The organism is Rhodococcus cercidiphylli, from assembly GCF_033042225.1.
Lineage (GTDB): Bacteria > Actinomycetota > Actinomycetes > Mycobacteriales > Mycobacteriaceae > Rhodococcoides.
On record NZ_JAWLKE010000012.1, the window covers coordinates 1 to 113520 of the forward strand.

111 protein-coding genes, 2 tRNA genes and 1 pseudogene (1 of these 114 only partly in view) are annotated in these 113520 nt (G+C 65.3%); 65 read left to right on the plus strand and 49 right to left on the minus strand.

The window, feature by feature from the left end:
- Window positions 1–54: 54 nt before the first annotated feature.
- Window positions 55–954: a polysaccharide deacetylase family protein gene (locus R3P95_RS23910; RefSeq protein ID WP_317549690.1), complete on the minus strand. Its 900-nt coding sequence runs from the start codon at window positions 952–954 to the stop codon at window positions 55–57.
- 363 nt (window positions 955–1317) lie between these two features.
- Here R3P95_RS23910 and R3P95_RS23915 point away from each other — a divergent pair, with 363 nt between their 5' ends.
- The 11 genes from R3P95_RS23915 to R3P95_RS23965 all read left to right on the plus strand — a co-directional run bounded on the left by R3P95_RS23915 (window position 1318) and on the right by R3P95_RS23965 (window position 12850).
- Window positions 1318–1923, plus strand: a complete 606-nt coding sequence (locus tag R3P95_RS23915) for a TetR/AcrR family transcriptional regulator (RefSeq protein WP_394855466.1) — start codon at window positions 1318–1320, stop codon at window positions 1921–1923.
- Complete coding sequence (locus R3P95_RS23920) at window positions 1920–3428, plus strand: flavin-containing monooxygenase (protein ID WP_317549691.1); 1509 nt, start codon at window positions 1920–1922, stop codon at window positions 3426–3428. The genes R3P95_RS23915 and R3P95_RS23920 overlap by 4 nt, the downstream gene beginning before the upstream one ends.
- Entirely contained in the window at window positions 3425–5116 is a 1692-nt protein-coding gene (locus R3P95_RS23925) for a GMC family oxidoreductase (RefSeq protein WP_317549692.1), read from the plus strand. The genes R3P95_RS23920 and R3P95_RS23925 overlap by 4 nt, the downstream gene beginning before the upstream one ends.
- A complete protein-coding gene (locus R3P95_RS23930) occupies window positions 5116–5757 on the plus strand; it encodes an acetoacetate decarboxylase family protein (protein WP_317549693.1) in 642 nt (213 codons plus the stop codon). Before R3P95_RS23925 ends, R3P95_RS23930 begins: the two co-directional genes overlap by 1 nt.
- Window positions 5758–5802: 45 nt before the next feature.
- On the plus strand, window positions 5803–6237 hold the full coding sequence (locus R3P95_RS23935) for a Fur family transcriptional regulator (protein WP_317549694.1): 435 nt from the start codon (window positions 5803–5805) through the stop codon (window positions 6235–6237).
- A 91-nt stretch (window positions 6238–6328) separates the two neighbouring features.
- Window positions 6329–7861, plus strand: coding sequence for a catalase (locus tag R3P95_RS23940; protein ID WP_269596518.1), 1533 nt, complete (start codon window positions 6329–6331; stop codon window positions 7859–7861).
- 135 nt (window positions 7862–7996) lie between these two features.
- Window positions 7997–8470, plus strand: coding sequence for a Dps family protein (locus R3P95_RS23945; protein ID WP_068054046.1), 474 nt, complete (start codon window positions 7997–7999; stop codon window positions 8468–8470).
- 80 nt (window positions 8471–8550) lie between these two features.
- Window positions 8551–9243, plus strand: coding sequence for an HAD family hydrolase (locus R3P95_RS23950; RefSeq protein ID WP_317549695.1), 693 nt, complete (start codon window positions 8551–8553; stop codon window positions 9241–9243).
- On the plus strand, window positions 9240–11039 hold the full coding sequence (locus tag R3P95_RS23955) for a glycoside hydrolase family 15 protein (RefSeq protein ID WP_317549696.1): 1800 nt from the start codon (window positions 9240–9242) through the stop codon (window positions 11037–11039). The genes R3P95_RS23950 and R3P95_RS23955 overlap by 4 nt, the downstream gene beginning before the upstream one ends.
- Window positions 11040–11068: 29 nt before the next feature.
- The gene (locus R3P95_RS23960; RefSeq protein WP_317549697.1) at window positions 11069–11869 is read left to right on the plus strand and encodes an SDR family NAD(P)-dependent oxidoreductase; all 801 of its coding nucleotides are present in this window, start codon (window positions 11069–11071) and stop codon (window positions 11867–11869) included.
- 9 nt (window positions 11870–11878) lie between these two features.
- Complete coding sequence (locus tag R3P95_RS23965) at window positions 11879–12850, plus strand: LLM class F420-dependent oxidoreductase (RefSeq protein WP_149407292.1); 972 nt, start codon at window positions 11879–11881, stop codon at window positions 12848–12850.
- Between the two features lie 53 nt (window positions 12851–12903).
- On the opposite strand, the gene R3P95_RS23970 is transcribed toward R3P95_RS23965, so the two are convergent.
- The 6 genes from R3P95_RS23970 to R3P95_RS23995 all read right to left on the minus strand — a co-directional run bounded on the left by R3P95_RS23970 (window position 12904) and on the right by R3P95_RS23995 (window position 16966).
- Window positions 12904–13659, minus strand: coding sequence for an ABC transporter permease (locus R3P95_RS23970; protein ID WP_317549698.1), 756 nt, complete (start codon window positions 13657–13659; stop codon window positions 12904–12906).
- Window positions 13656–14402, minus strand: a complete 747-nt coding sequence (locus R3P95_RS23975; protein WP_317549699.1) for an ABC transporter permease — start codon at window positions 14400–14402, stop codon at window positions 13656–13658. The genes R3P95_RS23970 and R3P95_RS23975 overlap by 4 nt, the downstream gene beginning before the upstream one ends.
- Entirely contained in the window at window positions 14399–15301 is a 903-nt protein-coding gene (locus tag R3P95_RS23980; protein ID WP_317549700.1) for an ABC transporter ATP-binding protein, read from the minus strand. Before R3P95_RS23980 ends, R3P95_RS23975 begins: the two co-directional genes overlap by 4 nt.
- 92 nt (window positions 15302–15393) lie before the next feature.
- Window positions 15394–15819, minus strand: coding sequence for an SRPBCC family protein (locus R3P95_RS23985; protein ID WP_317549701.1), 426 nt, complete (start codon window positions 15817–15819; stop codon window positions 15394–15396).
- Window positions 15820–15936: 117 nt separating this feature from the next.
- A tRNA-Pro gene (locus R3P95_RS23990) sits at window positions 15937–16010 on the minus strand.
- 17 nt (window positions 16011–16027) lie between these two features.
- Window positions 16028–16966, minus strand: coding sequence for a metallophosphoesterase (locus R3P95_RS23995; protein ID WP_231893981.1), 939 nt, complete (start codon window positions 16964–16966; stop codon window positions 16028–16030).
- 206 nt (window positions 16967–17172) lie between these two features.
- Between R3P95_RS23995 and R3P95_RS24000 the strand changes: the two genes are divergently transcribed.
- The gene (locus R3P95_RS24000; protein WP_037187848.1) at window positions 17173–17637 is read left to right on the plus strand and encodes a GatB/YqeY domain-containing protein; all 465 of its coding nucleotides are present in this window, start codon (window positions 17173–17175) and stop codon (window positions 17635–17637) included.
- Between the two features lie 66 nt (window positions 17638–17703).
- Here R3P95_RS24000 and R3P95_RS24005 read toward each other — a convergent pair whose 3' ends face one another.
- Entirely contained in the window at window positions 17704–20052 is a 2349-nt protein-coding gene (locus R3P95_RS24005) for a penicillin-binding protein (RefSeq protein WP_317549769.1), read from the minus strand.
- A 294-nt stretch (window positions 20053–20346) separates the two neighbouring features.
- Between R3P95_RS24005 and R3P95_RS24010 the strand changes: the two genes are divergently transcribed.
- The gene (locus R3P95_RS24010; RefSeq protein ID WP_008712729.1) at window positions 20347–20670 is read left to right on the plus strand and encodes a WhiB family transcriptional regulator; all 324 of its coding nucleotides are present in this window, start codon (window positions 20347–20349) and stop codon (window positions 20668–20670) included.
- 22 nt (window positions 20671–20692) lie between these two features.
- Here R3P95_RS24010 and R3P95_RS24015 read toward each other — a convergent pair whose 3' ends face one another.
- Genes R3P95_RS24015 through R3P95_RS24025 form a run of 3 tightly spaced genes read right to left on the minus strand, consistent with a single transcriptional unit; the run spans window position 20693 to window position 24219 of the window.
- A complete protein-coding gene (locus R3P95_RS24015; protein WP_094638698.1) occupies window positions 20693–21823 on the minus strand; it encodes an ArsA family ATPase in 1131 nt (376 codons plus the stop codon).
- Window positions 21820–22827, minus strand: coding sequence for an ArsA family ATPase (locus R3P95_RS24020; protein WP_068054088.1), 1008 nt, complete (start codon window positions 22825–22827; stop codon window positions 21820–21822). Before R3P95_RS24020 ends, R3P95_RS24015 begins: the two co-directional genes overlap by 4 nt.
- Before the next feature lie 45 nt (window positions 22828–22872).
- Window positions 22873–24219: a wax ester/triacylglycerol synthase domain-containing protein gene (locus R3P95_RS24025; protein WP_317549702.1), complete on the minus strand. Its 1347-nt coding sequence runs from the start codon at window positions 24217–24219 to the stop codon at window positions 22873–22875.
- Between the two features lie 57 nt (window positions 24220–24276).
- On the opposite strand from R3P95_RS24025, the gene R3P95_RS24030 reads away from it, so the two are divergent.
- On the plus strand, window positions 24277–24444 hold the full coding sequence (locus tag R3P95_RS24030) for a DUF4177 domain-containing protein (protein WP_094638696.1): 168 nt from the start codon (window positions 24277–24279) through the stop codon (window positions 24442–24444).
- A gap of 6 nt (window positions 24445–24450) precedes the next feature.
- Window positions 24451–24909, plus strand: coding sequence for a RidA family protein (locus tag R3P95_RS24035; protein ID WP_068054093.1), 459 nt, complete (start codon window positions 24451–24453; stop codon window positions 24907–24909).
- 15 nt (window positions 24910–24924) lie between these two features.
- Here R3P95_RS24035 and R3P95_RS24040 read toward each other — a convergent pair whose 3' ends face one another.
- A complete protein-coding gene (locus R3P95_RS24040; RefSeq protein WP_317549703.1) occupies window positions 24925–25833 on the minus strand; it encodes a Gfo/Idh/MocA family protein in 909 nt (302 codons plus the stop codon).
- Window positions 25834–25891: 58 nt separating this feature from the next.
- Between R3P95_RS24040 and R3P95_RS24045 the strand changes: the two genes are divergently transcribed.
- The gene (locus R3P95_RS24045; RefSeq protein ID WP_317549704.1) at window positions 25892–26683 is read left to right on the plus strand and encodes an MBL fold metallo-hydrolase; all 792 of its coding nucleotides are present in this window, start codon (window positions 25892–25894) and stop codon (window positions 26681–26683) included.
- A 27-nt stretch (window positions 26684–26710) separates the two neighbouring features.
- Here the strand turns inward: R3P95_RS24045 and R3P95_RS24050 are convergent, their stop codons facing one another.
- Together R3P95_RS24050 and R3P95_RS24055 are read right to left on the minus strand one after the other, a co-directional pair.
- Window positions 26711–27385, minus strand: coding sequence for a Crp/Fnr family transcriptional regulator (locus R3P95_RS24050; RefSeq protein WP_027494494.1), 675 nt, complete (start codon window positions 27383–27385; stop codon window positions 26711–26713).
- Between the two features lie 267 nt (window positions 27386–27652).
- On the minus strand, window positions 27653–27922 hold the full coding sequence (locus R3P95_RS24055) for a hypothetical protein (RefSeq protein ID WP_068054099.1): 270 nt from the start codon (window positions 27920–27922) through the stop codon (window positions 27653–27655).
- 173 nt (window positions 27923–28095) lie between these two features.
- Between R3P95_RS24055 and nth the strand changes: the two genes are divergently transcribed.
- Genes nth through marP form a run of 4 tightly spaced genes read left to right on the plus strand, consistent with a single transcriptional unit; the run spans window position 28096 to window position 31338 of the window.
- A complete protein-coding gene (nth, locus tag R3P95_RS24060) occupies window positions 28096–28782 on the plus strand; it encodes an endonuclease III (protein ID WP_317549770.1) in 687 nt (228 codons plus the stop codon).
- A 50-nt stretch (window positions 28783–28832) separates the two neighbouring features.
- Window positions 28833–29441 carry a TlpA family protein disulfide reductase gene (locus R3P95_RS24065; protein WP_149407340.1) on the plus strand — a complete coding sequence of 203 codons (609 nt, stop codon included), beginning with the start codon at window positions 28833–28835 and terminating at the stop codon, window positions 29439–29441.
- A gap of 23 nt (window positions 29442–29464) precedes the next feature.
- A complete protein-coding gene (locus tag R3P95_RS24070) occupies window positions 29465–30151 on the plus strand; it encodes an NUDIX hydrolase (protein ID WP_068054125.1) in 687 nt (228 codons plus the stop codon).
- Window positions 30148–31338 carry an acid resistance serine protease MarP gene (marP, locus tag R3P95_RS24075; protein ID WP_317549705.1) on the plus strand — a complete coding sequence of 397 codons (1191 nt, stop codon included), beginning with the start codon at window positions 30148–30150 and terminating at the stop codon, window positions 31336–31338. The genes R3P95_RS24070 and marP overlap by 4 nt, the downstream gene beginning before the upstream one ends.
- Here marP and R3P95_RS24080 read toward each other — a convergent pair.
- A complete protein-coding gene (locus R3P95_RS24080; protein WP_317549706.1) occupies window positions 31335–31838 on the minus strand; it encodes a MarR family winged helix-turn-helix transcriptional regulator in 504 nt (167 codons plus the stop codon). The two genes, marP and R3P95_RS24080, sit on opposite strands and share 4 nt — an antisense overlap.
- Window positions 31839–31937: 99 nt before the next feature.
- Between R3P95_RS24080 and R3P95_RS24085 the strand changes: the two genes are divergently transcribed.
- A complete protein-coding gene (locus R3P95_RS24085; RefSeq protein WP_394855468.1) occupies window positions 31938–32849 on the plus strand; it encodes an NADP-dependent oxidoreductase in 912 nt (303 codons plus the stop codon).
- Between the two features lie 27 nt (window positions 32850–32876).
- On the opposite strand, the gene R3P95_RS24090 is transcribed toward R3P95_RS24085, so the two are convergent.
- Both R3P95_RS24090 and R3P95_RS24095 read right to left on the minus strand, forming a co-directional pair.
- Window positions 32877–33809, minus strand: coding sequence for an alpha/beta fold hydrolase (locus R3P95_RS24090; protein ID WP_317549708.1), 933 nt, complete (start codon window positions 33807–33809; stop codon window positions 32877–32879).
- A 22-nt stretch (window positions 33810–33831) separates the two neighbouring features.
- The gene (locus tag R3P95_RS24095; RefSeq protein ID WP_068054119.1) at window positions 33832–34326 is read right to left on the minus strand and encodes a phage holin family protein; all 495 of its coding nucleotides are present in this window, start codon (window positions 34324–34326) and stop codon (window positions 33832–33834) included.
- Between the two features lie 250 nt (window positions 34327–34576).
- On the opposite strand from R3P95_RS24095, the gene R3P95_RS24100 reads away from it, so the two are divergent.
- On the plus strand, window positions 34577–35944 hold the full coding sequence (locus R3P95_RS24100; RefSeq protein WP_188078774.1) for an MFS transporter: 1368 nt from the start codon (window positions 34577–34579) through the stop codon (window positions 35942–35944).
- Between the two features lie 60 nt (window positions 35945–36004).
- On the opposite strand, the gene acs is transcribed toward R3P95_RS24100, so the two are convergent.
- On the minus strand, window positions 36005–37948 hold the full coding sequence (gene acs, locus R3P95_RS24105; RefSeq protein ID WP_317549710.1) for an acetate--CoA ligase: 1944 nt from the start codon (window positions 37946–37948) through the stop codon (window positions 36005–36007).
- 444 nt (window positions 37949–38392) lie between these two features.
- On the opposite strand from acs, the gene R3P95_RS24110 reads away from it, so the two are divergent.
- The 5 genes from R3P95_RS24110 to R3P95_RS24130 all read left to right on the plus strand — a co-directional run bounded on the left by R3P95_RS24110 (window position 38393) and on the right by R3P95_RS24130 (window position 44469).
- The gene (locus R3P95_RS24110; RefSeq protein ID WP_094638619.1) at window positions 38393–40015 is read left to right on the plus strand and encodes a peptide ABC transporter substrate-binding protein; all 1623 of its coding nucleotides are present in this window, start codon (window positions 38393–38395) and stop codon (window positions 40013–40015) included.
- A 147-nt stretch (window positions 40016–40162) separates the two neighbouring features.
- Entirely contained in the window at window positions 40163–41086 is a 924-nt protein-coding gene (locus tag R3P95_RS24115; RefSeq protein ID WP_094612081.1) for an ABC transporter permease, read from the plus strand.
- Entirely contained in the window at window positions 41079–42017 is a 939-nt protein-coding gene (locus R3P95_RS24120) for an ABC transporter permease (protein WP_094638621.1), read from the plus strand. Before R3P95_RS24115 ends, R3P95_RS24120 begins: the two co-directional genes overlap by 8 nt.
- 1 nt (window position 42018) lies before the next feature.
- Entirely contained in the window at window positions 42019–43692 is a 1674-nt protein-coding gene (locus tag R3P95_RS24125; RefSeq protein ID WP_094638622.1) for an ABC transporter ATP-binding protein, read from the plus strand.
- Window positions 43693–43722: 30 nt separating this feature from the next.
- Entirely contained in the window at window positions 43723–44469 is a 747-nt protein-coding gene (locus R3P95_RS24130) for an oxidoreductase (RefSeq protein ID WP_317549711.1), read from the plus strand.
- 359 nt (window positions 44470–44828) lie between these two features.
- Here the strand turns inward: R3P95_RS24130 and R3P95_RS24135 are convergent, their stop codons facing one another.
- On the minus strand, window positions 44829–45674 hold the full coding sequence (locus tag R3P95_RS24135; protein ID WP_373454860.1) for an HAD family hydrolase: 846 nt from the start codon (window positions 45672–45674) through the stop codon (window positions 44829–44831).
- A gap of 334 nt (window positions 45675–46008) precedes the next feature.
- On the opposite strand from R3P95_RS24135, the gene ssd reads away from it, so the two are divergent.
- The 7 genes from ssd to R3P95_RS24170 all read left to right on the plus strand — a co-directional run bounded on the left by ssd (window position 46009) and on the right by R3P95_RS24170 (window position 50614).
- Window positions 46009–47124: a septum site-determining protein Ssd gene (gene ssd, locus R3P95_RS24140; protein WP_317549712.1), complete on the plus strand. Its 1116-nt coding sequence runs from the start codon at window positions 46009–46011 to the stop codon at window positions 47122–47124.
- The gene (locus R3P95_RS24145) at window positions 47121–48305 is read left to right on the plus strand and encodes a TadA family conjugal transfer-associated ATPase (RefSeq protein WP_317549713.1); all 1185 of its coding nucleotides are present in this window, start codon (window positions 47121–47123) and stop codon (window positions 48303–48305) included. The genes ssd and R3P95_RS24145 overlap by 4 nt, the downstream gene beginning before the upstream one ends.
- The gene (locus R3P95_RS24150) at window positions 48302–49081 is read left to right on the plus strand and encodes a type II secretion system F family protein (RefSeq protein WP_149407308.1); all 780 of its coding nucleotides are present in this window, start codon (window positions 48302–48304) and stop codon (window positions 49079–49081) included. Before R3P95_RS24145 ends, R3P95_RS24150 begins: the two co-directional genes overlap by 4 nt.
- Window positions 49078–49650, plus strand: coding sequence for a type II secretion system F family protein (locus tag R3P95_RS24155; protein ID WP_262498543.1), 573 nt, complete (start codon window positions 49078–49080; stop codon window positions 49648–49650). Before R3P95_RS24150 ends, R3P95_RS24155 begins: the two co-directional genes overlap by 4 nt.
- 63 nt (window positions 49651–49713) lie before the next feature.
- A complete protein-coding gene (locus R3P95_RS24160) occupies window positions 49714–49917 on the plus strand; it encodes a DUF4244 domain-containing protein (protein ID WP_068054150.1) in 204 nt (67 codons plus the stop codon).
- A 23-nt stretch (window positions 49918–49940) separates the two neighbouring features.
- Window positions 49941–50252, plus strand: coding sequence for a TadE family type IV pilus minor pilin (locus tag R3P95_RS24165; RefSeq protein ID WP_317549714.1), 312 nt, complete (start codon window positions 49941–49943; stop codon window positions 50250–50252).
- Window positions 50249–50614: an Rv3654c family TadE-like protein gene (locus tag R3P95_RS24170; RefSeq protein ID WP_149407310.1), complete on the plus strand. Its 366-nt coding sequence runs from the start codon at window positions 50249–50251 to the stop codon at window positions 50612–50614. Before R3P95_RS24165 ends, R3P95_RS24170 begins: the two co-directional genes overlap by 4 nt.
- Before the next feature lie 188 nt (window positions 50615–50802).
- Here the strand turns inward: R3P95_RS24170 and R3P95_RS24175 are convergent, their stop codons facing one another.
- Together R3P95_RS24175 and R3P95_RS24180 are read right to left on the minus strand one after the other, a co-directional pair.
- Window positions 50803–52065 carry an alpha-hydroxy acid oxidase gene (locus R3P95_RS24175; RefSeq protein ID WP_317549715.1) on the minus strand — a complete coding sequence of 421 codons (1263 nt, stop codon included), beginning with the start codon at window positions 52063–52065 and terminating at the stop codon, window positions 50803–50805.
- A 52-nt stretch (window positions 52066–52117) separates the two neighbouring features.
- A complete protein-coding gene (locus R3P95_RS24180; RefSeq protein ID WP_317549716.1) occupies window positions 52118–53803 on the minus strand; it encodes an L-lactate permease in 1686 nt (561 codons plus the stop codon).
- A gap of 121 nt (window positions 53804–53924) precedes the next feature.
- Here R3P95_RS24180 and R3P95_RS24185 point away from each other — a divergent pair, with 121 nt between their 5' ends.
- Entirely contained in the window at window positions 53925–54692 is a 768-nt protein-coding gene (locus R3P95_RS24185; protein WP_317549717.1) for a FadR/GntR family transcriptional regulator, read from the plus strand.
- Window positions 54693–54926: 234 nt separating this feature from the next.
- On the opposite strand, the gene R3P95_RS24190 is transcribed toward R3P95_RS24185, so the two are convergent.
- Window positions 54927–57296 carry a DEAD/DEAH box helicase gene (locus R3P95_RS24190; protein ID WP_317549718.1) on the minus strand — a complete coding sequence of 790 codons (2370 nt, stop codon included), beginning with the start codon at window positions 57294–57296 and terminating at the stop codon, window positions 54927–54929.
- Between the two features lie 391 nt (window positions 57297–57687).
- Between R3P95_RS24190 and R3P95_RS24195 the strand changes: the two genes are divergently transcribed.
- The 10 genes and pseudogenes from R3P95_RS24195 to R3P95_RS24235 all read left to right on the plus strand — a co-directional run bounded on the left by R3P95_RS24195 (window position 57688) and on the right by R3P95_RS24235 (window position 66017).
- A complete protein-coding gene (locus tag R3P95_RS24195) occupies window positions 57688–57891 on the plus strand; it encodes a cold-shock protein (protein WP_005248460.1) in 204 nt (67 codons plus the stop codon).
- A 148-nt stretch (window positions 57892–58039) separates the two neighbouring features.
- Window positions 58040–58627 (plus strand): hypothetical protein, encoded by a 588-nt coding sequence (locus R3P95_RS24200; protein WP_037187885.1) that lies wholly within the window; start codon window positions 58040–58042, stop codon window positions 58625–58627.
- Between the two features lie 109 nt (window positions 58628–58736).
- Complete coding sequence (gene topA, locus R3P95_RS24205; protein ID WP_317549719.1) at window positions 58737–61730, plus strand: type I DNA topoisomerase; 2994 nt, start codon at window positions 58737–58739, stop codon at window positions 61728–61730.
- A 116-nt stretch (window positions 61731–61846) separates the two neighbouring features.
- Window positions 61847–61885: pseudogene (locus R3P95_RS26225) on the plus strand (hypothetical protein).
- Window positions 61882–63018: a DNA polymerase III subunit delta' gene (locus R3P95_RS24210; RefSeq protein ID WP_394855469.1), complete on the plus strand. Its 1137-nt coding sequence runs from the start codon at window positions 61882–61884 to the stop codon at window positions 63016–63018. Before R3P95_RS26225 ends, R3P95_RS24210 begins: the two are co-directional and overlap by 4 nt.
- An 85-nt stretch (window positions 63019–63103) precedes the next feature.
- Window positions 63104–63176 (plus strand) — tRNA-Thr (locus R3P95_RS24215).
- A gap of 365 nt (window positions 63177–63541) precedes the next feature.
- Window positions 63542–63790: a type II toxin-antitoxin system Phd/YefM family antitoxin gene (locus tag R3P95_RS24220; protein ID WP_317549721.1), complete on the plus strand. Its 249-nt coding sequence runs from the start codon at window positions 63542–63544 to the stop codon at window positions 63788–63790.
- Window positions 63787–64053: a Txe/YoeB family addiction module toxin gene (locus tag R3P95_RS24225; RefSeq protein ID WP_317549722.1), complete on the plus strand. Its 267-nt coding sequence runs from the start codon at window positions 63787–63789 to the stop codon at window positions 64051–64053. The genes R3P95_RS24220 and R3P95_RS24225 overlap by 4 nt, the downstream gene beginning before the upstream one ends.
- Before the next feature lie 89 nt (window positions 64054–64142).
- Window positions 64143–65186: a zinc-binding dehydrogenase gene (locus R3P95_RS24230; RefSeq protein ID WP_317549723.1), complete on the plus strand. Its 1044-nt coding sequence runs from the start codon at window positions 64143–64145 to the stop codon at window positions 65184–65186.
- Window positions 65187–65207: 21 nt separating this feature from the next.
- Window positions 65208–66017 (plus strand): esterase/lipase family protein, encoded by an 810-nt coding sequence (locus R3P95_RS24235; RefSeq protein WP_149406387.1) that lies wholly within the window; start codon window positions 65208–65210, stop codon window positions 66015–66017.
- Here R3P95_RS24235 and R3P95_RS24240 read toward each other — a convergent pair.
- The 4 genes from R3P95_RS24240 to R3P95_RS24255 are packed head-to-tail and all read right to left on the minus strand — an operon-like array spanning window position 66007 to window position 70022.
- Window positions 66007–66819: an ABC transporter permease gene (locus tag R3P95_RS24240; protein ID WP_149406388.1), complete on the minus strand. Its 813-nt coding sequence runs from the start codon at window positions 66817–66819 to the stop codon at window positions 66007–66009. The genes R3P95_RS24235 and R3P95_RS24240 overlap by 11 nt on opposite strands.
- Complete coding sequence (locus R3P95_RS24245) at window positions 66816–67778, minus strand: ABC transporter ATP-binding protein (RefSeq protein WP_149406389.1); 963 nt, start codon at window positions 67776–67778, stop codon at window positions 66816–66818. Before R3P95_RS24245 ends, R3P95_RS24240 begins: the two co-directional genes overlap by 4 nt.
- A complete protein-coding gene (locus R3P95_RS24250; protein ID WP_317549724.1) occupies window positions 67775–68902 on the minus strand; it encodes a LolA family protein in 1128 nt (375 codons plus the stop codon). Before R3P95_RS24250 ends, R3P95_RS24245 begins: the two co-directional genes overlap by 4 nt.
- A gap of 22 nt (window positions 68903–68924) precedes the next feature.
- Window positions 68925–70022, minus strand: coding sequence for a DNA alkylation repair protein (locus R3P95_RS24255; RefSeq protein WP_317549725.1), 1098 nt, complete (start codon window positions 70020–70022; stop codon window positions 68925–68927).
- 301 nt (window positions 70023–70323) lie between these two features.
- On the opposite strand from R3P95_RS24255, the gene R3P95_RS24260 reads away from it, so the two are divergent.
- Together R3P95_RS24260 and R3P95_RS24265 are read left to right on the plus strand one after the other, a co-directional pair.
- On the plus strand, window positions 70324–72849 hold the full coding sequence (locus R3P95_RS24260; protein ID WP_317549726.1) for a putative bifunctional diguanylate cyclase/phosphodiesterase: 2526 nt from the start codon (window positions 70324–70326) through the stop codon (window positions 72847–72849).
- A gap of 47 nt (window positions 72850–72896) precedes the next feature.
- Window positions 72897–73988 carry a spore photoproduct lyase family protein gene (locus R3P95_RS24265; RefSeq protein ID WP_317549727.1) on the plus strand — a complete coding sequence of 364 codons (1092 nt, stop codon included), beginning with the start codon at window positions 72897–72899 and terminating at the stop codon, window positions 73986–73988.
- Window positions 73989–74043: 55 nt separating this feature from the next.
- Here R3P95_RS24265 and R3P95_RS24270 read toward each other — a convergent pair whose 3' ends face one another.
- From R3P95_RS24270 to R3P95_RS24280, 3 genes are all read right to left on the minus strand, one after another.
- Window positions 74044–74994 carry a manganese catalase family protein gene (locus tag R3P95_RS24270; protein ID WP_317549728.1) on the minus strand — a complete coding sequence of 317 codons (951 nt, stop codon included), beginning with the start codon at window positions 74992–74994 and terminating at the stop codon, window positions 74044–74046.
- A gap of 111 nt (window positions 74995–75105) precedes the next feature.
- On the minus strand, window positions 75106–76137 hold the full coding sequence (locus R3P95_RS24275) for a DUF2087 domain-containing protein (RefSeq protein WP_317549730.1): 1032 nt from the start codon (window positions 76135–76137) through the stop codon (window positions 75106–75108).
- A 61-nt stretch (window positions 76138–76198) separates the two neighbouring features.
- Window positions 76199–76567 carry a winged helix-turn-helix transcriptional regulator gene (locus R3P95_RS24280; RefSeq protein WP_317549731.1) on the minus strand — a complete coding sequence of 123 codons (369 nt, stop codon included), beginning with the start codon at window positions 76565–76567 and terminating at the stop codon, window positions 76199–76201.
- Window positions 76568–76648: 81 nt separating this feature from the next.
- Here R3P95_RS24280 and R3P95_RS24285 point away from each other — a divergent pair, with 81 nt between their 5' ends.
- The 3 genes from R3P95_RS24285 to R3P95_RS24295 all read left to right on the plus strand — a co-directional run bounded on the left by R3P95_RS24285 (window position 76649) and on the right by R3P95_RS24295 (window position 78953).
- A complete protein-coding gene (locus tag R3P95_RS24285; RefSeq protein ID WP_317549732.1) occupies window positions 76649–77059 on the plus strand; it encodes a RidA family protein in 411 nt (136 codons plus the stop codon).
- 69 nt (window positions 77060–77128) lie between these two features.
- Window positions 77129–77686 (plus strand): dihydrofolate reductase family protein, encoded by a 558-nt coding sequence (locus tag R3P95_RS24290; RefSeq protein ID WP_317549733.1) that lies wholly within the window; start codon window positions 77129–77131, stop codon window positions 77684–77686.
- 40 nt (window positions 77687–77726) lie between these two features.
- On the plus strand, window positions 77727–78953 hold the full coding sequence (locus R3P95_RS24295; protein ID WP_317549734.1) for an AGE family epimerase/isomerase: 1227 nt from the start codon (window positions 77727–77729) through the stop codon (window positions 78951–78953).
- Between the two features lie 32 nt (window positions 78954–78985).
- Here R3P95_RS24295 and R3P95_RS24300 read toward each other — a convergent pair whose 3' ends face one another.
- The 4 genes from R3P95_RS24300 to R3P95_RS24315 are packed head-to-tail and all read right to left on the minus strand — an operon-like array spanning window position 78986 to window position 82842.
- The gene (locus R3P95_RS24300) at window positions 78986–79813 is read right to left on the minus strand and encodes a fumarylacetoacetate hydrolase family protein (RefSeq protein ID WP_317549735.1); all 828 of its coding nucleotides are present in this window, start codon (window positions 79811–79813) and stop codon (window positions 78986–78988) included.
- A gap of 3 nt (window positions 79814–79816) precedes the next feature.
- Window positions 79817–80749, minus strand: a complete 933-nt coding sequence (locus tag R3P95_RS24305) for a VOC family protein (RefSeq protein WP_317549736.1) — start codon at window positions 80747–80749, stop codon at window positions 79817–79819.
- 1 nt (window position 80750) lies between these two features.
- Complete coding sequence (locus R3P95_RS24310; protein WP_317549737.1) at window positions 80751–81254, minus strand: DUF3237 domain-containing protein; 504 nt, start codon at window positions 81252–81254, stop codon at window positions 80751–80753.
- 1 nt (window position 81255) lies between these two features.
- Window positions 81256–82842 carry an MFS transporter gene (locus R3P95_RS24315; RefSeq protein ID WP_317549738.1) on the minus strand — a complete coding sequence of 529 codons (1587 nt, stop codon included), beginning with the start codon at window positions 82840–82842 and terminating at the stop codon, window positions 81256–81258.
- Between the two features lie 147 nt (window positions 82843–82989).
- On the opposite strand from R3P95_RS24315, the gene R3P95_RS24320 reads away from it, so the two are divergent.
- From R3P95_RS24320 to R3P95_RS24335, 4 genes are read left to right on the plus strand one after another with little or no spacing between them, the layout of a single operon-like run.
- Window positions 82990–83775, plus strand: a complete 786-nt coding sequence (locus tag R3P95_RS24320) for an IclR family transcriptional regulator (RefSeq protein WP_094638652.1) — start codon at window positions 82990–82992, stop codon at window positions 83773–83775.
- 59 nt (window positions 83776–83834) lie between these two features.
- On the plus strand, window positions 83835–85466 hold the full coding sequence (locus R3P95_RS24325) for an FAD-dependent monooxygenase (protein ID WP_317549739.1): 1632 nt from the start codon (window positions 83835–83837) through the stop codon (window positions 85464–85466).
- Entirely contained in the window at window positions 85459–86982 is a 1524-nt protein-coding gene (locus R3P95_RS24330; protein ID WP_317549740.1) for a carotenoid oxygenase family protein, read from the plus strand. The genes R3P95_RS24325 and R3P95_RS24330 overlap by 8 nt, the downstream gene beginning before the upstream one ends.
- A gap of 39 nt (window positions 86983–87021) precedes the next feature.
- Window positions 87022–88473 carry an aldehyde dehydrogenase family protein gene (locus R3P95_RS24335; protein ID WP_317549741.1) on the plus strand — a complete coding sequence of 484 codons (1452 nt, stop codon included), beginning with the start codon at window positions 87022–87024 and terminating at the stop codon, window positions 88471–88473.
- A 61-nt stretch (window positions 88474–88534) separates the two neighbouring features.
- On the opposite strand, the gene R3P95_RS24340 is transcribed toward R3P95_RS24335, so the two are convergent.
- Entirely contained in the window at window positions 88535–88795 is a 261-nt protein-coding gene (locus R3P95_RS24340) for a hypothetical protein (RefSeq protein WP_068054243.1), read from the minus strand.
- Between the two features lie 134 nt (window positions 88796–88929).
- A complete protein-coding gene (locus tag R3P95_RS24345; RefSeq protein WP_068054245.1) occupies window positions 88930–89463 on the minus strand; it encodes a CGNR zinc finger domain-containing protein in 534 nt (177 codons plus the stop codon).
- A 39-nt stretch (window positions 89464–89502) separates the two neighbouring features.
- Here R3P95_RS24345 and R3P95_RS24350 point away from each other — a divergent pair, with 39 nt between their 5' ends.
- Complete coding sequence (locus tag R3P95_RS24350) at window positions 89503–90504, plus strand: EamA family transporter (RefSeq protein ID WP_149406407.1); 1002 nt, start codon at window positions 89503–89505, stop codon at window positions 90502–90504.
- Window positions 90505–90527: 23 nt separating this feature from the next.
- On the opposite strand, the gene R3P95_RS24355 is transcribed toward R3P95_RS24350, so the two are convergent.
- Entirely contained in the window at window positions 90528–91172 is a 645-nt protein-coding gene (locus tag R3P95_RS24355) for a TetR/AcrR family transcriptional regulator (RefSeq protein WP_317549742.1), read from the minus strand.
- Window positions 91173–91245: 73 nt separating this feature from the next.
- On the opposite strand from R3P95_RS24355, the gene R3P95_RS24360 reads away from it, so the two are divergent.
- The 3 genes from R3P95_RS24360 to R3P95_RS24370 are packed head-to-tail and all read left to right on the plus strand — an operon-like array spanning window position 91246 to window position 94328.
- Entirely contained in the window at window positions 91246–92112 is an 867-nt protein-coding gene (locus R3P95_RS24360) for an SDR family oxidoreductase (protein ID WP_149406409.1), read from the plus strand.
- Window positions 92113–92138: 26 nt separating this feature from the next.
- The gene (locus R3P95_RS24365; RefSeq protein WP_317549743.1) at window positions 92139–93629 is read left to right on the plus strand and encodes a flavin-containing monooxygenase; all 1491 of its coding nucleotides are present in this window, start codon (window positions 92139–92141) and stop codon (window positions 93627–93629) included.
- Between the two features lie 39 nt (window positions 93630–93668).
- Complete coding sequence (locus R3P95_RS24370; RefSeq protein ID WP_317549744.1) at window positions 93669–94328, plus strand: NADPH-dependent F420 reductase; 660 nt, start codon at window positions 93669–93671, stop codon at window positions 94326–94328.
- 47 nt (window positions 94329–94375) lie between these two features.
- Here the strand turns inward: R3P95_RS24370 and R3P95_RS24375 are convergent, their stop codons facing one another.
- The 5 genes from R3P95_RS24375 to R3P95_RS24395 form a co-directional block, all read right to left on the minus strand.
- Window positions 94376–94657 (minus strand): protealysin inhibitor emfourin, encoded by a 282-nt coding sequence (locus tag R3P95_RS24375; protein ID WP_082899002.1) that lies wholly within the window; start codon window positions 94655–94657, stop codon window positions 94376–94378.
- 10 nt (window positions 94658–94667) lie between these two features.
- A complete protein-coding gene (locus tag R3P95_RS24380; RefSeq protein WP_317549745.1) occupies window positions 94668–95756 on the minus strand; it encodes a M4 family metallopeptidase in 1089 nt (362 codons plus the stop codon).
- 87 nt (window positions 95757–95843) lie between these two features.
- Window positions 95844–96593: a 5'/3'-nucleotidase SurE gene (gene surE / locus R3P95_RS24385; RefSeq protein ID WP_317533177.1), complete on the minus strand. Its 750-nt coding sequence runs from the start codon at window positions 96591–96593 to the stop codon at window positions 95844–95846.
- The gene (locus tag R3P95_RS24390; RefSeq protein WP_094687668.1) at window positions 96590–97543 is read right to left on the minus strand and encodes a 1-phosphofructokinase family hexose kinase; all 954 of its coding nucleotides are present in this window, start codon (window positions 97541–97543) and stop codon (window positions 96590–96592) included. Before R3P95_RS24390 ends, surE begins: the two co-directional genes overlap by 4 nt.
- Before the next feature lie 55 nt (window positions 97544–97598).
- Window positions 97599–99272 (minus strand): phospholipase D family protein, encoded by a 1674-nt coding sequence (locus tag R3P95_RS24395; RefSeq protein ID WP_317549746.1) that lies wholly within the window; start codon window positions 99270–99272, stop codon window positions 97599–97601.
- Window positions 99273–99326: 54 nt separating this feature from the next.
- On the opposite strand from R3P95_RS24395, the gene R3P95_RS24400 reads away from it, so the two are divergent.
- Entirely contained in the window at window positions 99327–100175 is an 849-nt protein-coding gene (locus tag R3P95_RS24400) for an aldo/keto reductase (protein WP_068054275.1), read from the plus strand.
- A gap of 74 nt (window positions 100176–100249) precedes the next feature.
- Here the strand turns inward: R3P95_RS24400 and R3P95_RS24405 are convergent, their stop codons facing one another.
- Together R3P95_RS24405 and R3P95_RS24410 are read right to left on the minus strand one after the other, a co-directional pair.
- On the minus strand, window positions 100250–100888 hold the full coding sequence (locus tag R3P95_RS24405) for a 3-oxoacid CoA-transferase subunit B (RefSeq protein ID WP_317549747.1): 639 nt from the start codon (window positions 100886–100888) through the stop codon (window positions 100250–100252).
- A complete protein-coding gene (locus tag R3P95_RS24410) occupies window positions 100885–101646 on the minus strand; it encodes a CoA transferase subunit A (protein WP_317549748.1) in 762 nt (253 codons plus the stop codon). The genes R3P95_RS24405 and R3P95_RS24410 overlap by 4 nt, the downstream gene beginning before the upstream one ends.
- 143 nt (window positions 101647–101789) lie before the next feature.
- On the opposite strand from R3P95_RS24410, the gene R3P95_RS24415 reads away from it, so the two are divergent.
- A complete protein-coding gene (locus R3P95_RS24415) occupies window positions 101790–102563 on the plus strand; it encodes an IclR family transcriptional regulator (RefSeq protein ID WP_317549749.1) in 774 nt (257 codons plus the stop codon).
- Here the strand turns inward: R3P95_RS24415 and R3P95_RS24420 are convergent.
- A complete protein-coding gene (locus R3P95_RS24420) occupies window positions 102560–102829 on the minus strand; it encodes a hypothetical protein (RefSeq protein ID WP_317549750.1) in 270 nt (89 codons plus the stop codon). The two genes, R3P95_RS24415 and R3P95_RS24420, sit on opposite strands and share 4 nt — an antisense overlap.
- 141 nt (window positions 102830–102970) lie before the next feature.
- Here R3P95_RS24420 and R3P95_RS24425 point away from each other — a divergent pair, with 141 nt between their 5' ends.
- Window positions 102971–105097 carry an HNH endonuclease signature motif containing protein gene (locus tag R3P95_RS24425; protein WP_317549751.1) on the plus strand — a complete coding sequence of 709 codons (2127 nt, stop codon included), beginning with the start codon at window positions 102971–102973 and terminating at the stop codon, window positions 105095–105097.
- 33 nt (window positions 105098–105130) lie between these two features.
- Here R3P95_RS24425 and R3P95_RS24430 read toward each other — a convergent pair whose 3' ends face one another.
- Window positions 105131–106276 (minus strand): NADH:flavin oxidoreductase, encoded by a 1146-nt coding sequence (locus R3P95_RS24430; protein ID WP_317549752.1) that lies wholly within the window; start codon window positions 106274–106276, stop codon window positions 105131–105133.
- A gap of 65 nt (window positions 106277–106341) precedes the next feature.
- Between R3P95_RS24430 and R3P95_RS24435 the strand changes: the two genes are divergently transcribed.
- From R3P95_RS24435 to R3P95_RS24445, 3 genes are all read left to right on the plus strand, one after another.
- Window positions 106342–107163: a sulfurtransferase gene (locus tag R3P95_RS24435; protein WP_317549753.1), complete on the plus strand. Its 822-nt coding sequence runs from the start codon at window positions 106342–106344 to the stop codon at window positions 107161–107163.
- A 72-nt stretch (window positions 107164–107235) separates the two neighbouring features.
- On the plus strand, window positions 107236–108057 hold the full coding sequence (locus tag R3P95_RS24440; RefSeq protein WP_317549754.1) for an SDR family oxidoreductase: 822 nt from the start codon (window positions 107236–107238) through the stop codon (window positions 108055–108057).
- 69 nt (window positions 108058–108126) lie between these two features.
- Window positions 108127–109272 carry an acyl-CoA dehydrogenase family protein gene (locus R3P95_RS24445; RefSeq protein ID WP_371828273.1) on the plus strand — a complete coding sequence of 382 codons (1146 nt, stop codon included), beginning with the start codon at window positions 108127–108129 and terminating at the stop codon, window positions 109270–109272.
- A gap of 8 nt (window positions 109273–109280) precedes the next feature.
- Here the strand turns inward: R3P95_RS24445 and R3P95_RS24450 are convergent, their stop codons facing one another.
- Together R3P95_RS24450 and R3P95_RS24455 are read right to left on the minus strand one after the other, a co-directional pair.
- On the minus strand, window positions 109281–110318 hold the full coding sequence (locus tag R3P95_RS24450; protein WP_317549755.1) for a TIGR03086 family metal-binding protein: 1038 nt from the start codon (window positions 110316–110318) through the stop codon (window positions 109281–109283).
- Window positions 110315–110674 (minus strand): ArsR/SmtB family transcription factor, encoded by a 360-nt coding sequence (locus R3P95_RS24455; protein ID WP_149406423.1) that lies wholly within the window; start codon window positions 110672–110674, stop codon window positions 110315–110317. Before R3P95_RS24455 ends, R3P95_RS24450 begins: the two co-directional genes overlap by 4 nt.
- A 94-nt stretch (window positions 110675–110768) precedes the next feature.
- Between R3P95_RS24455 and R3P95_RS24460 the strand changes: the two genes are divergently transcribed.
- On the plus strand, window positions 110769–111398 hold the full coding sequence (locus R3P95_RS24460) for a nucleoside/nucleotide kinase family protein (protein ID WP_149406424.1): 630 nt from the start codon (window positions 110769–110771) through the stop codon (window positions 111396–111398).
- 87 nt (window positions 111399–111485) lie between these two features.
- Here R3P95_RS24460 and R3P95_RS24465 read toward each other — a convergent pair whose 3' ends face one another.
- Together R3P95_RS24465 and R3P95_RS24470 are read right to left on the minus strand one after the other, a co-directional pair.
- On the minus strand, window positions 111486–112595 hold the full coding sequence (locus R3P95_RS24465; protein WP_068053551.1) for an NDMA-dependent alcohol dehydrogenase: 1110 nt from the start codon (window positions 112593–112595) through the stop codon (window positions 111486–111488).
- 142 nt (window positions 112596–112737) lie between these two features.
- Window positions 112738–113520 carry the final stretch of a sigma-54-dependent Fis family transcriptional regulator gene (locus R3P95_RS24470; protein ID WP_317549756.1) on the minus strand. The gene runs 846 nt beyond the window's last position, so the window shows 783 of its 1629 coding nt (coding positions 847–1629); its start codon lies beyond the right edge, outside the window; the stop codon is at window positions 112738–112740.

Genomic DNA, 113520 nt, shown 5'->3' on the forward strand with positions numbered 1-113520 from the left:
CATCGTCGATCCTTCCCACCAAGCTGAGCTCGGCGTGTCGAACCAAGGACCGGATCAACCGTTATTCAGACAGTCCCGAGCTACGAGACCGCGGTATTGCGTGGCGATCTCGCCCGGTGTGGTGAACCAGACGCCGTCGCTGTTGTCGAGCATGTGTTGCAGGGCGGACCGGAACCGGCGAAGTCGGTAGGGCTGTCCGGTCAGGAACGTGTGCAGAGAGATGGCGAGCACTACGGGTTGGTGAGCCGAGTTCTCCTTCAGTTCGTCGAAACTGTCGATTATGTTGCGCTCGAACGTCGCTGCGGTCTGGTGATGGTGAACGAACACCGGAAGGTCGTTCACCTCGTGCGGGTACGGAACGCTGAGCAACGGGCCACCGCGGGTCTGCAGCCAGACCGGCTGATCGTCGATGGGCCAGTCCAAGGTGTATTCGTAGCCGCGTTCGGCGAGCAAGTCCTCGGTCACTCGACTGGGGTTGGCACCGGGGCTCATCCAACCCCGAGGTGGTGCTCCCTCGTGGCGCTCGATGGCGGTCGTCACCTCGTCGATCGAGCGTCGTTCGGCTTCCTCGTCCTGATTGTTCGGTTGCACGGCGTTCGTTCGTCCGTGCGCGACGACCTCCGCATCGAGGGCGCGGAAGGCGTCGACCAGCTGCGGAGCATGCTCGTACACCTCGGTGTTGACCAGCAACGTCGGGCGAACTCCATTCCGGTGCAACGTCTCTGCGATCCGGAAGCCGCCGACGCGGTTGCCGTACTCGCGCCAACCCCAGTTGTAGGTATTCGGCTGATCCATCCCGGGTGTGTAGCCCAGCCCTGGCTGACCGTCGTCGTACGGAAAGTGTTCGCAGTTGACTGCCACGTACACCGCGAGGCGCGCGCCACCCGGCCACTCGAATTGTGGGCGATCGCCGATGGGGGAGTATTCGAAGCGGCCATGAGAAGCGAGGGGCATGGCGACAGAATTGCCCATGGTCGATCAGCGCAAACTGTGGTGCCAGCTTGCCTGCGGTCGCCGAGTCGGAGCCACTGCTGCAGCCGGCTGAGGTGAACGCGTGGATCACCACGACTGCGCATGCGGCCCCACGAACAGCGACGGTAGAGATTGTCATCGGCCCTCTTTCGTCTGCTTCGATGCACCATTCGTGTGGCTACAGCAGGTCGGACCGACCGGATCGTAGAACCGAGCAGTGGAAATGGATTGGAAAGCGGTGCGCGCAGTCCAGTCGACTTTCCGATCAATCAGTGAGATCCAGACCGACTGCTTCCTGCAGCAAACTTAAAGTCAGGCTGGACTGTTTGTTGATTTAGCGCTACTGTGCGAAGTGTGACTACCGACACAGGGCTTGACGACTCAGCGCCCACCGAGCGCCGGACGCAGGCCGAACGCACCGCGGGCACTCGGGCGAAGCTGCTCGACGCCGCGATCGATTGCCTGGTCGAACTGGGCTTCGCCAAGACCAGCACCCAGGAGATCGCGCGGCGTGCCGGTGTCTCCCGGGGAGCGCAGCTGCACCACTTCCCGACCAAGGAGTCCTTGCTGATCGCGGCCGTCGAGCATCTCGTCGATCGTCGTCTCTCGGAGATCCTCGAAGCCGAACCGGACCCCGAGCGGGGACCCGAGATCCTCGCCGACGCATTCTCCGGGCCCCTGTTCTACGCCGCGCTCGAGCTCTGGGTGGCTGCCCGTACCGACCCGGCGCTGCACGAGGCGATGATCCCCTTGGAGCGGCGCGTCGCCGAGGCCATTCAGGGCGGTGCCCAGATCGTCATGGGCAGCCGGATGTCCCCAGAATCCATCGAGCTCAGTGTCGAACTCGCCCGCGGGCTGGCCGTCTCGGCTCTGTTCCGCACTCCCGAAGCCGACGCGCAGCTGCGCGGGCGGCTCCTTCCCGTCTGGTCCGAAAAGGTGATGGATTCGTGAACGCAACTCTCCCCGAACAGCTCGACGTGCTGGTGGTCGGAGCCGGCTTCGCAGGCCTGGCCGCGGTGGCGAAGATCCTCGCCGCCGACCCGAGCGCCGACGTGACCGTCATCGAGCGCGCGTCCGACGTGGGTGGCACGTGGCGAGACAACACCTACCCGGGGTGTGCATGCGACGTGCCTACCTCGCTGTACTCGTTCTCGTTCGCCCCGAGCCCCAAGTGGAGTCACACCTTCGCGCGTCAGCCCGAATTGTTCGACTACCTGCGTTCGGTGGTGGATCGTCTGGACCTGAACGATCGCATCGTCACGAACTGTGAATTGCAGTCCGCGACCTGGGACGAGGTGAACAAGCGTTGGTCGGTGCAGACGTCGCAGGGTTCGGCGAGCGCGCGTGTTCTGGTTGCTGCCACCGGGGCGTTGTCCACTCCGAAGATCCCGGACGTCCCCGGCATCGACACGTTCTCGGGCACCGTGTTCCATTCCGCGACCTGGAATCACGAGCACGACCTCACCGGCGAGCGGGTCGCCGTGATCGGCACCGGTGCGTCTGCGGTGCAGTTCGTCCCCGAGATCGTCGACCGGGCCGAGCGGCTCACCGTCTTCCAGCGCACCCCCGCGTGGGTGATTCCGCGCCTGGACCGCACCATCGGCCGGCTCGAGCGCACGCTGTACGAGCGAATCCCTCTGGCGCACCGCGCGGTTCGCGGTGTCATCTACGGCTACCGCGAGGCCTATGTGACCGTGCTGGCGGACAACCCGTGGCTGCTGCCCGCGGTGAAGGTGTTCGCGAAGTCCAATCTGAAGCGTCAGGTCAAGAACCCGGTGAAACGTGCCGCGCTGACTCCCGACTACGCGCCCGGCTGCAAAAGACTTCTGCTGTCCAATGATTGGTTGCCGACACTGGACCGGCCGGACGTCGATCTCGTCACGTCGGGGCTGACGTCGGTGACCGAGAACGGCGTCGTCGACGCCTCGGGCCGCAACCACGAGGTGGACACCATCATCTTCGCGACGGGGTTCACCCCCACCGAGCCGCCGGTGTCGCATCTGCTGCGCGGCAACGACGGTCGGACGCTCGCGGAGCACTGGGGCGGCAGCCCGCAGGCGCATCTCGGCACAACCGTCGCCGGCTTCCCGAACCTGTTCCTGATGTACGGCCCCAACACCAACCTCGGGCACAGTTCCATCGTCTACATGCTCGAGTCGCAGGCCAACTACGTGGTGTCCGCGCTGCACGCGATGAAGGACCGCAGGATCGCGGCCGTGGAGGTCAACGAATCTGCTCAGCGGCAACACAATTCGTGGGTCGATTCCGCGCTCGACGGCACGGTCTGGAATGCCGGCGGGTGCTCGAGCTGGTACCTCGACGCCAACGGCCGCAATTCCACGATGTGGCCCACCTACACATTCCGGTTCCGCAACAAGACGCGCGAGTTCGACGTGCCGAATTATCGGCTCGTCTCCGACGCTCTCGACTCAGACAACGAGGTGGTATCCGCATGAGCGACTACGACGTATTGATCATCGGCTCCGGTTTCGGCGGCAGCGTTGCTGCGTTGCGGGCGGTCGAGAAGGGGTACCGCGTGGCGGTTCTCGAGTCCGGTCGACGGTTCGAGGACGACGAGCTGCCGAAGACCAGCTGGCGGTTGCGCAAGTATCTGTGGGCTCCGGCGTTGGGTTGCTATGGGGTGCAACGTATCCACCTGCTGCCCGATGTACTGGTGATGGCAGGAGCAGGCGTCGGCGGCGGTTCGCTGAACTACGCGAACACGCTGTATCAACCCCCGGCGAAGTTCTTCGAGGACCCGCAGTGGGGTTCGATCACCGATTGGCAGCGCGAGCTGAATCCGTACTACGACCAGGCCCGCCGGATGCTCGGCGTCGAGACCAACCCGACCATCACCGCCTCGGACAAGGTGATGAAAGAGGTGGCCGAGGACATGGGGGTGGGGGACACGTTCACCTCGACCCCGGTGGGCGTGTACTTCGGAGATCGCGGCCGCACCGCGCCCGACCCGTTCTTCGGCGGTGCCGGGCCCGAGCGCACCGGCTGCACCGAATGCGGAGCGTGCATGACCGGCTGCCGCGTCGGCGCGAAGAACACCCTCGTCAAGAATTACCTGTACCTCGCCGAACACGCAGGCGCGCATGTTCTTCCGCTGACCACCGTCGTGGACGTGCGGCCGAACGGCGCGGGGTACGACGTGGTGACGCGTCGAACCGGTGGAAAGCTGCGTCGCAAGGAGAAGACGATCACCGCCGATCAGGTGATCTTCTCGGCCGGCACCTACGGCACCCAGAAGCTGATGCTCGCGGCCAAGGAGAAGGGCTCGCTCCCGCGGTTGTCGGACAAGATCGGCTCGCTGGTGCGCACCAATTCCGAGGCCGTGCTCGCCGCGACCGCTCGCGGCCGTGAGGTCGACTACCACGAGGGCGTGGCCATCACGTCGTCGTTCCACCCGGACGATCACACGCACATCGAGCCGGTGCGATACGGCAAGGGCAGCAACGCAATCGGCCTGCTGCAGACCGTGCTCAGCGACGGCGGCGGCAAGATGCCGCGCGTGCTCAAGACGCTCGGCGTCGCGCTGCGTCACCCCGGCGCCGCCGTTCGGAGCCTGTCGGTGCATCGCTGGTCGGAGCGAACCGTCATCGCGTTGGTGATGCAGACCGACGACAACTCGCTCGAACTCGGATCGAAGAAGGGGCCGTTCGGGCGTCGCCTCACCAGCAGGCCCGGCGTGGGTGATCCACCACCGCAATGGATTCCGCAGGGTCACGAGGCAATTCGTCTGCTCGCGGACAAGATCGGCGGTGACCCGGGCGGATCGATCGCCGAGATCGTCAACATTCCGATGACCGCGCACTTCCTCGGTGGCTGCGCGATCGGCGACTCGCCGCAGACCGGCGTGATCGACGGTTACCAGCGGGTCTACGGCTACGAGGGATTGCACGTGCTCGACGGTTCTGCCGTCAGCGCCAACCTCGGCGTCAATCCGTCCCTGACGATCACCGCCCAGGCCGAGCGAGCAATGGCGTTGTGGCCCAACAAGGGTGAGCCCGATCGGCGACCCGCGGTGGGCTCGGGCTATCAGGAGATCGCACCCACTCAGCCCGTGCAGCCGGTGGTGCCGGTATCGGCACCGGGTGCCCTGCGGCTTCCCCTGACCGTCGTGGGGAGGGATTCCTGATGTGGAGTGTCACCGAATCCGATACCGATCGCACCGACTGGCCGGTCAGTCCGGCAGCGCCGTGGCCGGCGAACGTGCGGGCCACGATCTGGTGGCATCGGGCCCGTTCGTCGGACTTCGCACCTGTCGGTGCCAAGACGTTGCCGATCACGATGGCGATGGTCGTCGACTACGTCACCTCACCGGTCGGCCCGTACCGCGAGATCCTGGCGAGCCCGGTGCTGCGCCGCGACGTCGGACGCGTTCCGCGGATGGCGGTGCCGTTCATCGCCGTCGATTCCGCGACATCTGTCCACGGCGGCCGGACCAACTGGCACCTGCCCAAGGTGCTGGCCGAGTTCGAGGGTGACGTGCTGGGCGAGGCCGGGGTGAGCGGCGACGAATGGTCGGTGCGGACGACGTCCCGCGCCGTGGGGCCGCAGTTCCCGATGCTCGGCTCCCTCGGTTTCGCGCAGCCGGTGTCCGGCGGCTCGGCCATCGCCACCGCGAGCCTGAAGGGCAAAGCCAGGTTGGCGCGCGTCGAGGTGGACGCGAAGGGCCCGACGCTGAGTCGCTGGATGCCGTCGGGCACGTATTTCGGCTTGCAGATCGTGTCGGGTTCGATGCGGACGGGTGAAGCGCACCTGGTCGGCCAGCTGTGATCCCCTTTTCTTGACTTAGTCCAGATTAGGGGCATACTGGAGTACATGCAGCTCACCGAACGCGTCGACCCCGTAGCGCAGTTGCGCTCGGTCGGTCTCCGCGTCACCGGACCCCGGGTTGCAGTTCTGAATGCGGTCACAGCCCGACCGCATTCGGACGCCGACGACATCGCTGCCGCCGTCCGTGAGGACGGTGGTTCGGTGTCGACCCAGGCCGTGTACGACGTGCTCAGGGCCTGCGTCGATGTAGGTTTGCTCCGTCGCATCGAACCCGCCGGCTCGGCCGCGCTGTACGAGAGCCGGACGGCGGACAATCACCACCACCTCGTGTGCCGAGAGTGCCGCGTGGTGGCCGATGTCGATTGCGCCGTCGGAGCGCCGCCGTGTCTCTTACCCGAGAACACTCACGGATTCGTCGTCGACGAAGCCGAAATCGTGTTCTGGGGTTTGTGCGGCGACTGCACGAGGCATTCCGTCTGACACTGCGGTCCAGCGTACGGCCGCTCGGTTTCACAGCTTTTTCGAAGAGCAGCCCTCTTCGGACTCTATTCAGCCCTTCAGGAGGCTTCGTATGACCAAGCCGATCAGCAACAAGCCGACCACCAGCAACTCGGGAATCCCCGTCCCCAGCGACGATCAGTCGCTGACCGCCGGAACGCAGGGACCGATTCTGCTGCACGACCACTACCTCATCGAGAAGATGGCGCAGTTCAACCGCGAGCGGGTCCCGGAGCGCGTCGTGCACGCCAAGGGCGCAGGCGCGTTCGGCGAACTCGAGATCACCGGGGACATCAGCAAGTACACCAAGGCGAAGGCGTTGCAGCCCGGTGCCAAGACCGAGATGCTGGCGCGCTTCTCCACCGTCGCCGGCGAGCAGGGCAGCCCCGACACCTGGCGTGACCCGCGCGGATTCTCACTGAAGTTCTACACCGAGGAAGGCAACTGGGACCTGGTCGGCAACAACACCCCGATCTTCTTCGTCAAGGACCCGATCAAGTTCCAGGACTTCATCCGTAGCCAGAAGCGCATGCCCGACTCCGGTCTGCGCGACAACAACATGCAGTGGGACTTCTGGACCCTCTCGCCCGAGTCGGCGCACCAGGTGACGTGGCTCATGGGCGACCGGGGTATCCCCAAGTCGTTCCGCCACATGGACGGGTTCGGTTCGCACACGTACCAGCTCATCGCCGAGGACGGCACGAAGACCTGGGTCAAGTTCCACTTCAAGACCGATCAGGGTATCGACTACCTGACGCAGGACAAGGCGGACGAGGTTGCGGGTACGTCCCCCGATCATCACCGTCAGGACCTCTTCGGATCCATCAAGAACGGCGACTTCCCCAGCTGGACCCTCAAGGTGCAGCTCATGCCGTACGACGAGGCAGAGAACTACAAGTACAACCCGTTCGACCTCACCAAGGTCTGGTCGCAGAAGGACTACCCGTTGATCGAGGTCGGCAAGATGACCTTGAACCGCAACCCGGAGAACTTCTTCGCGCAGATCGAGCAGAGCTCGTTCGAGCCGTCCAACACCGTGCCCGGCATCGGCTTCAGCCCCGACAAGATGCTGCTCGGCCGCGTCTTCTCCTACGCCGACGCGCACCGGTACCGCATCGGAGCGAACTACGCGCAGCTGCCGGTCAACGCCCCGAAGTCCGAGGTCAACTCGTACTCCAAGGACGGCAACATGCGGTACTCGTTCAACTCCCCGGAGACGCCCGTCTACGCGCCGAACTCGTTCGGCGGCCCGTCGGCGGACACGAACAAGTACGGCGACGACGGAGCATGGGACTTCGAGCCCCGCTTCGTGCGCACCGGGTACATCGAGCACCCCGAGGACGGCGACTTCGTGCAAGCGGGAGCCCTGGTCCGCGAGGTCATGGACGACGCGCAGCGTGAGCGCCTCGTCGGGAACATCGTGGGGCACGTCCTCAACGGCGTCAGCGAGCCCGTTCTGAGCCGGGTGTTCGAGTACTGGACCAACGTCGATCCCGAGCTCGGCAAGAAAGTCGAGGAAGGCGTTCGGTCGCAGCAGAACGAGACCGCACCGACCACGGGTGCAGGCGCAATCGACGATCCTGCCGACGAAGCAGCCAAGGTCTGATGTTGGGATCGGCGTCACAGCGGATGTGACGCCGATCCGGAACAACGCGGGTCGACCTGCCGTTGTGCAGTACAGACGAAAGAACAATAATGGTGTGCGATGCATACCGTCGTCCAACGGCAGGGAGGCCACATCATGACGAACCCCATCACCAGCACCCTCGACGCAGGCCAGCAGAAGATCGCCGGCGACGCGCTTCAGGGAACTGTGGTCGATCTCATCGACCTTTCGCTCATCGCCAAGCAGGCGCACTGGAACGTGATCGGCAAGAACTTCCGGTCGGTGCACCTCGAGCTCGACGAGTTGGTCACGGCCGCACGTGAATTCACCGACCAGGCCGCCGAGCGCGCCACCGCTATCGGCGTCAGCCCCGACGGGCGCGCAGCCACCGTCTCCTCGACGGCAGGAACCAAGGGCTTCGGTGCCGGATGGACCAAGGACAGCGAAGTCGTCCCAGCGGTCGTCGACAACCTCGCCGCGGTCGTGGAGCGTCTTCGCGGACGCATCGCCGACACTGGCGAAGCCGATCCGGTGACCCAGGACCTGCTCATCGGCATCACGGCTCGGCTCGAGCAGCTGCACTGGATGTGGCAGGCCCAGGCCAGCTGACGTTTTCCCACCCGACAGGCCCCTCGCGCACAGCGGGGGGCCTGTTGTTTGCCTGCACCACCCCCGGGTATCCGAAAACCATGCCTGTTTCCAAACCGACGGTCGACGCGGTCCTGCTCGACATCGACGGCACCCTCGTCGATTCCAACTACGTGCACGTCGACGCGTGGTCGCGCGCGTTTCGTGAGGCCGGTGGTTCCGTTCCTTCCTGGCGTGTTCACCGCTGCATCGGGATGGACGGGTCGAAGCTGCTCGAGACGCTCGTCGGGTCCTCGAACAGCGCGCTTGCCCACGAAGCGAAGACGCTGCACGGCGAGTACTACGCTGCTGCGTCGGCGGATCTCGAAGTGCTGCCGGGTGCCCGTGAACTGTTGGCGGACTTGAACTCTCGCGGCATCACCGTGGTGCTTGCGACCTCGGCTCCGGAGAGCGAGTTGTCGACGTTGCGCGACCTGCTCGACGTCGAGGACTCGGTTGCCGTGGTGACGTCCGGTGAGGACGCCGACGTAGCCAAGCCGGAGCCCGACATCGTTGCGGTTGCACTCGAACGTGGCGGCGTCGAGGCATCCAAGGCGGTGATGGTCGGCGACAGCGTCTGGGACATCGAGTCGGCCGGTCGCGCGGGTGTACGCGCCATCGGTGTTCGCAGTGGCGGCATCTCACGTGGTGAGTTGCTCGACGCGGGGGCGGTAGCAGTGTTCGACGACCCCGCCGATCTGCTCGCCCACATCGAGGACAGTCCCTTCTACTCCGATGAAAAGGCAAGTGCTTGAGCGAGTTCCGCAAGCCGCACCCCCGGGTCGACGGCTATGTCCCCATCGAGAGCTACGGCGCCATCGGTGACGGCCGCACCGTGGCGATGATCGCCGACGACGGCCGGATCGATTGGTTTCCGGTTCCGAACCTCGATTCGCCGCCGCCGTTCGCAGCGTTGCTCGACGCTGGGAACGGTGGATACATTCAGCTGACGCCGCTGGAGGAGTTCACCGTCCAGCGTGAATTCGTCCCCGGGACAAATGTGCTGAGCACGACGTTCCGTACCGACACCGGCACCGTCCGAGTCACCGACTCGCTGAACACCGGTGTCGCCGGGCGTCTTCCGTGGGTGGAGTTGGCCCGCCGCGTCGAGGGTCTCGACGGCAACGTCGAGCTGTCGTGGTCCGTGGCGCCGGGCACCATGCTCGGCATCGCGTCGCCGTGGGCGTACGACACCGAGCACGGCACCGTGTTGCGGGTCGACGGATTGACCTTGGCCGTGCGGACTCTGGGCATCGAGGAGGTGCACGTCGCGGACCGCGACATCGGTGGTGTCTTCACCACCCACCCGGATTCTCGGCATGTGCTGGGCGTCGTGGGCACGGAGAACGAGCCGTTGCCGCTGCCCGATCCGCAGCACCTCGACGAGGGGATCGACCGGACGATCGCCAACTGGCGCGTGTGGTCCGACGAATTCTCGTACCAGGGACCGTGGTCGGAGCATGTGGCGCGGAGCGCGCTGGCTCTGAAGTTGTTGCTGCACAGCCCCTCCGGTGCCATCGCTGCCGCTGCCACCACCTCTCTGCCCGAGAACAGGACCGGTGGCAAGAACTGGGACTACCGCTACGCGTGGGTTCGCGACGCCGCGTACACCATCCGTGCGCTGCAACGGTTCGGCCTTCGCGAGGAGATCCATGCTGCAGTGGCGTGGCTGCTGAAAGTGATCCGAGTCAACGATCCGTTGGTCAACGTCTTCTACACCCTCGGTGGTGAACTGCCGGGTGGCACGGAACAACCCGACGTTCCCGGCTGGCGAGGCATCGGGCCGGTGGTCAACGGCAACGCTGCTGCGGATCAGCTGCAGCTGATGATCTTCGGTGACCTGTTCTCCATCATCCGGCAGTACGTCGACGCGGGGAACATCCTGGACGCGCAGACGGGGCGCCTGCTGGCCGCCATCGCCGACGAGGCCTGCGATTCGTGGCAGCGCAAGGACGCCGGGATCTGGGAGCTCGAGGACGAACAGCACTACACCAGCTCCAAGCTCGGTTGCTGGCAGGCGCTGGACTGTGCCGTGCACCTGGCAGAAGCAGGCGAGATCCCGGGGATACCGGATCGATGGAAGGCCGAGAAGGAACGCATCCGGCTCTACATCGAGACCGAGTGTTGGTCGGACGAGCGGCAGGCCTACCTGGCGTACCCGGGTGCCGACGGGCTCGATGCGTCGGTACTGCTCGCGGCCGAGATGGATTTCGATCGGGGAGAACGTCTTTCGTCCACCATCGATGCGCTCGTCGAAGAACTCGGTGCCGGTCCGTTGATGTACCGCTACAGCGGGGTCTCGAAGGAAGAAGTGACCTTCGTGGCCTGCGCCTTCTGGCGAGTGTCGGCGCTGTCCTGCGTCGGCCGAGACGACGAAGCCGCAGCTCTGATGGACCAACTGGTGGAGCTGTCCAACGACGTCGGTTTGTACAGCGAAATGATCGATGCTTCGGATGGATCGTTTCTGGGTAACTTCCCGCAGGGCTTGAGCCACCTGGCCCTGGTGAATGCGGCGCTGACCATTGCGCGCTCGCACGACGCCACAGCCTGACCGCGATCTCTTACACAAGGTGGGATTCAATGGATTTGGGAATCAACGGTAGGACAGCATTGGTCACCGGAGCAGACTCCGGTATCGGCTGGCACACCGCGAGAATGCTGCTGGCCGAGGGTGTTCGCGTCGTGATCAGCGACAAGGATCAGACCTCGCTCGACGAGGCCGCAGCGAAACTCGGCGCAGCGGAGGGGCAGTTGTTCGCGTTCGCCGCGGACGTGACCGACACCGACGCGGTCGAGAACCTGGCAGCACGGACGCAGCAGGTAGTGGGCGACATCGACATTCTCGTCCAGTCCTCCGGAGTGACCGGAGCGCAGGGGCTGTTCCACGAGATCGACGAGGAGGGGTGGCGTTCCACCCTCGACATCGACCTGATGGGACCGGTCCGGCTACTGCGAGCATTTCTGCCCGCACTCCGCCGCGGTGGCTGGGGACGCATCGTGTTGCTGACCTCCGAGGACGCCGTGCAGCCGTACGACGACGAATTGCCCTACTGCTCAGCCAAAGCCGGCGTGCTGGCCCTCGCCAAGGGGCTCTCGCGCAGCTATGCGTCCGAGGGACTGCTGGTCAATGCGGTCTCTCCCGCGTTCATTCACACCCCGATGACCGACGCGATGATGGACAAGCGCGCCGAGGAGAAGGGAACCGACCGCGACGGTGCCATCGAGAGCTTCCTCGACGAGGAGCGTCCGTACATGGAGCTCGGACGCCGTGGCGAACCCGAGGAAGTCGCCTCGGTGATCACGTTCCTGTGCTCGGACCGCGCGTCCTTCGTCAACGGATCGAACTACCGAGTCGACGCCGGTTCCGTCGCAACTATCTAGGAGACACGCATGACCAATTTCGGATACACCTTGATGACCGAGCAGAGCGGCCCGAAAGAGCTGGTGCAGTACGCAGTCGGTGCCGAGAGAGTCGGTTTCGACTTCGAGGTCGCCAGCGACCACTACTCGCCCTGGCTGTCCTCCATGGGGCACTCGCCGTACGCCTGGACCACATTGGGCGCGGTGGCTCAGGCCACCGAACGCGTCGAGCTCATGACGTACGTGACATGCCCGATCATCCGGTATCACCCGGCCGTCGTCGCGCAGAAGGCTGCGACGATGCAGATCCTGGCCGACGGCCGCTTCACCCTCGGCCTCGGCAGCGGTGAGAACCTGAACGAGCACGTTGTCGGCGAGGGCTGGCCGTCCATCGACAAGCGGCAGGACATGTTCGTCGAGGCGCTCGAGATCATCAGGGCATTGCACGCCGGTGGCTTGGTCACGTACGACGGTAAGCACTTTCGCGTCGACTCCGCCCGGATCTGGGACCTGCCCGAGGGCGGCGTGCCCATCGGCATCGCAGCCGGTGGCGAGAAGGCCGTCGCGCGATTCGCCGAGTACGGTGATCACCTCATCGCCACCGAGCCCGACGCCGATCTCGTCAAGGCATGGTCGGACAACCACGAGGGCCCGGCGCGGTCCATCGGACAGATCCCGATCTCCTGGGATCCGGACAAGGACGCGGCCGTCGATCGCGCGCACGATCGCTTCCGCTGGTTCGCGGGCGGTTGGGCCGTCAACGCCGATCTGCCGACGACGGCTGGATTCGCCGGAGCGACCAAGTTCGTACGCAAAGAGGATGTGGCCGACACGATTCCGTGTGGACCGGACCTGGACGCCATCGTCGAGGCCGTGAAGCCGTACTGGGAGGCCGGGTACACCGACATCGCACTCGTGCAGGTGGGCGACGAGACCCAGGAGCGCTTCCTCGCCGAGGCCGCAGGCCCGCTTTTGGAGAAACTGCGCGCTGCGTCCAGCTGACTCGACGTTTCACGAGGCCCCGATCGAGGGCATTCGGTCGGGGCCTCGAGCTGTCACTGGACGTGAATGTCCTTGCGGTCGAGTGCCCTGCCTGCCGATGCGACGACCGCGACAGTGAGCAGCGCCGTGGCCGTCAGGACCGACAGTGCGGCCCCGGTGGTGAGCGAACCCGAGTCACCGAAAGTTCCGGAGGTCAACTGGGTTGCGCGAGTGGCCAGGGCATAGGGCAGCACGAAGATCGCCCCGGTCACCTCGGCGGTGAGGAGGAACACCGATATACCGGCCCCGACGAGAGCGATGGCAATCGGCACCGCGAACGACCTGACAGCCATCGACAGAGCGGAGTGCAGTGCCGCGACCGGTAGTGACCCCACCACTATCAGCGCGCCGGTCGCGAGGAGCTCGGAGGGGAGCGTTCCGTCGAGCGAGAACACCACCTTGCCGAGAACAACGACGGCTGCCAGCATGACGATGTTCATGGCCGCGGTGAGTGTTGCCACCACAGCCGTTTTGACGATCACGATGCGCACCGACGGTACCGGCCCACTCATCAGGGCATTCCAATTCCCGCCTCGGTGTTCGGATCTCCAAACCAGTGATGCCAGTACCGCAACTCCGAGTGCGAGTGGGAACAGGCCGTAGAACACGACTGTGCGCAACCACAATGTGCGCCATCCCTCTGCCAACTCTGCGCCCGACGCGATGGTGTTGAACGTTCCGACCCCCGCGATGATCAGCGGGAGGAGAACGACGACCGCCCATGCCTGTGAGCGCCTGAGCTTGATCATTTCGGCCGAGAACGCATTCATGCTCGTACCTCCTGTCGATCGAGTCGAACGGTCTTGAGCCAGAACGACACTGCCCCGGCAACTGCGAGGGCGGTGATGCTGGCGTAGGACGGGTTCAGCGTCACCACCTGTTCGCCTCGGTAGTCGGCGGCAGACGCCAAGGAGTAGTAGCCCCACGGCGTCAGGTGTGCTGCCCAGGAGGGAAATCCGGAGGCGCAGATCGCGATGACGGTACCCACGATGCCGATTCCCAGCGCGACCAGTTGGTTGTCCACACGCGCTGAGATCAGCAGGTGCACAGCGAGTATCACGAGGTTGGTCGTCACCGCCGCCGCCGTGTAGCCCAACCACAGGTCGGCAGGCAAGGGTTGGGTCGCTCCGACTGCAATTCCCAGAAATACACCTCCAGCACTGGCCGCAACCGTTGCGCCTGCAACGACGAGGCCCGTCGAGACGAGCTTCGCGCGCACGAGGGCTCCGCGCCCGGTTCCATTGGTCCGGTTCAGCAGCCAGCCGTTGGATTGGTGCTCGACTTCCATTGTGCGGCTTGCCATCACGGCGATCAGCAGCGGGGATGCGACGGGGACGGCAAGGGACAGCCCGGCCAGTAGCAGCGCCCAGGAGACCGTGGTCGAATCCTTCGACGCTGTTGCGGTGATAGCGCCGACGAAGGTCAACCCGACGATTGCGGCGACCAACACAGCGGCGATCGCGCCGATGTGCCTGTGTCTGAGTTTGGCGAACTCGTTGCGTACGGTCGTCACAATCGGCCACCCTTCGTCAGATTCATGAATACGTCTTCGAGCGACTGATCGTCGCGCCGAACGCCGTAGACGCCTGCGTTCGCGCCGACGAGTTCTGCCACCACCTGTGCGGCACCTCGATCGTCGATGCCGGACAGCCTCAGAGTGTGATCCTCGACCTCGACCGAAATGCGCTGTTGCAGAACCGAACGCGCACAAGTCGGATCGATGACGTCGATGAGTACATCCGGAGTGGAGGCGGCGAACAGCTCGTCGCGGGTGCCTTGGAAGATCAAGCGCTCCTGGCTCAGGATCCCCAGCATGTTCGCCGTCTTGTCTATCTCGCCGAGCAGATGGCTCGAGACCATCACTGTCACGCCGTGTTCGGCGAGATGGCGGAGCAGGCCGCGGATCTCTTCGATGCCTGCCGGGTCCAAGCCGTTGGTGGGCTCGTCCAGGATCAGAAGTCGTGGTTCGCGCGCCAGCGCCATTGCGATGCCCAGGCGCTGTTTCATCCCCAGCGAGTAGTTCTTCACCTTCTTGTCGAGGTGCTCCTGCAGCCGGACGGTGGCCACCGCCCGGTCGATCTGTTCGGCGTGCAATCCGAGCGAGCGTTGCACGATGCGAAGGTTTTCCGCACCCGTGAGATGGCCGTATCCGGGTGGAGCTTCGATGAGTGATCCGATGTGTGAAAGCAATCCGCGGCGGGTCCCGTGATTCATCGGTTTCCCGAGGATCTCCACCTCACCGGAGGTCGGTCGGATCAGGGACAGCAACATTTTCATGGTCGTCGACTTGCCCGATCCGTTCGGACCGAGAAAGCCGTAGACGCAGCCCTCAGGAATGCGAAGGTTCACGTCGTCGACAACGGTATGGGCGCCGTAGCGCTTGCCGAGGCTGTGAGTTCTGACGATGTCCATGCCTCGACCGTCCCGCATTCGGCGGCGAGAATCGTCGGTCCCGAGTATGTCCGGTGTCCTACTCGGGTATGACTTGCCGCCGGGTGGCGGCGCTACGGAGCCAGGGTCGACAGATTCTTCGAGATGCTCGACGACAGTGCCTTACCGACGATCGCGGCGAGGCCGGGGACGGGTGCGTCGAATCCGATCGTGTAGTCGAGCTCGGTGCCGCCGTCGGCGGTGGGGGTGAACTTCTGCACGCCCCAGTGGCCGCGTAGCGGACCGCCCTTGGTGATGCGGTACTCGATCAGCGAATGGGGCTCGGAGGTGATCGTGGTTTCCTCGAACGCAGGAAGCGGACCCAGCTTCAGGCTGCGCGTAGACCCGACGCCGTTGCGGGAGGTGTCACCGTCCCGAACGCGGCCGATCTTCGCCATGAAGAGCGGGCCGAGGTTCTCGTGCTCCGACAACGCCGCGAAGACGATCTCGGGGGGAGAGACGAACCGGTGCTTGACGTGTACGCGGGTGGGGGTCGGCATGGGTCGTGAGATCCGTTCGCTCGGGGTCGACAGAGTCGACTCACAGTAGCCGTCCACCGCGTGAAAAAAGGGACCCATTCGATCGAATCGAATGGGTCCCTATTCGTGGTCCAACTGTCGGGGTGGCGGGATTCGAACCCACGACCTCTTCGTCCCGAACGAAGCGCGCTACCAAGCTGCGCCACACCCCGTGTACCGCTGGAGAAGTCTAACTCACGACTGCCTCGGAACGCGAAACGCCCTCGTCGGAGACGTTTTTCGGACCCGTTCTCGGGGCCGGAGTCAGCGTGATCAGGGTGGCCTCGGGGCGGCAGCAGAACCGTGCAGGCGCGTACGGCGACGTTCCGATGCCCGCGGAGACGTGTAGCTGGGTGTGCGCGCCCCACTTGGACGGGCCCTTGACCCGCGAACGGTCGATCTCGCAGTTCGTCACCAGCGCGCCGTAGAACGGGAGGCACAGCTGGCCGCCGTGGGTGTGCCCGGCGAGGACGAGGTCGTATCCGTCCTGAGCGAACTTGTCCAGCACTCGCGGCTCCGGGGAGTGCGTGATGCCCAGACGAAGGTCTGCGAGGGGATTGGGCTGGCCGGCGATGGTGTCGTAGCGGTCGCGCTTCAGATGGGGGTCGTCGACGCCCGCCGACGCGATCCGTACCCCGGCCACCTCGAGCTCGCGACGCACATGCGTCACGTCGAGCCAGCCCCGCTCGGAGAACGCGGCCCGCAGGTCGCGCCACGGCAACGAGTCGCCGGTGGTGCGCTTGTGGTTCTTGTCGAAGTACTTGAACGGGTTCTTCGGCTTGGGAGCGAAGTAGTCGTTGCTACCGAACACGAACAGACCCGGCCGAGCCAGCAGCGGCCCCAACGCCTGCACGACGCTGGGCACGGCGCGCTGGTGCGAGAGATTGTCTCCGGTGTTGACGACCAGATCGGGTTCGAGGCGGTCCAGCTCACGCAACCAGTTCTGCTTCATCCGCTGTCCGGGCATCATGTGCAGGTCGCTGATGTGGAGCACGCGCAGCGTCGCCGAACCCGGCTCGAGCACCGCCATCGACGTCTCACGCAGCGTGAACGCATTGCGTTCGATGAGTGTGGCGTATCCGAGACCCAACGCCGCCGCGCCCGCCGTTCCGATCACGGAACTCTTCAGCGGTGCTGCTCTGACGGCGTCGCGCGCCTGCTCTGCAGCAGAGCGCAGTTGCGAGGACGCGCTGCGCAGTTGTGTGGAGGCACTGCGCAGTTGCGTCGACGTGCTGAGAAACGAGGGACTGAATTGTGCGGACACCTCATCCACGATACGGCAGCAACCGGATATGGACGTGCGAGCCGAGGACTGTGCCGCGTAGCGTTTCCGCCATGTCCGAACTCAAGGCCCGCCTCCGAACCGACCTCACCGCAGCGATGAAGGCGAAGGACAAGCTCCGCCTGGCAACGCTGCGCATGATTCTCGCCGCCATCCAGACCGAGGAGGTCTCCGGCAAGGAGGCCCACGATCTGACCGACGACGACGTTCTCAAAGTGCTTGCCAAGGAAGCGAAGAAGCGCGGCGAATCGGCCGAGATCTACACGCAGAACGGCCGCGGCGAACTCGCCGCCAACGAGCATGCAGAAGCGCAGATCATCAATGAGTATCTGCCCACTCCGCTCACGGACGAGGAGTTGGCCACCATCGTCGACACCGCCATCGCGCAGGTCGCCGAAGACCTCGGGGAGCGACCGGCGATGAAGCAGATGGGTCAGGTCATGAAGATCGCGTCGGGACTCGCCGCAGGCAAGGCCGACGGATCGCGATTGTCGAAGGCTGTCAAAGACCGCCTGTAGTGCGCTCCGCGCAGTGGTGCGGTTACGTCCCCCCTGGGGCACATAACCGCACCACTGCCGCAGGCACTAGCGAGGTGCCGTGATCCCGGGGATCGCCGGAATCTGGATGCCCGGCGGGAGGTCCGGGATCTGAATGTTCGGCAGCGCGGGTGCCGGAGCCGGCGCAGGTCGAACCGAACCGTCACTGACGTAGATCGTGATGTTCGATCCGGGGACCGCCGAACCCGACGGGGACGTCGACACCACGGTGCCGCGAGCCGCCTGGTCGGCCGTGGTGGCCACCGTCACCTGGAAGCCTGCGCCTTGCAGGGTCGATGTCGCCGACGACTGGCTCTGGCCGGTCACGTCGGGTACCTGGCCGTTGGCCGAGCCGCGGACGTACTTCTGGTCGACGGGTGGCAACGCGACGGGTCCGAAGTTGGTGGCGATCGGTGTCATGGCGTCGAACCACGTTCGAGCCGGCTCGTTACCGCCGTACAGGTTGCCCGAGCTGCATGGGCGCAGCGGGAACGAGCAGATCTCGCTCGGCGTCGGTGAGTCGCCGTACGTGTACACGGCGGCGGCGTAGTTGTTGGTGAACCCGAGGAAGCCGGAGGACCTGTTCGACTCGGTGGTGCCGGTCTTGCCTGCCATCGGCAGGGTCCAGCCGGCGGAGCCGGCCGCTGCGGCGGACGTGCCGCCCGGCTGATCGTCCTTGCTCATGGCATTGGCGAGGGTGTTCGCCAGACCGGGCTCGACGACCTGCTCACACGCCTGGTGAGCAACCGGAACGGGCTTGCCGTCGCGGTCGAAGATCGAGTCGATGGGGGTGGGCGGGCACCACATGCCACCCGAGGCCAACGTGGCAGCCACGTTGGACAGCTCCAGCGGGTTCACCCAGGTCGGTCCGAGGGTGAACGAGCCGAGATTCTGATCCTTCTGGAAATCGGCCATGGACTGGTCGGTGCCCGACGAGCCGGGGTCGTTGTACGACCGCAGGCCCAGACGAACGGCCATGTCGACGGTCGGGGTGACGCCGACCGACTCGATCAGCTTGACGAACGCGGTGTTGGGGGACTGCGCCAACGCGTCGGTGATGGACAGCGACGCCGGGTAGTTGCCCGCGTTTTCGACGCAGTAGGTCGCTGCCGGGCAGTTCCGTGCACCGCCGTCGCCGACGCCCTTGACCTCGACGCGCCTGGGCACCTGCAGCGTCGCGCTGGTACCCAGTCCGCGCTCCATCGCCGCGGCGGTGGTGAAGATCTTGAAGATCGAGCCCGCTCCGTTGCCGACCAGCGAGTGCGGCTGCGGCTGCACCGTCTCGTCGTCGTCGGCACTGAGGCCGTAGGTGCGGCTGCTGCCCATGGCGAGAACTCGGTGCTGGTCCTGGCCCGGTGCGACGACGTTCATGACGGTGGCAACGCCGTCGAGGTTCGGGCTGGTGTTCTCCACCAGGGCGGCCTTGGTGGAGTTCTGTACGGCGGGGTCGAGCGTCGTGCGGATGAGGTACCCGCCCTTGTCGATCTGTTCCTGGCTGATTCCCGCCTCGGCCAGGTACTGCAGTGCGTAGTCGCAGAAGAATCCGCGGTCGCCTGCCGCGATGCATCCGCGGGGCAGGGTCTGGGGAACGGGCAGCACACCGAGCGGCTCGGACTTGAGCGCGGCGAGCTCGTCGGCGCGTTCGGGGAGGTTCTGGATCATCGTGTCGAGCACGGTGTTCCGGCGCTCGAGCACGCCCTCCTCGTTGGTGTACGGGTTGAGTGCGGAGCTGGACTGCACCATGCCTGCGAGCATCGCGGCCTGGACGGCGCTGAGCTGGCTCGCATCGATACCGAAGTAGGTCTGGGCGGCGTCCTGGATGCCGAAGGACGCGTTGCCGAACGGAACGAGGTTGAGGTACCGGGTGAGGATCTCGTCCTTGGTCAGTTCCTTGTCGAGCGTCAACGCCATGCGGATCTCGCGGATCTTGCGAGCGGGCGTCGTCTCGATGGCCGCTCGGCGCTCGGCGTCGGTCTTGGCCACCACGAGCAGCTGGTAGTTCTTCACGTACTGCTGATCGATGGTGGATGCGCCCTGCTCGACCTGCCCGCTGGTGGTGTTGGTCAGGAACGCTCGGAGCGTGCCCTGCCAGTCCACGCCCTGATGTTCGGCGAAGCGGCGGTCCTCGATCGAGACGATGGCGAGCTTCATCTCGTTGGAGATCTGGTCGCTCGGCACCTCGAATCGGCGCTGCTCGTACAACCAGGCGATGGGCGTGCCGTTGACGTCCGTCATCGTCGAGACGGCAGGCACTGCGCCCTCGACCAACTCGGCCGAGACGTTGTCGACGGTATCGGCGGCGCGGTTGGAGGCGTACCCGAACCCACCGGCCAAGGGGAACATCACGCCGGCGAGCAATGCACCGGCGAGTGCTGAACATCCGGCGAGCTTCGCCACGGTTTTTCCAACTGACACAGAGCACAGCGTACGTGGGTGTGGCTCGGACCGGCAGAGGCCTGCATGCGCCGTGTGCTGCGCCCCTGCTCGGGACGGCCGTACCAGAAATGTGACCCCGCCGTCTTGCATTCGGGGCTCGCTTTACCTAAATTATGAGCACGGTGTGATTCGCATAACACTTGATAATGAATGTGGGGCAGCTCCTAGAATTTGTGCTTCGCCTGACGAGGTACAAACCGCTTCGAGCCTCCGGGACGTCCAGCGAGGACGTCCGCAACGCAAAGGGGTATCCGCATGCACACGACAACCGCGCCGACGCGACTCGATGTAGAAGAAGCCGAGGCACGCATCGCCTGGGTGTCGCACGCCCGTTGCAAGGGCACTGACCCGGACCAGCTCTTCGTCCGGGGTGCAGCGCAGCGCAAGGCCGCAACCATCTGCCGGCACTGCCCGGTACTCATGCAGTGCGGTGCGGATGCCCTCGACAATCGAGTCGAGTTCGGTGTCTGGGGCGGCATGACGGAACGCCAGCGCAGGGCGCTGCTCAAGCAGCACCCCGAGGTCGACTCCTGGTCCGAGTTCTTCGAGACCCAGCGTCAGCAGCAAGCAGCCATCTAGTCGCCTGCCGGGCAGGGCCGATTCAGCCTTTGCGAGTCAGCTGATCGGCCACTGCACGCAGCGCGGCGAGGTCGGAGACCTCGAACGGCAGTGACGGAACACCGACGATGGGCACGCGGGGGTGCGCACCGGTGAACCGGCGAAGCAACCGCACCTCACGCGCTGCCGTGACGGCGCGCTGAGCGTGGATCCGGAGGACAGCGGCGGTCAGATCCGCACCCGGGTCGTCGATCCGATCGAGTAGATCGGCCGCCGTCGCGGCGTGATCCGCCTGCACCGACGACAGCGTCGGGTGCGTCCGGTTCACCACCAACCCGGCCAGGGGCATCTTCTCCGCAGACAAGCGCTCGACGAAGAAGGCCGCCTCGCGCAGCGCGTCGGGTTCTGCGGCAGCGACGACGAGGAAGCTGGTGCCGTCCTCGCGAAGCAGCTGGTAGGTACGCGTCGCCCGCTCGCGGAACCCGCCGAACATGGAATCCAGCGATTGCACGAAAGCTGATGCGTCGGACAGCATTTGGCTGCCGATCACGGTGGAGACGCCGCGCATGGCCAAGCTCATCGCGCTGGTGACCACGCGGGTGATGCCGCGGCCGGGAGCGGTGAGCAGCCGGATGAACCGGCCGTCGAGGAACGAGCCGAGTCGCTGCGGTGCATCGAGGAAGTCCAGTGCATTGCGCGACGGCGGAGTGTCCACCACGATCAGATCCCACGACGAGTCCAGGGACAACTGCCCCAACTTCTCCATCGCCATGTACTCCTGCGTGCCCGAAAAAGACGACGCCACAGTCTGATAGAACGGATTGGCCAGCACCTGCTCGGCCTTCTCGGGCGTCGAGTGCTCGATGACCATCTCGTCGAATGTGCGTCGCATGTTCAGCATCATCGCGTGCAGTTCACCCTTGGCACCGGCACCCAACTTCACCGGCTGCGGGCTGTTGTCGAGATCACCGAGACCGAGAGCCTGAGCCAGGCGGCGGGCCGGATCGATCGTCAGCACCACCACCCGCCTGCCCTGCTCGGCAGCCCGCAGGGCCATCGCGGCCGCGGTGGTGGTCTTGCCGACTCCGCCGGCCCCGCAGACGACGACGATCCGCGACGTGGGATCGGTCAGGATGCGGTCGACATCGAGTTCGGTTGCTACTGGTCGAGTCATCGGACACCCTGTTCTGCAAGCTTGGCGGCGAGCTCGTACAAGCCGCCGAGATCGACACCATCGGCCAACATCGGCAGCGACATCCGCGCGACGTCGAGTTCGTCGAGCGTGGTTGCGCTCTCCACCTGAGCCGAGAGCGTTGCCGCGTGCTCGATCGATTCGGTGAGCAACCCCGCAAAGTCCGCCTCGGAGAGCGTGATTCCGGTTTTGGCGAGACCGTCCTGAATGGCGACGGCATCGATCTCGCCCTCGGCGATGGCCTCGAGCGACTCGGCGGGCAGGTACGTCGGTTCGGTGCGATTGACGATGACCGCGCCGAGTCGAAGATCTGCCGCCTCTAGCTCACGCACCGCGTCGGCCGTCTCCTGCACCGGCAGTGCCTCGAGCAACGTCACCAGGTGCACGACGGTGTCGGCCGAGTGCAGCAACCGCACCACGCCCTCGCTCTGCGAACGAACCGGTCCGCCCTTGGCCAGGTCGGCCATGGCCTTGGTGACGTCGAGGAAGTTGCCGATGCGTCCGGTCGGCGGCGAGTCGACGACGATCTCGTCGTAGGCCCGGTTGCCCTTCTTGTCGGTCCGCACCACACATTCCTTGACCTTGCCGGTCAGCAACACGTCGCGCAGACCCGGTGCGATGGTCGTCGCGAACTCGATGGCACCGATCTTGCGCATCGCGCGGCCGGCGAAGCCGAGGTTGTAGAACATCTCGAGGTATTCGAGGAACGCGGTCTCGATGTCGATGGCCAGTGCGTAGACCTCGCCGCCGCCGTCCGCCGAGGCGACGCGTGTCTCCTTGGGCGGAAGCTGCGGCACGTCGAACAGCTGCGCGATGCCCTGCCTGCCCTCGACCTCCACCAGCAACACCCGTCGACCACCGGCTGCGAGCGCCAGTGCCAATGCGGCAGCGACCGTCGTCTTGCCGGTCCCACCCTTACCGGATACGAAATGCAGCCGCGCGGCATCTGCCTTCGCCGGCCATCCCTCTTCGTTCGCTATGCCCACACCCCGACCATATAGAGGTCGTCCCCGGGCGTCCGACCGAAGTGTCTAACTCTGCTCGGAGTGTCGGCGGAGTCGGTCGACCAATCCCTGGGTGTACGCGTCGAGATTCGGTACTGCGTCGGGACAGGCGACCATCGCGATCGTCACCACGTCGCCGAGGCCGAAGATTCCGTGATTGAGACACCGGCCGTCTTCGAGGAACGGAAAGCCTGCCGAGAAACGCGCGACGGCACCACACAGCTCGAGGTCCGCGCGGCCACGGTCGACACTGACGACGGTCGTCTGGGCACCGACGTGCGACGGAGAGCGGTCGTGTTGTCGGAATCGGCGTCCCTGTACGAACCGGACGATCGGTGCAGGCACTCGCTCGTCCGCGCGCGCGACGCGGAGCAGCGGTGCAGCCGTCACCCTGGCTCGTTCGGCCGCGAGCGACCGAGTGATCAGCTCGGCTCGCTTCGCGATATCGGGTTCTCCGACGTGGAGGTCGACCGTTCCGACCACCGCTCGATTCGCTGCCGGCCACTCCACGTCGCGCGGTAGGGCCATCGGGACGAACGCCGCGACGGTGCCTCCGGTCGCGGACAGCGGCTCGTCGCCGTCGCCGAGATATCGATCGAGGCACGAGCCGACTGCACACAGAGCGGACACCGTCACCGAAGCGGCACCCGCGCGGACTTCCGTCTTCTGCATGGGGACTATGCGAACGACTCGATACGGCCCCACGGCCCGGTTCAGCGCCGTGGCCGGCACCGACGGCGGGCCGGGCTGCGACCCCCGGTAGGCGCGAACAGCTCGACGGGCCTCCCACCGTGATCGAACGAGATCGACCGGTGCCCGGAACACCGCACCGAGAACGGCGTTCTCCCGCTCGGCAGTGAGATTCGGCGACGGCGCCGCACCTGTCGCGGACTGTGGTTCGAAGAGTGCGCGAACCATCCTCGATACGCCCAGCCCGTCGGTCAGGGCGTGCCCGACCTGCAGTATCACCACCGTCACCGCGCCCTGCACCAACGGAGCAGAACCGATTCCACGGACCACGTGCAGGTGCCAGGAGTGCTCTCGGAGATCGAGACGAGTGCGGAGCAGGTCGCCCATCAAGATCTCGAAGTCGGCCCAGGGCGCACCGCCGAGATCGTGATCCGACATTCGTTCGGACAGCGGGGACGTATCGGGTACCCATCGCGGATAGTCCAGATTCAGCGGTGCCTCCCGAAGCCGCAGTCCCAGGCCGGGGACCACGGGTGCGCGGGCCTCCACGTGCGCGACGATCTCGTCGAACGAGGGCGCGGGGCGTTCGACCGAGTCGAACGCCGTCAGTGAGAACTGGTCTCGAGAATCACCGCGGTCACGCGCGAAGTGATAGATGGCGTCCTTGATATCGAGCCGATCCATGCGACGACTGTAGTTCCGGCACCGCGCCGGTGGAACCGAACGATAGGCTCACCAGTCATGAGCGAAAAGATCATCTGGGAGTACTTCACCGCGCCGGTCCTGATTCACGCCACCAAGCAGATTCTCGACAACTACGGCTCCGAGGGCTGGGAGCTCGTCACGATCATGGCGGGACCCAACGGCGGAGACACGTTGGTCGCGTACTTCAAGCGCCCGAAGGTCTGAGCGCGCGTGGCGAATTGGAGCGAACGACTGTCCGAGCTGGGCATCGAGCTGCCCGACGTCGTCCCGCCGCTGGCGGCCTACGTCCCGGCGGTGCAGGTGGGCTCGCTCGTCCACACCTCCGGCCAGTTGCCGATCGTGGACGGAAATCTGACGTCGGTGGGCAAGGTCGGCGGCGACGTCACCGCTGAGGACGCCACCGCAGCGGCGCGCCTCTGCGCGCTGAATGCGCTCGCCGCCGTGCACGCGCTCGTCGGCATCGATTCGGTGGCCCGAGTGATCAAGGCGGTCGGCTTCGTAGCCTCCGCTCCGGGATTCACCGGCCAGCCCGGGGTGATCAACGGGGCGTCGAACGTCATCGGTGAGATCTTCGGCGATGCGGGCAAGCATGCGCGCTCGGCCGTTGGCGTCGCCGAACTGCCACTCGGTGCTTCGGTGGAAGTGGAGCTCATCGTCGAACTGCGCTGACGCGCAGTGGTGTGGCTAGGTGCCCTCTGGGGCACTCAACCACGCCACTGGGGCGGCAGCCGCACATGTCACTGGGGCGGCAGCCGCACTGATCACTTTCTGCAGGTGTAGGCCTCGGTGTACCGAGCATTCGTGATCGACACCCTTGTCGACCGACTCGAGGAATTCGTCCAGCAGGACGGCGAAGCAGTCGGTCGACGAGGTCGAGCGGTCGGTGAGCGTGGCGATACCGTCGGTGCCGCTGAGCTCGATCCGCATCAGGGACGGCATGATCGGCGTCCGCAGCGACAGTTGCACGGTGCTCGTTGCACCGCCCTCGTGCTCGAGCACCACGGTCCAACTGTCCGACGCCACCTCGCGGTGCGAGTAGGCAACCCGCGCAATGGTTCCCAGTGCGGCGTCGAGCAGATCGAACACGTGCGGGCCGATGTCGAGGATCGCCCCGTCGTCGTGTCGCCACTGCGAGTTCGCGTACGCCCCGCCGAGGACGGCACCGGAGAACCAGGTTCCCGAGCCCGCTGCCCACGGTCGTCCGGCGACCTCGTCGAGGAATTGCCTTGTCTCCGGGGCGAACCGGAGCGTCAGCGTCACCATCGAGCGGACGCCTGCTGCCGTCACTGCCGCGGCCAGTTCTTCGGCCTCGGTCACCGTTGCGGCAATCGGCTTGTCCAGCAACACATGTTTGCCTGCCTGCACCGCGCGGAGTGCGTATCCGGCTTGCACGGCAGGCGGTACCGCGAACGCCACCGCATCGACGGCACCCAGCAGGGCGTCGAACGAGTCGAAGACCGGTGCCCCCAGATCGGCTGCCGCTTCGGGTCTACGCGCCCATACTCCGGCGAAGTCGATGGCGGGATGGGCGAGTAGCGAGGGGGCTTGAGTCTTACGGGCCCAGGGCCCAGCTCCGACGAGTCCGACCTTCATGAATATCGACGGTAGTCCTCCCGGACACCGCGTGGAGAAGGCGACCTACAGTACTTTCATGGCCGACTCGAACCCCCAGCATCCCGCGTACGGACTTCTCCGGCAGGTGACGCCCACCGCCTCGGTTCTGCTCGCCGACAACCCGGGCAAGATGACGCTCGACGGGACGAACACCTGGATTCTGCAGGCACCGGGGTCGGACGAGTGCATCGTGGTCGATCCCGGGCCGAAGGACAAAGCTCATCTCGACGCCGTCGCCGCGTCGGGCACGGTGGTGCTGACGCTGGTGACCCATCGCCATGCCGATCACACTGCTGGGCTGAAGCGGTTTCACCGAAAGACGAAGGCTCCGGTGCGTGCGGTCGGGGAGAAGTTCCTGCACGGGGGCGGCGCAACGCTGGCCCACGGGGAGTTCATCGAGGCAGCCGGGCTGCGCATCGAGGTTCTGCACACGCCCGGTCACACCGCGGATTCGGTGAGTTTCGTGTTGGACGACGCGATCCTGACAGGAGATACCGTCCTCGGTCGCGGCACGACGGTGCTGGACCCCAAGGACGGTTCGCTCGCGGACTATCTGCAGTCGTTGGACCGGCTCGAAGCGGCCGGTGCGGGGAAGACGGTACTTCCCGGGCACGGACCGGAGTTGCCGGACACCGCCGAGGTGGCGCGAGCGTATCGCGCCCACCGTCGGCAGCGGCTGGATCAGGTTCGCTCGGCGCTCGCCGAGATCGGCGAGAACGCGAAACCGATGCAGGTGGTACGGCACGTCTATTCCGACGTGGACAAGAAGTTGTGGCCGGCTGCGCGGATGTCGGTCAAGACGCAGCTGGCCTACCTCCGCGAGAGCTAGCGAGCTGCTGTCTCGACCGAACTCGGCCTAGCGAGCTCGGCGTGCCAGACGCTCGGAGTCCGAGATCAGCACGGACTTGCCTTCGAGGCGCAGCCAGCCGCGGTGTGCGAAGTCGGCCAGTGCCTTGTTGACGGTCTCGCGCGAGGCACCGACGAGCTGAGCGATCTCTTCCTGCGTCAGGTCGTGGGTCACGCGAAGCGAGCCCGCTTCCTGGGTGCCGAAGCGCTGGGCCAGCTGGAGCAGCGCCTTCGCGACACGTCCGGGAACGTCGGTGAAGATGAGGTCGGCCAGGTTGTTGTTGGTGCGACGCAACCGGCGAGCCAATACGCGCAGCAGTTGCTCGGCGATCTCGGGGCGCTGATCGATCCAGTCCTTGAGCGCAGCACGGTCCATGCTGACCGCGCGCACCTCGGTGACCGTGGTGGCCGAGGACGTGCGGGGGCCGGGGTCGAAGATCGACAACTCACCGAACATGTCCGACGGTCCCATGATCGTCAGCAGGTTCTCGCGGCCGTCGGGGGAGCGTCGCCCGAGCTTGATCTTGCCCGAAACGATGATGTAGAGCCGGTCTCCGGGCTCACCCTCGTTGAACACCACGTGCCCACGGGGGAAATCGACAGGCTGCAGCTGCTTCGTCAGTGCCGCAACCGCAGAGGGTTCGACTCCTTGGAAGATGCCGGCCCGTGCCAGGACGTCGTCCACTTGCGCTCCTTTTGGGATGTCGGTGTCGCGGAAACCCGCACCACCGAAAGCGTTTGTACTCAGTTCGTGCCATGCACCGAACTGCGGTGCAGTTCAGGCGTCGACGCCGATCCGATGATCAAACACAACAATTACCTCAGGGGAGTCTACTTCGAGTCGGTGAAAACCGAGTGATCGACGCCACCACAGGTTGCCAGAGGACTCGGGCGTGTGTTCCCGTTCACCCGAAATTCATCCAAATTACGACCAATGGGACGAAACGCGCGCTCAACTTGCTCGTTGGTCGGCCAGGCCGTCGCGCGTGTCGATGGTCCGCGGCGGGGTCTGGCGGCGTTTGCGGGTGTTGAACCGGGCCAATGCGTGCGGGAAGCCCTCGTTCGCCAGAGTGGCGACCTCGGACTTGCTCGCCTGATCGAGGAATTCCTGTACTTCTTGCTCCCGGACGCCGAGCTTGCTCAGACGAAACTCGACCCGTTCCATCGCGAGTGCGAAGAGCATGAGTAGTACCGGAAAGAGCACCACGGCGAGTCCTTGCATACCGGCCAGTTAACACCGAAAAGATCTCGATACAAACACGGTCCGCTGCTGCCGCGAGGAACGTTACGCATTCTTGTCCGTACAGTTGTGGAGTGGATTCGACAGCTCCGAAACGCCCCGACGTGCGCAAACGCGAGGAGACGCACCTCGGGCTTGTGCGTCGAGCTCGGCGAATGAACCGGACGTTGAACACTGCCTTCCCGCATGTGTACTGCGAACTCGACTTCACCACGCCGCTGGAACTGGCCGTCGCGACCATCCTGTCCGCGCAGTGCACCGACAAGCGCGTCAACATGGTCACCCCGGCGCTGTTCGTGAGATACCGCACAGCCCGTGACTACGCCGAGGCCGACCGGACCGAACTCGAGGAGTTCATCCGCACCACCGGCTTCTATCGGAACAAGGCCAACTCGCTGATCGGTCTCGGGCAGAAGTTGCTGGAGAACTTCGACGGCGAGGTGCCCGCGACGCTGAAGGACCTCGTCACGCTCCCCGGGATCGGCCGCAAGACGGCCAACGTGGTTCTCGGCAATGCCTTCGATGTTCCGGGAATCACCGTCGACACCCATTTCGGACGGCTCGTACGGCGCTGGCAGTGGACCGCGGAGCAGGACCCGGTCAAGGTCGAGCACGCCGTAGGCGCGCTCATCGAGCGCAAGGAGTGGACGCTGCTCTCGCATCGAGTCATCTTTCACGGTCGACGCGTCTGCCACGCTCGTACACCCGCCTGTGGGGTGTGCATCCTCGCCAAGGACTGCCCCTCGTTCGGGACCGGTCCGACCGACCCCGCAACCGCAGCTGCGTTGGTGAAGGGCCCGGAAACCGACCACCTTCTCGCCCTCGCCGGAATCGTGCCGTGAACAAATCTGCCCTGCGGTGGTCACTCGTCGCTCTGATCCTTGTGGTCGGGATGGTCTACGCGCTGTGGCCCCGGAGCGACGCGCCGACCGCGCAGCCCATGGATTCGCCCGGCCTCGGGCAGCGAACACCGAGCACGGACGAGCGTCGTGCAGTCGACACCCCCGAGGCGCTCGCACCACTGCGTCAGGACGCCGGTCTCGCCGCATGCCCCACGGCGTCGGGCACCGCCGCGGGGCCGTTGACGGGCATCACCCTCGAATGCATCGGCGACGGCTCGTACGTCGACCTCGGGCAGGCACTCGCGGGCCGCCCTGCTTTGCTCAACATCTGGGCGTACTGGTGTGGCCCGTGCGCCGAAGAGCTGCCCTATCTGCAGCAGTACGCCGACCGGGCAGGCGAGAAGATCGAGGTCCTGACCGTCCACAACGACGCCAACGAGGCCAACGGCCTGACTCGGCTGACCGATTACGGCGTCACCCTGCCCGGCGTTCAGGACGGAGGCGGCCGCGTCGTCGCCGCCGTCGGAGCACCCAACGTGCTGCCCGTTTCCGTTTTGATATCTGCGGATGGCACTGTCGCCAAGGTGCTGCCACAACCTTTCCGTAGCGTCGACGAGATCGCCGACGCCGTACGCGTGAACCTCGGAGTCGACTCGTGAGCGCACCCGACTGGCTCGGACGCATGCTCGACGTGGCAGGCAGGGCCGGCGGACTGACCGACACCACCGGCATCAACCCAGTGCTGCAGCGTCAGGCACCGCCGTCCGACCGACCGCGGTCCGCCGCTGTGCTGGTGCTGTTCGGCGGCCCCGCCTCCGCAGATCCCACCTCGCCCGGCGGATTGCCCGCCGACGCCGACGTCCTGCTGACTCAGCGCGCGTCGACGCTGCGAGATCACAGCGGGCAGATCGCCTTCCCCGGCGGAGCCACCGACCCGGGCGACGACGGCCCGGTCGGCACGGCACTGCGCGAGGCGCAGGAGGAAACCGGACTCGATCCGGCAGGCGTCGTGCCACTGGCGACGATGCCCGGCATCTACGTTCCGCCGTCACGCTTCGATGTGGTTCCGGTGCTCTCGTACTGGCAGCAGCCCAGCCCAGTGCGCGTCGTCGATCCCGGGGAGACCGAGCGAGTGGTGCGAGTTCCATTGCGCGAGTTGCTCGATCCGGACAATCGCTTTCAGGTGCGCCACCCTGCGGGCTACCAGGGCCCGGCGTTCGCCGTGCAGGGAATGCTGGTGTGGGGATTCACGGGCGGTATCCTGGCGGGTCTGCTGGCTGTATCGGGCTGGGAGCCCGAGTGGGACACGGGGGACATACGCGATCTGGAGGCCAGCTTGACTGCGGTAGGAGCGAGGCTCGATCGGTGACGGGTTCAGGGTGGGTCGATATCGCGGTGATCGCCATCGCACTGCTGGCGGCGTCGTCGGGATGGCGGCAGGGGGCGGTGGCGTCGGCGCTGGCGTTTCTGGGGGTCGTCCTCGGTGCCGTCGCCGGCATTCTGGTGGCACCGCACGTGCTCGAGCACGTCGACGGTGCGCGGACGCGGGTGTTCGTCGGTATCGCACTGATCGTGGTGTTGGTGATCGTCGGTGAAGTCGCCGGCATGGTCCTCGGGCGGGCCTTGCGCAGCGGAATACATTCGCGCGCTGCGAGATCCGTCGACAGCACGGTCGGAGCCGGGTTGCAGGCGGTGGCGGTGCTCGCCGCTGCGTGGCTGCTGGCCATTCCGCTGACGTCGTCCTCGCAGCCCGAGGTGGCCAGTGCGGTGCGCGGGTCGTCGGTGCTCGGTCAGGTCGATCAGGTGGCACCCGACTGGCTGCGGCAGGTACCCGAGGAATTCTCGGCGTTGCTCGACACCTCCGGACTGCCGGACGTCATCGGACCGTTCGGTCGCACCCCGGTCGCCGAAGTCGCCGCGCCCGACTCCGGTATCGCCGCGGGACCTGTTCCGTTGGAACTGCAATCGAGTGTCATCAAGATCAACGGCATCGCACCGAGCTGTCAGAAGGCTCTCGAAGGCTCCGGTTTCGTCGTCGGATCCGATCTGGTGATGACCAACGCGCACGTCGTCGCCGGCACCTCCGAGGTGACGGTCGATTCGCCCAACGGGCCGCTCGACGCAGACGTCGTGCTGTTCGATCCGGAAGAAGACGTTGCGGTGCTTCGTGTTCCACAGCTGCAGGCACCGGTGCTGACCTTCGCCCCGACGCCAGCCGAATCCGGTACGGACGCCATCGTGCTCGGTTACCCCGGCGGCGGTCCGTACACGGCGAGCCCGGCGCGTATCCGCGAGATCATCAACCTCAGCGGGCCGGACATCTACCGCACCGGAACCATCCAGCGTGAGGTCTACACCGTGCGCGGATCGGTTCGGCAGGGCAATTCCGGTGGACCGTTGGTCAACTCGTCCGGTGAGGTACTCGGAGTCGTGTTCGGCGCCGCCGTCGACGACCCCGACACCGGATTCGTGCTGACCGCGTCGGAGATCGCGGACGAACTTGCGCAGAGTTTCGCTGCACCGGTGCCGGTCGGCACGGGCGACTGCGTCGTCTAGTCGTCAGGGCCCGACGAAGTCCGGCTGGGCAACAGATGCACACAATCTTGTCTGAGTGGGGTCAGGATCGCTTCGGTCAGTTGCTCCAGCTGGTCGATCCGGCCGGGGGCGAGCTGCTCGAAAACCCGTCGGCGCACTTGCTGCACGTACCCGGGCTCGATGCGGTCCACCGCCTGCGAGCCGGCATCGGTCAATCGTGCCAATGTTCGTCGTGCGTCCTCGGAATCGCTTCGTCGAGTGACCCACAGCTTCTTTTCCATCCTGGTCACGATGCGCGACAAGTGTGAGGGCGTGACGCCTGCGCCCGCGGCCAGCTGCGTCATGTGAACGTCGCTTTCCTCGCTCGTCGACAACCAACGGAGGACCTGATACTCCGCGTGTGTGAGCCCGTGCTCGTGGCCGAGGTACGCATCGAGGGCACCCGGTAGCCACATCATCACTCCCACGAGCAGAGACCAGGTTCGGTCTTCCTGAGGCGAGAGGTGCGGGGCATCGGACACGGGTTACACGATAACGTTGCTTGCTGCGGAAAGTATTCGCGGCTAGATTGCTTTCCGCGGGAAGTAATCTCGCACCTGATGCGTAGTACGGAGAAGCAGATGCAGGCAGCGCGATACCACCGTTACGGTGGCCCCGAAGTACTCGTGGTCGAGGACGCACCGGAACCTCACGCGGAGGCGAACACCGTTCGCATCGAGGTCGGAGCCGCGAGCATCAACCCCATCGACTATCTGCTGCGCTCCGGTCGGTTGAGTGATGTGGTGCCGCTCGATCTGCCCGCCATCCCCGGCCGTGACGCGGCCGGAGTGGTCGACGAGGTAGGACCGGGGGTTGTCGGTACGCAGGTCGGAGACGTCGTGTTCGGCGTCGGTGGGATCAGTGACACCACCGCGCAGTACGCAGTACTCACCGCGTGGAGCAGTGCACCCTCGGATTGGAGCATCGAGCACGCTGCGGCCGCCGGGCTCGCTTCGAGCACGGCATCCGCGGTCATCGAGGCTCTCGAGGTCTTCGGGATTCTGGAAGGGAAGACCGTACTGATCGACGGCGCTTCCGGAGCAGTGGGCACCGCCCTGAGTGTTCTCGCCAGGGATTCGGGCGCCGAGGTGATCGGAACCGGAAGCCCGCGCAATCACGATTATCTGATCGGCCTCGGCGTACGGCCGACCACCTATGGTCCGGGGCTTGCCGAACGGGTCGCCCTCCTCGCGCCGGGCGGGGTGGACGCGGCTGTTCACACGGCACCGTCATCTCTGCCGGCGGACCTGATCACGTTGGTGGGCGACCCCGCCCGCGTCGTGACCGTCCTGGACGCCGAGGGTGCCGAACGTCTGGGTGCGCGAAAGATCGACGCTCGCAACGAGTCTCAGTTGTTGGAGCGCGCTTCCAAGCTGGGCCGGCGCGGAATCTACCTACCCCGGGTCGACCACATCCTGCCGTTCGCCCAGATCGCCGACGCCCACGCCGTGGCCGAGCGGGGAAGCGGCAAGGTCGTCGTCACCATGCGGTGACCCACCGCCGCGCGTAATCGAGCGCGTTCAGATTTCGCGCGCGACTCGCAGGATCTCCTCGGACACCACGTCGGGTGCTTCCTGGTGGACGTAATGCCCCACGTCACGCACTGTTCGACGCGTCAGTCCCGGTGCCCAGTGCCGATCGCGATCGAGGGTGGTGGGCAGCACGTACGGGTCGAGGTCGCCGCTGATCTGCGCGACGGGAATCGAGGTACGTACGTCCACGGCGGCCATGAAGCGGCGTCCCTCGGCGCGGAACTGGCTGCGGAACGCCCAGCGCTGATATTCGAGCGCGCAATGCGCAGCACCCGGAATCCGGATGGCCGAGCTCATCTTGGCTGCGGTGTCGGCGTAGTCCTCGGTGTTCTTCCACGCGGACCCGGCGCGGCTGCTCATCAACTCGCCCACCGCAGCTCCGCCTCGGCGCGTCAGCAGCCTCTCCGGGCGCAGCGGAACCTGGTAGCGAACGAAATGCGGTAGCAGCGCGGCGCGTTGCGCCGAATCCTTCAACACCGCTCGCCGCAGCGAGATGGGGTGCGGTGCGTTGATCAGCACCATCGAGCTCACCAGGCGGGGGTGCAACGCCGCACTGGCCCAGCAGACGAGACCGCCGTCGGCGTGACCGACGAAGGTGGCGTGCGGGTATCCCAGGGCGCGAACCAGTCCGACGATGTCGCCGGCCAGTGTCCACCCGTCGTATCCGCGTGGGGGCTTGTCGGAGTCACCGTAACCGCGCAGGTCGACGGCGATTGCCCGGACGCCGGACCGAGCGAGTGCGGCAAGTTGGTGTCGCCACGAATACCAGAAGTCGGCGAAGCCGTGCAGCAGGACCACCAGCGGTGCGTCCGGTGCATGTTCGCCGACCTCGACGACGTGGAACCGGATTCCGTTGGCGTGGATGTCGCGATGGATCCACTGTCCCGGATACCGGACCGTGGACGGATCGGGCTGATTCATACTGCTCGATTCGCCCGGGCTACTACTTCTTGTAGCCGGGAACTCCGGGGATGGAGTCGTGCTGGTTCGGCAGCACCGTCGACGCCTGCTTGAGCGAGTCGATGGTCTTCTCGGGCTTGCGCAGTTTCTTGACCCTGCGGTAGCCGAGGAATCCGAACAGCGCCGCGGCCAACACCATGAACGCGAACACGATGAGGAATGCGGCCCAACGGTAGAGCCACACGTCGAGCAGCTCGGCCGCGAAGAAGAAGAAGAAGAAGGTGCTGAACAGCAGAACCGTCAGGGCGATGATGAAGAAGACGCTGCCCTGCAGCCCCTTCTTGACCTCACCGGTGACCTCGGCCTTGGCGAGGGCGACTTCGGCGCGCACGAGCGTCGAGACCTGGGTGGTGGCGTCCTTGACGAGGTTTCCGATGCTGGCGCTACCAGGGGTGCGGGCATCGACATCGGTCAGAGGTATCGATGAAATCGTGTTCGGGACGCCGTTTCCGTATCCCTTGTCATTGCTGACGCTCAACTCTCGACCCCTTGTAATCGCTCTGCTCGGTGTTGTGCGGAAGATCGTATCGACAGTAGTGCCTGGGTAGCAGATTAACTGTTCCGCGAAGGGCGAGCGACGCTCGGCCCTCGTTTGGACGCGTACCTCGGTACCACTTCCCGCAAACTCGCCGATCTTGCGCGATCGGGCACCGGACACGCCCGGGTCGTGAAATTCTCAGGTGTTCATCAGGTAATTTGCAGGGAACTTCCCCCTTTCAGGAGCATTCGTGAGTTCAACACACGCCGTCGCCGACGGCGCAATTCCCGCACCTCAGGTGCCGCGGTCACGCATCGTGATCGCGTCGATGGTCGGCACGTCCATCGAATTCTTCGACTTCTACATCTACGCGACCGCCGCAGTGCTCGTCTTCCCGCGTCTGTTCTTCCCGGCGGGCAACGACACCACGGCGCTGCTGGCGTCGTTCGCGACGTTCGGTCTGGCGTTCGTGGCGCGACCCATCGGGTCGATTCTGTTCGGCCACTTCGGTGATCGCATCGGACGCAAGGCGACCCTCGTCGGCTCCCTGCTCACGATGGGCGTCGCGACGTTCGCGATCGGCTTGTTGCCGACGTACGCCGCGGTGGGTCTGTGGGCACCGGCCCTGCTGGCGATCATGCGCTTCACCCAGGGCGTCGGTCTCGGTGGTGAGTGGAGCGGTGCAGCATTGCTGGCGACCGAAACCGCGAAACCGGGCAAGCGAGCCTGGGCCGCGATGTACCCGCAGCTGGGCGCGCCCATCGGCTTCTTCTTCGCCAACGGCATCTTCCTGCTCATCGTCATCGCGACGGGCTACGATTCTGCGAACTCCGGCACCGACCACGCGTTCCTGACGTGGGGCTGGCGAATCCCGTTCCTGCTCAGCGCGATCATGGTCATCATCGGTCTGTACGTCCGGCTCAAGCTCGAGGAGACGCCGGTGTTCAAGTTGGCCGTCGAGCGCGGGCAGAAGGTCAAGACTCCGCTGGCTCAGGTGTTCAAGACCAGCTGGCGCCAGCTGATCATCGGTACCTTCGTCATGCTCGCCACCTACACGCTCTTCTACATCATGACCACGTGGGTGGTCAGCTACGGAACGGGCAAGGTCTCCGACGTCAACGGGCCCAAGCTGGCCATTCCGTACACCGACTTCCTGGAACTGCAGCTCATCGCCGTGCTGTTCTTCGCGGCTCTGATTCCGGTCGCCGGACTGCTCGCCGACAAGTACGGCCGCCGTCCCACGCTCATCGTCATCACCACGGCGATCGTGCTGTTCGGACTGTCGTTCCACTGGTTCGCAGATCCGGCGTCCGCGTCGGCAGGCAAGATGCTGGTGTTCATGTGCGTCGGTCTCGGCCTGATGGGTCTGACCTTCGGACCGATGAGTGCCGTTCTGCCCGAACTGTTTCCGACCAACGTGCGCTACACGGGCTCGGGAATCTCGTACAACACCGCGTCGATTCTCGGAGCCGCAGTCGCCCCGTTCATCGCCACCTGGCTGGTGAGCAGCTACGGCGTCGGCTGGGTGGGCGTCTACCTCGCCATCGCCGCAGCGTTGACGCTGATCTCGTTGATCATCATGAAAGAAACACGGGATCAGTCGCTCGACAGCGTGTGAGTGCCTTCGGCAGTGGTGTGGATAAGTGCCCCAGCGGGCACTTATCCACACCACTGGCCGCTAGCGGCCCTTCTTGATCGCCTCGAACACCTTCGGGTCGACGAGGGTTGAGACGTCGCCGAGTTCGCGGCCCTCGGCCACGTCGCGCAGTAGGCGACGCATGATCTTGCCCGAACGCGTTTTCGGCAGCTCCGGCACGATGGAGATCTCGCGTGGCCGAGCGATCGGTGAAATCTCCTTGGAGACCTGAGCTTTGAGCTCCGCGATCAGCGCGTCGCCGGTGTTCTCCTCGCCGGCCCGCAGGATGACGAACGCGACGATGCCCTGACCGGTGGTGTCGTCGGCGGCACCGACCACCGCGGCCTCGGCGACACTGTGATGGGTGACCAGTGCAGATTCCACCTCGGACGTCGAGATGCGGTGGCCCGAGACGTTCATGACGTCGTCGACGCGGCCGAGGACCCAGAGTGCGCCGTCCTCGTCGTACTTGGCACCGTCACCGGCGAAGTACCAGCCCTCTTCGGCGTAGCGGGACCAGTAGGTGTCCTTGTACCGGTCCATGTCGCCCCAGATGCCGCGCAGCATCGCCGGCCACGGCTCGTCGAGCACGAGATATCCGTTGCCGCCGTTGCCCAGTGGCTTGGCGTCGTCGTCGACGATCTTGGCGCAGATACCGGGCAGCGGGGCCATCGCGGAGCCGGGCTTGGTGGATGTGACGCCGGGCAGCGGGGAGATCATGATCGCGCCGGTCTCGGTCTGCCACCAGGTGTCGACGATCGGTGCGGTGCCCCCGCCCACCACGTCGCGGAACCAACGCCACGCCTCGGGGTTGATCGGCTCACCGACGGAACCGAGCAGACGGATCGAGGACAGATCGTGTGCCTCGGGAATCTCCTTGCCCCACTTCATGAATGTGCGAACGAGGGTGGGGGAGGTGTAGTAGATCGAGACCTTGTACTTCTCGATGACGTTCCAATGCCGGTGCTCGTCGGGCGAATTGGGCGTGCCCTCGTAGACGACCTGCGTTGCGCGGTTCGAGAGCGGGCCGTAGACGATGTAGGAGTGCCCGGTGACCCAGCCGATGTCGGCGGTGCACCAGTAGACGTCCTTGCCTGCCTTGTGGTCGAAGACGTTGTGGTGGGTGTACGAGGTCTGCGTCAGGTAGCCGCCGGAGGTGTGGATGATGCCCTTCGGCTTACCCGTCGTACCGGAGGTGTACAGGATGAACAGCGGGTGCTCGGCCGGGAAGGGCTGTGCCTCATGCTCTTTCGACGCCTTCGCGACGGTCTCGTGCCACCACAGGTCGCGTCCGTCGGTCCACGAGACCTCGGAGTCGGTGCGCTTGACGACGAGCACGTGTTCGATCGAGGCAGCGCCGTCGACGGCCTCGTCGACGGTGTCCTTGATGGGAGCGGGCTTGCCGCGTCGCCACTGACCGTCGGTGGTGATGACGAGCTTGGCCTCGGCATCGTCGATGCGCGAGCGCAGCGCGGTGGCCGAGAAGCCGGCGAAGACGACGGAGTGGGTCAGGCCGAGGCGGGCGCACGCGAGCATCGAGACGATGGCCTCGGGAATCATGGGCATGTAGATCGCGACGCGGTCGCCGGAGACGAGGCCGAGTTCGGTCAGCGTGTTGGCGGCCTGGCTGACGTCCGCGAGCAGATCGGAGTACGTGACGTCGCGGCTGTCGCCGGGCTCGCCTTCCCAGTGGATGGCCACCTGGTCGCCATGACCGTCGAGGACGTGGCGGTCGACGCAGTTGTAGGCGACGTTGAGCTCGCCGTCGGCGAACCACTTGGCGACGGGGGCGTCGGACCAGTCGAGTACCTCGGTGAACGGGGTGTGCCAGTGCAGCCGGCGAGCCTGTTCGGCCCAGAAGCCGAGTCGATCGTTCTCCGCGGCGGCGTAGAGGTCGGCTCCGGCGTTGGCCTGAGCGGCGAACTCGGCCGAGGGCGCGTAGGAGGCAACCGCGGTCTCGTCGGTTCCGGAGGTACTGGTCGTCATCTCGAATAGCTCACTTTCGTCCGGTGCATTTCGCTCATGAAACTGCACTTCCGTGCCTGTCTCGAGCCCCTTGTGAGGGTAGTCACATGTGATGGCAATCGCACCGTTGCAATCGCCTGCAACCCCTTGATCTGCGGTGATCGGTAGTTTCTGCACGCTGGGCGGTAATCGGGGCCGTTGGCGCGCACCCCGGGCGACGCCGATGTCCGAACTGTGAGAAATCGACTTGCCGAAACGTTTCGATCATGTTTCCGGCTTACTCACGGGTCAGCAAAATCTGGGGGAGTTCACATGTTCGTTTCAGGATGTGTCTAAAGTCCATCCCATCAGATCGTTGGAACGGCCCACCTGCCGTGCCATGCGGTCGCCCACGAATCCCCGGGCGTCGCGCCCGAGGAACTGAGCACGGACGACCCCGTGTTCACATCTGGATGGAGGATTTTCTTGCGTATCAAACGTGCCGCGGTAGTCACCACGGCTGTGCTGATGAGTGCGAGCCTGCTCGCCGCCTGTGGCGGCGGAGGCTCGAGCTCCGGCGGTAGCGCCGACGGTATCTACAGCATTTACATCGGCGAGCCCGAGAACCCGCTGATTCCGGGCAACACCACCGAGAGCGAGGGCAGCCAGGTTCTCGAGGCGCTCTTCACTCCGTTGGTCACGTTCAACGACGAGGACAACAGCGTCGAGTACAACGGAGTTGCCGAGTCCGTCGAGTCCGAGGACAACACCACCTGGACCGTCAAGCTCAAGGACGGCTGGACCTTCCACGACGGCACTCCCGTCACGGCCGAGTCCTATACCAAAGCCTGGAGCTACAACGCGTTGAGTACCAACGCTTTCGGTGCCTCCTACTTCTTCGAGAACATCGAAGGCTACGCAGACCTGCAGGGCAGCGACACCGCCGAGCCCGTCGCGACCGAACTGAGCGGACTGAGCGTCGTCGACGACACGACCTTCACCGTCAAGCTCAACGGACCGTTCGCGATCTTCCCGCTCACGCTGGGATACACCGCATTCGACCCGCTGCCCGAGGCGTTCTATGCCGACCCCGACGCCTACGGCGCTCGCCCGATCGGTAACGGCCCGTTCAAGGCCGACGAGGACTTCGTTCCCGGACAGGGATTCACCGTCACCAAGTACGACGATTACGCAGGCGACAATGCGGCACAGTCCGCAGGCGTCAACTTCAAGGTCTACACCGAGGTGAGCACCGGCTACAACGACGTTCAGGGTGGCGGACTCGACGTCATGCTCGACCTCCCCGAGGACGCATGGGCCACTGCCCGCGACACGTTCGGTGACCGGTACGGCGAGCGCGCACGTCCCGACATCACCTCGCTCGGCTTCCCGACGTACGATCCGCGATTCCAGGATCCGAACGTGCGTAAGGCATTCTCGATGGCCATCGATCGCCAGGCCATCGCGACCGCGATCTTCACCGATACCCGGACTCCGGCAGGATCTTTCGCATCGCCCGTCGTCGACGGCTACCGCGAGGACGCCTGCGGTGCCAACTGCGAGCTCAACGCGGACGAGGCCAACCGTCTGCTCGACGAGGCCGGATTCGACCGCAGCCAGCCGGTGGATCTGTGGTTCAACGCCGGTGCGGGCCACGACTCGTGGATGACCGCCGTGGGCAACCAGTTGCGTGACAACCTGGGTGTGAACTACGCACTGCGCGGTGACCTCCAGTTCGCGCAGTACCTGCCGCTGCAGGACGCTCAGGGCATGACCGGCCCGTTCCGTTCGGGCTGGATCATGGACTACCCGTCGATCTACAACTTCCTCTCCCCGTTGTACTCGGCAGCCGCAACCCCGCCTGCAGGTAGCAACTACGTCTTCTTCAACGATCCGGCATTCGACGCCGCGCTGGCCGAAGGCAACAACGCTGCAGACATCGACGCTGCAACCGCGGACTACCAGAAGGCAGAGGACATCCTGATCGACCAGATGCCCGCTACTCCGCTGTTCTACGGCCTGAACCAGGCTGTGTGGTCCGATCGCGTCTCCGACGTCAAGATCGACAACCGAGGCAACATCATCCTCGAGGACGTCGTAGTCAGCTGACGACACACCCAGGTGGGTGGGAGCCGAGCGTGATCGGCTGTCACCCACCGGGTCTCGTTCAACCGTGGGGCGCATCCGCCCCACACCGACCTGCGCCGGCAAGACCCGAGGCGCAGGTTCGTCCCTTGTTCAAGGAGAAGACACACAGTGGGTCGCTACATCACTCGCCGATTACTGCTGACGATTCCCGTCCTGATCGGCTCCTCGTTCTTGATCTTCGCGATGGTCTACGCGCTCCCGGGTGATCCCATCCGCGCCCTCGCCGGAGATCGCCCCCTCGCCCCGGGCGTCGTTGCCCAGTTGCGAGACGAGTTCAACCTCGACGACAACCTCTTCGTGCAGTACTTCAAGTACATCGGCGGCTTCTTCCAGGGCGATTTCGGTACCGACTTCTCCGGACGCCCCGTTCTCGACACCATCGAGCGGGCACTTCCGGTCACGGTCCGATTGACCATCGTGGCCGTCGTCATCGAGACCGTCATGGGTATCGCCGCAGGCGTGCTCGCCGCCCTCAAGCGCGGATCGTTCTTCGACAACCTGGTGCTCATCTCGACGACGCTGCTGGTGTCGGTGCCGGTGTTCGTTCTCGGCTTCATCGCCCAGTTCACCCTCGGTCTCAAGTTGGGGCTCTTCCCGATCTCCGGCATCAACGACGGCTGGTCGAGTTACCTGCTTCCCGGATTGGTGCTCGCATCGCTGTCGATGGCATACGTGGCTCGTCTGACGCGCACCTCGGTGGCCGAGTCGATGGCCGCTGACTACATCCGCACCGCCAAATCCAAAGGAATCAGCAACCGGCGCATCATCGTTCGGCATGCGTTGCGCAACTCGCTGATTCCTGTTGTCACCTTCATCGGTGCCGACGTCGGTGGTCTGCTGGGCGGCGCCATCGTGACCGAAACGGTGTTCAACCTGCCCGGGCTCGGCCGCGCCATCTACGACGGTCTCGCCCGTCAGGAAGGTGCCGTCGTCGTCGGCATCGTGACGCTCTTCGTGTTCTTCTACATCTTCTTCAACCTCGTGGTGGACGTTCTCTACGCGGTTCTCGATCCAAGGATTCGCTATGAATAAAGAAGATTCGAGCGCAGCTCAGCACGCCGCGGACGAGGGCCAGCCCGGAAACGTCGTCACCGGCGAGGCCGTCGAGCTGGTCGGTCAGGCCAGCCTGTGGGGCAACGCGTGGAAGTACCTGCGCAAGAGCCCGTTCTTCATCATCGGCACGTTCCTGCTGTTGGTGCTGTTGGTCATGGCGGTGTTCCCGCAGCTGTTCGCCCGCGGCATCGATCCGCGAGTGTGCTCGCTGTCCGATTCCGGTCAAAAACCCAGTGCAGCACACTGGTTCGGCACCGACATCCAGGGCTGCGACTACTACGCCAACGTCATCTACGGTGCGCGGATCTCGCTGTCGATCGGTGTGCTCTCGGTGATCGGCGTGCTGATCATCGGCGTCCTCATCGGTGCTCTCGCCGGCTACTTCGGCGGTGCGATCGACAGCATCCTGGCGCGCTTCACCGACGTGTTCTTCGGGATTCCGCTGCTGCTCGGTGCTCTGATCCTGCTCACCGTCACCGCCCAGCGCACCATCTTCACCGTCTCGCTGGCCCTGGTGGCTTTCGGTTGGATGACGGCGATGCGCCTGGTGCGATCGTCCGTGATCTCCATCAAGAACAGCGAATACGTCCAGGCTGCACAGGCATTGGGGGCGTCGACCTACCGCATTCTGGTGCGACACATCCTTCCCAACGCGCTGGCCCCGGTGATCATCTACGCCACGATCTCGGTGGGTACGTTCATCGCGGCCGAGGCGACATTGACGTTCCTCGGAATCGGATTGCAAGCCCCCGAGATCTCCTGGGGCCTACAGATCAACCTCGGTCAAGCCAGGTTCCTCACGTCACCGCACCTGGTGCTGTTCCCGGCCGCGTTCCTCTCCGTCACAGTGCTGGCGTTCATCATGCTCGGCGACGCACTCCGTGACGCACTCGATCCGAAACGGAACTGACATGAGTATTCAGAAGGACACGGTTCTGAGCGTCACCGATCTGACGGTCGAGTTCGAGGTCGAGAAGGTCTGGCGCAAGGCGGTCGACACCGTCTCGTTCACGGTCGCCTCCGGTGAAGTTCTCGCCATCGTCGGTGAATCCGGATCCGGTAAGTCGACGACGGCGATGGCCGTCCCAGGCCTGCTGGCCGATAATTCGCGGGTGTCCGGCAGCATCAAGCTGGGCGAGAAAGAGCTGGTCGGGCTGCCCGAGAAGCAGCTTGCACCCATCCGCGGCAAGAACGTCGCGGTGATCTTCCAGGAGCCCATGACGGCGCTCAATCCGGTGTACTCGATCGGCTGGCAGATCACCGAGGCCATCCGCGCGCACACCTCGCTGTCGAAGAAGGAAGCGAAAGCGCGGGCCGTCGAGCTGCTCAAGCTCGTCGAGATGCCGGATCCAGAGACGCGGGTCAACTTCTACCCGCACCAGCTCTCCGGTGGTCAGCGTCAGCGCGCCATGATCGCCCAGGCGCTGTCCTCGGATCCGTCGTTGCTGATCGCGGACGAGCCGACCACGGCCCTGGACGTCACGGTGCAGGCCGAGATCCTCGACCTGATGCGCGATCTCCGGAACCGCATCGACGCGTCGATCGTCCTGATCACCCACGACATGGGTGTGGTGGCCGACATGGCCGACCGCATCGCGGTGATGAAGGACGGCGTCATCGTCGAAACAGACGCTGCGCAAACCATATTCAAGAACGCATCGCATCCGTACACGCAGCAGTTGCTCGCCTCGGTTCCGCACCTGGGCAGCAGCATCGAGGCCGTGACCGCCGGGAAGATCGCCGAGCCCAGTGCCGTCGAGGAGACCCGGGCTCTGAGCATCGTCGACGGTGTCATCGAGTACCCGGGCCGCACCGTGTTCCGGGCCGTCGACGGGGTCAGCCTCGACATCGAGATGGGTGAGGTGGTCGGCCTCGTCGGCGAGTCCGGCTCGGGCAAGTCCACGATCGGCAAGGCCGTGGTGGGACTGAACAAGCTCACCGGCGGCTCGTTGTCGATCGCAGGCGTCGACATCACCAACCTGTCGAATCGCGAACTGCGTTCGGTGCGAAGCAAGGTCGGCATCGTGTTCCAGGATCCGGGTTCGTCGTTGAACCCGCGCTGGCCGATCGGACAGTCCATTGCCGAGCCGATGCTGTTGCACACCGAGCACAGTGCTGCAGACCGAAATCGAAAGGTCGAAGAACTGCTCGACCGGGTTCACCTGTCGCGGACCATGCGCAACCGCTACCCCCACCAGTTGTCCGGTGGGCAGCGTCAGCGCGTCGGTATCGCTCGGGCATTGGCGCTGGAGCCGACGCTGCTGGTGGCCGACGAACCGACGTCCGCACTCGACGTGTCGGTGCAGGCCAAGGTGCTCGAGCTGTTCAAGGAACTACAGCGTGAGTACGGCTTCGCGTGCCTGTTCATCAGCCACGACCTCGCTGTGGTGGAGGTACTGGCCAAGCGCATCGCGGTGCTGAACAAGGGCAAACTCGCCGAGTTCGGTACGACGGATCAGATTTTGCGACGTCCGACCAACGAGTACACCAAGCGGTTGCTCGCGGCCGTCCCGGTGCCCGACCCGGCCGAACAGGCCAAGCGTCGCCAGGCCCGCGCCGAGCTGTTGGCGGCAGGGGCAAAGTAGGGGTGAGGGGAGGGGGTACCGTCGTCTGTCGTGACGGACCCTCTCGCCCCGCTGCTGGAACTGCCCGGAGTTGTCGACTCCGCCGAACGGGCGCGTGACGCTCTCGGCGCGGTGCATCGACACAAGGCCAACCGTCGTGGCTGGCCGGCCACCGCGGCCGAGGCCGCGGTCCGTGCGGCCCGCTCGTCCTCGTCACTCGAGGGCGGGTCGATGGATTTCCCCCGCGAGGGCGAAGAAGGCGACCCCGTGCTCGCCGGCGCGCTTCGAGTCGCGGCAGCCCTCGATGGCGACGCCCTGCAGAACACGCTCTCGACGTGGAAGCGCGCTCCGCTGCAGACCCTGGCTCGACTCCACTTGTTGGCAGCTGCCGATCTCGTCGACGACGCCTCCGCGCTCGGTCGTCCGCGCGGTGATTCGGGGGTCGGCGAGCGACTCGACCTGCTCGCTCAGCTCGTGACCGGTGGAACCTCTGCACCCGCTCCGGTGATCGCGGCGGTGGTGCACGGTGAGTTGTTGACGCTCAAAGCTTTCGGATCGGCCGACGGCATCGTTGCGCGGGCTGCATCGAGACTGGTGGCGGCGTCGTCGGGCTTCGACCCCCACAACCTCGGAGTGCCGGAAGTGAGCTGGATGCGTCGAGCAAATGCCTACCGGGACGGCGCGACCGGATTCGCCCAGGGCACCGCGACGGGCGTCGGGAGTTGGGTGATCCTGTGCTGTGGAGCCTTCGAAGCCGGTGCGGCAGAAGCGACTTCGATCGCCGAAGCTGCACAGTAGTGAGCACATAAAAGGGCGGCGATGCCGACTTGCGTCGACTTCGCCGCCCGTTAGCACGGAGCGCCTGGTTACCAAGCGTGCTCAGGTGGGCTGTGATGGAAAACCACGTGGCCTCGGCGAGGGTTCGACGGTGATGAGGTCATCCCTGCAACCGGTGCAGGGTTCTTGCTGATCATCGACGAATCTCGCAGGCCCACAGCGCTTCTGCCATTAGGTGGCCGCTCCGCGTGGGTGCCTGGTGTCCGTGCTGGGAAGGGCGGTTGGGAGAGCGAATCTTCTCTTCCGATTCGATCTTGGCCTTCCGTTCTTCCGTACGTCATTTGTACCCCGTGACGCGCCTCACATCAAGGGGTTGAGCGTCATCTTTTTCTTCGGAGCAGTCCGTAGGTGATCGCGCCGGCCGCAAGAGCGCTGAAACCTGCTGCCGCACTTGCCGCTACGGTCTTACCGGACGGGGTCTGGATCCGTGATCGCAGCGAGACCGGGTTGGAGAAGGTGAGAATCGGCCAGCCGCGGGATGCGGCTTCCTTGCGCAGCGCTCGGTCGGGGTTGACGGCCGTGGGATGCCCGACGGCGCGCAGCATCGGCACGTCGGTGATCGAGTCCGAGTACGCGTAGCTCGACGCCAAGTCGTAATCGTGTTGCGCGGCCAAGGAGTTCATGGCGTCGACCTTGCCCTCGCCATAGCAGTAGAAGTCGACCTTGCCGATGTACTTGCCGTCCACGGTCACCATCGTGGTGGCCATGCTGTGATCGGCCCCGAGCAGTTCTGCGATGGGGTGCACGATCTCGTCGCCGGACGCCGACACGATCACCACGTCGTGGCCGCGGAGCTTGTGGTCTGCGATCAGGTCGGCGGCTTCGGCGAACACGAGGGGGTCGACGATGTCGTGCAGGGTTTCGGCGACGACTGCTCGTACCTGTTCGACGTCCCAGCCGGCGGTCATGCTCGCGATGTGTGCGCGCATGCGCTCCATCTGGTCGTGATCGGCTCCGGAGAGCAGGAACAGGAACTGGGCGTAACTGCTCTTGAGAACGGCGCGCCGGTTGATGAGTCCTTGGTCGAAGAACGGCCTGCTGAATGCCAACGTGCTGGACTTGGCGATGATCGTCTTGTCGAGGTCGAAGAATGCCGCCACGCGCGCTGCGCGTCGGCCGGCCGGGGCGTCGTCGGTGCTCGCGCTCTGGGTCACGTTTGTCACCATAGTGGCCGGTGGTGACCGGTGGATGTTGCGCGGTGCCACTGGCGGACTCGGTCCGAAACCGTCGAGAAAAAGCGACGGTTGAACTTGCAAACAAGGAAGTCCACGGGTGTAGTATTTGCTATGAGCCCGGTTCATTCCGGGCGGTGTTCAGCCCGACCCCCCGGGGCTGAACCAGACGACCCTCGCCTCCTCCCCCCCTGGCGAGGGTCGTCCTCTTTTCCGGGTCGGGTCAAAAACTGGTACAGCAGTACCGGTATTCATCCACAGGCCCCGATCTATCCACATTTCCCCAAGTCGCGCGCACCTCGAGCAGATTCTCACGCAGGCTTGGCGCATGGAAACGGACCCGCGACAGCGAATCGCGCACCCGACTGTGGCGATGTCGATAGAACTTCGCGGACTCCGCGAGGACGTCTATCGAATAGCCGCGGCCGCGGATTGTGTTGTGGAAGAGCAGAACTTACTGGTCGGTATCGGTTCGGCACGGTCGATGTGGGACCGACTCGGAACAATTTTGGTCGATTTCGAGTCTGCAGAGACGGCATTGGCGTCCGGATTTTCGCGACGCTCGGGCGTCATTCTGGTCACGGCCGCGCAACCGACACTCGACGACTGGCGCATCGCCACATCGCTCGGTGCCGAGCATGTGCTCTCCCTGCCGCAGGACGAAGACGCACTCGTGCGCATACTCGGCGAACCCGCGTCGGTGCCGTCGGGAGACGGTGGAGTGATCGCCGTGGTCGGCGCTCGCGGCGGCGCGGGCGCATCGACATTCGCCGCCGCACTCGGACTCCGCAGCAGCCGCTCGGACCGACGTGCCCTCCTCGTCGAGGGTGATCGGTACGGCAGCGGCCTCGACCTGTTACTCGGCTGGGAGAACGCTCCGGGTCTGCGGTGGTCCGGCCTGGTCGTCGAAGGCGGCCGAGTCTCCGGCGACGCTCTGCACGGGGCGCTGCCTTCCCGCGGCGGGTTGTCGGTGCTGGCGCTCGGCCGATCCGAGGACCGGGGTGTCGAACTCTCGGCTGTTGCAGTGGCGGCTGTGGTCGATGCAGGACGCGCAGCGGGAGATCTGGTGGTGTGCGACGCTCCGCGTCATCCGAGCGACGTCTCCGACGCTCTGTACGCCGCGGCGGATCTCGTCGTGCTGGTACTTCCGGCCGAACTGCGAGCCGTGACGTCGGCTGAGACGGTGGCAGCGCAGGTGGTGGATCGAAACGCCAACGTCGGCCTGGTCGTTCGTGGGCCTGCGCCGGGTGGGCTGAGGGCAGACGACATCGCCGTCGCCCTGGGGCTTCCTCTGTTGACGTCGATGCGCGCCGAGCCCGCGTTGGCCGAGCGGCTCGAACGAGGAGGTCTGGTGCTTGGCCGACGTTCGCCGCTGGCCGCGGCAGCCGACGCTGTGCTCGATACGTTCGCGCACAAGCCCGGTGGTCAGCGGTGGGCGGCATGAGCGCCGTCGTCACCGCGGATCTGCTCGACCGCGTCCGTGATCGCTTGGCGGCATCGGCTGACGCTCCGGTTCCCGCGACCGTCGCCGCGGCCATTCGAGCGGAAGCAGGTGGAGTCATCGGCGACACCGATATGCTTGCGGCCCTTCGTGTTCTGCAGACCGAGCTGACCGGCGCGGGGCCGTTGGAGCCGCTGCTGACCGAGCCAGGGGTGACCGATGTACTGGTCACCGCACCGGATCAGGTGTGGATCGATCGTGGTCGCGGACTCGAGCGCACCGGCATCCGCTTCGCCGACGAGGCCGCCGTACGTCGTTTGGCGCAGCGGCTCGCGTTGTCGGCCGGCCGCCGCTTGGACGACGCGCAGCCCTGGGTCGACGGTCGATTGCCGGGCGTCGGGCAGGGGGCCTTCGGAGTCCGCCTGCACGCGGTGCTGGCTCCGGTGGCGAGCGGAGGAACGTGTGTGTCGCTTCGAGTGCTGCGTCCGGCGACCCAAGGACTCGCCGCGCTCCGAGCATCGGGAGCCGTGACCGCAGACGGGTACGAGCTGCTGCGTCGAATCGTGCTCGGTCGCCTGGCATTTCTCGTTGTCGGCGGTACCGGCGCTGGAAAAACTACACTCTTGGCCGCCCTTCTCGGAGAGGTGGATCCGGCTGAACGGATCGTCTGCGTCGAGGATGCCGCCGAGTTGGCCCCGGCACATCCGCACGTGGTCCGGCTGGTGGCCCGCGCGCCCAATGTCGAAGGCGTGGGTGAAGTATCGGTGCGGCAGCTGGTGCGTCAGGCCCTGCGAATGCGACCGGACCGGCTCGTGGTCGGTGAAGTGCGCGGGGCCGAGGTCATCGACTTGATGACGGCACTCAATACAGGTCACGACGGTGGAGCAGGAACCATTCACGCGAACTCCCCGGCCGAGGTACCGGCCAGACTCGAAGCCCTTGCGGCACTGGGCGGAATGGGCCGAGACGCGCTGCACAGCCAACTCGCCGCTGCGGTCCAAGTGGTGTTGCACGTCCACCGAAGTTCCGACGGTACTCGACGACTACGTGAGATCGGAGTGGTCGACGTCGATCCCACCGGGCGAGTGCACATCGCGGCGGCCTGGTCGGTGACTGCCGACGCGACGCCGGGTGAAGGTCGGCTCCTCGAACTGCTCGACCGCCGTTGCGGTGACGCCCGATGACGGCGGCGGTGATGGTCCTCGCCCTCGCGGTTGCCCTGTGGCCGAGCAGTTTCCGTCGGTTGCCTCGTGAAGAACGGGCGGCTTCCTCCGCGCCGCGATGGCTGGTGCCTGCATGCTGCGTTCTGCTTGCGGCAGGGGCGGCGTGGTGGCTCGGCGGAATCTGGGCCGTGAGCGCAGCAGCGGTGGCGGGCGGTACCGGATGGCGGCGATATCGTCGGCGACTCGAACGCGACCGGCGTGCCAACGAATTGAACTGGCTCGCAACCGGAGTCGAGGTGGTCATCGGCGAGCTACGCGTCGGATCCCATCCGGCCACGGCCAGCGCGGTCGCGGCGGACGAGTGCGGCGGAATCGCGTCGACGGCACTGCGCGGCGCGGCATCGCGCTCCCGACTGGGCGGCATGGCTGCGGACGGTATCGCCTCATCCGATTCGTTGTTGGACGCCGAGCTCGGCCGGCTGGCCGCCGCGTGGAGAGTGGCAGACGAACACGGGCTCGCGCTCGCCGAACTGCTCGACGCCGTCCGCGAGGACATGCTGGGACGCAGACGGTTTCGCGAACGAACCGATGCATCGCTCGCCGGTGCCCGTGCCACCGCGCTGGTTCTGGCCGGGTTGCCCATTCTCGGAGTCGCGCTCGGTCAGCTGATGGGAGCCGATCCACTGCACATTCTGCTCGGCGGTGGGCTCGGCGGAATGCTGCTGCTCATCGGCACGGGGCTGGGCTGTGCGGGACTGCTGTGGACCGATGCGATCACCGGCAAGGTGACGACGTGATGTGGGTGGCGGTGCTGTTTCTGGCCACGGCATCGATCACGCTGCCCTCGGTCTCGGGTGGGTTGCACAGGCTGGCATCCGAGCGCCGGGCGGGCACCGACACCGTCGATGTGCCGACACCCGACCCGCTCGCAGTGGCCACGACCTTCGATCTGCTCGCAGCCTGTCTGCGGTCAGGCTTGCCGATATCGACCGCCGCTGCGGCAGCGGCACATTCCGCTCCGACCTCGTTCGGTATCGCGCTCCGCAAGGCAGCCGATCTGCTCGAACTCGGTGCCGACGCCGCGACCGCATGGGACGCCGTCGCGCAGGATCCCGAGACCGAGGCTCTGGCCAGGATGGCCCGCCGATCTGCCCGGGCCGGGTCGTCCATGGCGTCGGCGATGACGGAACTCGCTGCGACACAACGAACTCGCGCCGAGGACGCGTCGGCTGCTGCGGCCGAACGCGCGGGTGTGCTGATCAGCGGGCCGTTGGGGCTGTGCTTTCTGCCTGCCTTCATCTGCCTCGGCATCATCCCCGTGGTGATCGGACTGGCGGGCAACGTACTGGGCGGCGGTCTGCTGTGACCGCCGCGCCGACAATCTTCCGCTGCGGAACTACCGCAGCGGACAACAGGGAGGGGAATCGAGATGATCGAGAATGCACTGCAGGAGTTGAAGACTCGAATCGTTCTGTTCGGCGTGGAGGACGATGGCATGTCGACCGCGGAGTACGCGATCGGGACCATCGCGGCCGCGGCGTTCGGGGCGGTGCTGTACACGGTGGTGACCGGCGACAGCATCGTCACGGCGTTGACGGGGATCATCGATCGAGCGCTGAACACAGCAGTCTGAGCCTGGCCGATGACGACGGTGCCGTGACGGTGGAGGCGGCGTTCGCGATCGCGTCCATCGTCGCGGTGATCGTGGTGTGCATCGGCGCGATCGTGTCGGTGACGTTGCAAGTCGGCTGCGTCGATGCGGCCAGGGAGGCAGCTCGGTTGGCGGCCAGAGGGGATACGGACCGGGCTGTGTCGGTGGGGGAGAGGGTTGCGCCGGAGGGGGCTCGCATCACGGTGACCGAGGACGGGGAGTTCTTCGTCGCGCGGGTGGAGGTGGCGAGTCCGCTGCCGGGATTGACGTTGTCGGCGGAGGCGGTTGCTGCTGCGGAACCGGTTGCAGCGGAATGAAGTTCGCTTTCTGGAGGGCGCTGCGTGATGAGGAGGGTGGCGCGACGGTGTTGGCGGCGCTGGCGATGTCGGCGTTGATCGTTGTCGTGGTGATGGTGATGCACGTCGGCTCGGCGGTGGGTGCACGTCATCAGGCGCAGTCGGCGGCCGATCTCGCGGCGCTGGCCGGGGCCGGGGCCCTCGACCGCGGGATAGCAGATGCGTGCGAGACGGCGCGGGGGCTGTCGGTGCGAATGGGTACGGAGTTGCGGGAGTGCACGATCGACGAGTGGGACGTGATCGTGACAGTGGGGCAGTCGGTGTTCCTGGGTCGCTTCGGAATGTCCGACGCCACCGCCTCGGCAAGGGCGGGTCCGGGGTGAGGGTCGCCCCGCTTGCCCGTCCCGGTCCGCCTCGCCCGCTGGCCGAATTCGCAAATGCGCGCGCGTTTGTCAGGTGCGCGGGGATTCGCCCCGTCTGGCCGGCGATTTCGCGAGCATTCAGCGAATGCGCGCGCGTTTGCCGTGAGCCTTTGCCGTGAACCCCGGCCTCGAACCCTGGCCTACAGCGGTCAGCGTGGTGTGAAGGTGCGGGCCCCGGACTGTAGAGGAGCGAATCGAGTGAGTTGAGTGACGTGCTCCGGGGTCAGTTCCGCGAGTGAATTGACCTGCAGCAGTTGCATGGTGCGGACTATCTCTTCGCGCAGGATCTCGATCATGCGGTCGACGCCGGCTCGCCCTCCGGCCATCAGGCCGTACAGGTACGCGCGTCCGACGAGGGTGAACGACGCTCCCATCGCGATGGAGGCGACGATATCGGCACCGTGCATGATTCCCGTGTCGACGGCGACCTCGAAATCGGAGCCGACTTCGCTCACCACCTGAGGCAGCAGGTGGAAGGGAACGGGGGCCCGATCGAGTTGTCGGCCTCCGTGATTGGACAGGATGATTCCGTCGACTCCCAGTTCGGCGAGACGGACCGAATCCGCCACCGATTGAACACCTTTGACGACCAGCTTGCCGGGCCAGATCTCCCGGATGACGTCGAGATCCTCGAACGAGATCGATGGATCCATCGCTGAATTCAGCAGCTCTCCGACCGTGCCGCCAGTGGAGGACAGCGATGCGAACTCGAGCTTGGCCGTGGTGAGGAAGTCCCACCACCACCAGGGCCGCGGGATGGCGTTGGCGATCGTCGACGCGGTCAACTGCGGCGGGATGGAGAATCCGTTGCGCTTGTCGCGCAGTCGTGATCCGGCGACGGGCGTGTCGACCGTGAACAGGAGGGTGTCGAAGCCTGCCTTCGCGGCGCGTTCGACCAGCCCGAACGAGATGTCGCGATCTCGCATCACATAGAGCTGGAACCAGTTTCGTCCGTTCGGATTGGTGGCCTTGACGTCCTCGATAGACGTGGTGCCCAGCGTCGAGAGGCAGAACGGGATTCCAGCAGCTCCGGCTGCGGCAGAACCGGCGTATTCGCCCTCGGTCTGCATCAGGCGGGTGAATCCCGTCGGTGCGATGCCGAACGGGAGCGCGGAAGGCCCGCCGAACACCGTCGTCGAGGTGTCGACGTGAGAGACGTCCCGCAGGATCGAGGGGTGGAATTCGACGTCGCGGAAGGCCTGACGAGCCCGCGAGAGCGAGATCTCGGCGTCGGCGGCACCGTCGGTGTAGTCGAATGCGGCTCGTGGGGTGCGTCGACGAGCGATGGTGCGGAGATCATCGATGGTGAGTGCGGCGCTGAGGCGTCGGCGACGGAGGTTCAGATCGGGCTTTTTGAACGAGAGGACCTCGCGCAGGTCGGTCGCTTTGGGCGTCTGCCGGGTGATGGGCATGTCACGTTCTCGATTCTGTGGGCTGATTGCGGTGAGTGGTGGTGACGACGGGTCAGGGCAGCATCCAGGCCAGGACCGAACTCTGGAGTCCGACCAGAAGGCAGATGGCAAGCAGCAGGCCGAGACTCCACCCGATGACCTTTCTGAATATCTCGGACTCTCGCCCGACCAACCCCACCGCGGTCGCGGCGATGGCGAGATTCTGCGGGCTGATCATCTTTCCCACCACACCACCCGAGGTGTTGGCGGCGACCAGCAGGGTGGGGTCGATGCCGGCGTTGATCGCCGCAGTCTGCTGCAGCGTCGCGAACAACGCGTTCGCGCTGGTGTCAGAACCGGTGACCGCGGTTCCCAGCCACCCGAGAATCGGGGAGAGGTAGGCGAAGAATGCGCCGGTGCCGGCAATCCAGGTTCCGATGGTGATGGTCTGCCCCGACTGGTTCATCACGTAGGCGAGCGCCAGAACCGCGCCCACCGTGAGTGCGGAGAATCGCAGTTTGATCAGGGTGCTTCCGAACAGCCGGGCGGCGTCGGGAGCGCTGACGCGGTAGACGGCGGCGACGATGACGCCGCAGATCAGGAGCAGTGTTCCCGGCGTGGACAGCCAGGTGAACTTGTAGATGGTGGTGGTGGCAGGGGAACCGGCGGCCGTGAGGATGTTGCCGTCGAGACCGGGCCACGGTACGGCGATGTCGGTCGAGGCGAGGAACCTGGCGACCGGGGACCACAGTTTGGCCACCGAGAACACCGCGATGACGAGAAGGTATGGGAACAGTGCGAGCCACACTCGTTGGGTCGTCAGCGGCGCGGCCTCGATGGTGCGGGTGGCGACCGGTGCAGGCGTGATCGGCGCAGTGCCGGAGCTCCCCGAATCGAGGTCCGCATCTCGGGCCAGGAGGATGCGTTCGCGGGCCGCGTCGGATCCGGTCGGCTTCCAGAACCGCAGAACCACGACTGCTGCGGCGATGCCAGCGAGCGAGGCGATGATGTCGGTCAGCTCGACCGAGATCCAGGTTGCGCTGACCCACTGCGCGACGGCGAACATGACACCGACGGCCAGGGCGACCGGCCACGTCTGGGCGACGCCGCGTCGACCATCGGTCAAGAACGCGATGAACAGCGGTACGAACAGGGCGATGAACGGGGTCTGGTGGCCCACGTACGCGCCGATCTCGTGGTAGTCGATGCCCGTCAAGTTGCCGGCGGTGAGGATAGGAATGCCGATGGCGCCGAAGGCGACCGGCGCGGTGTTGGCGAGCAATACGACGACGGCTGCGCGCATCGGAGCGAAGCCGATAGCCAGCAGCATGACACCGGTGATGGCGACGGGAGCACCGAATCCGGCGAGGGCTTCGAGTAGTCCGCCGAAGCCGAACGCGATGATGATCGCCTGGATACGCGGATCGTCGGAGATGGCATCGATGATGCGGCGCAGGTCGTCGAATCGTCCGCTTGTCACGGTCAACTCGTACAACCAGATCGCACAGATCACGATCCACACGATGGGAAACAACCCGAAGGCGAAGCCCTGTGTGGCCGACAGCCCGGCCAGATTCACCGGCATGTCGTAGGCCAGAACCGCCACTGCCAGCGCGACGACGAGCCCGGCCAGACCGGCGAAGTGGGCTTTCCAACGAAGAAGGCCCAGCGTGACGAAGACCGTCAACAGCGGCAGGCACGCGACCGCAGCGGACAATCCGATGCTGCCCGCGAGCGGTTCGAGATCGGGTGTGTACACGGCTACTCCATTCAAGACCTTCAAGGTGTGTGAGGTCTGACCACATGACGAATGATATGGATCACACTCGATGGGGTCAAGAGGCTCGAGGCACAGACCTTCTTCTGGTTGGATGACCGTTATGGCTGACGACGCTGAACGGGCGCAGAACGATCCGCTTCCGTGGAAGCCGGTCCGGCGCGCCCGCGCGCACGAACTGGTCATCGACGCGATCGAGGAGCGCATCATGGCGGGCGATCTCCGCGTCGGGGATCCGCTGCCGCCCGAGCGGGAGTTCGCAGCTCAGCTCGACGTCAGCCGGGCCGGGGTCCGTGAAGCGGTACGCGTTCTCGAGAGCAGTGGGATTCTGCGGTCGTCACCGGGTTCGGGTCCCGGAGCAGGCACCTTCGTTGCGGCTCTGCCGCGGCCCGCGCTTACGCGTCTCCTTCGTTTGCACGTGGCGTTGGCCAACTTCAGGATCGACGACTTGCTCAGCACGCGAGTGGCGCTCGAGCGGGCCAGCGTTCACCTCGCCGCCGTGGCCCCCGATCAGGACAAGCTCGCCCAGGCCAGGGATGCTGTGGAGATAATGGCAGCGCAGGGTGTCACCCGAGAGGTGTTCAACGACGCGGATACGAACTTTCACATCGCCTTGGCCGAGGCGTCGGGCAACGACTTCGTTGCCTCCCTCACGGCAGCAATCCGGGAATCGATGCGCGCGCCCATCCTCGCCGCCCTGTTGGAGATCGAGGATTGGGACTCGTTGTCCGACAAGCTGAACGCCGAACATCGGCAGATTCTCGCCGCCGTCGAAGCCGGTGACGCAGAGCTTGCAATGAAGTCGGCCGAAGAACACATCCGGTCGTCCGCTGCGGCCCTGTCCATTCGCAACAGCCCGGAACCGACGTAGCATCGGCTGTCGCAGATTCGGGTGCCCGTCGACCTACGGATAGATGACGAATTCCGCAGTGAGCCCGTGAGTTCGAGCCTTGCGCCCAGACGCCGCGAATGCGCGCGCGTTTGTCAGATGCGCGCGATATAGCCCCGTTCAGCAGTCGATTTTGCACGCGTTCAGCGAATGCGCGCGCGTTTGCGCCCATCACTGGACCGGCGCTGAACCGGCGCTGAATCGGAATCCGTGGGCTCAGTCCTCCCGAGTGATGGCCGCCAGTACCGCCGTCAACACTCGAACAGCACCGTCTTTGTCCAGTGGATCGTTGCCGTTTCCGCATTTGGGTGATTGCACACAGGAGGGGCAGCCTGTTTGGCATTCGCACGAGACGATGGCGTCTTTCGTGGCCGTGAGCCAATCGGCGATGGCCACGTGACCGCGGTCGGCGAAGCCTGCTCCGCCGTCGTATCCGTCGTAGACGAACACCGTAGGCAGGCCGGTGTCGGGGTGCAGAGCCGTCGACACTCCGCCGATGTCCCAGCGATCGCAGGTGGCAACGAGCGGCAGCAGTCCGATGGCGGCGTGTTCGGCGGCGTGCAGTGATCCGGGGAATCGTTCGTACGGAACTCCGCTGTGCTCGAGCAACTCCGGGGTGATGGTGTACATGACGGCCCTGGTGTCGAGTGTCTGTGCGGGCATGTCGAGTTCGATGGAATCGAGTACCTCGCCCGAGAGGAGGCGTCGGAGATAGCCGACAACCTGTTGAGTGACGTTCACCTGCACGAGCGCGACGCGTACCTCGCCGTAGTCGACGGATTCGTGTACCGCGGTGATCGAGATGTCGGTGATCTCGCGCGCGGAGGTGTTCCACTCGGGTTGCTCGGCGTGCACCAGCGCGAGACCGGTATCGAGATCGAGTTCGTCGACCACGAACGACTCACCCTGGTGAATGTGGACGGCGCCCGGGTGGGCGGTGGCGGGCGCTCTGCCGCCGTCGACGGTGCCCAGCATGCGACCGGACTCGCCGTCGACGATGGCCACCTGCACCCCGGTGCCGCCGCGAATGTTCACCGCACCGTGCGGCGACAACTGCTGCCCCTCGGGAGTGATGAACCACCCGTGGGGTCGCTTGCGCACATAGCCTTTCAGTTCGAGTTCCTCAAGCACCGATTCTGCGCTCAGCTCCTCGGCCTCGACGAGGGTGATCGGCAGTTCGACTGCAGCGCAAAGCAACTGCGGAGCCAGGATGTACGGATTGGTGGGGTCGGTGACGGTGGCCTCGACGGGCTTGTCCAACAGAGCCGCCGGGTGATGCACCAGATATGTGTCGAGTGGATCGTCGCGCGCAACGAGCACCAGCAGCGAGCCCTCCCCGCGTCGTCCGGCCCGGCCGCCCTGCTGCCAGAACGACGCGACGGTGCCGGGAAAGCCGGCGACGATCACCGCGTCCAAACCGGCGATGTCGACGCCCAATTCGAGCGCATTGGTGGTGGCTACGCCGAGCAACGTGCCGTCGGACAGATCGGATTCGAGTTTGCGCCGATCTTCGGCCAAATATCCTGCGCGATAGGCGGCGACGCGTCGTATCAATTGCGGATCGACGTCGGCGAGAATTCTCTGGGTCCCCAGCGCGGTCACCTCGGCTCCGCGCCTGGACCGCACGAACGCCAGAGTTCGCGCGCCCTCCACCAATAGGTCGGCCATGATGCGCGACGCTTCCGCGCCTGCGGATTTCCTTACCGGAGCGCCGTTTTCGCCGGTGATCTCTTTGAGTAGCGGTGGTTCCCACAGTGCGACGGTGCGGGCTCCGTGCGGGGATCCGTCTTCGGTGACTTCCGCGCACGGCGCTCCGATGAGGCGACTTGCGGCGCGTCCGGGTTCGGAGGTCGTGGCGCTGGCGAGAACGAACACCGGCGATGCTCCGTACCGTGCGCAGAGGCGTCGTAGCCTGCGGAGCACGAGCGCGACATTGGATCCGAAAACTCCACGGTAGTAATGGCATTCGTCCACCACCACGTAGCGGAGGTTGCGGAGGAAACGCGACCACCGCTCGTGCGAGCCGAGGATCCCGAGATGCAGCATGTCGGGATTGGTGAAGATCCAGCGCGCGTTCGCGCGGGCCCACTGACGAATCTCGATCGGCGTATCGCCGTCGTACGCGCTGGGAAACACCTCGGCGAGTTCGTCTGATACCGAACGTAACTCGTCGGTGATCGAGATCGTGGTGCGCAGCTGATCGGCACCGAGGGCCTTGGTGGGGGCCAGATACAGCGCGGTCGCTCGGGCATCGGCGGACAGCGTCGTGAGGATGGGGAGTTGATACGCCAGCGACTTACCCGACGCGGTACTGGTCGAGAGCACCACATGACTGCCCTCGGCGGCGAGTGTTGCCGCACGTGCCTGATGCGTCCAGGGTTGTGAGATCCCACGAGAGGTGATCACCTGCACCACTTCCGGGCCCACCCACGACGGCCAGGAGGAGAACTGCGAGGCGCGTGCCGGCAGTTCGGCGACGTGGGTCAGCGGGCTCTCGCTCGAAGGCGATCCCGCCAATACTCGATCCAGCAACCGCTGTCCGTAGCTCCCGGCATCCGCACCGCTGTGCGGATGATTCTCGATCACGGGCCTCCATGCATTCGTTCGATCTACAAGCGCCGTCGGGCTGTTCGCGACATCCCCATGCTAGCGGGAACCTGCTCAGCTCCTTCGCGCCCTGGTGGAAGCAGCAATTCGCTTGTCGGATGTTGTCCGTTTCTACAACACGGACAAAATGTTCGAAAACGGTCGACTTTCGACTGTTGCGAACGCGGAGTTCATGGTTCACTTGACGCGGTCGCAGCTTCTGTGTTCGTTCTACGCTCGCAGGATCTAATGTTGCGGGCGCGGTACTGGAAGAGCTCGTCCGTCAGGGGGAATCCTGAGGGGGATTCGTAGAAAGTGCAGCGGTCGGAACCGGCCCGATGGACCGAAAGTGCGCTCCATCGAATCCGGTGTTAGAAAGAGAAGGAAAAGCATGGCACAGGGAACTGTGAAGTGGTTCAACGCCGAAAAGGGCTTTGGATTCATCGCACCAGAAGACGGCTCCGCTGACGTCTTCGTTCATTACTCCGAGATCCAGGGCAGCGGCTTCCGCACCCTCGAGGAGAACCAGCGCGTCGAGTTCGAGGTCGGCCAGGGCACCAAGGGTCCTCAGGCCACGGGCGTTCGCGCAGTCTGATTCTCTTCTCTTTGGAGTCGAGAACCGTCATCCCCCTTTTCATCGGTCCTACAAGGCCGATCGAAAAGGGGGATGTTTCGTTTTCCACGAACCACCGGGGAGCGCCGAAAGCCGTGAGCGCGGGCGTCGATGTCCTAATGTCCATGCTGTGAACCAGCTGTCCTTCTTCTCCGCCGAGTCGTTGCCGCCCGCGGTGACCGATCTCAGTGGGCTGCTGGCTGCCACCGGCCATGTCGTCACCTCGGCGGGTGCGGCCCGAATTTCCGTCGTGGTCGACGCTCAGTGGCGCGCGGATGCCATCGCCGAACTCATCGAACAATGCGGTCTGACGCCGGAGCTCGGTCGATCGGAAGAGGACAGGCCTCTGGTGCGTACCGCGTCGGTGCCCGAACTGTCCGCTTTGGCGTCTCTGTGGACCAAGGGCGCTGTCAAGGCCGTCCCGCCCGGTTGGGTACCGGGTTCTCGCGAACTGCGCGCCTGGGTGCTCGCGTCGGGTCGTCCCGAGGCGGAGGGGGAGCGGTACGTGCTCGGTCTGGATCCGCACGCGCCGGAAACTCACGCCGTCCTCGCCCAGTCGCTGATGCGCGCGGGCATCGCGCCGACGCTCATCGGCACGCGTGGGTCCAATCCTGGCCTCCGAATCACCGGTCGACGCCGGCTGCTGCGGCTCACCGAGAACGTCGGCGAGGCTCCACAGAACGTGGACGCACGTACCAATTGGCCCCACGCCGAGTAGGCCGATCTGTGACTGATCTGCGAGTATTTGGCCGACGTATGTCAGTCTGTTAGTAGTGGGACAGGCAAATCTGCCTGTGAAAACGCACTAGGGAAGGTTCGGCAGCAAGGTGGCAGCACGTAACAACGGCACGGGGGACAGCTCCGCCGAGCCACGTCGTCTGGTCATCGTCGAGTCTCCGACCAAGGCAAAGAAGATCGCCCCGTACCTCGGGAGCAACTACGTCGTCGAGGCCTCCGTCGGCCATATTCGCGACCTTCCCCGCGGTGCCGCGGACGTTCCCGCCAAGTACAAGGGTGAGCCCTGGGCACGTCTCGGCGTGGACGTCGACCACGACTTCGAGGCCCTGTACGTCGTCTCGCCCGAGAAGAAGGGCAAGGTCGCAGAGCTCAAGAGCCTGCTCAAGGACGCCGACGAGCTCTATCTCGCCACTGACCCCGACCGCGAGGGTGAGGCCATCGCCTGGCATCTCCTCGAGACCCTGAACCCCAAGATCCCGGTTCGACGCATGGTGTTCCACGAGATCACCAAGCCGGCCATTCTCGCTGCCGCCGCCGATACCCGTGACCTCGATCAAGACCTCGTCGACGCCCAGGAGACCCGTCGTATCCTGGACCGTCTCTACGGCTACGAGGTCAGCCCGGTGCTGTGGAAGAAGGTCATGCCGAAGCTCTCGGCCGGCCGAGTGCAGTCCGTCGCCACCCGGATCGTCGTCCAGCGCGAGCGCGAGCGGATGGCGTTCCGCAGTGCCGAGTACTGGGACATCTCCGCCACGCTCGACGCCGGAGCCGACGCCACCCCGCGCAGTTTCGGAGCCCGCCTGGTCAATGTCGACGGCAATCGCGTCGCCGCAGGTCGTGACTTCGGGGCCGACGGCAAGCTCAAGTCCGATTCGGTGACCGTTCTCGACGAACCGCGTGCCCGACGCCTCGCCGAGGCTCTCGAAGGCGTCGACCTGACGGTCGCGTCCGCCGAGGACAAGCCGTACACCCGCAAGCCGTACCCGCCGTTCATGACGTCGACGCTGCAGCAGGAAGCCGCCCGCAAGTTGCGCTTCAGCTCCGAGCGCACCATGCGCGTCGCGCAGCGGCTGTACGAGAACGGCTACATCACCTACATGCGTACCGACTCGACGACGCTGTCAGCGTCGGCGATCTCGGCGGCACGTACCCAGGCGACCGAGCTCTACGGACCGGAGTACGTCCATCCGTCGCCGCGTCAGTACACGCGCAAGGTCAAGAACGCGCAGGAGGCCCACGAGGCCATCCGCCCGTCCGGTGATGTCTTCCAGACACCCGGTCAGTTGCACTCGGCCCTGCAGACCGACGAATTCCGCTTGTACGAGCTGATCTGGCAGCGCACGGTCGCGTCGCAGATGGCCGACGTGCGCGGCACCACGCTGACACTGCGCATCACCGGAACGGCCGGAACCGGCGAGGAGTGCACCTTCTCGGCTTCGGGGCGCACCATCACGTTCGCCGGCTTCCTCAAGGCCTACGTGGAGAGCGTCGACGATCAGGCCGGCGGACAGTCCGACGACGCCGAATCACGTTTGCCCGCACTGGTTCAGGGGCAGGCCGTCACCGCTACCCAGCTCGACCCCGACGGTCACACCACCAACCCGCCCGCGCGTTTCACCGAGGCGTCGCTCATCAAGACGCTCGAGGAACTGGGCATCGGTCGGCCGTCGACGTATTCGTCGATCATCAAGACCATTCTCGACCGCGGTTACGTCTACAAGCGCGGCAGTGCACTGGTGCCGTCGTGGGTGGCGTTCTCGGTGGTTGCGTTGCTGGAGGCGCACTTCGGGCGTCTGGTGGACTTCGACTTCACCGCAGGCATGGAGGACGACCTCGACGCCATCGCGGGAGGCCGTGAGCGACGCGGCAATTGGCTGCAGAGCTTCTACTTCGGCGGCGACACCGGTGCCGAGGGTTCGGTGGCTCGCTCCGGTGGACTGAAGAAGATGGTCGGCCAGAATCTCGAAGAGATCGACGCCCGCACCATCAACTCCATCCGTCTGTTCGACGACTCCGAGGGTCGTGAAATCCATGTGCGCGTGGGCCGTTACGGTCCGTACCTCGAGCGCATGGTCAAGAACGATGACGATCCGGACGGCGATCCGATCAGCCAGCGCGCCAACCTGCCCGACGATCTTCCGCCGGACGAGTTGACGATCGACTTCGCCGAAAAGCTTTTTGCCACACCGCAAGAGGGGCGCAAGCTCGGTGTCGATCCGCTGACCGGTCACGACATCGTCGCGAAGGAAGGCCGTTTCGGGCCATACGTCACCGAAATCCTGCCCGAGCCGGAACCCGAACCCACGCCCCCCGAGCCCGATATCGTCCCGGTGCCGTCCGGCAACGACGGTGACGGTGGCGGCGGCGTCAAGACCGCGGTGAAGAAGGCGGCGGCCAAGAAAGCTCCGGCCAAGAAGGCGGCTGCGAAGAAGGCGACCGGCCCCAAGCCGCGCACCGGTTCTCTGCTCAAGTCCATGGACCTGGCGACCATCACGCTCGAGGATGCGCTCAAGCTGCTCTCGCTGCCCCGCGTCGTCGGAGTCGATCCGGAGTCCAAGGAAGAGATCCTCGCGCAGAATGGTCGATACGGCCCGTACCTGAAGAAGGGCACCGACTCTCGCTCGCTCGCCGACGAGGATCAGATGTTCACCGTCACCTTGGAAGAGGCGTTGAAGATCTACGCCGAGCCCAAGCGTCGGGGTCGTCAGGGCGAAGCCAAGCCGCCGCTGCGTGAGCTGGGCGTCGACCCGATCAGTGAGAAGCCGATGGTGATCAAGGACGGTCGCTTCGGGCCGTACGTCACCGACGGCGAGACCAACGCCAGCCTGCGCAAGGACGACGAGGTCGAGTCGATCACCGACGACCGTGCGTCGGAGTTGTTGGCGGACAGGCGCGCTCGTGGTCCGGTGAAGAAGAAGGCACCGGCGAAGAAGGCTGCCGCCAAGAAGGCTCCGGCCAAGAAGGCCGCAGCGAAGAAGGCTCCGGCGAAGAAAGCTGCTGCCAAGAAGACGGCGACCAAGACCACTGCCGCGAAGAAGACCCCGGCCAAGAAGGCACCGGCGAAGAAGACCGACACCGAGTAACCGCCGAGCTCGAAGTTATGGATGTGAAAACGGTTCAAAGCCGCCGTAACTTCGAGTTCGCGGGTTCGGGTTGTCGGCCCCAACCACTAGGGTTGCGTGCATGGCGGGTGTGTTCGATCGATTGGTCGGTCAGGAAGATGTCGAGGCCGATCTGACGGCCGCTGCGGTGGCCGCTCGCACCGGCGTCGACTCGTCGGCGATGACGCATTCGTGGCTGTTCGCCGGCCCGCCGGGATCCGGCCGTTCCATCGCGGCCCTGTGCTTCGCTGCGGCATTGCAGTGCACCACCGAGGGCACTCCCGGGTGTGGGCACTGCCAGGCCTGCTCGACCACCATGGCCGGCACTCACGGCGATGTGCGACGCGTCGTGCCCGAGGGGTTGAGCATCAGCACCAAGGAGATGCGAGACATCGTCTCCATCGCCTCGCGTCGACCCAGCACCGGGTTGTGGCAGGTGGTGGTGGTCGAGGACGCCGACCGGCTCACCGAGGGTGCCGGAAACGTGTTGCTCAAGGTCGTCGAGGAGCCGCCGGCCAAGACGGTGTTCCTTCTGTGTGCGCCGTCGGTCGATCCGCAGGACATCTCGGTGACTCTGCGCTCGCGGTGCCGGCACGTTTCGTTGGTGACGCCCACGGTGCCGGCGATCGCGCAGGTGCTGCAGACCCGCGACAAGCTCGACGCCGAGACGGCCGAGTGGGCCGCGTCGATCAGCGGCGGTCACGTGGGCAGAGCGCGTCGTCTCGCCACCGACGAGGACGCCCGAGCGCGTCGTAAACGTGCACTGGCGCTGGCGTCGGCTGCAGCCCGGCCCAATCAGGCGTACCTCGCGGCCGAGGAGCTGGTGAAGGCCGCCGAGGACGAGGCCAAGGAGATGAGCGCCTCCCGCGACGAGGCCGAGACCGAGGAGTTGCGGACGGCTCTCGGAGCCGGAGGTACCGGCAAGGGTGCGGCGGGCGCGCTGCGTGGCTCGGCCGGGGTGCTCAAGGACCTCGAGAAGCGGCAGAAGTCGAGGGCCACCAGAACCGGTCGTGATTCACTCGATCGCGCGTTGATGGATCTGGTGGGCCTGTATCGAGATGCGCTCGCTCGCTCGTACGGATCGACCGCCACGGCGACCCATCCCGACATGGCCGAGCAGGTCGAGCGAATGGCAAAAGCCGTCTCGCCCGAGGCGCTGCTGAAGAGTATCGAGGCAATCCTCGAATGCCGAGAGTCGTTGGCAGTCAATGCAAAGCCGAAGTTCGCCATCTACGCGTTGGTCGGGACGCTGGGCGACGTGCTGCGCTAGGGGCCGAGCCCGCCTCGCGGCTCGAGGGAGGGCGATTTTCGTTTCGACGTGATGCTCCGTTAGACTCACCAACGCCGAAAGGCACGCCGCCTTAGCTCAGTCGGTAGAGCATTTCACTCGTAATGAAAAGGTCAAGAGTTCGATTCTCTTAGGCGGCTCAGAGGCGAGAAGCCCCTCACCAGTAGGACTTGGTGAGGGGCTTTTTCGTGTTCTGCTCCGGTAAGCGTCAGGCCGGCTGATGTGGTCGCGCCGCGCTCGCGAGCGTGCTTATCGGCTGACCTTTCCGCGTCGGCCAGCCGGCCCGTGAGGTAAGTGCTGACGGTCTTCCGGTCGTCGTTGTGTGGTTGCTGCGACTATGACCGGTACCGCTTGTGGTACCTGTACCGAAAGTGGTACCTTTCCGCTCTGAAGGCGACTTCCCGCGCAACGCGGGGCCGAACAGAAGAGAGTTGCCCGCGCACGGCGGGCCGCACACGTCCGACGGCGACCGCCAACGCCACGGACCGGAGGAGCCGAGATCGAAATGTCAGCCATCACTCGCACCGAAGCCCGCAAGAGTCTGTTCCCGCTTGTCGAACAGGTCGTAGAGGATCACACCCCCATAGAGATCGTTTCCAAGGGAGGCAACGCGATTCTCATGTCGAAGGCCGACTACGACGCGATGGTCGAGACCGCGTATCTCTTGCGCAGTCCCGCCAACGCAACGCACTTACTGAAAAGCATGGAGCAGGCCCGCCGCGGGGAGGTGAAACCCAGAAAGCTGGCCGAATGACCGAGGTCCGATTCACCGAAGAAGGATGGGACAGCTACACGTCCTGGACCGTCGTCGACAAGAAGATGGTCGCCCGCATCAACAAACTGATCGACGCGACTTTGCGCGACCCATACGCCGGGATCGGCAAGCCCGAGCCCTTGAAATATGCTCTGGCCGGGGCATGGTCACGACGCATCGACACCGAACACCGACTCGTCTACCTGCCTCCGAGCGACGACAATCCAGACCTCGTCATCGTGTCGGCGAGATACCACTACTGACATACCTCGGCACCCGGGCATTGATCCTCTGATCGAAGCGCCAGCGCTCCATCGGCCTGTTCGTCGCGTCGGTCCTGCAAGATGACTTCATGCGAACCGGAAGAGCCAGCGGTGACCTGATGACAGCCATCGTCACGACCGGCAACGGCGGGTACGACAAACTCGTCGTGTCCGAGGTGCCGATACCCGTGCCGGGTCCGGGTGAGGTGCTCGTTCGTGTGTTGGCCGCAGGGATGAACAACACCGAGATCAACACACGCGTGGGCTGGTACGCGGACGGCGGGTGGAACGACGCGACGCCGTTTCCGCTGATTCAGGGCACGGACTGCTGCGGGCTCGTGTGTGCGAGTCCGGGGACGGACGAATCCGTCGTCGGCAGCCGAGTCCTGGTTCGATCGTGCATGCGCGTCGACGGCTTCTTGTCGGGCGAGACGCGCTGGTTGGGTTCGGACATGGACGGCGCGTTCGCGCAGTTCGTCGTCGTTCCGGCAAGCGAGATCTTCGCGGTCGACTGTGGGTGGACCGATGCGGAGCTGGCGACGATTCCGTGTGCCTACGGCACGGCGGAGAACATGATCGCCCGCGCGGGAGTGCATCGAGGGTCGACGGTGCTCATCAGCGGCGCGTCGGGCGGAGTCGGTTCTGCCGCAGTGCAACTGGCTGTTCGGCGTGGTGCCCGCGTGATCGGCGTCGCGAGCCGCGCCAAGCACGACCAGCTCCGCGAACTCGGCGTCCACGAGGTGTACGGGCGCGATGTCGACGTGGTGGACGCCCTCGGCACGCGCAGCGTCGATGTGGTGATCGACAATGTCGCCGGCGACGGTTTCGGTCCTCTCCTCGACGTCCTCGTTCGTGGGGGAACGTACGTGTCCTCCGGCGCGATCGCAGGACCCATCGTCGCGTTGGATCTACGGACGATGTACCTGAACGACCTGACGCTCCTCGGCTGCACAGCGTGGGACGAGGACGTGTTTGCGAACCTCGTGTCGTACATCGAAGCCGGTGAGATTCGTCCTCTGTTGGCCGAGTCGTTTCCGCTCGAGCAGATCGCGGCCGCGCAGCAGCGCTTCCTGGAGAGGGACCACGTCGGAAAGTTCGTGCTCGTTCCTCCGGTGGTCCGCGATCAGGTGTGATCTGCAGGCACACTGGACAGAGTGTTCGCCTCCCTCGCCCCGGCTCGCCGCCGTCTCGTGTTCGTCTTATTGGCCCTCGTATTGGTCGCGGTCGTCGCGGCTGTGGCGGCCTTCGTCGCATCGCGCCCCGCGAACGACCCCGTCGCGAGCGTCGACCAGTCCGTTCCCGGCCCGGTGCTGCTGATCCCCGGGTTCGGCGGATCCACCGACTCGCTGGAGGTGCTCGCGGCCGAACTACGTGAGGACGGCCGCGACGCCACCGTCGTAGCTCTGCCCGACGGTGGCGTCGGCGATCTGACCGTGCAGGCGCAGACCCTGCGCGACGCCGTCGACGCGGCTCTGACTCGGACGGGAGCGAGCTCGGTCGACGTCGTCGGGTATTCCGCCGGTGGGGTGGTGGCCCGGCTCTGGGCCACCGACCTGGGCGGTGCCGAGCAGGCCCGACGCATCGTCACTCTCGGCTCCCCGCACCACGGCACTCAGGTGGCGGCTCTGGCGGCCCAGTTCGTGCCCGACCAGTGCGCGACCGCCTGTCAGCAGCTCGCCCCGGACAGTTCCGTGTTCGCCGCCCTGAACTCCGGGGACGAGACCCCGGAGGGTCCGCAGTGGGTGTCGATCTGGACCGAGTTGGATCAGGTGGTGACCCCGCCGACGTCGGCCGAACTCGACGGGGCCGTCAACATCCCTGTCCAGAGCGTGTGTGCGGACTCGACCGTCGATCACGGGAACCTGCCCCGCGATCCTCTGGTCGGCGCGATGGTCTCTGCCCAGTTGGACGGCGACTCCACCACCCAGCTCGGCGCAGCTGATTGCAGCCGTCTCAGCTCGTGATGTCCTTGGTGGTGAAGTTCGCCCACGCCGCGCCGAGAAGAACGACGACGTAGACGCCCTGCACACCGACGCCGCGCATCAGGTCCCGCGTCGGCACCGGGTCGCGGAACAGGTCGACGAAAGCCAACCAGTATCGCGTCGGCAGGTACGGCGCGATGGCGTCGGCGGCGTCCAGCGTCAGCAGCAGCGAGCTCGCGATGAGGAACGCCAACGCGCCCAACGTCGCGGCGAGCGGGGAGTCGGTCAGAGTCGACAGGAACAGGCCCATGGCGGCGACTCCGAGCATGGACATGGTCACGTAGAGCACGGCGATGACGGTGCGTGTGGCGACCTGTTCGTCGGTCAGCACTGTGCCGGACACGCTGGAGACGCCCCCCAGGGCCGTGACGTCGAACAGCGTCGTGCCGACGAAGTATGCGATGACGGCCACGACGACGACGGCCAGCAGCACGAAGGCGGCAACCGAGATCAGCTTCGCCACCAGTAGTTTGGTTCGTCCCACCGGGCGGGCGAGCAGGTAGCGCAGCGTGCCGGCCTGGGCCTCCCCGGCGACGGCATCGCCTGCGATCACCGACACGGCGACGGGCAGGAACAGCGGGAGCACGATGGCGAGCGCGGCGAGCGGAAACAGCTGGCCGTTGGTGGTCACCGCAGAGAGGAAGGCGGGGCCTTCGCCGGGACGCGGACCGACGTCGGTCAGGGCGAGGAGGCCCGCGACGATGGTCGGCAGCAGATTGAGCAGAAGGATGACGACCCAGGTGCGGGGTCGGCTCAGCATTGCGCGCAGTTCGACGCCGATCATGCGGTCACCTCGGTCCGGGTGGCGTTGTCTCGAAGTGCGCCGGGGGCGTCGACTCTGTCGGAACTGGCCCCGGTGACCGCCAGCACGGACTGTTCGAGGCTCATCCGTTGCTCGCTCAGCTCGCTCACCCGGACTCCGCCCTCCACGAGGAGCCGGTTCAGCTCGGCTGGGTCCCGGTGCTCGACGATCAGTTGCTGACCCACACGTTCGAGCACCGTGGCCCCCTCGACGCCGGAGAGCAGGGAGACGGCGTGGGCGGGATCGGCGGTGCGCACCGACACCCGGCCGGTGGACCGCTGCATCGAGGACAGCTGGTCCTGCAGGACGAGTCGACCTCGGTCGAGAACTCCCACTCGGTCGCACAGTTGCTCCACCTCGGCCAGCAGATGGCTGGAGAGAAACACCGTGGTGCCCTGAGAGTGCAAGCCCAGCAGCAACTCTCGAATCTCGAGGATTCCCTGTGGGTCGAGTCCGTTGGTCGGCTCGTCGAGGATCAGCAGTTCGGGGGTACGCATCAGCGCCGCCGCCAGCCCGAGACGCTGCCGCATGCCGAGCGAGTACTGCTTGACCGGTCTGCGTCCCACCCCGGCGAGGCCCACCTGCTCGAGAGCTTCACCGACCCTGGTTTTCCTGGTCCGCCGGGACCCACCCGCACCGGCCGCGTCGAGCAGCGTGAGGTTTCTGCGTCCGGACAGGTTGGGGTAGGCGGCGGGGTTCTCGATCAGCGCCCCCACCCGTGGCAGCACGCTTCTGCGTCGCCGGGGCATCTCTTCGCCGAGCACCTGTATCTGCCCGGAGGTCGCCAGTACCAGGCCGAGCAGCATGCGCACGGTCGTCGTCTTGCCGGAGCCGTTCGCGCCCACGAAGCCGTAGATGTCGCCGGCGCGCACGTCGAGGTCGACACCGTCGACTGCCCGCACCGATCCGTAGCTCTTGGTCAGGCCGGTCGTGCGGATCATGTGGCTGCTCCTCCGAGCTGTTGGGCGGCGGTCGTCAGGGTCTCCGCGGTGACGGTGCCGGACAGCAGATAGCGACGCCGGTCGTCGGTGGATCCGGTGACGAGGACGTTGAGTGGACCGAGCGACACCGCGACGCTGTCGTCGGTGACGATTGCCCCGGGGGCGGACTGCAACTGTTCGACGAGTCCGCCCGCGGCGCGTCGCGGCAGGGGAACGGCGAACAGTTCGGTCACACCGCGGCCGTAGATTCCCACCGACCCCTGGCCCTCGCGGGGGCGCAGATCGAGGCCGGACAGGGTCGACGGCAAGCCTGCGGTGTCGAGCCGGTCGGCGAACGAGGCGATGTCGCCACCGTCCTGCTGCTGCACGTCGGTACCGGGCGGGGGAACGAAACGGACGGTGTCGGCATCGGGGGTCTCGGAGGAGAAGTCGAGGAACGCGGTGCTGACGACCGGACGGGTGGCCCCGGCTCCCAGCACGTCGACCTGCAGCGGGAGCCCGCTGCCGGGGTCGACCCAGACGTCGACTCCGGTGACGGTGCTCTGCGGCTGGCTGGGGACGAGCCTCAGGCCAGGGGCGTCCCGGCCGGCGATCCGGCGTGCCGGAAGCCGGGTGACCTCATCCGCGGTCGCCTCGCTCAGCAACCGCTGCCCCAGCTCCGGGGGTAGCAGGTCGGCCTCGCGTGGCAGGCGCAGGCTCGGTTCGGGGACCGGGGTGACCACGGCCGTGTTCTGCTCGTAGTCCCATCTCCACAGCCGCGTCGGGCTCCGGTAGAGACCGCGCTCACCGGCCAGACGCACGGTGTCGACGCGCCAGCTGTCCGGGGCGCGATACCAGGCACGCAGAGTGGTGGTGTCGCCGAGCAGATCCGGCAGGCCGCCGAGCCCCTCGGTCACCGGAATGATGACACCGCCGACCGCCTGGGCGTAGCCCGAGTACGGCGTCTCGGTGGAGGACTTGACCTGTTCGAGCAGTTCGGCTGCGCCGATGTCGGACGGGTCGACGGGTAAGCGCGCGATCACCGAGGGGGTTGCGACGAGCACGGCGATGCCGAGCACCACTGCCAGCCACCGCCACTTCTTGCGCACCTCTTCGACCGTACGGACGTACCCGAGGTGCTGCATGTGAGCTGCACGACGCTCGCCGCTAGCCCCTGAGCGTGAACTCCGCGTGACCGTAACTCACACCGTTGATCTGGAGCTCGATGGAGTGTGGGCCGGGGTAGTACTTCCGTGTGGTCAGCGGCTTGAACGAATGTTGCCGTCGCACATCGATGCTGTCGCCGGGCGTGATCGTTCTCGTCGTCAGCTTGAACGTCTTCCCCGTCACCCCACCGTTGGCTTTGGTGTGATGCACGATGTAGTCGATCGCAACCTTGGCCGGTTCGGTGCCGACGTTGCGGATCGAGGCCGTGAACTCCACTTCTCCGCCCATGGGCAGCTCCGTGACGTCGAGGGTGGGGCCGTCCACCTCGAGGTCGGCCGGAGCGAACCCGAGCAGCTCGAGTGCGTCCCGGTTTCCCTTCTTGATCACCGTCCGGAGGGCATGTCGCACAAGCTTTTCGGTGTGTGCGTCCGGGCTGTCGAGCCACCGAGTGGTGGTCCTGACGACCAAGTCCGGGACGTCTCGGCTGACATCGTTGAGATGGTTCGCGACAGACCGTCGAACGTAATCACTGTCGTCTCGGTAGAGCCGGTCCAGGATCGGCACCGTGACGCCCGGGCGCTCGAGTATTTCGGGGACGCGCACCGACCACGGAAGATACGGGCGGGTGCCCTCCGACGCCAGACGCCGCACATGCTCGTCCGAGGATGTCGTCCAGTCCGACGCGATTGCGAGCGACCGATCCAGGTCGGCTCGAAGAAACGAGCGGATGGCGAATTCCGAGCTGAGTCGGCCGGTGAGTTCGGCAAGCAAGGCCATTCCGTCGTCGAATGCGTTCGAGGTGTTCTCCTCGACGGCCTTCGATGCGACAGCGCTCGTGACCGGCCAGATCGCCCAGCCCCGGAAGTCGGGATCGGTGGCGGCACGTCGGATGATGCGGGCGAACTCCGTGTAGGTGCCGGGCAGTGCCGAGAGCAGGCCGTCACGCAACAGATCTGCGCGGGCTCGAAGCGCGAGTGGACCCAGACGATCGATCGATCCTTCGAGTACCGACAGGTCAGCCTTCGGAGCAGCGGTGCGCATGGTCCGAAACAGCGTGCCGGCCGCATCCGGGCCGAGGAGTTCGTCGGCGAAGGGCATGAGAGCTTCTTACCCGACGACTCTGCTCCACGGGTTCGACGGGGTGTCGAGGGCTGCGCGGGAGGGTGAAATCACCAGGCCGACACCTATTTCTCGGGCTGCGCCAATGGCGGCTGTGGGAATCGGAGTGGGATAACCTTCGTCGAATATCAAAGTGCTGAGGCTGGTCGACTCGGTTTCTCCGGCCGGACCGGTCTTTCTGCGCGGTGGGCTACAACCCTGGGGGTCGCGTCATGCCCGTCGTCTGTGTCGAGTGGATCCAGCGCGCCTGTTGTCGGACTCGATTCGGTGAGCACGCACTGTGAGCGGCTGGGTGTGGGTGGTGGTCCTCAACGGGATCACCGCTGCCGCGTATCTGGGGATCGTGCTGTTCATCGTCCGTGGGCTGATGCGGACCGGACAGCTGCGCAACAACAGGTTGGCGGTGGCCACAGCAGCGATCTTCCTGACCTGCGCCGCGCATCACCTGGTGCACGCGGTGCACCTGTGGACAGGATTCGACGGCCACGCCTCGCATCTCGCTGCAGGTTCAGGCGGGGGGATGCTCGACGCGATGCGGGAGTCGATGGGCGGCACCCTCGACGTCGCGGTGACGGCATCGACGGCACTTGCCGGTGTGATCTACCTGGGGATGCGTCGTTTCTACGGTCCGTTGCTCCGCTCGCCTTCGATGTTCGACGATGCGAGCGAGGCTCGATACCGGCAGTTGGCAGCCAACCTGCCGCACACGTCCGTTCTGGTCGTGGACTGCGATCTACGATTCGTCCTCGTCGAAGGTGCCGGTCTGGTGGCCGAGGGCTACGACCCACGACGGATGGAGGGGCAGCTGCTCCGAGACACGGTGTCGCCGGAAGCCTTCGCGTTGCTCGAGCCGCATTACCTGGCGGCCGTGGCGGGTGAGGAGATTTCGTTCGATTCCGTCAGTCCTCGAACGGGAGCAATCTTTCAGGTCGAAGCGAGGCCGTTGCGCGATGATTCGGGCCGGATAGTCGGTGCCATGGTGCTCTCCGAGGACGTCTCCGCCGAGCGGGCGGCGCGAGCCGAACTCGAGCAGGCCCGGGCCTTTCGTGACGCGGTGTTGACTGCTTCACCGGACATCACGACCGTCACCGCCGTCGATACCGGCCGGGTGACGTGGGCTTCTCGCAGCCTGCGGTCGTTGCTGACCGGACCACCTTCGGATGGAGCGGTCGAGGACGGTCGGGTGCCGTGGCTCGGACTCGGTCGGTCCGACGACTCCACTGACGGAGAGGATCGATTGGACGGGGTGGTGGAACAAGATGTCGAGGTCGTCCGAGCGGCGGACCGAACCGCGGCGTCGCTTCCGGAGGGCGAGAGCGTCAGTATCCGGTATCGGGTACTCGCGGCCGACGGCTCGCTGCGGTGGTTGTCCCGACGCACCACGCCCTTTCGACGTGGGCCGTCGGGTGAGGTGTCGGAGGTCCTCTCGGTGGTGCGGGAAGTGACCGACGTCGTCGAGGCAGAACTCGCGCTCGAGCGAGCGGCCCTGCAGGATCCGCTGACAGGGCTGCCCAATCGGATGCTGTTGCTCGACCGTATCGGCTCGGCGATCGCACGCGGTGAGAGCACGGGAGCCGCTGCTGCGGTGCTGTTCTGCGATCTCGACGGATTCAAACGAGTGAACGACACCGGCGGGCACGCTGCCGGTGATGCGGTTCTCGTCGAGGTTGCGCGACGGTTGCGGTCGGTGCTGCGAGCCAACGATTCGATCGCCCGTGTCGGCGGTGACGAGTTCGTCCTCGTCGTCGATGCGTTGCCGGCCGAACGTGGAACCGACAAGCGTGCCGGTGCGGGGTTGGCGGAGCGCGTCGCAGAGCGCATCCGAGCGGTTCTCGCCGCGCCGATCGTATATCAGGGCAGCCAGTACGTGGTGTCGGCCAGCGTGGGCATGGTTCTGGTTCGCAAGGGTGCCAGCGCGCAGGAAGTACTGCGGGACGCGGATTCCGCGATGTACCGGGCCAAGCAACTCGGTAAGGACCGGATCGAATTGTTCGACGACGCGCTGCGCGCGAACGCCCTCGAGCGTGCTTACATCGAGCGGACCTTGCGGGGTGCTCTCGATCCCGAACACCGCGGAGCTGCGAGGCTGAACGTCGTCTATCAGCCGGTCTACGACCTGAACAGCAGAGCGCTCACGAGCTTCGAGGCACTCGCGCGCTTGCGTGACGACGACGGCGCAGGAATTACGCCGGACCGATTCATCCCGGTGGCCGAGGACACCGGTCTGATCTCCGAGCTCGGCGAGCGTGTGCTGGAGGACGCACTGGGCACTCTGGTTCGATGGCGCGCGGCGAACCCGCTCGATTCGGATTCGGGTGTCCCCGTCACGATTGCCGTCAATCTCAGTGCCCGGCAGGCTCAACACGTGGATATGGCTGCTGTGGTGAGCGCGGCTCTGGGACGGCACCGAATGGTTCCGGCGGACCTGATTCTCGAACTCACCGAGTCGGTGCTGCTCGAGTCCGGCTCCTCGATGCTGCGTCAGCTCGGTGAACTGCGTGCGCTGGGTGTCGGCATCGCCATCGACGACTTCGGCACCGGATTCGCGAGTTTGCGGTACCTGGCCACACTGCCGGTGAGTGCAGTGAAGATCGACCGGTCGTTCACCGCCACGATGACCAGCGACGAGACGAGCAGCAGCATCGTTCGGGCGATCATCAACCTCGCCCGAGATCTGCATCTGGGGTGCGTGGTCGAAGGCATCGAAACCCCCGACCAGCTCGACGCCTTGCCGAGTTTCGTTCAAGGACAGGGCTATCTGTTGGGTAGGCCCGCCGAGGTACCGTCGAACACCTGGGTCTCGTAACCCCGAAACGGGAAGGATCCACCGTGTGGGGGCGTTGACTCCAGGTAATGGACGACACCCTCTCTGCACCCACTCGACTCTGGACGCCGTCGCGCGTCCTGATCACGCGGTCTGCATCGGAGCTTCCCCACACTGCGGAGATAGTTCGACGGTGCGAGGCGGCCGGTGTGACCGAGATCGACGTGCTGCCCGGTGACCGCCTGACGGGTCTACGGGGCGAGACCGAGCGAGAGACCTACGCGCGAGCCAAGACGACGATGGCCGTGGTGGTCGCACCACCGAGTGTGCTGAAACCACAACCGATTCCGCCGAGCGCCGACTGGCGTATCGATCTGGCGAAGGGATGCCCGGCCCACTGTCAGTACTGCTATCTGGCGGGGTCGTTGTCCGGGCCGCCCATCACCAGGGTGTTCGCCAACATCGACGACGTGCTGTCCGGCATCGGTAGCCACGCAGGCCGTGGCACGATCACCTCCGGCACCGAGGAACGTGGGCACGAAGGAACCACTTTCGAGTTGTCCTGCTATACGGATCCGTTGGGTATCGAGCATGTGACCGGATCCCTCGCCGAGGCCGTTCGTCGAGTGGGCGCGGGGGATTACGGCGATGACGTGTCGTTGCGCTTCACAACCAAATTCGACGACGTCACCGAGTTGGTGACGTTGGACCACCGACGCCGTACCCGAGTTCGTTTGTCGGTCAATGCCGATGACATCGCGCATCGGTTCGAGGGCGGAACTGCGCGGATGCCTGCTCGAATCGAGGCGCTACGGCAGCTTGCGCTGGCCGGATATCGAGTGGGGCTCACCATCGCTCCGATCATGCCCATTCCGGGGTGGCAGGAGCAGTACGGCCGACTTCTCTCGAACGTCGCCGAGGCGTTGAGTGACGTTCCCGATCTGGACCTGACCGCCGAGATCATCACCCACCGATTCACACCGTCGAGCAAGGACGTGCTGTTGAGCTGGTACCCGGGGACGAAGCTCGAGATGGACGAAAGTGCCCGCACAGCAAAGAGAAACAAGTTCGGTGGCGTGAAGTACGTCTACCCGAGGGACACCATGTCGGAAATGCGGACGTGGTTCGTGGAAGAACTCGAATCAGTCCTACCCGAAGCGCAGCTGCTGTACTGGACCTGACGCGGCCCGATCTCCACCGTCGTGCGGTAGAGGTCGGGCTGCGAAAGTATCGGAGTTACTTCATCTTTCCGAACGTGGCGTCGATATCTGCCATCTCCATCTCGGCCGTCTGCTGAATGAGCTCCATGAGGTCGGTGTCCAGTCCGGGCGCGAACTCCTCGAGTCGCTCGGGTGAGATCTCCATCGGCGCTCCGGCGGGGGCCTGCTCACTGGCATCGAGGTCGGTGCCGTCCTTGGACGGCGACATGCCCTGGTAGATGCGTCCGGCCTCGGACGCCCCGGTGAGGTCGAAGCTGTACTGCTTGCTCTGCAGGCCGAGTTCGACCAATTTCTTGACCTCCGGGAACTTCTCGGCATTGGTCTTCGGAATCGGCAGCGTCTTCTTCCAATCGACGCCGAGGGTTTCGAGGGCCTTCGCGTAGCCGTTCTCGTGCGCCTGGTCGCGCACGATCAGGTACGAAATGGTCGATCGCGCAGCCTTGTTGGCGGTCATCTCGTACATCCGGCATTTCTGGAGGCGGCCGGTCGACTCGAGCATCAGGTTGTACATCAGGTCGAGAACCAGATTGCCGGAGTTGTAGACGTAGCTACCGCTCCACGGGTTGCCGACGGAGTCCACCGGAAGCGCGCCCTGTGCTCCGACGAGGTAGTGGTGGATATTGCCCCGTGACAGAGCGAGATTCAATGGGGTCGCCCCACCCGCACCGGGCGTGTCCAGTGGGTCTTCCAGCTTGCCCTGGTACTGCGGCGAGCCGTCGAGCAACCGTGAGATGGTGGTGCCGATGAGCTCGACGTGACTGATCTCCTCGGTGCCGATTCCCTGGATCAGATCGCGGTACGGCTTGGCCGCAGCTCCGCGAAAGTTCATGGCCTGGAACAGATACTGCATCATCGTGCGCATCTCGCCGAACTGTCCACCGAGGCCCTCCTGGAGGGCGTTCGCGGCGGCCGGATCGGGCTCGTCGGTGGCAATGTCGTGAATGAGTGACTGAACGTGCAGGTACATGGAAACCTCCGAATGGCGACCAGCAAAGTTTGCTGCCCTCACCCAGTGGTTGCCCGCAACGCCGTCGTCCGAATCCTGGGCCCCCCTCCGTATGGACGTCGACCAGGCGGTCTATTCGATGCTCTGCGCCCGGTACATCGAACCTGCGCTGTTTCGCTCGAGGAATCCGGTGTCGACGAGCTCGCGTCGCAATGTCGCGTAGTCGTCGTCGAAGAAGCTGCACAATTCGTTGACCTGACGCTCCGAGGACCATCCCGTCGCACTCAACTGGCGGGCGATCGCCCTCAAAAATTCGCCTCGGTCCCGGCTGTGCCGAGGCATGTCGGTCGGTGGGGGCGTCGTGCGCGGGAGATTCCGAAAACTCTTCAGCGTGTTCTCGTCCACAACGAGTCGATCGCCCACCCGGGTCACCACCGACAGGGTCAGCAGGCGTGCGATCGCTTTGTGTGTCGCACGGACCGACAGTGACGTATGGGATTGCAGCGCAGCCACTGTCGAGCCTCCACTGCCGATCGCGAAGAAGACCGCCCGAAGATCCGAATCCGCGAGAGCATGAAGCACGCCGGTTGCGTGGTCCAGCAGCGGCGCATCGTCGTGCACGCCGATGGACTCGAACCGCAACGGAACCCCGGTGGCGGACACCATCTCGTCGGTGAAATCGACCTCGCGAACGGGCTCCGATCGCTTCTTCAGAATGCCGATTTCCGGAAGCGTCAGGGTCTCGATGTCGTCGGCACCGAAACGCAGAATGGCATTCCACAGAGGGTTCGACGCAGCCGGAGGGAACGAGTTCTGCACGGCGACAACGCCTCCCTTCGCAACGTGTGGCCACAGAGTACGGAGGGTCCGGGCGTTCGTCACCAGGGATTCATCGTCGATCCAGACGAGGTCGAATGGGCCGATGTCGTGCAGATCCCGAGGGGGCAAGTCGAACAAGGACTCGGTGACCGACTCGATCGGATCGGTGGCAAAGTTCCAGAGTTGGGGCGAGACTTCGGGTGCCGCCGATTCGAGAGCCCTCGACAATGCGATTCCGGCACTGCCGGCACCCACGCTGACCACTTTCTTCGGTTGCAGCATCGCAACCAGGCCGGACAGCAACGCGTCAGCGCGCGCGGTGGAGTGCTGTGAATTGCTCGCCATGGGTGTACCTCTTCTCCGAGATCTCGGAACATTCGGGCAGCACGCTGCTGCGGTGAGCGGATCAGAGAGCGTCGAATCGCTCTCGTGCGCTGTCGATTTCGTACATGTGAGCGGCCGCCCAGGCCAACAGCACGTCGACGGGTGCCCGAAGAGTTTTGCCCAGTTGCGTCATTCGATACTCCACCGCTACCGGGCGAGTGCTGAGAACCGTGCGTTCGATGATGCCGTTGCGTTCGAGTTTTCTCAGTGTTGCGGTGAGGGATTTCTGAGTCACCGCCGGAATTGCACGGCGCAGATCGTTGAATCGGCAGGGGCGCTCGCACAGTTCGTTGAGCACCTGAAGCGACCATTTGTCCAGCACCTGATCCAACAGCTCACGGTGAGGGGCACTGATCGTCAGTTCTGTGGCGCCATCGGCGGTATCGGTCATGAAACCAGGTTCCCTTGAAGTGTCCTTTGTGTACCAAGTATCAATGCTATACCGCGATTCGGTCACCACGAAAGGAACTTCATGAGCGTCACTCGATTCACCCCGTCCGGCATGATGCAACCCACCCCGTATCACCACGTAGCAGTGGGCCAGGGGTCTCGACATATCCACGTCAGCGGTCAGATTGCGCGCAACGAGGACGGGTCGGCGATCGCCGAGAACGACCTCGCCGGGCAGGTGGCGCAGGCGCTGCGCAACACCGCGATCGGATTGGCCGGTGCACGAGCAACATTCGAGGACGTCCTGCGGCTGACGTTCTACGTCACGCACTGGGCTCCGGAGCGGATCGGTGAGTTCATGGACGGCGTCACCCGCGTCGCCGAGGAGATCGGATTACCTACTCCGATGCCACCCGCGTCGTTGATCGGTGTGGACTACCTGTTCGAGCTCGACGTTCTCGTCGAGGTGGAGGCCACTGCGATCCTGGACTGACCTGCTTACCGGTGAATTCCGGGGGCCGTCGAAGTCATACTCTCGAATCCACCCGACCCCAGGAGTGACATGGCCATACTGACCTACAACATGCATGTTTCCCTCGACGGCTACATCGAAGACTCGGCGGGCAGTCTCGACTTCTCGGTGCCCGACGCGGAGTCACATCGATTCTCCAATCGGCAGACCGAAGCGACCGCTGCGTTTCTGTTCGGACGCCGACTGTACGAGGCCATGGAAGACTTCTGGACAGATCCGGAACGCCTCGACGGCGACGAAGTAGAGGCGGAGTTCGCCGAGCTGTACAAGGCCACTCCCCGGATCGTCTTCTCCGACACTCTCGACTCCGTTGCCGACGGCTGCCGTCTGGTGCGCAGCGCAGACGCGATCGCCGAGGTGGAGCGGCTCAAGAGGGAGACCGAGGGAACGCTGGCTGTGGGAGGAGCGGCCCTGGCAGCCTCGTTGGTGGACCTGATCGATCAGTTCGAGGTCATCCTTCTGCCGACGATCCTGGGCGGTGGGAAGCCGTACTTTCCGGTGGGGCATCACCTCGACCTCGTCCTCGCCGAACAGAAGCTCTTCCCGGTATCTGGGTGGATGTACCTGCGCTACAGCGTCTCTCGCTGACCGGCGTCGGGTGCTTTCTCGTCGGGCGCACAATGAACACATGGATACCGGAGATAGTCGCAGCTGGCTGACATTGCCCTCGCATCAGTTGTGGCTCGACACCGAATCATCGAGGCTTCTCGATTTCGGAACCACACTCGACCACCCGGCCGGTGGTGCCGCGTGGTTGGACGACCGAGGGAACCCCGACCTCGATCATCCGGCCCAAACGTACATCACCGCACGGATGGCGCATGTGCACTTTCTCGCCTCGATGCTGGGACGGCCGGGGTCTCGGAGGAAAGCCGATCGGGTGTTCGAGGGATTGCTGACCACGTTGCGAGACAGCACGAACGGCGGTTGGTTCGAGTCCAGTGCCGACGCGACCTCGCCCGATGCCGTGAAATCGGCCTACACGCATGCCTTCGTGGTACTTGCCGCGTCGGCTGCAACCGCAGTAGGGCACCCCCAGGGCCGAGAGCTTCTCGACGAGGCACTCGATACCGTCGAACGCCGTTTCTGGGACGATCACCACGGGATGTGTTCGGACACATGGACTGCGGACTGGTCCGTGCTCGACGACTACCGCGGGATCAACGCCAACATGCACATGGTCGAGGCACTGCTGGCCGCTGCAGATGCCGGCGCACCGCGGATCTGGCGCGAGCGGGCACTGCGCATCTGCGACAACGTATGTCGCTGGGCCGAAGCGAACGACTGGCGTGTTCCGGAGCATTTCACCGCCGAGTGGATCCCGCAGCTCGAGTACAACAGCGACGACACCGCCAACCAGTTCAAGCCCTACGGAGCCACAGTCGGCCATGGATTCGAGTGGGCCCGGCTTCTCGTGCAGGCAAGCCTCGATGCGAGCGGGCACGACCGTATCGCCGCCGCCCGAGCGCTCTACCACCGCGCAGCGGTCGACGGCTGGCAACCCGGGCCAACGCCCGGATTCGTCTACACCACGGACTGGTCGGGGGAGCCGGTCGTGACCGAACGTCTGCACTGGGTGCTGTGCGAGGCGATCGGTGCGGCGGCGACACTCGCGCGTCACACCCGAGAAGACCGCTACGAGCAGGACTACCGCACCTGGTGGGACGTCGCCGCCGAATACTTCCTCGACCGCGTCGACGGCTCCTGGCATCACGAACTCGACGGCAGCAACCTTCCGGCCGCGACGGTGTGGAGCGGCAAGCCCGATCTCTATCACGCCGTCCAAGCGACGTGGATCAGTCGATACGAACCGGGCTCGAGCATGGTGGCTGTGCTGCAGCACAATTCGCGCTGACTTCCGTCGAAGACAGCCGGGGTGCGCAGACGTCAGAGCACTTCCGCCACCAGTCTGTTGCTGACCGAACCGACACCGTCGATCTCCACGCTCACGTGATCGCCCGGCTTCAGCAGCAGCTGCGGCTTACGGCGATATCCGACGCCACCGGGGGTGCCGGTGAGGATGACGTCACCCGGCTCGAGGGTGGTGAACGTGGAGATGGTCGCGATCAGATTCGGCACCGTGAACAGCAACTGCGACAGATCCGACTCCTGGACCTTCTCGCCGTTGACGACGGTGCGGATGCCGCAGCTCGCGAGGTCCACCTCGCCGGGGCAGACTATGCGGGGGCCGAGGGGAGTGCTTGCGTCCCATGCCTTTCCCTGTATCCACTGGTGCGTCCTGTACTGGAAGTCACGCATCGTGATGTCGTTGGCGACGGTGTAACCCAGAACGTGATCGAGCGCGTTCTCCTCGGTGATGCGCCGACCGGTGCGTCCGATGATCACCGCCATCTCGCCCTCGTAGTCCACCTCTGCACTCTCCGGCGGTACCGCGATGTCGTCGTAGGCCCCGATCAGACTGGAGGCATACTTGGGAAACATCACCGGGTACGTGGGAAACTCGCGTCCGGTTTCGGCGATGTGGTCGCGGTAGTTCAGGCCCACACAGATCACTCGGGCCGGGTCGGTGACCGCCGGGAGCACTCGCACGTCCGAGATCGACAGGCGCTCCTGGGTCAGCCGATCCGCGCCGGCAAGTGCCTCGAGCGAACTGGTCCGTCCGATCGCGTCGATGCCCTGCAGTGGAATCAGCGCATCGCCGTCGGCCTCGCCGACTCCACGAATTCCGTTGTGTTCGTATCTGATGTAGGCCATCGGTCAGATCTCGCTCTCACTCGTCTTGCGCCAGCTCGCCAGTTGTCCGCCCCACAGATTCACCGACGCGGGTACCGGACGCCACTGCCGCGTCACGTACGTGGCTCGGTCGTCGTGGAACTTCTCCATCTCGGCCGAGAGCTCGATGTGGTTGCCCGCGGGATCGTCGAAGAAGACGAACAGATTGTTGCCGGGGCCGTGACGGCCCGGGCCCCAGACGACGTCGACGCCGATCTCGGTGAGGCGATCGCACCAGGACTTGAAGTCCTCCCACTCGGCGAGGTCGTAGGAGTAGTGGTCGAGATCGCCGGGGTTGCCGTTCTCGACGACGGCCAGGGTGTGGTGATCGCGGTCGCTGCGTAGCCACGCGAACTTGCCGTCCTCGAGCTGATCGGAGATGCGGAACCCGACGGTGTCGACGAAGAACGAGACCATCTGCGCCACGTTGTCGGTGCCGAGAGTGGTGTGCTGGAACTTGATCGGGCGTCGTCCCGGATCGGCGGCGTTCTCACCCTGGCGCGCGACCGGCCCGTGGAAATGCACCGTCGTGCCGTCGGGGTCGGTCACCGAGATGCCCGACGGTAGGCCGACGGCATGGTCGATGACGGACGGATCCAGTTCCGCGACATCGTGGCCTGCGTCCTTCAGTCGCGCGGTGATTCCGGCGATACCGTCGGAGTCGCGGACTTCGAAGCCGTAGTGAGATAGTCCTTTCGGACCTTCGGTGAGGTCGAGAACGTGGTGTCCGAGGCCCCAGCCGAGGCGCAGGCCGCCGCCCGCGAGTTCTTCCTGCACCGTCAGACCGACGGTGCGGCCGTAGAAGTCGGCGGTGGCGGCGACGTCGGGAACGGTGAAACCGATGTGCGAGACAGCGGTCTGCCGCAGCGTTCCCACGGCACCACCTTCCTGCAGTCTGTTTCGGGTGGGAGTGGTCATGTCAGTGATCCGCCTTTCGGGGCGTCGATGGGGTGGGAACGGGGGCGTCGGTGTGGACGGTGATCCGAACCCGGTCGCCGCTGTTCGGTGGCAAGAGTCGGCCGAGGAACACGCTGTGGTTCAACCAGTTCCACCGCGAGTCGGCCACTTCGAATCGAGGGTTGGTCGAGCAGTACCAGCGGTCGACGTCGGCACCGCCGCCGGCGAAGATGCGCTCCATGGTGGCGTCGTCCTGCGTGCCCCAGCCCTCGTTGGTGACCATGATGGGCACGTTGTCGTCGGTGACGATCGTGTAGCGGGCCCACAGATGGGTGACGCCGTCGGCGCGCACGAGGTTCCAGTCCGCACCGCCGGGCAGGATCGTTCCGGATCCGGCCGGTCCGTGGAATCGGCCGCCGGTGATCGGGATGACCCGACGCATTCCGTGCGGGGTCGGCCCGATGAGCACCGGGGGAGCCAGCTCGACGTCGAGGGTGAAGACGTGATTCAGAGTGGGCGTGGACATCTCACTCACCTGCCGGCAGCAGTCGCCCGGCCGCAGGTGACGCTGCCGCATCGATTGGGGCCGCATCGAGGCCCTTCGGGGCTCCGCCGGGGATGACAAGGGCGATGAGCGCAGCCAGGACGGTGGCCCCGGCACAGACGTAGATTCCCATGTCGAGTCCGGTTTCGAGGGCCGTACGGGCAAGCGGTGCAACGAGATCCGAGATCGGGCCGAGGTCGGCGTTGGCCACCGCCAGCGGCCCGCCCTGCTCGGCGACGCCGGAGGCCACGCCCACCGCCTCGGGAGGGAGGGAACCGTCGGACAGGTTGGAGGTGAGGGTGGCTCCGGCAACTCCGAAGGCCACGGCGCTGACGATCGCGGGGCCGAGGCTCTGGCCGGTTTCGCGAACGAGACTGGTGACCGCGCTTGCCATTCCGGCGTAGTCGATGGCGACGGCTCCGACGGCGACGGCCGTCAGTGCGGTGAACATGGTGATGAAGCCGGTGCCGAGCAGCAGGATCGGGCCGGTCATCGCGAGCAGTGAGGTGGAGTCGCCCGGTAGCTGAGCCATCCATATCTGACCGATGGCCAGTGCCGACAGTCCGGTGACCAGCAGGGTGCGGGCCGCGACGCGCATCAACAGGCGCGGGAGCAACGGAGTGAGGAGCAGTGGTACGGCTTGGATGAGGGCGAACGGTAGTGCGGCCTGCAGCGGGCTGACGTGCAGGATCGCTTCGAGTTTCACGCTGAGCGCGTAGGCGGTGCCGATGAAGCCGAACATCGCGAGCAAACCGATCAGGGCGGCCGCTGCGAAGGCCGGGGTACGGAACAGCGCGAGGTTCAGCATCGGGGTGCGGGCTCGCTGCTCGCTGATGACGAACGCGACGAACGACGCGACTGCGAGCACGAAAGTGCCCACGATGACGGGGCTCGAGTAGCCGTCCACGGAGCCCTGGATCACCGCGTACAGCAGCGCGAGCAACGCGACGGCGATGGTGATCTGGCCGGGCCAGTCCAGTCCGCGTCCGGCGGGATGACGCGAGTCGACGATCACCGCGGCGCTGACGGCTGCGGTGACGAGACCCAGCACGGCGGGAATGGCGAACGACCAGCCCCAGCTGAAGTGTTCGGCGGCGAAGCCGCTGATCAGCGGGGCGATCATGGCACCGAACGCCAGGCTGACCGCCCAGAGAGACAGGGCGCGGGCTCGTTCCTGACGTTCCGGGGTTGCCGAGACCAGCATGGCCAGTGACGTGGGAAAGATTGCGGCAGCGCCGAGTCCGGCGATGGCCTGCCCGGCGATCAGCTGCGTCAGAGTTCCCGACGTTCCGGCGACGACGTCTCCGAGGAAGACGAGCACGCCGCCCCAGACGAGCAGCCTCTTGCGGCCGAACATGTCGCCCAGCACGCCGAAGTTGAGCTCGAGGATGGCGGTGGGAAGGATGAACGCGGCCGGGATCCAGGCCAGCGCCGCAGCGCTCGCTCCGAGGTCGCGTTGGATCACGCCGAGAATGGGCGCCGCGAGTGAGACGCCCATCTGGGCGACGCCGATCGCGAGGCAGCAGGCGATGAGCGTGCCGCGATCCAGCTTGTGTTGGGTGGGTTTCATGAGTTCCTCGTCCGGAGGCCGTGTCCTGTAAAGCAGGACTGCTGTTGTCTAATACAGGACAGTGTTCATGGCCTGGATCACAGCTGTCGAGAGTGTTGGTTCGTTTGATGACACTGCAGTCCTGACAGTCAGAACTATGATGGCGACATGGCATCGGAAACGAGTGGATACAGAGAACGCAACAGCACAGCCGACCGCGCGCTGATCATCCTGGGCATGTTCACCGAGGATCGCCTGCAGATCAGCGCGAACGATGTCGCCGAGGCTCTCGGCAGTGCCCGCTCCACGGCATATCGATATCTGCAGACGTTGGTCGGCGCATCGTTTCTCGAGGAAGCCCCCAATGGCGGCTTTCGGTTGGGTGTCGCGGTACTCGAACTTGCTCGATTGGCCCGGCGCGGTTACGGATTGACGACGATCGCCCAACCGGTGATGCGTGAACTCGCCGACGAGGTGGGCGAAACGGTGTTGCTCACCAGGCTCGTCGACGACACGGCAGTGTGCATCGAGCGGTGTGAGGGAGCCAAGCAACTGGTGCGCCTGAGCTACGAGCGGGGGAGTCGGCTGCCCATCAACGCCGGCGCGTCGGCGCTGACGCTGTTGGCCTGGTTGCCGGAGAAGGAAATCCGCTCGATTCTGGGTCGGCACGAGCTGCAACGCTTCACCGATCGAACGTTGACCGACGTCGATCGCCTCGTCGATCGCCTCGAGCGGATCCGCACCACCGGCTACGGCCTGACCGTCGCCGAGGTGGACCCGGATGCGATGGGAATCGCCGCACCGATCTTCGACGAGTCCGGTTCGGTGGCAGCGGCATTGAGCATCGTCGCGATCAGGCGTCGAGTCCCGGAGGACCGGACCGACGTGCTCGTCACCGCAGTGCGGGCCGCGGCGCAGACGCTGTCGACGAGATTGGCCGTCGTCAGTTCGTAGCGTGTCCTATTTTATGGGACAGCATTCCTATTTAACGTGATGCGCGCTACGTTGGTGGTGTGGATACGAGATTCGACACCCTCTACGACGTAGCGATCTGCGGTGCCGGTCCGGTCGGGATGACCGCGGGCCTGCTGCTCGCTGCACGAGGGCTCCGCGTCGTCGTTCTCGAGCGGCGCTCGACGATGAGCGACGAACCCAAAGCGATCAGCATCGACGACGAGGCACTGCGCACCTATCAGCAGGCAGGCGTGATCGACAGAATCCTGCCGATCGTCGTGCCCGGCACCGGAACCCGCTACTACGGACTCGACGACGAACCGCTGTTCCACGGCGGCGCGGAGAGCGCCTACCGGTTGGGCTACTCCTTCAAGAACCCGTTCGCGCAACCGGACCTGGAGCGTGTGCTGGCCGAAGCGCTGCACACGGCGCGCAATGTCACCGTTCGGTTCGACACCGAGGTCACGTCGATCGTGCAGGACGCGGACGCCGTGGCCATCGAAGCGGGCGGACGCACGGTGCGAGCCCGCTACCTCCTCGGTTGCGACGGCGGACGATCGACCGTCCGAAACCTGCTCGGTATCGGGATGATCGGACGCAGCCACCCGGAATTGTGGTTGGTGGTCGACACGCTCGGCGACCCCCACATCGAGCGCTACGGCATGCACCACGCCGATCCGAGCAGGCCGCACGTGGTGGTGCCGGGTCTCGGCGGCCGCTGTCGATACGAATTCCGCCTCTTCGAGGGGGAGGGTACGGCCACCGACGCGCCACCGTTCGAGCTCATCGAAAGGCTCGTCTCGCGCTACCGGCCGATCACACCCGCTCAGGTCGAACGAGCCGTCAACTATCGCTTCCACGGCCTCGTGGCCGATCGATGGCAGCTGGGGCGCTGCTTCCTGCTCGGCGACGCCGCACACATGATGCCGCCGTTCGCCGGTCAGGGTCTGAACTCCGGCATTCGCGACGCCGCAAATCTGGCGTGGAAGTTGACCGGCGTGCTCGACGGTTGCCTGAACGACAGTGTCTTGGCCACATACCAATCCGAGCGCTGCCCGCACGCCGCCGCGGTTGTTCGCGCATCCGAGCGGTTGGGCCGCGTGGTGATGACGACCAACCCTCGCATCGCGGCCAGGCGCGACGAGTTGGTCCGGGCCGCATTGGCCACCGAGAACGGGCGACGCTGGTTCGAGACCATGGCCTATCGCCCGCCGTACCGATTCTCCGACGGGCTCGTACTCCCCGGCGACGACACCGGGAGCATGATCGGGCAACCCCGGGCCTTCGACTCGGCGACCCGAACCATCCGCCCGCTCGACGAGATCCTCGGAACCGGTTGGGCGCTGGTGGGAGTCGACGTACACGACACGGCGGAGTGGGCGCACGCGCGCGATATCGGCCGCGGCCTACACGCAGTCGAGGTCGCTGTGCCCACCGATCGCACGGTGCCGAGGATGGACGGTATCAACGTTCTACTCGACGTCGACGGTCGGCTGGACGACGAGATGCGCACGTACACCGGAAGATTCGTGCTCATCCGACCCGACCGCTTCGTTGCGGCCGCGTGGCATCCACACGACGGTGACGACGTTCGAGCCGACGTGAGAGCCGCGGTGGCGTCGTGGATCGGAACTTCGGTGAGTCCTTCCGAACTGTCCTACATCGAGACGAAAGGCATCAGCTATGCGTGAACTTCCTACCCCGCTGCCGACGACTGTGGTCCGCCGCACCGCGCCCCCGACTCCGCGGCACGAGGCGGACGTCGACTGGAACACGTCCAACAAGTTTCTGAACGGGCCGTTCGCGCCGTGGCACGAGGAGACCGAGGCGTTCGACCTCGAGGTCATCGGGAAACTCCCCGACGATCTCGCCGGCGCGCTGTTCCGAGTGGCCGACAATCCACGCTTCGAGCCGCTCGACACCGACCGCTACCACTGGTGGGAGGGCGACGGCGGCGTCGCGGGCACCTACATCCGCGACGGTAAGGCGTCGTTCCGGATGAAGTGGGTGCACACCGACACCATGAAGATCGAGGTGGAGGCCGGGGAAGCGCTGTACAGCGGTTTCGTCAACGGCTCCGGCAAGGCCAAGCGGGATCTGCCCGAGGGCGCGCCGCCGTCGAAGAGCGTCGCCAATACCAACGTCGGGCTGTTCGCCGACCATCTGCTGGTGTACTACGAAGGCGGACTGCCGCATTCGATGCACCCCGAAACTCTCGATACGCAGGGCACGTACAACTTCGGTGGTGCGCTCGACATCCTGTGCACGGCGCACTACAAGATCGAACCGTCGACCGGAAACATGCTGTTCTACTCTGCCATCGGGCCGAGACTGACGTGGTACGAGGCCGATACCAGCGGCACCGTCGTCGATTCCTTCGGTTTCGACATGGGGTGCCCGGCAATGGTTCACGATTACATCGTGAGCGAACACCTCGCGATCTTCCTCATCTCGCCCAACCAGTTCCGCCTCGACCGCATCATGGAGGGGCGACCCGGCGTGCTCTGGGACGAATCGGCGACGCCGAACGGCAGCAGGTTCGCCGTGCTCGACCGTCGCACCCATGAGGTGAGCTGGTACGACACCGGTCTGATGCTGGCCCCGACGCACTTCTTCAACGCGCACGAAACCGCCACAGGAATCGTGGTGGATCTGCACGTCATCGCGCGTCTGGGCAATCCGGCCGACGACTCGGACGAGCCGATCGACTCGCACTCCTGGTTTCCACCCGCGATGGCCTGGCGGTTCGTGCTCGATACTGCGACTGGGACAACCACCCAGCACATGCACAGCGGGATCGCGGGTGAATTCCCGAAGATCAACGACGCGTGGCTGGGCAAGGAGAATCGCTTCGGCTACTTCGCCACCACCCGAGATCTGTCTCCGCTGACTCTGACGGATGGGCTTGCGCGCCATGACTTCTCCACCGGCCAGACGGTCGTGCTCGAAGGGCCCGACGGATTGACCAGCCCCAGCGAACCGGTCTTCGTCCAGCGTCGAGGAGCGAGCGGCGAGAACGACGGATATCTGCTGACCCTGTGGTGGAATCCGGCGACCGGACTCTCCGAGCTGCTGGTGCACGAGGCCGACGCGTTCACCCGCGAACCTCTCGCGCGGGTGAAGCTTCCCGTCCGAGTTCCGTTCGCGTTCCACGGATCCTGGGCCGAGGCCGAGGTGCTCGACGCAGCGATCGCAGCCCAGCGGTAACGAAGATAAGAACACCGAGAATGAAAGAGCAGGACTGACATGGCGAACACACTGGCGTGGACGGCGAAGATATTCGACGGCGGATGGCTGGACGGCGGCGGTGGAACCCTCGACGTCACGGCTCCTGCCGACGGGGCCCTCGTGGCCACAGTCGGTGCTGCGGACGTCGCGGACCTCGATCGAGCAGTCGCGAAAGCTGCACGTGCGCAGCAAGAATGGGCCGCCAAGCCCTACCTGGAGCGAGCATCGGTCATGGCGAGGGCTGCGGCGATTCTCGGGCAGAACCCCGAGCGTCTGACTCGGTGGCTGATTCCCGAATCGGGATCCAGTCACGGCAAGGCAGGGGCCGAGGTCGGCTTGGTTCTTGCCGAACTGACCGAGGCGGCCACGTTGGCGTCCCAGCCCTACGGGCAGGTCCTGCGCAGCGCGAAGTCCCGGTTTTCGGTAGGGCGATACGTTCCGATGGGCGTCATCGGCGTGATCAGTCCGTTCAACTTCCCAGCGGTACTGTCTATGCGGTCGGTCGCGCCTGCTCTGGCCGTCGGCAATGCCGTTGTGCTCAAACCCGATCCGCGAACGCCGATTTCGGGTGGACTGATCCTCGCCGAGATTCTCGCCGAGGCCGGCCTGCCGGACGGTCTGTTGCACGTACTGCCCTCGGGTGCCGACGTGGGAGCGGCGCTCGTCTCGCACCCCGACGTGCCGTGCATCTCCTTCACCGGATCCACCGCGGCCGGCCGCCGAATCGCGGAAGCCGCTGCGCCGTTGCTCAAGAAGGTCCACCTCGAGCTCGGCGGAAACAACGCGTTCCTCGTGCTGCCCGATGCAGACATCGAGGCCGCTGCATCGGCGGGCGCGTGGGGATCGTTCCTGCACCAGGGGCAGATCTGTATGGCGTCGGGTCGGCACCTCGTTCCCGAGCATCTCGCCGAGCAGTACACGGCGGAACTCGCGAAGATCGCCGCGCGCATCACCGTCGGAGATCCGACCGACCCGTCGAATGCGTTGGGGCCCATCATCGACGAGAACCAGTTGAAGCGAGTCGACAGCATCGTGCAAGCCACGGTGACGGCCGGTGCCGAACTGGCTGCAGGCGGAACTTTCGACGGGCTCTACTACCGACCGACCGTGCTCGGTAACGTGCCTAAGGATTCACCCGCGTTCACCGAGGAGATATTCGGCCCGGTCGCACCCATCACTACGTACCGCACCGTCGACGAGGCAATCGACATCGTCAATTCCTCGGAATACGGCCTGTCCGTTGCTGTTCTGACCTCGAACCCGTTCAAGGCCTACGAGCTGGCGGACCGAATTCGTTCCGGTGCCGTGCACATCAACGACCAGACGATCGACGACGAGGCCGTCGCGCCGTTCGGTGGCGTCAAGGCATCGGGTTCCGGTGGACACTTCGGCACCACCGTCAACCTCGATACGTTCTGCGATCTGCAGTGGGTCACGATGCAGTCGGACATTCAGAAGTATCCCTTCTGAAGTCACAGCCCTTCTGAAGTCACAGCCCTTCTGAACCTGCAGCGGCCCCGCATCGAGTGCGCTACTCGCGGTGCGGGGTTCGCTCACCGGTGTTCGGGTCGACGTCGAACAGCTGGTCGGTGTTGTCCGGGGCGTAGACGACGGTGTTCGTTTCGAGGGCTCGTCGTCGAGCGCCGTCGCGAATCGCGAGGAATCCGGCACCGAACAACACGATCACGGCGATTCCGGCGACGATCGCCCAACCCTCGAAGCCGCCCGCCAATGCGGCGATCAGACCGCCTGCGGCGGCGATACCGGCGAAGATCAAGATGACAGCCAGCATGTTCTCGACAGCTCTGGCCCAGCTCGTTTTGGTAGGCCTTTTCTCGACCATAGGGGCAATTCCTTTCGATCAGCTCGGAGCGGGGGATACCCGAAAGCCGACCGATTAAGCCCCGCAGTGCCCAGTGGCCGTCGTCACTGAGCCTTGCGCGCGCGGTACGCGGCAACGGCCGCTCGGTTCCCGCAGGTAGTGCTGCAGAACCGGCGGGATCGGTTGCGCGAGAGGTCGAGGACCAGGCCGTTGCAGTCCGGATCCGCGCAGACGTCGAAGCGCGAGAGCTCGTCCGCTCGGATGACGTCGATCATGGACATCGCGGTCTCGACGACGATGCGGGTCGCGAGCGGACTGTCGTCGGCGACGGCATGGATGTGCCAGTCGAGATCTCCGTGACGAACCAGTCGGGGCAGGGCCGAGGATTCGGCGAGCAGACGGTTCACCTCGACCACAGCGTCGTCTCGGCTGCTGGTCAGCAGCGCGCGCAGGGTCGGGCGCAGTGCTCTCACGGCCTCGAGCTCGGCGTCGTCGCCGTCGAAGCGGCCGGAGTAGCCCTGTTCGGTGAAGAACTCGGCGAGCTGCTCGCGGGTGGTCAGCGTGTCCGGCTCCTCGGCGGAATTGATCAACGCCACGGCCGCCAACAGTGACAGTTCCGCGTCATGAGCAAAAAGCATGTTGACACCTTACCAAGTCGGTCCCTACTGTCACATGTCATGACGGCTTACACTCATGACGCGAATGCGGATCTCGCGGCCACCCACGATGCTGCCGCGCGGTCGCGTCGACTCTCGGGACTCGGTTTCGCGCTGCTCTCCGCGGCGTCCTTCGGGCTTTCCGGCTCACTCGCCACGGGCCTGCTCGACGCAGGCTGGACTGCCGGGGCCGCGGTGACCGCGCGAATTCTGCTCGCCGCAGCCGTCCTGCTGATTCCGTCGATCCTCGCGTTGCGCGGACGGTGGAATCTGCTGGCGAAGAACTGGAAGCTACTCCTCGCCTACGGTGCCTTCGCGGTGGCTGGGTGCCAGCTCGCCTTTTTCAACGCTGTCGGACGCATGGAGGTGGGTGTCGCGCTGCTGATCGAGTTCACCTCGCCCGTGGCCGTCATCGGGTGGATGTGGTTCCGGCACCAGCAGCGTCCCGGTCGCCTGACCGTGGTGGGCGCACTGCTGGCCGCGATGGGGCTGGTGCTCGTGCTCGATCTGATCTCCGGTGCCGACGTGGACTCGGTCGGCGTGCTGTGGGCGCTGGGCTCGATGGTCGGTGCGGCCGTGTACTGGGTGCTGTCGGCGGACGAGAGCAACGGCCTCCCGCCGATCGTGCTCGCCGGAGCCGGTCTGTTGACGGGCGGGCTCATCCTGCTGGTCGCCGGGCTCATCGGGATCGTCCCGTTCGCTGCTCCGCTCACCGACGTCACCTTCGTCGATGCGGTCGTTCCGTGGTGGGTTCCGATCATCGGCCTCGGCGTCGTGACCGCCGCGCTGGCCTACGTTCTCGGGATCGCGGCGGGCCGACGTCTCGGGTCTCGGTTGGCGTCGTTCATGGGTCTGATGGAGGTCGTTGCGGCACTGGTGTTCGCGTGGCTGCTGCTCGGGCAGGCACCGGCACCGGTCCAATTGGCCGGTGGCGCACTGGTTCTGCTCGGCGTGGTCGTCGTCAAATCAGGAGAACGCGCCACGGCTCACGAGCCGGTGGAGCCGTTGCAGAGCAGGCCTTGAGCCTGTAGGTCCTACATCGCAGCTCAGCTGTCGACGCGTCCGAACACCACGGCGGCGAGAATGGTGTGGGCGCTGGCGATCACCGAGTCCAGCGGTTCGCGTTCGGGAGAGAGCAGCCATTGTTGGGCGATGGTGAGGACCGCGCCCACCAGGCCCATGGCCAGTGTTCGACGGTTGGGCCCGGCGAGTCCGCGGCTGGATCCGGCGGCCTCGGCCACCTGCAGCACCGTCTCGGAGAACGAGGTCGTCGTCTTGCGGTAGAGCGCGTCGACGGTGGGCGAGACTCCGAGAATCTCGACGAAGGCGATGCGCGCGGATCCAGGATTCTCGGCGACGAACGTGAAGAAGCCGGTGAGAGCGCCACGGAGAACCTGTTCGGTGGAGTCGGCCTCGGCCTGCGCACCGGCCAGGATGTTCTCGCGCATGGCGTCGGTCGCTCGGCCGTAGGCGGCCATGAGCAAGTCCTCGCTGTTGGAGAAGGACTCGTAGAAGTAGCGCTTGGTCAGCCCGGCCTCGCTGCACACCTTCTCCACGGTTGCCGTCCGGTAGCCGGTGGTGCCGAAGACCTTCACGGCGGCGTCGAGCAGGCGAATTCGACGCTCCTGCTGCCTCTGCTGCGGGTCGGCACCTCGGTAGGTACGGCCGGGTTCGCTGTGATGGGTAGTCACAGACAGATCTTGACACCGCTCGGTATCAGATGCAAAGTGTTCGCAGACAAGCATTTCGATCGAGGGGGAGCAGATGGCGGCGTCGACGCTGCGGAACAAGGTCGTTCTGATCACCGGAGCGGCACGGGGAATCGGTGCCGCAACGGCACGTGCGCTGGCGGGCCGAGGTGCCCAGCTGGTTCTCGTCGATGTCGACGAGGCACCCCTCCTGGAACTCGCAACCCAGCTGAAAGCAGCGGCATTCGTTGCCGACGTGCGGAATCTGGACGACATGCAGCGCGCCGTCGACGGGGGAATCGAGGCGTACGGCGGCATCGATCTGGTGCTGGCGAACGCAGGCATCGCGAGCTACGGATCGATCATGCAGGTCGATCCCGCCACGTTCCAACGCGTCATGGACATCAACGTGATGGGCGTGTTCAACACCGTCCGCGCGGCTTTGCCGTCGCTCATCGATCGCAACGGCTACGTCCTCGTCGTCTCCTCGCTCGCGGCGTTCACCCCGTGCCCCGGCCTGGCCGCGTACAACGCCAGTAAGGCTGCGGCAGAACACTTTGCGAACGCCCTCCGGCTCGAGGTCAACTATCGAGGTGTCGATGTCGGCTCCGCGCACATGGCATGGATCGACACACCGATGGTGCAGGACGCCAAGTCCGATCTCACCGCATTCCAGGATCTGCTCGCGGTGCTGCCCGGCCCGCTGGGTAAGACGATGACCGTCGAGCAGTGCGTCGACGCGTTCGTCGACGGCCTGGCCAAGCGCAAGCGGCGTGTCTACGTGCCGCGGTGGGTGGGCGCAGCGTCGTGGTTCAAGGCCGTCATCACCTCGCGGGTCGGTGATCGCAGCATGCTCGAGCACGTGCCGACGATCCTGCCGAAGATGGACGAAGAAGTAGCCCGCCTCGGCAGGTCCGAGAGCGCTCGCAACAAGACCAGCTGACACCGGACATCGAAGGAATCGCTGACATGACTGCCGTACTGCCCTCTCCCGAGGTCGACGTTCTCATCATCGGTGCCGGCCTGTCCGGGATCGGGGCCGCGCGCCACCTCGGGCACGATCTGCCCGGTAAGACCTACGCCATCCTCGAAAGTCGCGGCGCGATCGGGGGAACGTGGGATCTGTTCCGCTACCCCGGGATTCGTTCCGACTCCGACATGTACACCCTCGGATACAGCTTCAAGCCGTGGATGGGTGAGAAATCCATCGCCGACGGCACCGACATCCGCAACTACATCGTCGAAACCGCGCAGGAAGCGGGCGTCGACAAACATATTCGGTTCCATCACAAGGTCGTCGCGCTCGAGTGGTCGTCCGAACAGCAGTTCTGGACGGTGACCGCGCACCGTAGCGACACGGACGAGACGGTGACAATCACGGCGTCGTTCGTGTTCTCCTGCAGCGGTTACTACAACTACGACAAGGGGTTCACCCCCGAGTTCGCCGGACAGGAGAATTTTGGCGGCCAGGTGATCCACCCGCAGCACTGGCCCGAGGATCTGGACTACTCCGGCAAGAAGATCGTCGTGATCGGTAGCGGTGCAACGGCAATCACGTTGGCTCCCAACCTGGCTCGCGACGCCGAGCACGTCACGCTGCTGCAGCGCTCGCCCAGCTACGTCCTCTCGCTTCCGTCACAGGACCCGATTGCGCAGACGCTACGCAAGCGCCTGCCGAAGAAGTTGGCGTACAGCGTCACTCGGCTCAAGAACGTGTCGATGGCCATGTTGATCTACACGCTGAGCCAGAAGTACCCGGAGTTCATGAAGAAGCGGATCCGGACGATGCAGGAGGGGTGGTTGCCGAAGGGATACGACCTCGACACCCACTTCACCCCGTCCTACAACCCGTGGGATCAGCGCCTGTGCCTGGTGCCCGACAACGATCTGTTCCGTTCGATTCGCAAGGACGAAGTCTCGATCGTCACCGATCACATCGACACCTTCACCGAGACCGGCCTGAAGCTGAAGTCGGGCCAGCACCTCGACGCCGATATCGTCGTCACCGCAACGGGATTGAACCTCTCCGCTCTCGGCGGTGCGCAGTTCCGGGTCGACGGCGAGGACGTCGACCTGCCCAGCACGATGGCCTACAAGGGCATGATGCTCACCGGTATCCCCAACTTCGCCTTCGTCGTCGGTTACACCAACGCCTCGTGGACGCTCAAGGCCGACATGGTCTCGAACTACGTGATGCGACTGCTCGCGCACATGGACGAGAAGGGCTACAGCACAGTCGAGCTCGAACGCGACCCGTCGATCGACGAGGAACCGTTCCTCGACTTCGCGGCGGGATACGTGCTGCGGGCGGTGGACAACTTCCCGAGACAGGGCAGCGAGACCCCGTGGAAGCTGCGCATGAACTACTTCCGCGACCTGCCGGTGCTGCGCTACGGCAAGGTGGTGGACAAGGCCATGAAGTTCCGTCGTCCCCGGTCGAAGGTCTCCGTCGGATCCTGACGGGAATTGTTCGGGGTCGGGCGTGCGTTGGTTCCGAGTATGAAAATTGGAATCATCGGAAGCGGATTCATCGGCGGTACTCTCGTCCGTCGCCTGACGGCACTCGGTCACGAGGTTCGGTTCTCGAACTCTCGTGACCCGGAGACCCTGGCAGACCTGGCGGCGGACACCGGGGCGACGGCAGTGTGGGCCGCCGACGCGGCTCAGGACGCAGACCTGGTGATTCTGAGCATTCCGCAGAAGAACGTGCCGGATCTGGCACCGGGAATTGCCGGTGCCCGTAAGCCCGGGGCGCCGATCATCGAGACCAACAACTACTACCCGCAGCAGCGGGATGGGTTGATCGAGGAGATCGAGGGTGGGACACCCGAAAGTGTGTGGGTGTCTCAGCAACTCGGCGAGCCGGTGATCAAGGCGTTCAACGGAATCTACTGGAAGCACCTGTTGGAAAAGGGGGTGCCCAGCGGGGCCAGCGGTCGTATCGCACTGCCGATCGCAGGCGACGACGAGGATTCCAAGAAGCTCGTGTTCTCGGTGATCGACGAGCTCGGATTCGACCCCGTCGACGGCGGCACCCTCGCCCAGTCGTGGCGTCAGCAGCCGGGAACGCCCTCGTACGGCAAGGACTTCGGAGTCGACGCGCTCGTCGAGGCGCTGGGGCAGGCAACGAACGAACGCAGTGCGGAGTGGAAGGCCTGAGCTCGATTCCTCTTGCTACCTGACGCGACAGCTACCTGACGCGGCAGCTACTTGACGCGGCCCTCGCGGAGCGTGCGCTCCGCGAGGTCGCGTAGCGGCCCGGTCAGGTTCGAATCGCCGACGCGGCACGAGTGCTCACCCACCGACACGTTCCAGACGAACGTGTCGCGGGCATTCGAGTCGGCCGAGTCGGTGGCCTGCTGATCGGCGATGTACGGCTGCGCGGCCTCGACCAACGACTGCCATTCCGGCTCGTCGGTCTCGACGACTCCGCGCTTGGACATGCCGGCGACACCGCCGGTTCGCAATACCTCGATGCGCAGGCTCATCTGCCCTCGATCACACCCGATCGTCGCTCGGCTTCGGTATGGACTCGTTCCCCGTTGTCCGAACTCCCACGGTAGACCAACCGGTCGCCACAGCCTCGGCAACGTCGGAACCGGCTCCGTACCGCTCGTTCGCTGCAGCGAGTGTGGCGGCCGCGAAGCCGGCGAAATCGACCGTAGGAGACAGTCCGCCGACCGTCATCGTGTCGAACCACACCTGCCCGACGCGATCCCAGGCCGGACCGCCCAGAGTGGTGGCGGCGACGGCGAATGCACGGTTGGGGATACCCGAATTGATGTGCACACCGCCCTCGTCCTCGGTGGTGACGACGAAGTCGTCCATGCTGGCCGGCTGCGGATCCTTACCCAGCACGTCGTCGTCGTACGCGGTGCCGGGCTCGAGCAGAGAACGCAACGCTTTCCCCTGAACGGCCGGAAGGAACAGGCCTTCGCCGATCAGCCACGACGCGTCCTCGGCGTTCTGCCCGGCGGTGTACTGCTCGACCAGTGCGCCGAACACGTCGGAGATCGACTCGTTCAGCGCGCCGGCCTGGTCCTTGTATTCGAGTGGGGTGGTGTACTGCGTGAACCCGTGCGCGAGTTCGTGTGCGATGACGCCGAGCGAGACGGTGAATCGAGCGAACACCTCACCGTCACCGTCGCCGAAGACCATGCGCGAGCCGTCCCAGAACGCGTTGTCGTAGTCCTGCCCGTAGTGCACCGTCGCGTCGAGGGGCAGGCCGCTGCCGTCGAGACTCGAGTAGCCGTAGACCTCGTCGAAGAACGCATAGGTAGCGCCGAGACCGTCGTACGCCTCGTCTGTCGCGGCGTCTCCGGTTGCTTCCTCGCCCTCGGCGCGCACCTGCTGGCCGGGGAGATCCCTGGTGGACTTCGCGTCGGAGATCGTGCGTTCGAGCGTGCCGCCGGTGCGCGGGGCGATGGCGGTGCGCGCCTGCACCACCTCGCGTCCGGCACGCATTTCACGATCGGCGAGCAGGGTGGCGCGAGCGCCCGCACCCTGGAGCCTTTCGAGCAGGAACGGTGGAACAACCCCGTGGAAATGCTGGCTGCGCGATGATCCGGAATCGAGAACTGACGTCATACTCGGTGACCCCCTAGGTCCGTGGCATGTGCGGTGATGGTTTCAGTGTGCCCGAGGGCACCGACACAGTCGGTCTCGTCGGTGAGATCACGCGCCCATCGTGGACAGGTCGACGCCATCCACCTCGCTCGGCGGACGAAGCGCAGTGACGGTCGCCCAGTGTCGGGCCAGCAGGGAGGCGTCGGAATCGTCGTCCTCGGCTCGGATCTCGTCGAAGCGAACGGTGACGAAATCCTCCCCGCGATCGCCTATTTCGGCCTGTACCGCGCCGTAGCGGGCGAGCGATGCCGGCACGATCCCCGCCAGATCCGCCAGCGGAACGTCCGGGATGTTCACGTTGACGACGGCGTCGGACGGTCCGTGCGACACCATCCACGTCACCGCGAGGTGTGCGACGTGCTCGGCGGTGTCCCAGTGAGCAGGCTCGGTGGCGATCGACGACAGGGCCATGGCCGGAACTCCATGGGTCAGCGCAGTCAATGCGGCCCCGACGGTGCCCGAATGCAGAACGGCTGCACCGGTATTGGGGCCGTGGTTGATGCCCGAGAGCACCAGGTCCGGCACGTCGCCGAAGGCTCCTCGGGTGGCGACGAACGCGATCAGAGCAGGCGACGCCTGCACCGCGTACGCCGGGACATCGGGCAGACCGTCGATCTCCACCGCTGCGACGCCCAGATGATCGTCGACGCCCATACCGGTCAACGATGCGCTGGCCCCGCTGCGCTCCTCGTGGGGCGCGGCCACGACGACGTCGAGACCGGCAGCGACAGCCACGCGCGCGAGCAGGGCGATGCCCGCGCTGTGCACGCCGTCGTCGTTGGTGATCAGGGCTCTCATTTCTTGCCTGCCTTCTTGTACGGACGAACCTCCACCGATTCGGTCAGGCCGAGAACCAGGTCGCGTCGCCCGCTGCCGAGGCCGCGTCGGGTGACGTTGGCCGTGCCCGCGCCGCCGCCGAGACGCAACGCCTCCGGGACCGACAATCCCTGAGCGAGCCCTGCGGCAATGCCGGCACTCATCGAATCGCCTGCTCCGTGGTGATCGACCATGCGTAGACCCGGCGTGACAATTTCGAGCACGTCGCCGTCCACCAATGCCAGGGCTGGATCTCCGGCCCGCGAGATCACGACGATCTCCGCGCCGTCGTCGTGCATCTTCCGCATCGAGTCGATGAGGTGCGCCGGGTCCTCGGACTCGGCCCGGCCGTCGGCGATGAGGTCCTCGTGGCTGACCTTGAGCACCGTGAGGCCGCCGGCGAGCGCAGCGATCATGGTCGGCCCGGACAGGTCGGCCACCACCGTCTTGCCCAGGGCGGTGAGGTCCGCGCACAACCTCTCGTACACCTCGGGTGGAACGATGTCGTCTTCGTGCGGTCCGCCGAGGATGGCGACGTCGCTGCGGGCACCGGCTGCGAGTGCCGCGCTGAACAGGTCGTCGAGCGCATGCCTGGCCAGGGGCGGCGGGTCGACCGTGGCAAGGATTTCACGCTCACCGCTACGGCGATCGTGCACGTACGAGCCGCTCTCCTGGCCGATGTCGACCGAGACGACGGAGATGCCTTCCCGCTCGACGATGTCGCGCAGAATGCCCCCGATCTCGCCGCCGAACACCCCCGTCAGTGTGACGTCGAGGCCGAGCACCGTGGCCATCCGGGCGATCCAGTGGCCCTGACCACCCGCGTGCACGTGCAGTTCGGTGTTGCCGTTGGGAGCTTTGTCGAGGGTCACCGTCAACAGCGGAGACGGAGCGAAGACGAGGGCACTGAGGGATTCAGAGGAGGGAGGCATCGACTGCGAATGCCCGATATGTCAGGACCGAAACGGCTGGTGCTCGGCGATAGCCTCAGAAGCGACGACGCAGACGCATTCCGATCGGCCGGCCGTCGGGGTCCACGAACAGGCGATAGGCGAATGCGGCGAGTCGCTGTTGCCACACCGGTGGCACGGAAATCTCGTGTCGACGAAGCCTGCCGGCAGGGCGCGGGCCCGAGGACGGGTTGTGGTGCCACTCGTCGAGCGCGGTCGCACTCGCCGAGATGGCGTCGAAGAATGCCTGCGGATCCACCAGATCGGCGTCGTCGCCGTCGGCGCGGCCGAGGTGTTCGCGAATCAGTTCCAGGCGCAGGTTGCGGGCATGGGTTCGGGCACCGTCGCCCAACCCGGCGGGGTCGAGAGGTTCGCGGTCGTCGCGTTCTTCGTCGACGATCGCCGCTGTCAGCTCCGAATCGTGAGTCCAGGACCGACGATTGAAGTTGTCCGAGCCCACCGCGGTCCACACGTCGTCGATGATGCAGACCTTCGAGTGCACGTATACCGGTATGCCGCGGTCGTTTTCGATGTCGAGAACCAACACGCGATCACCACCGGCGGCGCGGATGACCTCCAAGGCAGCCGAGTGTCCCAGCAGCGCAGAGGGAATGGTGAGTGCACTGTCGTCGTCGAGGTGCTTGGGAACCACCACCACCAAGCGCAGGTTCGGCTTACGGCGCAGTGCCGCGGCGAAGACGCGTGCGACATCCACCGACCACAGGTACTGGTCTTCGATGTAGATCAGCTCGGTTGCCCGGTTGAGCGCCTTGGCGTACGCCCGTGCCGCGCTGCGCTCGCCCTTGGTGGCGAACGGGTAGGCGGGGCGTCGACGCGGGTAGGTGCGCAACAACTGCACCGAGCACGTGCCCTGCGGTTCCGGCGGCGCAGCCGCAGGCGGCAGTTCCGACGGCTCCCGAGTCACTCCGCGCAGCATGTCGGGGATGGCGTGCCAGGGTAGGCGGGACAGGGCTGCGGGATCCTCCCAGCGCTCGCGGAAGACGTCCTCGACGTCCCGCACCGCGGGTCCCTCCAACTGAACCTGCACGTCGTGCCAGGCCGGGATCTCGCCGTACTCGGGAGGGAAGGGTCGGGAGACCGGATCGCCGAAATGATCGGCGTCGTCGCGTCGAGCACGGGCCAGGTCGATGCCGCCCACGAACGCGACGTCGGGCAGATCTTTCCTCCCGTACCGCACGACCACGAACTTCTGGTGGTGGCTTCCGGTCACCAGCACGCGCTGGTCGAGGATCACCTCGCCGCCTGCCTCTTCGAGCTTCATGGCGAGCTTGCGATTCTTCGGGCCGGTGAATCCGAGCGTCTCCATGTGCGAGCGCCACACCATGCCCTTCACGACGCCACCGCGGTGCGCGACGCCCGTGAGCGCGTCCTCGACGGTCACGCCGTCGTCGGTGAGCAGCTGTTCCGGATCTCCGCGCCAATCGGTGAACAGCACCAGGTCGTCGCGCTCGGTGCGGTCGAGGGCTCGGGCCAGCGCCGCGAAATAGGTCTTGCCGTGCACCAGGTTCTCGACGCGGTTGCCCTCGGTCCAGGCGGTGATCCGGGTGTCGTCGTTGCCGCGCTCGACGGCAGTGAGGAACCACGGGTGCGCCGGATCGAAGTGTCGCTCCGGTGCGATGAGGGCGGAGGTGGATCTGCCGAGGCTCTCGGCGACACCGTCGACGACGCGCCGGATGCGCTGCACTATCACGGTGGCATCATTTCATCCGGTTTGAAGCGCGGGGAGGGCGGGCACCCGAGCGATATGACTCAGGTACCCAACGTCACGCTCAGAAACGGCAAGCAGATCCCGCAGCTCGGCTTCGGCGTGTTCCAGATCGATCCCGAGAAGACAGCGCAGGCCGTCGAGACGGCACTCGAGATCGGCTACCGCCACATCGACACCGCCGAGATGTACGGCAACGAGAAGCAGGTCGGCGAAGGTATTCGGAACTCGGGTATCGACCGCGACTCGGTGTTCGTCACCAGCAAACTCAACAACGGCTTCCACAAGCCCGACGACGCGCGCAAGGCGTTCGACAAGACGCTCAGTGACCTCGGCACCGACCACGTGGATCTCTTCCTCATCCACTGGCCGCTGCCCACCCGCTACGACGGCGACTTCGTCTCCACCTGGAAGACGCTGGAGGAGTTCGCCGCAGACGGCCGCGCACGCAGCATCGGCGTCTCCAACTTTCAGCCCGCCCACCTCGATCGCCTGGCGGAGGAGACCGAGACGGTCCCCGCGGTGAACCAGATCGAGGTGCACCCGTACTTCGTCAACAACGACGTCTGGGCCTACGGCCGCGAGCATGCGATCCCCACCGAGGCGTGGTCTCCGATCGCCCAGGGCAATGTTCTCGACGACGCGGAATTGAAGCGAATCGCCGACGCGGCAGGCAAATCCGTCGCACAGGTGGTGCTCCGCTGGCACATCCAGCGCGGAAACATCATCTTCCCGAAGTCGGTCACGCCGGAGCGGGTGAAGGCCAACTTCGACATCTTCGACTTCGAGCTCAGCTCGGCCGATGTGGACGCCATCACGGCTCTGGACAAGGGTGAGCAGGGTCGTACCGGACCGAATCCGGACACCTTCGACATGATCCCCGACTGATCACGTAACCCTGTGGGCTCGAACATCTTCGGATGTTCGAGCCCACAGTCGTTCGATCAGTGCATCAGGGCCGGTCAGTGCTTCAGGGCCGATCCTGTTGCCGCGGTGACCTGCTCGGTGGTCACGCCCGGTGCGAGTTCCACCAGTTCGAGGGTGCCGTCGCCGACGACGTCGATGACGGCGAGGTTGGTGATGATGCGATTCACGACGCCTTGGCCGGTCAGTGGAAGGGTGCAGGCGTCGAGGATTTTCGGGTTACCGTCGCGGTCGGTGTGTTCCATGACGACGATGACGCGCCGGGCACCGTGCACGAGGTCCATCGCGCCGCCCATGCCTTTGACCATCTTGCCGGGCACCATCCAGTTGGCGAGGTCGCCGGTGCGCGAGACCTGCATGCCGCCGAGTACGGCGGTGTCGATGTGGCCGCCGCGGATCATGCCGAAGCTCAGTGACGAATCGAAGTACGCGGCACCGGGATTGACGGTGACGGTCTCCTTGCCGGCGTTGATGAGGTTGGCGTCGACTTCGTCCTCGGTGGGGTAGGGCCCGGTGCCGAGGATGCCGTTCTCCGAGTGCAGGGTGACCTTGACCGCGTCGGTCAGGTATCCCGGGATCAGGGTCGGTAGTCCGATGCCGAGGTTGACGTATTCGCCGTCGACCATCTCCGCTGCGGCGCGTTCGGCAATCTGATCGCGGGTCCATCCTGTGTTCATGCTCGAACTCCTGAACTGACGGTGCGCTTTTCGATGCGCCTGTCCTGTGGGCCGGTGTGTACGACGCGTTGGACGAACACGCCGGGCAGATGTACGTGGGCCGGGTCGATTTCGCCCGGCTCCACGAGGTTCTCGACCTGGGCGATGGTGATCTTTCCTGCCATCGCGGCGAGGGGGTTGAAGTTCATCGCAGTTTTGTCGAACACGAGATTGCCTGCGGTGTCGCCGATTTCGGCGTGCACGAGTGCGAAGTCGGCGTTGATCGACTCTTCGAGTACGTACCGTTTGTCGCCGAACACTCGGGTCTCTTTGGGTGGGGAGGCGATCGAGATGGAGCCGTCGGGGTCGTAGCGCCAGGGCATTCCGCCGTCGGCGATGGGGCTGCCGACTCCTGCGGGGGTGAAGAATGCGGGAATTCCGGTGCCTCCGGCGCGGAGTCGCTCGGCGAGTGTTCCCTGCGGGGTCAGTTCCACTTCGAGTTCGCCGGCGAGGTACTGCCGGGCGAACTCTTTGTTCTCGCCGACGTAGGAGGCGGTGACGCGGCGGATTCGTCCGGCGGCCAGCAGGATTCCGAGTCCGTAGCCGTCGACGCCGCAGTTGTTGGAGAATACTTCGAGCTCGGTGGCGTCGGTGTTGGCGATGGCCTCGATGAGTGCGTCGGGGATGCCGCACAGTCCGAAGCCACCGACCGCGAGGGTCGCTCCTCGGCCGATGTCCGCAACCGCGTCGGCGGCGGACGCGTAGGTCTTTCCAGTCACTTGCAGCTCCTGATGTGTTCGTTGAGCAAACGTTGTAGTCAGTCAACCTGAGCTGTGTATTTCGGTGAGGCGAATGCTGGTATCTGCTCGTTCGGTGAACGGATGTGGACTAGGCGTCCGGTGAGTGGACGTACGATGGCCGGGTGACGACACCGGATGCCAACGCAAGTGTGATCGACAAGATCTGTTCGTTGCTGCGCGCAGCGGGGAGCGAGGAGCCGTCGGGTGCCTCGACCACCGCGCTCGCGCGGGCGACCGGTATCGCGCGACCGACCGCACATCGCCTACTGGCGTCGCTGGCCGACCAAGGATTCGTCGACCGCGACGCGACCGGCAACTGGTCACTGGGCCCGGAGATCTATCTGCTCGGATCGATGGCGGCATTGCGGTACGACATCACCGACCAGGCTCGAAAGATAGTGCAGGCGTTGGCCACCGAGAGTGGAGAGAGCGCGTTCCTCTCGGCCCGGCGCGGGGCGGAGACCGTGTGCCTGCTTCGGGTGGAAGGGAGCTTTCCGTTGCGCTCGCACGTGTTGTACGAGGGCATTCGGCTACCGCTCGGGGTGGCGTCCGCCGGTTTGGCCATTCTTGCGCACCTGCCCGATCGGGAGGTCGACGAGTACCTCGGCGACGTCGACCTGGTGCCGGAGTGGGGCGAGACTCATTCCGCCACAGCGATTCGGCACCGCGTAGGCCACACTCGGACAACAGGTTTCGCCGTCAATCCAGGGTTGCTCGTGGAAGGCAGCTGGGGTCTCGGTGCTGCTGTGTTCGACCGCGCCGGAGGTCCTGCGTGGGCACTGAGCCTGACGGGCGTCGAGACGCGATTCCGTGACGACCGACGCCGGGAATTGGGCAAGATGCTGCTCGACGCGGCACACCGGCTCACCGTGCAACTGGGGGAGCGGCCCGCTTAGCTATCTAGTTCCTCCAGAATGTCCGCGGCGTCTTGGCTACCTGCGTCGGCCAATCTTTGCAGCTCGGCGCGGTCGCCAACTTCACCGGCGAGCTCGACGAGGATGTCGACGGCATCGCTGCTGCCTGCATCGGCGAGAGAGCGGAGTTCGTCGAGGTCGTTGCGCTCGCCTGCGAGTTCGACCAACTGGTCGATGGCATCTTGATCGCCGCCGGCCGCACGCCGGCGTAATTCGATCGGTTCCGACTTTGAACCGGGCTCGCTCATGGAGTGCAGTGTAGAACGATTCCGAGGGTAACGGCAGGTCAGCCGGTGCTTTTTCGGCTCGAGCATTCTTGTCGGTGGGTCGGGTTATTGTTCTTCTTGTTCGAACAGGCGTTCTTGTTTCGGCTCACCGGGGGGTGAAAAATGGGTGCAATCCCGACCGTGTCACTGGAGGCGTTGACCGCTGCCGCGCGTGAGGAGAATCGGCAGGCCGCCCGCAAGATCACCGCCTGCTATCGCGTGCACTGCGACTGGATCACCCGCGACACCAAGCACAAGCACTACAGCCGATACGGACGCACGGAAATGTCAGTGGCGTTGGGCTGCTCGGCGACCGTCGCCGAAGCGTATGTCTCGGTCGGCGTTGCCCTGCATACCAGGATGCCGCTGCTGAGGGCAGCGTTCGAGACCGGTGAGATCGACCTTCCCCGCGTGCGGACGGTATGCCGGATCCTCGACAACCTCTCCGACGACATCGTCACCCGCGTCGAAGCCGACGTGGTCGAGGCGGCGCGGAGGTCGTCCCCGGGCCCGCTCGAACAGGCGATCTGGGACATCCTGCTGCGCGTCGCACCCGAGGAAGCGGCCGCGTTGCGGGAGTTCGCGAAGAAGTTCCGGACCGTCACCTACAGTCCCGCCGGAGAACTCGCCCGCATCCGAGCCGAGCTGACCGCCCCCGAAGCCGCCGCCGCATGGCAACTCCTCGAAGAGATGGCCGACACCCTCTGCCCGAAAGACCCGCGCGGGAAGAAAGAACGCCTGTGCGATGCATTCATGGCCCGCATGCACGGCGAACCCCGACTGGCATGCCTGTGCCAACGCACCGACTGCCCCAAAACCGATGCAGCGCTGCCGGATCGACGGGTGCCGCTCACGATGATCACCGTCGACATCGCCACCCTCATCGGATTGTTGGCCAACCCCGCCTACCTCGCCGGGCACGGTTCCATCGACCCCGACCTCGCACGAGAACTCGCACGCAACAGTCACTGGCAGATCCTGCTCACCGAAGCAGTCACCCTCGCCGAGAAACTCGGACTCGCAGTGCAGAACCCGGACACCGGGGAATGGGAACGACGCTCGGACAGTGAAACGACCGAGCCTGCAACCCAAAGCAGCGCCACTACGGCAGCGGGCGAGAGCCTGGCAACGCGGCCGACGGACGCCGCTACAGACATGGCGGCTGGATCGACTCCGGCTGCAGCTACCGACCCAGGTGCCGCCGACCCTGTCCGCAAGCGTGCAGCAACCAGTGCCCCGGCACCAGCTACCGACCCGCCAACACATCCGACCTCGGCAACCGGCCCCGAGAGACCTCCATCGGACCCGGCATCGTCGTCGCAGTCACCTGCCGACCCGATATCGCCGGCACCTGATCTTGCACCGAAACGATCCGAATCAGGTTTTCCCACAACACCATCCGACTCCACAACATCCGGGGCGACGTCAGCCCAAGGCCCGGAACCGGGAACAGGCTCGACTGCCGCTGCCACTGCCGCCGGCGACAATCCACGCCAGCGTCGCCTGGGATCGTTGACGTCCGCTGCAGCCCTGTTCTGCACCCACACCCCCGTCGGCCGGGGCACACGGCACAGCTCTGCCCTCGATCTGGACGACATCAGACATCCCGCCCGCAACATGAGAGCACTCGACCTACGCTCGGCAATCCGGATGGACAACCCGACGATCCCCACTGCAGGCCACACACCCGCAAACCGCGAGTCCTCAGGCATCTACCTCGGCAGCGCATCGCTGGCCGCAGCACTCGAAGCCGCCATCGCCGCAGACCCCACTCTCGGCGAATCCGTCCCACGCGACCCGCTCACCGACCGCGCCCTGATCTACCGACCCGACGCCCTCACCACCGCAGCCGTCCGACTCCGCGACAAACACTGCCGCTTCCCCGGCTGCCACCGACCCGCCGCACGCTGCCAACTCGACCACATCACCCCCTTCGATCACGCCAACCCTCGCAGCGGTGGCTGGACCACCGTCAACAACCTCCAATGCCTCTGCGACTACCACCACTCGGTCAAAACCGCCGGCTACTGGACAGCAGTCATGCTCCCCGGTGGAGCGATCCTCTGGACATCGACATCGAAAACCACCCGAATCACCCTGCCCACCAACGCAACATCCGTACCCATCCTCGGCAACGACCTCAGACCACACATCCCCACCACACCGAAACGATCCGGCCACATCGCCTACCCCAACCCACCCGACAATCAACCGCCCGAGACAGACGAAACGGCAGCACCGCCGTTCTAGGCGATGCTGCCGTGGATTCCAGTGCCCGATCCGTCAGACCAAGTGCTGGATGTGGTCGCGGGTGAATTCGATGCGCTCGTCGACGCGTCCGTCTCCGACCTTGTTCACCCAATCCGGGTCGGACAGCAGCGCACGTCCGACGGCAACGAGATCGAATTCGTTGTCCTCGAACTGGCCGACCAGTGCATCGAGTCCGGTGACACCGGATGCGGCGTCCTCCGACCACGCCGAGGTGAACACGGAGTCGAGGCCGACGGATCCGACAGTGATCGTCGGGACGCCGGTGAGCTTGCGGGTCCACCCGGCCAAGCCCAGCTTGCCGTCGTTGCCCTCCAGCTCCGGGAACGCCGGATCCCAGTGGCGGCGGGTCGAAGCGTGCAGGATGTCCACTCCGGCGTCGACCAGGGGAGTCAGGACGCGTCCGAGTTCCTCCGGATTCTGGGCGATCCGCGCGTCGAAGTGATTGCTCTTCCACTGTGAGAACCGGTAGACGATGGCGAAGTCCTCGCCCACCGCAGCCCGGATCGCCGCAACGACCTGCGCGGGGAAGCGAGTCCGAGCTTCGAGGGAACCACCGAACTCGTCGTCGCGCACATTGGTTGTGGCCCAGAGGAATTCGTCGAGCAGGTATCCATGCGCGCCGTGCAGCTCGAGACCGTCGAATCCGGTGTTCTTCGCGTTGACCGCGGCCTGCACCCATTGCGAGGTGAGTTCGTCGAGGTCGGCGTCGGTGAAGGCCCGACCCACCGAAGAACCGTCGAGTGCAATTCCGGACGGGCTGACGGTGGTGACGTCCGGGAAGAGGCGGGGTTCGGTGCCACGTTCTACGCCGAGGTGCCACAGCTGCGGAATGATCGCGCTGCCCTCGGCGTGGACGGCGTCGACGACGCCCTTCCAGCCCTCGAGGCTGGCATCACCGTAGAACCGCGGGACGCGGGTGTGCGGGCCGGCTGCGGGATCGGGAATGTAGGTGCCCTCGGTGATGATGAGGCCGGTGCCGCCGGCCGCGCGCTTGCGGTAGTACTCGGCGACATCCGGGCCGGGAATGCCGTCGGGAGAAAAGGCGCGCGTCATCGGGGCCATGGCGAAGCGATTGCGCAGCTTCAGCGACTTGACCTCGAACGGCTCGAAGAGCCCGGCGGTGGACAGATGCTGAGTTGTGGATGCAGTTTCGGTCACGCCTGCGCACAACCGGCATGTAACCCGAGCTATTCCCGGCGTAGGGCTGTTAGCGTCGGAGCCTTATGAGCCCTTCGCCGCTGATTTCTGCCGCCGAACTGCACGACCTCTTCGAGATGGGACGGGCTCCGGTCGTCCTCGACGTTCGTTGGGCGCTCCAGACCGGCAGCGACAGAGCAGGTTACGGGTCCGGCCACATCCCGAACGCGCAGTTCGTGGACCTCGATGCAGAGCTTGCCGGGGTCCCGGGTTCAGGCGGCCGCCACCCATTGCCCGACGAGGAGACCTTCGTCGCAGCGATGCGAAGCGCCGGGGTGAGCGACGATTCCTCCGTGGTGGTCTACGACGCAGGACCCGCAACTGCCGCGGCGCGCGCATGGTGGCTGTTGCGTTACTACGGCCATGCAGACGTGCGAGTCCTCGACGGCGGTCTGGCTCAGTGGGTGGCCGAAGGGTTTGCCACCGGCACCGAGCCGTCGATCGTCGCAGCCGGATCTTTCAGCGCCCGGCCGTCCCTGGCACGAGTCCTCGACGTCGGCGATGTACTCGAGTTCGCCCAGAGCAACGTCCTGCTCGACGCCCGAGCACCCGAGCGATTCCGCGGCGAGGTGGAGCCGGTGGATCCGGTGGCCGGTCACATCCCCGGCGCAATCAATCGACCGACCACAGACAACGTCGATTCGGACGGCAAGTTTCTGGACCCCGGGGTACTCAATGGCACATTCGGTGGACTTGTGCTCGAGGGAAAGGCCGTCGCCGTGTACTGCGGTTCCGGCGTGACCGCCGCCCATCAGATTCTGGCGCTCGAGTTGGCGGGCTTCGATGCTGCGTTGTATCCGGGATCGTGGTCGGGGTGGATCACTGATCCGACGCGTCCTCGGGCCTAGATTCCGCGCTCTGACCAGCATCTTCACGCAACCAGGGTTGAACTTGAATCCGACTTCAACTATACCTGGGGCATGAAGGTAGAAGGCAAAGTTGCCGTCGTCACCGGCGGTGGTGGCGGAATCGGCGGGGCCATCGCCGCTCGACTCTCCGAGCACGGCGCACGCGTCGTCGTCTCCGATCTCGACGAGACCACGGCCCGATCCGTGGCCGACGCCATCGAACGCGACCGGCCGGGGACGGCCGTCGCCGCCGCGGCGGACGCGTCGAACACCGAGGACATTCAACGGCTGATCGCACTGGCCGAGGACTCGTTCGGACCTGTCGATCTCTACTTCGCCAACGCAGGCATCAGCGGCGCACCCGGACTCGACGCCACCGACAAGGAGTGGGATCTCTCGTTCGATGTCAACGTCCGCGCGCACATTCGCGCCGCACAGCTGTTGGTGCCGGGTTGGCTCGAGCGCGGTGAGGGCTATTTCGTCAGCACCGCCTCGGCGGCCGGCTTGCTCACCCAGATCGGCTCGGCGACATACGCGACGACCAAGCACGCCGCGGTCGGATTCGCCGAGTGGATGAACGTCACCTACGGCAACCGCGGTATTCGCGTCAGCTGCCTGTGTCCGATGGGTGTCAACACCAAACTGCTCTACGAGGGACGCGAATCCGGAGATGCGTTGGGAGCGGCCGCAACTGCCGCGGTTCTCAGTGCCGGTGCCGTACTCGAACCGCTCGATGTCGCCGACGTGGTGCTCGACGCAATGGACCGCGAGCAGTTCCTGATCCTGCCGCACGAGAACGTGCTGGACATGTACCGCAACAAGGGTGCCGACTACGACCGGTGGTTGCGCGGCATGCGTCGCTACCAGGACAGCTTGCTCGACAACAACCGATAGGGGCCCACCGTGGCATTTTTCGAGACCTCCGACCGTGCGAAGAAGTACGAGTCGGATCTGTTGGAGTTCATGGACTCTCACATCTACCCGGCCGAGGCAGTGTACGAGCAGCAGATGCTCGAATCCGGTGACCCGCACTTCCAGCCGCCGATCATCGAGGATCTGAAGAAGGAAGCGCGCTCGCGCGGACTGTGGAATCTGTTCCACCCGCATCCCGAGTGGGGTCCCGGTCTGACCAACCTCGAATACGCACCGCTGGCCGAAATTATGGGCCGCAGCCTGCTCGCGCCCGAGGCATGCAACTGCAACGCACCGGACACCGGCAACATGGAGGTGTTCACGCTCTTCGGCACCGACGAGCACAAGGAGAAGTACCTGAAGCCGTTGCTGGACGGCACCATTCGCTCTGCCTTTGCGATGACCGAACCCGATGTCGCCAGCTCCGACGCCACCAACATCGCCATGAAGATGGATCGCGACGGCGACGACTTCATCCTCAACGGGCGCAAGTGGTGGACGTCCAATGCGATGCACAAGAACTGCAAGGTTCTCATCGTCATGGGCAAGACCGATCCCGAGGCGGCCACGCACCGCCAGCAGTCGATGTTGGTGGTGCCCATCGACGCACCCGGAGTCACCGTCCTGCGCAATCTGCCGGTGTTCGGCTACATCGACCGCGAAGGTCACGCCGAGGTGCTCTTCGAGGATGTACGGGTACCGGCGAAGGACGTGCTGAAGGGGCCGGGGGAGGGCTTCGCAATCAGCCAGGCTCGCTTGGGACCCGGCCGCATCCACCACGCGATGCGCACCATCGGCGTGGCCGAGCGTGCACTCGAATTGCTGTGTCGCCGTGCGGTATCGCGAGTGACGTTCGGCAAGCCGGTGGCGATGCGCTCGAACATTCAGGACTGGATCGCCGAGGCGCGCATCGAGATCGAGAAGACCAGGTTGCTCACGTTCAAAGCGGCGTACCTGATGGACACCGTCGGGAACAAGGAAGCGCGCACGGAGATCGCAGCGATCAAGGTTGCGGCACCGGAGATGGCGCTGAAGATCATCGACCGGGCGATCCAGGTCCACGGCGGAGGCGGAGTGTCCAACGACTTCCCGCTGGCCATGATGTACGCACACATTCGCACCCTGCGGCTCGCGGACGGTCCCGACGAGGTGCACAAGATGTCGATTGCGAAGATGGAGCTGAAGAAGTACCTCTGAACGTTCGTCTACCGACCCGGCTGCCAGGCCGGGTCGCGGCCGATGAAGGCCATCAGCTTGTCCTGTGAGGAAGCATCGTCGGCAACGGGGGCGGCGGGGCCGTACTGCCCGCTGTCCCGTAGCACCTGCTCAATCGGTCGCATGGCCTCGAGCGCTGCAGCGCAGCGTTTCTGGCCCAGATCAGGCTCTCGGCCGAGGGCTTTCGCCAGGTCCCAGGAGTGCATCCAGACGTCGGCGGTGTAGAACATGTCGATCGCCTCGTCCACCGGCATGTCTCCGGTGTGCGGGTTGCTCAGTACCCGGCCGGCGGGGTCGTCGAGAATTGCTTGGATATCGGCGACGTGCTGGGTCCAGGCTGCGGCCGGGTCGGCTCCGACGTCCAGCGCCGGTAGTTCGATACCGGCTCCGCCGGCGAGAAAGCCGCGGGACCACTCGACCAGGTGCCGCACCACATCGATTGCAGCCCAACCCGATACCGGGCTCGGCCGAGACCAGTCCTCCGGTGATGCGGACTCCACCAATGAAGTGAACATGGCCGCGTCCTGCAGGTGTTGCTGGGCCGGGCCGGTGCTCTGCGCGAGCAGTTCGTCGAGCTTCTCGTAGCCCTCCTTTACACCGACGTCCATGCCGCTCGACAGCATGCCGTCGCGCGTCGCGAAGTCCGACATCACGCTCAATACCCTCAGACGTGTACCGCCGTCGCCACGGCTGTCGAAGGTGAGCGTTTCGAGCGCGACCGAGTCGGGTGCACCCTTCCAGGTGAAGGTCCACACGATCCGCTCGCTCGCACGCACCTCGTGGAAGCTGCCGAAGAAGGCAGCGATCTCTTCGCCGTCCCGGTCGTTGGCGAAGGCCCAAGCGCCTCCGGTGTGTCCCTCCCACTTCAGGATTCGGGTCGTCAACGATCGCGGCCCCACCCACTGCCGATACAGCTCGGGGTCAATGTGAGCGCGAAAAACCTGCTCCGGCGTCGCGTCGAACTCTCGGACGATCTCGATCGTGGGGACTTTCTCGTCCGCAACGATTTCGGTGTCGTGTGCAGTCATGACACTTCTTTCGACTCGTTGGTCTCGTCGTCTGCGATGCTGTCCAGCAGGGCGTCGAGGCGTCGATACCGTTGTTCTGCTTCCTGGCGATAACGCTCGATCCATTTCGTCAACAGGCCGAACACCTCGGCATCGAGGTGCACCGGGCGACGCTGGGCATCCCTGCTGCGCGTGACCAATCCGGCCTCCTCTAGCACCTTCACGTGCTTCGAGACCGCTTGCAGGCTCATCTCGTACGGTTCGGCGAGCTCGCTGACATTCGCATCCGCCCCGGCGAGTCGAGCGACGATGTCACGTCGAGTGGGATCGGCCAATGCCGCGAACGTCCTGTTGAGCTGCTCTGTTCGATCGTCCATGGGGTTCCTCGCTGTGCGTTGTTTCCGAGGGTAAGCCGCCCGCTCGACGTAGTCAACCACTTGGTTGACTAAGTTGATCGCCTACCCTCGAACCATGAGCGTCGGTGATGACCTGGTGCAGGATGTGCTCTCCCGGGCCCCGGGACACCCGCTACGGGTGGCGATCGACGGGGTGACGGCTTCGGGCAAAACCACCTGCGCGCGATGGCTGGTCGATGCTGTTGCGGCACAGGGGCGTCCGTCCGTGCACGTGACGATGGACGGCTTTCATCATCGGCGCGCCCATCGGTATCGGCAGGGTCGGGCGTCGGCTCTCGGCTACTACCGGGACGCGTACGACTTCGACGCGTTTGCGGCACACGTGCTGATCCCGTTGGGGCCGAACGGAAGCGGGGCCATTCGGCGTCGGGTCATCGATCTGGCGACGGATGAGCCGGTGGACGATCCGCTCGAGCCGGTGCCGGCCGACGCGATCGTCGTGGTGGACGGAACGTTCCTGCACCGGCCGCCGCTGCCCGAGTACTGGGACTACACAGTCTTCGTCGATACCCCCATGGACGTCGCACGGGCTCGCGGTATAGCCAGGGATGCGGAGGCGCTCGGTGGCACGGAGGCGGCAGGTCGGGCCTTCGACCAGCGCTATCACGCAGCATGCCAGATCTATCTGGACGAGGTGGATCCGCGCGCTCGGGCAACGCGAGTGTTGCCGATCGACTGGAGATGACCACCATCGTTCGTGCATTCCGGTGCTCGCAGCGGTGCGGTCGAGTGCAACCCAACGCACTCGACCGCACCACTGCCGCAGCGTGTTTCAGAAGTGAATCACCCCGCGCATGTTCTTGCCGTCGCGTAGGTCCTGGTAGCCCTCGTTGACCTGCTCCAAGGAGTAGGTCGAGGTGATGAGTTCGTCGAGCTTGAGTTGCCCGGCGTCGTACAGGCGTAGCAGGCGCACGATGTCGTACTGCGGATTCGCGGACCCGAAGAGCGTGCCCTTGATCGTCTTCTGATTCAACGTCAGATCCGTGCCGGACACGTGCACAGTCAGCTTCTCGGGATCGGCGAGCCCGGTGATGACGACGGTGCCGCCCTTACCGATGGCCGCGGTTGCGGCTTGCACGACCTCCTCGTCGACGGTTCCGACCAGAATCAGAGCCTGGTCCGCTCCCTGACCCCACGTGAGTTCGGTCAACTTCTCCTGCGCCGACGCGTAGTCCGCGAACGCGTGAGTCGCCCCGAACTTCAGCGCCTGGTTACGCTTGAACTCGAGCGGATCGACGACGAGGACATGCTTCGCGCCCGAATGCACCGCTCCCTGAACGGCATTGATGCCGAGGCCGCCGATGCCGTAGATGATCACGGAGTCACCTGCGCGTACACCGCCCGCGTATACGGCGGTACCCCAGCCGGACGGAACGCCGCAGCCCACGAGAACTGCTGTCTCCAAGGGCAACCAGTCGTCGATCTTGACGACGGAATGCTGCGAGATGGTGGCGCGTTCGGAGAAGGTACCGAGCATGCACATCGCTCCGAATTCGGTGCCCTTGCTGTCGCGGCGACGGAACGTGCCGTCGGGCATGCAGCCCTCGAGGATCGTTGCGCCCATGTCGCACAGGTTCTGTCGGCCTGTGGAGCAATAGCGGCAGGTGCCGCAGTTCGGGATGAAGGAACAGACGACATGATCGCCGGGCTTGACCTTGGTGACGCCGGGACCGACTTCTTCGATGATGCCGGAACCCTCGTGGCCGCCGACGATGGGGAAGCGCGGTGGAAGGTCGCCGTCGAGCAGATGTAGATCCGAATGGCACAGCCCTGCGGCCACGTACTTGATCAGGACTTCACCGGGGCCGGGGCCGTCCATGTCCAGTTCGATGATCTCGAACGGCTTGTGTGGCTCGAACAGTACTGCTGCTTTGGTCTTCACGGAGATTCTCCTGACGTCGATTCAGCGGTCGATGGATGTGGCGTGTCCGACGGTGCCGCTGCTCTCGTATTGCCGGGCGCGCATCCATGCATGGAATTGTGACCCCGATCACGGGTGGAGAGTGTTCAGAAAGTGGACAACCTCAGCCGAGGATGCCGAACTCGCGCATCCGCTTGTACAGCGTGGTTCGACTGATTCCCAGGCTCTCCGCCGTCGTGCGTTTGTTGCCGCCCTGCCGCGCCAACTCGTGCACGATGGCGTCGCGCATCGCGGTGTCGAGGGTGCTCATCCGGGTGGTCGACGCTTTCTTGCGCGGCCGGACCAGTTCCCGTTCGGTGATATCTCCGACGGATCTGCGCGACGCGGCCTCGGTGACCTCGGCCCGTAGTTCGCCGATGTTGCCCGGCCAGTCGTAGTCGATCAACGCCGACAACGCTGCCGGGGTGAAGTGCGCGCGGGACTCGAGCTCGGCCATGATGGCGCGGACCAGGTCCGGAATCTCGTGTCGGCGAGAGCGCAACGGGGCCAACTCGATGGTCTCGGCGCACAGGGACAGAAGTTGGCGATGTTCTAGTTCGGCCGAGTCGGTGGCCGAGCTCGACAGCGCGTACCACCCGGGAGCGGACGACAGAATCGAATGCAGCCGGCTCGCCACCGGGCCGGTGAGGAAGTGCACGTTCTCGACCACGACATCGTGTGCGGCCCGGACCTGATGCTCGACGCCTGCCAACCACTCGGCTGCAGTCGTCGTCACCAGATCCGACGCGTCGAACCAGCGTGGTGACGTCGTTGCTGTCCAGCGGGCCAGGGTGGTCGATTTCCCGGTGCCGGGTTCACCGGTGACGCACAACGGCTTTCGTGTCTTCGGTGCCGGTGGAGGTGTACGCACGGTGTCGTGCGGATCGATCTCGATGACGATGCCCGC

Bases quoted from the DNA above. Each gene is read 5' to 3' on its own strand.
- R3P95_RS23910 (WP_317549690.1), bottom strand. From the start codon at position 954: ATGCCCCTCGCTTCTCATGGCCGCTTCGAATACTCCCCCATCGGCGAT.
- R3P95_RS23925 (WP_317549692.1), top strand. From the start codon at position 3,425: ATGAGCGACTACGACGTATTGATCATCGGCTCCGGTTTCGGCGGCAGC.
- R3P95_RS23930 (WP_317549693.1), top strand. From the start codon at position 5,116: ATGTGGAGTGTCACCGAATCCGATACCGATCGCACCGACTGGCCGGTC.
- R3P95_RS23935 (WP_317549694.1), top strand. From the start codon at position 5,803: ATGCAGCTCACCGAACGCGTCGACCCCGTAGCGCAGTTGCGCTCGGTC.
- R3P95_RS23940 (WP_269596518.1), top strand. From the start codon at position 6,329: ATGACCAAGCCGATCAGCAACAAGCCGACCACCAGCAACTCGGGAATC.
- R3P95_RS23945 (WP_068054046.1), top strand. From the start codon at position 7,997: ATGACGAACCCCATCACCAGCACCCTCGACGCAGGCCAGCAGAAGATC.
- R3P95_RS23950 (WP_317549695.1), top strand. From the start codon at position 8,551: ATGCCTGTTTCCAAACCGACGGTCGACGCGGTCCTGCTCGACATCGAC.
- R3P95_RS23960 (WP_317549697.1), top strand. From the start codon at position 11,069: ATGGATTTGGGAATCAACGGTAGGACAGCATTGGTCACCGGAGCAGAC.
- R3P95_RS23965 (WP_149407292.1), top strand. From the start codon at position 11,879: ATGACCAATTTCGGATACACCTTGATGACCGAGCAGAGCGGCCCGAAA.
- R3P95_RS23970 (WP_317549698.1), bottom strand. From the start codon at position 13,659: ATGAATGCGTTCTCGGCCGAAATGATCAAGCTCAGGCGCTCACAGGCA.
- R3P95_RS23980 (WP_317549700.1), bottom strand. From the start codon at position 15,301: ATGGACATCGTCAGAACTCACAGCCTCGGCAAGCGCTACGGCGCCCAT.
- R3P95_RS23985 (WP_317549701.1), bottom strand. From the start codon at position 15,819: ATGCCGACCCCCACCCGCGTACACGTCAAGCACCGGTTCGTCTCTCCC.
- R3P95_RS24000 (WP_037187848.1), top strand. From the start codon at position 17,173: ATGTCCGAACTCAAGGCCCGCCTCCGAACCGACCTCACCGCAGCGATG.
- R3P95_RS24010 (WP_008712729.1), top strand. From the start codon at position 20,347: ATGCACACGACAACCGCGCCGACGCGACTCGATGTAGAAGAAGCCGAG.
- R3P95_RS24015 (WP_094638698.1), bottom strand. From the start codon at position 21,823: ATGACTCGACCAGTAGCAACCGAACTCGATGTCGACCGCATCCTGACC.
- R3P95_RS24025 (WP_317549702.1), bottom strand. From the start codon at position 24,219: ATGGATCGGCTCGATATCAAGGACGCCATCTATCACTTCGCGCGTGAC.
- R3P95_RS24030 (WP_094638696.1), top strand. From the start codon at position 24,277: ATGAGCGAAAAGATCATCTGGGAGTACTTCACCGCGCCGGTCCTGATT.
- R3P95_RS24040 (WP_317549703.1), bottom strand. From the start codon at position 25,833: ATGAAGGTCGGACTCGTCGGAGCTGGGCCCTGGGCCCGTAAGACTCAA.
- R3P95_RS24045 (WP_317549704.1), top strand. From the start codon at position 25,892: ATGGCCGACTCGAACCCCCAGCATCCCGCGTACGGACTTCTCCGGCAG.
- R3P95_RS24055 (WP_068054099.1), bottom strand. From the start codon at position 27,922: ATGCAAGGACTCGCCGTGGTGCTCTTTCCGGTACTACTCATGCTCTTC.
- nth (WP_317549770.1), top strand. From the start codon at position 28,096: ATGAACCGGACGTTGAACACTGCCTTCCCGCATGTGTACTGCGAACTC.
- R3P95_RS24065 (WP_149407340.1), top strand. From the start codon at position 28,833: ATGGTCTACGCGCTGTGGCCCCGGAGCGACGCGCCGACCGCGCAGCCC.
- R3P95_RS24070 (WP_068054125.1), top strand. From the start codon at position 29,465: ATGCTCGACGTGGCAGGCAGGGCCGGCGGACTGACCGACACCACCGGC.
- R3P95_RS24085 (WP_394855468.1), top strand. From the start codon at position 31,938: ATGCAGGCAGCGCGATACCACCGTTACGGTGGCCCCGAAGTACTCGTG.
- R3P95_RS24090 (WP_317549708.1), bottom strand. From the start codon at position 33,809: ATGAATCAGCCCGATCCGTCCACGGTCCGGTATCCGGGACAGTGGATC.
- acs (WP_317549710.1), bottom strand. From the start codon at position 37,948: ATGACGACCAGTACCTCCGGAACCGACGAGACCGCGGTTGCCTCCTAC.
- R3P95_RS24120 (WP_094638621.1), top strand. From the start codon at position 41,079: ATGAATAAAGAAGATTCGAGCGCAGCTCAGCACGCCGCGGACGAGGGC.
- R3P95_RS24125 (WP_094638622.1), top strand. From the start codon at position 42,019: ATGAGTATTCAGAAGGACACGGTTCTGAGCGTCACCGATCTGACGGTC.
- R3P95_RS24135 (WP_373454860.1), bottom strand. From the start codon at position 45,674: ATGGTGACAAACGTGACCCAGAGCGCGAGCACCGACGACGCCCCGGCC.
- ssd (WP_317549712.1), top strand. From the start codon at position 46,009: ATGGAAACGGACCCGCGACAGCGAATCGCGCACCCGACTGTGGCGATG.
- R3P95_RS24145 (WP_317549713.1), top strand. From the start codon at position 47,121: ATGAGCGCCGTCGTCACCGCGGATCTGCTCGACCGCGTCCGTGATCGC.
- R3P95_RS24150 (WP_149407308.1), top strand. From the start codon at position 48,302: ATGACGGCGGCGGTGATGGTCCTCGCCCTCGCGGTTGCCCTGTGGCCG.
- R3P95_RS24160 (WP_068054150.1), top strand. From the start codon at position 49,714: ATGATCGAGAATGCACTGCAGGAGTTGAAGACTCGAATCGTTCTGTTC.
- R3P95_RS24170 (WP_149407310.1), top strand. From the start codon at position 50,249: ATGAAGTTCGCTTTCTGGAGGGCGCTGCGTGATGAGGAGGGTGGCGCG.
- R3P95_RS24175 (WP_317549715.1), bottom strand. From the start codon at position 52,065: ATGCCCATCACCCGGCAGACGCCCAAAGCGACCGACCTGCGCGAGGTC.
- R3P95_RS24185 (WP_317549717.1), top strand. From the start codon at position 53,925: ATGGCTGACGACGCTGAACGGGCGCAGAACGATCCGCTTCCGTGGAAG.
- R3P95_RS24195 (WP_005248460.1), top strand. From the start codon at position 57,688: ATGGCACAGGGAACTGTGAAGTGGTTCAACGCCGAAAAGGGCTTTGGA.
- R3P95_RS24220 (WP_317549721.1), top strand. From the start codon at position 63,542: ATGTCAGCCATCACTCGCACCGAAGCCCGCAAGAGTCTGTTCCCGCTT.
- R3P95_RS24225 (WP_317549722.1), top strand. From the start codon at position 63,787: ATGACCGAGGTCCGATTCACCGAAGAAGGATGGGACAGCTACACGTCC.
- R3P95_RS24230 (WP_317549723.1), top strand. From the start codon at position 64,143: ATGCGAACCGGAAGAGCCAGCGGTGACCTGATGACAGCCATCGTCACG.
- R3P95_RS24240 (WP_149406388.1), bottom strand. From the start codon at position 66,819: ATGATCGGCGTCGAACTGCGCGCAATGCTGAGCCGACCCCGCACCTGG.
- R3P95_RS24245 (WP_149406389.1), bottom strand. From the start codon at position 67,778: ATGATCCGCACGACCGGCCTGACCAAGAGCTACGGATCGGTGCGGGCA.
- R3P95_RS24250 (WP_317549724.1), bottom strand. From the start codon at position 68,902: ATGCAGCACCTCGGGTACGTCCGTACGGTCGAAGAGGTGCGCAAGAAG.
- R3P95_RS24255 (WP_317549725.1), bottom strand. From the start codon at position 70,022: ATGCCCTTCGCCGACGAACTCCTCGGCCCGGATGCGGCCGGCACGCTG.
- R3P95_RS24265 (WP_317549727.1), top strand. From the start codon at position 72,897: ATGGACGACACCCTCTCTGCACCCACTCGACTCTGGACGCCGTCGCGC.
- R3P95_RS24270 (WP_317549728.1), bottom strand. From the start codon at position 74,994: ATGTACCTGCACGTTCAGTCACTCATTCACGACATTGCCACCGACGAG.
- R3P95_RS24275 (WP_317549730.1), bottom strand. From the start codon at position 76,137: ATGGCGAGCAATTCACAGCACTCCACCGCGCGCGCTGACGCGTTGCTG.
- R3P95_RS24280 (WP_317549731.1), bottom strand. From the start codon at position 76,567: ATGACCGATACCGCCGATGGCGCCACAGAACTGACGATCAGTGCCCCT.
- R3P95_RS24285 (WP_317549732.1), top strand. From the start codon at position 76,649: ATGAGCGTCACTCGATTCACCCCGTCCGGCATGATGCAACCCACCCCG.
- R3P95_RS24290 (WP_317549733.1), top strand. From the start codon at position 77,129: ATGGCCATACTGACCTACAACATGCATGTTTCCCTCGACGGCTACATC.
- R3P95_RS24295 (WP_317549734.1), top strand. From the start codon at position 77,727: ATGGATACCGGAGATAGTCGCAGCTGGCTGACATTGCCCTCGCATCAG.
- R3P95_RS24300 (WP_317549735.1), bottom strand. From the start codon at position 79,813: ATGGCCTACATCAGATACGAACACAACGGAATTCGTGGAGTCGGCGAG.
- R3P95_RS24305 (WP_317549736.1), bottom strand. From the start codon at position 80,749: ATGACCACTCCCACCCGAAACAGACTGCAGGAAGGTGGTGCCGTGGGA.
- R3P95_RS24310 (WP_317549737.1), bottom strand. From the start codon at position 81,254: ATGTCCACGCCCACTCTGAATCACGTCTTCACCCTCGACGTCGAGCTG.
- R3P95_RS24315 (WP_317549738.1), bottom strand. From the start codon at position 82,842: ATGAAACCCACCCAACACAAGCTGGATCGCGGCACGCTCATCGCCTGC.
- R3P95_RS24320 (WP_094638652.1), top strand. From the start codon at position 82,990: ATGGCATCGGAAACGAGTGGATACAGAGAACGCAACAGCACAGCCGAC.
- R3P95_RS24330 (WP_317549740.1), top strand. From the start codon at position 85,459: ATGCGTGAACTTCCTACCCCGCTGCCGACGACTGTGGTCCGCCGCACC.
- R3P95_RS24335 (WP_317549741.1), top strand. From the start codon at position 87,022: ATGGCGAACACACTGGCGTGGACGGCGAAGATATTCGACGGCGGATGG.
- R3P95_RS24340 (WP_068054243.1), bottom strand. From the start codon at position 88,795: ATGCTGGCTGTCATCTTGATCTTCGCCGGTATCGCCGCCGCAGGCGGT.
- R3P95_RS24345 (WP_068054245.1), bottom strand. From the start codon at position 89,463: ATGCTTTTTGCTCATGACGCGGAACTGTCACTGTTGGCGGCCGTGGCG.
- R3P95_RS24350 (WP_149406407.1), top strand. From the start codon at position 89,503: ATGACGGCTTACACTCATGACGCGAATGCGGATCTCGCGGCCACCCAC.
- R3P95_RS24360 (WP_149406409.1), top strand. From the start codon at position 91,246: ATGGCGGCGTCGACGCTGCGGAACAAGGTCGTTCTGATCACCGGAGCG.
- R3P95_RS24365 (WP_317549743.1), top strand. From the start codon at position 92,139: ATGACTGCCGTACTGCCCTCTCCCGAGGTCGACGTTCTCATCATCGGT.
- R3P95_RS24370 (WP_317549744.1), top strand. From the start codon at position 93,669: ATGAAAATTGGAATCATCGGAAGCGGATTCATCGGCGGTACTCTCGTC.
- R3P95_RS24375 (WP_082899002.1), bottom strand. From the start codon at position 94,657: ATGAGCCTGCGCATCGAGGTATTGCGAACCGGCGGTGTCGCCGGCATG.
- R3P95_RS24380 (WP_317549745.1), bottom strand. From the start codon at position 95,756: ATGACGTCAGTTCTCGATTCCGGATCATCGCGCAGCCAGCATTTCCAC.
- surE (WP_317533177.1), bottom strand. From the start codon at position 96,593: ATGAGAGCCCTGATCACCAACGACGACGGCGTGCACAGCGCGGGCATC.
- R3P95_RS24390 (WP_094687668.1), bottom strand. From the start codon at position 97,543: ATGCCTCCCTCCTCTGAATCCCTCAGTGCCCTCGTCTTCGCTCCGTCT.
- R3P95_RS24400 (WP_068054275.1), top strand. From the start codon at position 99,327: ATGACTCAGGTACCCAACGTCACGCTCAGAAACGGCAAGCAGATCCCG.
- R3P95_RS24405 (WP_317549747.1), bottom strand. From the start codon at position 100,888: ATGAACACAGGATGGACCCGCGATCAGATTGCCGAACGCGCCGCAGCG.
- R3P95_RS24420 (WP_317549750.1), bottom strand. From the start codon at position 102,829: ATGAGCGAGCCCGGTTCAAAGTCGGAACCGATCGAATTACGCCGGCGT.
- R3P95_RS24425 (WP_317549751.1), top strand. From the start codon at position 102,971: ATGGGTGCAATCCCGACCGTGTCACTGGAGGCGTTGACCGCTGCCGCG.
- R3P95_RS24435 (WP_317549753.1), top strand. From the start codon at position 106,342: ATGAGCCCTTCGCCGCTGATTTCTGCCGCCGAACTGCACGACCTCTTC.
- R3P95_RS24440 (WP_317549754.1), top strand. From the start codon at position 107,236: ATGAAGGTAGAAGGCAAAGTTGCCGTCGTCACCGGCGGTGGTGGCGGA.
- R3P95_RS24445 (WP_371828273.1), top strand. From the start codon at position 108,127: ATGGACTCTCACATCTACCCGGCCGAGGCAGTGTACGAGCAGCAGATG.
- R3P95_RS24450 (WP_317549755.1), bottom strand. From the start codon at position 110,318: ATGACTGCACACGACACCGAAATCGTTGCGGACGAGAAAGTCCCCACG.
- R3P95_RS24455 (WP_149406423.1), bottom strand. From the start codon at position 110,674: ATGGACGATCGAACAGAGCAGCTCAACAGGACGTTCGCGGCATTGGCC.
- R3P95_RS24460 (WP_149406424.1), top strand. From the start codon at position 110,769: ATGAGCGTCGGTGATGACCTGGTGCAGGATGTGCTCTCCCGGGCCCCG.